113 protein-coding genes, 1 tRNA gene and 2 pseudogenes (2 of these 116 only partly in view) are annotated in these 112,440 nt (G+C 62.2%); 19 read left to right on the plus strand and 97 right to left on the minus strand.

All coding sequences use genetic code 11. The features are described from left to right. The 18 genes from clsB to O0880_RS16485 form a co-directional block, all read right to left on the minus strand. Positions 1 to 644, minus strand: partial view of a cardiolipin synthase ClsB gene (gene clsB, locus O0880_RS16400; protein WP_071325586.1) — the 5' portion only. The gene continues 520 nt to the left of window position 1, outside the view; the window shows 644 of its 1,164 coding nt (coding positions 1-644); the start codon lies at positions 642 to 644; its stop codon lies beyond the left edge, outside the window. Between the two features lie 9 nt (positions 645 to 653). Next, positions 654 to 1,475: an endonuclease/exonuclease/phosphatase family protein gene (locus O0880_RS16405; RefSeq protein ID WP_071325587.1), complete on the minus strand. Its 822-nt coding sequence runs from the start codon at positions 1,473 to 1,475 to the stop codon at positions 654 to 656. Between the two features lie 91 nt (positions 1,476 to 1,566). Beyond that, positions 1,567 to 1,860, minus strand: a complete 294-nt coding sequence (locus O0880_RS16410; protein ID WP_071325588.1) for a hypothetical protein — start codon at positions 1,858 to 1,860, stop codon at positions 1,567 to 1,569. Positions 1,861 to 1,879: 19 nt separating this feature from the next. Continuing rightward, positions 1,880 to 2,347, minus strand: coding sequence for a dihydroneopterin triphosphate diphosphatase (gene nudB / locus O0880_RS16415; protein ID WP_289887491.1), 468 nt, complete (start codon positions 2,345 to 2,347; stop codon positions 1,880 to 1,882). An 84-nt stretch (positions 2,348 to 2,431) separates the two neighbouring features. After that, the gene (aspS, locus tag O0880_RS16420) at positions 2,432 to 4,234 is read right to left on the minus strand and encodes an aspartate--tRNA ligase (RefSeq protein WP_198043815.1); all 1,803 of its coding nucleotides are present in this window, start codon (positions 4,232 to 4,234) and stop codon (positions 2,432 to 2,434) included. 63 nt (positions 4,235 to 4,297) lie between these two features. Next, a complete protein-coding gene (locus O0880_RS16425; protein WP_071325590.1) occupies positions 4,298 to 4,921 on the minus strand; it encodes a DUF502 domain-containing protein in 624 nt (207 codons plus the stop codon). A 40-nt stretch (positions 4,922 to 4,961) separates the two neighbouring features. Next, a complete protein-coding gene (locus O0880_RS16430; protein ID WP_071325591.1) occupies positions 4,962 to 5,273 on the minus strand; it encodes an FmdB family zinc ribbon protein in 312 nt (103 codons plus the stop codon). Between the two features lie 91 nt (positions 5,274 to 5,364). After that, positions 5,365 to 5,967, minus strand: a complete 603-nt coding sequence (locus O0880_RS16435; protein WP_289887494.1) for a methyltransferase — start codon at positions 5,965 to 5,967, stop codon at positions 5,365 to 5,367. A 19-nt stretch (positions 5,968 to 5,986) separates the two neighbouring features. Next, positions 5,987 to 7,558 carry a ubiquinone biosynthesis regulatory protein kinase UbiB gene (gene ubiB, locus O0880_RS16440; protein ID WP_071325593.1) on the minus strand — a complete coding sequence of 524 codons (1,572 nt, stop codon included), beginning with the start codon at positions 7,556 to 7,558 and terminating at the stop codon, positions 5,987 to 5,989. Continuing rightward, the gene (locus O0880_RS16445) at positions 7,555 to 8,166 is read right to left on the minus strand and encodes an SCP2 sterol-binding domain-containing protein (protein WP_289888123.1); all 612 of its coding nucleotides are present in this window, start codon (positions 8,164 to 8,166) and stop codon (positions 7,555 to 7,557) included. The genes ubiB and O0880_RS16445 overlap by 4 nt, the downstream gene beginning before the upstream one ends. A 179-nt stretch (positions 8,167 to 8,345) precedes the next feature. After that, entirely contained in the window at positions 8,346 to 9,290 is a 945-nt protein-coding gene (locus tag O0880_RS16450; RefSeq protein WP_289887496.1) for a Tim44-like domain-containing protein, read from the minus strand. 45 nt (positions 9,291 to 9,335) lie between these two features. Then, on the minus strand, positions 9,336 to 10,070 hold the full coding sequence (ubiE, locus tag O0880_RS16455) for a bifunctional demethylmenaquinone methyltransferase/2-methoxy-6-polyprenyl-1,4-benzoquinol methylase UbiE (RefSeq protein WP_034753359.1): 735 nt from the start codon (positions 10,068 to 10,070) through the stop codon (positions 9,336 to 9,338). 29 nt (positions 10,071 to 10,099) lie between these two features. Further along, positions 10,100 to 11,341, minus strand: a complete 1,242-nt coding sequence (locus tag O0880_RS16460; protein WP_289887498.1) for a sigma-70 family RNA polymerase sigma factor — start codon at positions 11,339 to 11,341, stop codon at positions 10,100 to 10,102. A gap of 2 nt (positions 11,342 to 11,343) precedes the next feature. Beyond that, positions 11,344 to 11,688 carry a YciI family protein gene (locus O0880_RS16465; protein ID WP_289887500.1) on the minus strand — a complete coding sequence of 115 codons (345 nt, stop codon included), beginning with the start codon at positions 11,686 to 11,688 and terminating at the stop codon, positions 11,344 to 11,346. A gap of 98 nt (positions 11,689 to 11,786) precedes the next feature. Then, positions 11,787 to 12,236: a DUF971 domain-containing protein gene (locus O0880_RS16470; protein WP_071325598.1), complete on the minus strand. Its 450-nt coding sequence runs from the start codon at positions 12,234 to 12,236 to the stop codon at positions 11,787 to 11,789. A gap of 9 nt (positions 12,237 to 12,245) precedes the next feature. Continuing rightward, positions 12,246 to 12,689: an HIT family protein gene (locus tag O0880_RS16475; RefSeq protein WP_289887502.1), complete on the minus strand. Its 444-nt coding sequence runs from the start codon at positions 12,687 to 12,689 to the stop codon at positions 12,246 to 12,248. Then, positions 12,686 to 16,726, minus strand: a complete 4,041-nt coding sequence (locus O0880_RS16480; RefSeq protein ID WP_289887503.1) for a DUF3683 domain-containing protein — start codon at positions 16,724 to 16,726, stop codon at positions 12,686 to 12,688. Before O0880_RS16480 ends, O0880_RS16475 begins: the two co-directional genes overlap by 4 nt. Positions 16,727 to 16,996: 270 nt before the next feature. Next, entirely contained in the window at positions 16,997 to 17,488 is a 492-nt protein-coding gene (locus O0880_RS16485) for a YqaA family protein (protein ID WP_289887504.1), read from the minus strand. A gap of 248 nt (positions 17,489 to 17,736) precedes the next feature. Here O0880_RS16485 and ilvA point away from each other — a divergent pair, with 248 nt between their 5' ends. From ilvA to rapZ, 5 genes are all read left to right on the plus strand, one after another. Beyond that, entirely contained in the window at positions 17,737 to 19,272 is a 1,536-nt protein-coding gene (ilvA, locus tag O0880_RS16490; RefSeq protein ID WP_289887505.1) for a threonine ammonia-lyase, biosynthetic, read from the plus strand. Between the two features lie 77 nt (positions 19,273 to 19,349). Then, complete coding sequence (gene queF / locus O0880_RS16495; RefSeq protein ID WP_289888127.1) at positions 19,350 to 20,192, plus strand: NADPH-dependent 7-cyano-7-deazaguanine reductase QueF; 843 nt, start codon at positions 19,350 to 19,352, stop codon at positions 20,190 to 20,192. 334 nt (positions 20,193 to 20,526) lie between these two features. Beyond that, positions 20,527 to 21,009 (plus strand): PTS sugar transporter subunit IIA, encoded by a 483-nt coding sequence (locus tag O0880_RS16500; RefSeq protein ID WP_071325603.1) that lies wholly within the window; start codon positions 20,527 to 20,529, stop codon positions 21,007 to 21,009. 36 nt (positions 21,010 to 21,045) lie between these two features. Beyond that, on the plus strand, positions 21,046 to 21,981 hold the full coding sequence (hprK, locus tag O0880_RS16505) for an HPr(Ser) kinase/phosphatase (RefSeq protein ID WP_034753337.1): 936 nt from the start codon (positions 21,046 to 21,048) through the stop codon (positions 21,979 to 21,981). Positions 21,982 to 22,420: 439 nt separating this feature from the next. After that, positions 22,421 to 23,284, plus strand: a complete 864-nt coding sequence (rapZ, locus tag O0880_RS16510) for an RNase adapter RapZ (protein WP_289887512.1) — start codon at positions 22,421 to 22,423, stop codon at positions 23,282 to 23,284. 38 nt (positions 23,285 to 23,322) lie between these two features. Here the strand turns inward: rapZ and O0880_RS16515 are convergent, their stop codons facing one another. The 8 genes from O0880_RS16515 to O0880_RS16550 all read right to left on the minus strand — a co-directional run bounded on the left by O0880_RS16515 (position 23,323) and on the right by O0880_RS16550 (position 30,051). Then, positions 23,323 to 24,408, minus strand: a complete 1,086-nt coding sequence (locus O0880_RS16515; RefSeq protein ID WP_289887513.1) for an enoyl-CoA hydratase/isomerase family protein — start codon at positions 24,406 to 24,408, stop codon at positions 23,323 to 23,325. Between the two features lie 154 nt (positions 24,409 to 24,562). Then, on the minus strand, positions 24,563 to 24,925 hold the full coding sequence (raiA, locus tag O0880_RS16520) for a ribosome-associated translation inhibitor RaiA (protein WP_071325606.1): 363 nt from the start codon (positions 24,923 to 24,925) through the stop codon (positions 24,563 to 24,565). Positions 24,926 to 24,994: 69 nt separating this feature from the next. Next, positions 24,995 to 26,473 carry an RNA polymerase factor sigma-54 gene (locus O0880_RS16525; RefSeq protein ID WP_289887515.1) on the minus strand — a complete coding sequence of 493 codons (1,479 nt, stop codon included), beginning with the start codon at positions 26,471 to 26,473 and terminating at the stop codon, positions 24,995 to 24,997. A 4-nt stretch (positions 26,474 to 26,477) separates the two neighbouring features. Then, positions 26,478 to 27,233 carry an LPS export ABC transporter ATP-binding protein gene (lptB, locus tag O0880_RS16530; RefSeq protein ID WP_071325608.1) on the minus strand — a complete coding sequence of 252 codons (756 nt, stop codon included), beginning with the start codon at positions 27,231 to 27,233 and terminating at the stop codon, positions 26,478 to 26,480. After that, a complete protein-coding gene (lptA, locus tag O0880_RS16535; protein WP_289887516.1) occupies positions 27,233 to 27,826 on the minus strand; it encodes a lipopolysaccharide transport periplasmic protein LptA in 594 nt (197 codons plus the stop codon). Before lptA ends, lptB begins: the two co-directional genes overlap by 1 nt. 25 nt (positions 27,827 to 27,851) lie before the next feature. After that, the gene (gene lptC / locus O0880_RS16540) at positions 27,852 to 28,463 is read right to left on the minus strand and encodes an LPS export ABC transporter periplasmic protein LptC (RefSeq protein WP_289887517.1); all 612 of its coding nucleotides are present in this window, start codon (positions 28,461 to 28,463) and stop codon (positions 27,852 to 27,854) included. A gap of 44 nt (positions 28,464 to 28,507) precedes the next feature. Continuing rightward, positions 28,508 to 29,041: an HAD hydrolase family protein gene (locus O0880_RS16545; protein WP_289887518.1), complete on the minus strand. Its 534-nt coding sequence runs from the start codon at positions 29,039 to 29,041 to the stop codon at positions 28,508 to 28,510. Then, positions 29,041 to 30,051 carry a KpsF/GutQ family sugar-phosphate isomerase gene (locus O0880_RS16550; protein WP_083412032.1) on the minus strand — a complete coding sequence of 337 codons (1,011 nt, stop codon included), beginning with the start codon at positions 30,049 to 30,051 and terminating at the stop codon, positions 29,041 to 29,043. Before O0880_RS16550 ends, O0880_RS16545 begins: the two co-directional genes overlap by 1 nt. A 108-nt stretch (positions 30,052 to 30,159) precedes the next feature. On the opposite strand from O0880_RS16550, the gene O0880_RS16555 reads away from it, so the two are divergent. Next, on the plus strand, positions 30,160 to 32,139 hold the full coding sequence (locus O0880_RS16555; RefSeq protein ID WP_071325612.1) for a monovalent cation:proton antiporter family protein: 1,980 nt from the start codon (positions 30,160 to 30,162) through the stop codon (positions 32,137 to 32,139). Here the strand turns inward: O0880_RS16555 and O0880_RS16560 are convergent, their stop codons facing one another. The 3 genes from O0880_RS16560 to O0880_RS16570 form a co-directional block, all read right to left on the minus strand. After that, positions 32,140 to 33,228: a DUF484 family protein gene (locus O0880_RS16560; RefSeq protein WP_289888129.1), complete on the minus strand. Its 1,089-nt coding sequence runs from the start codon at positions 33,226 to 33,228 to the stop codon at positions 32,140 to 32,142. Between the two features lie 142 nt (positions 33,229 to 33,370). Then, positions 33,371 to 34,222 carry an MOSC N-terminal beta barrel domain-containing protein gene (locus O0880_RS16565; protein ID WP_289887520.1) on the minus strand — a complete coding sequence of 284 codons (852 nt, stop codon included), beginning with the start codon at positions 34,220 to 34,222 and terminating at the stop codon, positions 33,371 to 33,373. Positions 34,223 to 34,502: 280 nt separating this feature from the next. Further along, positions 34,503 to 35,597, minus strand: coding sequence for a type II asparaginase (locus tag O0880_RS16570; protein ID WP_071325615.1), 1,095 nt, complete (start codon positions 35,595 to 35,597; stop codon positions 34,503 to 34,505). A 159-nt stretch (positions 35,598 to 35,756) separates the two neighbouring features. Here O0880_RS16570 and O0880_RS16575 point away from each other — a divergent pair, with 159 nt between their 5' ends. The 3 genes from O0880_RS16575 (at position 35,757) to O0880_RS16585 (ending at position 37,625) form a co-directional block, all read left to right on the plus strand. After that, positions 35,757 to 36,233: a hypothetical protein gene (locus O0880_RS16575; protein WP_289887521.1), complete on the plus strand. Its 477-nt coding sequence runs from the start codon at positions 35,757 to 35,759 to the stop codon at positions 36,231 to 36,233. Between the two features lie 23 nt (positions 36,234 to 36,256). After that, entirely contained in the window at positions 36,257 to 37,093 is an 837-nt protein-coding gene (locus O0880_RS16580; protein ID WP_289887522.1) for a MipA/OmpV family protein, read from the plus strand. Positions 37,094 to 37,187: 94 nt separating this feature from the next. Continuing rightward, the gene (locus O0880_RS16585) at positions 37,188 to 37,625 is read left to right on the plus strand and encodes a hypothetical protein (RefSeq protein ID WP_071325617.1); all 438 of its coding nucleotides are present in this window, start codon (positions 37,188 to 37,190) and stop codon (positions 37,623 to 37,625) included. Here the strand turns inward: O0880_RS16585 and O0880_RS16590 are convergent. The 17 genes from O0880_RS16590 to O0880_RS16670 form a co-directional block, all read right to left on the minus strand. Further along, the gene (locus tag O0880_RS16590) at positions 37,622 to 40,075 is read right to left on the minus strand and encodes a TonB-dependent receptor (protein WP_289887523.1); all 2,454 of its coding nucleotides are present in this window, start codon (positions 40,073 to 40,075) and stop codon (positions 37,622 to 37,624) included. The two genes, O0880_RS16585 and O0880_RS16590, sit on opposite strands and share 4 nt — an antisense overlap. A 108-nt stretch (positions 40,076 to 40,183) precedes the next feature. Further along, positions 40,184 to 41,167, minus strand: a complete 984-nt coding sequence (locus tag O0880_RS16595; protein WP_289887524.1) for a siderophore ABC transporter substrate-binding protein — start codon at positions 41,165 to 41,167, stop codon at positions 40,184 to 40,186. A 1-nt stretch (position 41,168) separates the two neighbouring features. After that, positions 41,169 to 41,939, minus strand: a complete 771-nt coding sequence (locus tag O0880_RS16600) for an ATP-binding cassette domain-containing protein (protein WP_289887526.1) — start codon at positions 41,937 to 41,939, stop codon at positions 41,169 to 41,171. Next, a complete protein-coding gene (locus O0880_RS16605; RefSeq protein WP_289887527.1) occupies positions 41,936 to 42,886 on the minus strand; it encodes an iron chelate uptake ABC transporter family permease subunit in 951 nt (316 codons plus the stop codon). The genes O0880_RS16600 and O0880_RS16605 overlap by 4 nt, the downstream gene beginning before the upstream one ends. Then, positions 42,883 to 43,848 (minus strand): iron chelate uptake ABC transporter family permease subunit, encoded by a 966-nt coding sequence (locus tag O0880_RS16610; RefSeq protein ID WP_289887528.1) that lies wholly within the window; start codon positions 43,846 to 43,848, stop codon positions 42,883 to 42,885. The genes O0880_RS16605 and O0880_RS16610 overlap by 4 nt, the downstream gene beginning before the upstream one ends. Further along, positions 43,845 to 45,635, minus strand: coding sequence for an ABC transporter ATP-binding protein (locus O0880_RS16615; protein WP_289887529.1), 1,791 nt, complete (start codon positions 45,633 to 45,635; stop codon positions 43,845 to 43,847). The genes O0880_RS16610 and O0880_RS16615 overlap by 4 nt, the downstream gene beginning before the upstream one ends. Next, complete coding sequence (locus O0880_RS16620) at positions 45,629 to 47,419, minus strand: ABC transporter ATP-binding protein (RefSeq protein ID WP_289887530.1); 1,791 nt, start codon at positions 47,417 to 47,419, stop codon at positions 45,629 to 45,631. Before O0880_RS16620 ends, O0880_RS16615 begins: the two co-directional genes overlap by 7 nt. Before the next feature lie 106 nt (positions 47,420 to 47,525). Further along, a complete protein-coding gene (locus O0880_RS16625; RefSeq protein ID WP_289887531.1) occupies positions 47,526 to 48,524 on the minus strand; it encodes a FecR domain-containing protein in 999 nt (332 codons plus the stop codon). Between the two features lie 6 nt (positions 48,525 to 48,530). Continuing rightward, complete coding sequence (locus O0880_RS16630) at positions 48,531 to 49,049, minus strand: sigma-70 family RNA polymerase sigma factor (protein WP_071325625.1); 519 nt, start codon at positions 49,047 to 49,049, stop codon at positions 48,531 to 48,533. A gap of 227 nt (positions 49,050 to 49,276) precedes the next feature. Beyond that, positions 49,277 to 50,368 carry a redox-regulated ATPase YchF gene (ychF, locus tag O0880_RS16635; protein WP_071325626.1) on the minus strand — a complete coding sequence of 364 codons (1,092 nt, stop codon included), beginning with the start codon at positions 50,366 to 50,368 and terminating at the stop codon, positions 49,277 to 49,279. 201 nt (positions 50,369 to 50,569) lie between these two features. Then, the gene (gene pth, locus O0880_RS16640; protein ID WP_071325627.1) at positions 50,570 to 51,154 is read right to left on the minus strand and encodes an aminoacyl-tRNA hydrolase; all 585 of its coding nucleotides are present in this window, start codon (positions 51,152 to 51,154) and stop codon (positions 50,570 to 50,572) included. Positions 51,155 to 51,268: 114 nt separating this feature from the next. Next, the gene (locus O0880_RS16645) at positions 51,269 to 51,877 is read right to left on the minus strand and encodes a 50S ribosomal protein L25/general stress protein Ctc (protein WP_034753273.1); all 609 of its coding nucleotides are present in this window, start codon (positions 51,875 to 51,877) and stop codon (positions 51,269 to 51,271) included. Positions 51,878 to 52,043: 166 nt separating this feature from the next. Continuing rightward, positions 52,044 to 52,994, minus strand: a complete 951-nt coding sequence (locus O0880_RS16650; RefSeq protein WP_034753270.1) for a ribose-phosphate pyrophosphokinase — start codon at positions 52,992 to 52,994, stop codon at positions 52,044 to 52,046. A gap of 151 nt (positions 52,995 to 53,145) precedes the next feature. Further along, positions 53,146 to 53,222, minus strand: a tRNA-Gln gene (locus tag O0880_RS16655). An 88-nt stretch (positions 53,223 to 53,310) separates the two neighbouring features. Next, the gene (gene ispE / locus O0880_RS16660; protein WP_289887532.1) at positions 53,311 to 54,195 is read right to left on the minus strand and encodes a 4-(cytidine 5'-diphospho)-2-C-methyl-D-erythritol kinase; all 885 of its coding nucleotides are present in this window, start codon (positions 54,193 to 54,195) and stop codon (positions 53,311 to 53,313) included. Further along, positions 54,192 to 54,842 carry an outer membrane lipoprotein LolB gene (locus O0880_RS16665; protein WP_071325630.1) on the minus strand — a complete coding sequence of 217 codons (651 nt, stop codon included), beginning with the start codon at positions 54,840 to 54,842 and terminating at the stop codon, positions 54,192 to 54,194. The genes ispE and O0880_RS16665 overlap by 4 nt, the downstream gene beginning before the upstream one ends. A gap of 59 nt (positions 54,843 to 54,901) precedes the next feature. After that, on the minus strand, positions 54,902 to 56,692 hold the full coding sequence (locus O0880_RS16670; protein ID WP_289887536.1) for a tetratricopeptide repeat protein: 1,791 nt from the start codon (positions 56,690 to 56,692) through the stop codon (positions 54,902 to 54,904). 167 nt (positions 56,693 to 56,859) lie between these two features. Between O0880_RS16670 and mutM the strand changes: the two genes are divergently transcribed. The 5 genes from mutM to O0880_RS16695 are packed head-to-tail and all read left to right on the plus strand — an operon-like array spanning position 56,860 to position 63,241. Next, positions 56,860 to 57,696 carry a bifunctional DNA-formamidopyrimidine glycosylase/DNA-(apurinic or apyrimidinic site) lyase gene (gene mutM, locus O0880_RS16675; RefSeq protein WP_289887538.1) on the plus strand — a complete coding sequence of 279 codons (837 nt, stop codon included), beginning with the start codon at positions 56,860 to 56,862 and terminating at the stop codon, positions 57,694 to 57,696. A gap of 21 nt (positions 57,697 to 57,717) precedes the next feature. Further along, on the plus strand, positions 57,718 to 59,619 hold the full coding sequence (locus O0880_RS16680) for a dynamin family protein (protein WP_289887540.1): 1,902 nt from the start codon (positions 57,718 to 57,720) through the stop codon (positions 59,617 to 59,619). 42 nt (positions 59,620 to 59,661) lie between these two features. Next, entirely contained in the window at positions 59,662 to 60,825 is a 1,164-nt protein-coding gene (mutY, locus tag O0880_RS16685; RefSeq protein ID WP_289887541.1) for an A/G-specific adenine glycosylase, read from the plus strand. Then, entirely contained in the window at positions 60,825 to 62,630 is a 1,806-nt protein-coding gene (locus O0880_RS16690) for a sensor histidine kinase (protein ID WP_289887542.1), read from the plus strand. The genes mutY and O0880_RS16690 overlap by 1 nt, the downstream gene beginning before the upstream one ends. After that, a complete protein-coding gene (locus O0880_RS16695; RefSeq protein WP_071325635.1) occupies positions 62,627 to 63,241 on the plus strand; it encodes a response regulator in 615 nt (204 codons plus the stop codon). The genes O0880_RS16690 and O0880_RS16695 overlap by 4 nt, the downstream gene beginning before the upstream one ends. Here the strand turns inward: O0880_RS16695 and O0880_RS28130 are convergent. After that, positions 63,238 to 63,810: a molybdopterin dinucleotide binding domain-containing protein gene (locus O0880_RS28130; RefSeq protein WP_354669899.1), complete on the minus strand. Its 573-nt coding sequence runs from the start codon at positions 63,808 to 63,810 to the stop codon at positions 63,238 to 63,240. The genes O0880_RS16695 and O0880_RS28130 overlap by 4 nt on opposite strands. A gap of 19 nt (positions 63,811 to 63,829) precedes the next feature. On the opposite strand from O0880_RS28130, the gene O0880_RS28135 reads away from it, so the two are divergent. Continuing rightward, on the plus strand, positions 63,830 to 63,937 hold the full coding sequence (locus O0880_RS28135; protein WP_354669900.1) for an MYXO-CTERM sorting domain-containing protein: 108 nt from the start codon (positions 63,830 to 63,832) through the stop codon (positions 63,935 to 63,937). A gap of 371 nt (positions 63,938 to 64,308) precedes the next feature. Here O0880_RS28135 and O0880_RS16700 read toward each other — a convergent pair. The 10 genes and pseudogenes from O0880_RS16700 to pilM form a co-directional block, all read right to left on the minus strand. Next, positions 64,309 to 66,456, minus strand: a pseudogene (locus O0880_RS16700) (molybdopterin-dependent oxidoreductase); the annotation flags it as partial. A 10-nt stretch (positions 66,457 to 66,466) separates the two neighbouring features. Continuing rightward, positions 66,467 to 67,591 (minus strand): NrfD/PsrC family molybdoenzyme membrane anchor subunit, encoded by a 1,125-nt coding sequence (gene nrfD, locus O0880_RS16705; RefSeq protein ID WP_289887547.1) that lies wholly within the window; start codon positions 67,589 to 67,591, stop codon positions 66,467 to 66,469. A gap of 3 nt (positions 67,592 to 67,594) precedes the next feature. Next, positions 67,595 to 68,305: a sulfate reduction electron transfer complex DsrMKJOP subunit DsrO gene (gene dsrO, locus O0880_RS16710; protein WP_071325638.1), complete on the minus strand. Its 711-nt coding sequence runs from the start codon at positions 68,303 to 68,305 to the stop codon at positions 67,595 to 67,597. Between the two features lie 228 nt (positions 68,306 to 68,533). Continuing rightward, entirely contained in the window at positions 68,534 to 69,670 is a 1,137-nt protein-coding gene (locus tag O0880_RS16715; RefSeq protein WP_289887550.1) for a deoxyguanosinetriphosphate triphosphohydrolase, read from the minus strand. 2 nt (positions 69,671 to 69,672) lie between these two features. Further along, a complete protein-coding gene (gene aroKB / locus O0880_RS16720; protein WP_289887551.1) occupies positions 69,673 to 71,319 on the minus strand; it encodes a bifunctional shikimate kinase/3-dehydroquinate synthase AroKB in 1,647 nt (548 codons plus the stop codon). A gap of 12 nt (positions 71,320 to 71,331) precedes the next feature. Next, complete coding sequence (locus O0880_RS16725; RefSeq protein ID WP_289887554.1) at positions 71,332 to 73,524, minus strand: Ig-like domain-containing protein; 2,193 nt, start codon at positions 73,522 to 73,524, stop codon at positions 71,332 to 71,334. A 97-nt stretch (positions 73,525 to 73,621) separates the two neighbouring features. Then, positions 73,622 to 74,953: pseudogene (locus O0880_RS16730) on the minus strand (type IV pilus secretin PilQ family protein); the annotation flags it as partial. Positions 74,954 to 75,039: 86 nt separating this feature from the next. Beyond that, positions 75,040 to 76,185 carry a pilus assembly protein PilP gene (locus O0880_RS16735; protein WP_289887555.1) on the minus strand — a complete coding sequence of 382 codons (1,146 nt, stop codon included), beginning with the start codon at positions 76,183 to 76,185 and terminating at the stop codon, positions 75,040 to 75,042. Next, on the minus strand, positions 76,113 to 76,700 hold the full coding sequence (locus O0880_RS16740; protein ID WP_289887556.1) for a PilN domain-containing protein: 588 nt from the start codon (positions 76,698 to 76,700) through the stop codon (positions 76,113 to 76,115). The genes O0880_RS16735 and O0880_RS16740 overlap by 73 nt, the downstream gene beginning before the upstream one ends. Continuing rightward, on the minus strand, positions 76,697 to 77,329 hold the full coding sequence (pilM, locus tag O0880_RS16745; protein WP_289887558.1) for a pilus assembly protein PilM: 633 nt from the start codon (positions 77,327 to 77,329) through the stop codon (positions 76,697 to 76,699). Before pilM ends, O0880_RS16740 begins: the two co-directional genes overlap by 4 nt. A gap of 301 nt (positions 77,330 to 77,630) precedes the next feature. Between pilM and O0880_RS16750 the strand changes: the two genes are divergently transcribed. After that, complete coding sequence (locus O0880_RS16750) at positions 77,631 to 79,976, plus strand: penicillin-binding protein 1A (RefSeq protein ID WP_289887559.1); 2,346 nt, start codon at positions 77,631 to 77,633, stop codon at positions 79,974 to 79,976. A gap of 175 nt (positions 79,977 to 80,151) precedes the next feature. Here the strand turns inward: O0880_RS16750 and cyaY are convergent, their stop codons facing one another. Continuing rightward, the gene (gene cyaY / locus O0880_RS16755) at positions 80,152 to 80,481 is read right to left on the minus strand and encodes an iron donor protein CyaY (protein ID WP_071325647.1); all 330 of its coding nucleotides are present in this window, start codon (positions 80,479 to 80,481) and stop codon (positions 80,152 to 80,154) included. On the opposite strand from cyaY, the gene O0880_RS16760 reads away from it, so the two are divergent. Then, positions 80,480 to 80,704, plus strand: coding sequence for a lipoprotein (locus O0880_RS16760; RefSeq protein WP_289887561.1), 225 nt, complete (start codon positions 80,480 to 80,482; stop codon positions 80,702 to 80,704). The genes cyaY and O0880_RS16760 overlap by 2 nt on opposite strands. Here O0880_RS16760 and O0880_RS16765 read toward each other — a convergent pair. From O0880_RS16765 to O0880_RS16785, 5 genes are all read right to left on the minus strand, one after another. Then, positions 80,701 to 81,354 (minus strand): protein-methionine-sulfoxide reductase heme-binding subunit MsrQ, encoded by a 654-nt coding sequence (locus O0880_RS16765; RefSeq protein ID WP_289887562.1) that lies wholly within the window; start codon positions 81,352 to 81,354, stop codon positions 80,701 to 80,703. The genes O0880_RS16760 and O0880_RS16765 overlap by 4 nt on opposite strands. A 9-nt stretch (positions 81,355 to 81,363) precedes the next feature. Then, entirely contained in the window at positions 81,364 to 82,341 is a 978-nt protein-coding gene (gene msrP / locus O0880_RS16770; RefSeq protein WP_289887563.1) for a protein-methionine-sulfoxide reductase catalytic subunit MsrP, read from the minus strand. Positions 82,342 to 82,522: 181 nt separating this feature from the next. Next, positions 82,523 to 83,674: a c-type cytochrome biogenesis protein CcsB gene (gene ccsB, locus O0880_RS16775; protein WP_071326745.1), complete on the minus strand. Its 1,152-nt coding sequence runs from the start codon at positions 83,672 to 83,674 to the stop codon at positions 82,523 to 82,525. 50 nt (positions 83,675 to 83,724) lie between these two features. Beyond that, on the minus strand, positions 83,725 to 85,821 hold the full coding sequence (locus O0880_RS16780; protein WP_071325651.1) for a cytochrome c biogenesis protein ResB: 2,097 nt from the start codon (positions 85,819 to 85,821) through the stop codon (positions 83,725 to 83,727). A gap of 184 nt (positions 85,822 to 86,005) precedes the next feature. Next, the gene (locus O0880_RS16785) at positions 86,006 to 86,695 is read right to left on the minus strand and encodes a c-type cytochrome (protein WP_071325652.1); all 690 of its coding nucleotides are present in this window, start codon (positions 86,693 to 86,695) and stop codon (positions 86,006 to 86,008) included. 186 nt (positions 86,696 to 86,881) lie between these two features. Between O0880_RS16785 and yihA the strand changes: the two genes are divergently transcribed. Further along, on the plus strand, positions 86,882 to 87,625 hold the full coding sequence (gene yihA, locus O0880_RS16790; protein ID WP_071325653.1) for a ribosome biogenesis GTP-binding protein YihA/YsxC: 744 nt from the start codon (positions 86,882 to 86,884) through the stop codon (positions 87,623 to 87,625). Positions 87,626 to 87,859: 234 nt separating this feature from the next. Here the strand turns inward: yihA and O0880_RS16795 are convergent, their stop codons facing one another. The 5 genes from O0880_RS16795 to O0880_RS16815 form a co-directional block, all read right to left on the minus strand. After that, positions 87,860 to 88,747 (minus strand): hypothetical protein, encoded by an 888-nt coding sequence (locus tag O0880_RS16795; protein ID WP_232250990.1) that lies wholly within the window; start codon positions 88,745 to 88,747, stop codon positions 87,860 to 87,862. A gap of 271 nt (positions 88,748 to 89,018) precedes the next feature. Further along, entirely contained in the window at positions 89,019 to 92,129 is a 3,111-nt protein-coding gene (locus O0880_RS16800; protein ID WP_289887566.1) for an efflux RND transporter permease subunit, read from the minus strand. After that, positions 92,126 to 93,301: an efflux RND transporter periplasmic adaptor subunit gene (locus O0880_RS16805; RefSeq protein WP_071325656.1), complete on the minus strand. Its 1,176-nt coding sequence runs from the start codon at positions 93,299 to 93,301 to the stop codon at positions 92,126 to 92,128. The genes O0880_RS16800 and O0880_RS16805 overlap by 4 nt, the downstream gene beginning before the upstream one ends. A gap of 88 nt (positions 93,302 to 93,389) precedes the next feature. Then, on the minus strand, positions 93,390 to 94,748 hold the full coding sequence (locus tag O0880_RS16810; protein WP_071325657.1) for an ATP-binding protein: 1,359 nt from the start codon (positions 94,746 to 94,748) through the stop codon (positions 93,390 to 93,392). Beyond that, positions 94,745 to 95,473: a response regulator gene (locus tag O0880_RS16815; RefSeq protein WP_034753223.1), complete on the minus strand. Its 729-nt coding sequence runs from the start codon at positions 95,471 to 95,473 to the stop codon at positions 94,745 to 94,747. The genes O0880_RS16810 and O0880_RS16815 overlap by 4 nt, the downstream gene beginning before the upstream one ends. A gap of 188 nt (positions 95,474 to 95,661) precedes the next feature. On the opposite strand from O0880_RS16815, the gene O0880_RS16820 reads away from it, so the two are divergent. Further along, positions 95,662 to 96,201, plus strand: coding sequence for a Spy/CpxP family protein refolding chaperone (locus tag O0880_RS16820; protein ID WP_083412036.1), 540 nt, complete (start codon positions 95,662 to 95,664; stop codon positions 96,199 to 96,201). A 75-nt stretch (positions 96,202 to 96,276) separates the two neighbouring features. Here O0880_RS16820 and dsbD read toward each other — a convergent pair whose 3' ends face one another. The 29 genes from dsbD to rplC all read right to left on the minus strand — a co-directional run. Continuing rightward, positions 96,277 to 98,229: a protein-disulfide reductase DsbD gene (gene dsbD, locus O0880_RS16825; RefSeq protein ID WP_289887570.1), complete on the minus strand. Its 1,953-nt coding sequence runs from the start codon at positions 98,227 to 98,229 to the stop codon at positions 96,277 to 96,279. Positions 98,230 to 98,400: 171 nt separating this feature from the next. Then, the gene (rplQ, locus tag O0880_RS16830) at positions 98,401 to 98,793 is read right to left on the minus strand and encodes a 50S ribosomal protein L17 (protein WP_034753219.1); all 393 of its coding nucleotides are present in this window, start codon (positions 98,791 to 98,793) and stop codon (positions 98,401 to 98,403) included. Positions 98,794 to 98,941: 148 nt separating this feature from the next. After that, entirely contained in the window at positions 98,942 to 99,919 is a 978-nt protein-coding gene (gene rpoA / locus O0880_RS16835; RefSeq protein WP_008444343.1) for a DNA-directed RNA polymerase subunit alpha, read from the minus strand. Positions 99,920 to 100,021: 102 nt separating this feature from the next. Continuing rightward, the gene (rpsD, locus tag O0880_RS16840) at positions 100,022 to 100,645 is read right to left on the minus strand and encodes a 30S ribosomal protein S4 (RefSeq protein ID WP_071325659.1); all 624 of its coding nucleotides are present in this window, start codon (positions 100,643 to 100,645) and stop codon (positions 100,022 to 100,024) included. 258 nt (positions 100,646 to 100,903) lie between these two features. Further along, complete coding sequence (rpsK, locus tag O0880_RS16845; RefSeq protein ID WP_010394475.1) at positions 100,904 to 101,308, minus strand: 30S ribosomal protein S11; 405 nt, start codon at positions 101,306 to 101,308, stop codon at positions 100,904 to 100,906. Positions 101,309 to 101,325: 17 nt separating this feature from the next. Continuing rightward, positions 101,326 to 101,691, minus strand: a complete 366-nt coding sequence (gene rpsM / locus O0880_RS16850; protein ID WP_046681666.1) for a 30S ribosomal protein S13 — start codon at positions 101,689 to 101,691, stop codon at positions 101,326 to 101,328. A gap of 14 nt (positions 101,692 to 101,705) precedes the next feature. Further along, entirely contained in the window at positions 101,706 to 101,819 is a 114-nt protein-coding gene (gene rpmJ, locus O0880_RS16855; protein WP_010394471.1) for a 50S ribosomal protein L36, read from the minus strand. A gap of 42 nt (positions 101,820 to 101,861) precedes the next feature. Then, positions 101,862 to 102,080 carry a translation initiation factor IF-1 gene (gene infA, locus O0880_RS16860; RefSeq protein ID WP_005663428.1) on the minus strand — a complete coding sequence of 73 codons (219 nt, stop codon included), beginning with the start codon at positions 102,078 to 102,080 and terminating at the stop codon, positions 101,862 to 101,864. 18 nt (positions 102,081 to 102,098) lie between these two features. Then, complete coding sequence (secY, locus tag O0880_RS16865) at positions 102,099 to 103,433, minus strand: preprotein translocase subunit SecY (RefSeq protein WP_071325660.1); 1,335 nt, start codon at positions 103,431 to 103,433, stop codon at positions 102,099 to 102,101. 32 nt (positions 103,434 to 103,465) lie between these two features. Next, positions 103,466 to 103,897 carry a 50S ribosomal protein L15 gene (gene rplO, locus O0880_RS16870; RefSeq protein ID WP_034753211.1) on the minus strand — a complete coding sequence of 144 codons (432 nt, stop codon included), beginning with the start codon at positions 103,895 to 103,897 and terminating at the stop codon, positions 103,466 to 103,468. 30 nt (positions 103,898 to 103,927) lie between these two features. After that, the gene (rpmD, locus tag O0880_RS16875) at positions 103,928 to 104,107 is read right to left on the minus strand and encodes a 50S ribosomal protein L30 (RefSeq protein WP_010394435.1); all 180 of its coding nucleotides are present in this window, start codon (positions 104,105 to 104,107) and stop codon (positions 103,928 to 103,930) included. 10 nt (positions 104,108 to 104,117) lie between these two features. Then, positions 104,118 to 104,636 (minus strand): 30S ribosomal protein S5, encoded by a 519-nt coding sequence (gene rpsE / locus O0880_RS16880; protein ID WP_010394433.1) that lies wholly within the window; start codon positions 104,634 to 104,636, stop codon positions 104,118 to 104,120. A 9-nt stretch (positions 104,637 to 104,645) separates the two neighbouring features. After that, positions 104,646 to 105,008 carry a 50S ribosomal protein L18 gene (gene rplR, locus O0880_RS16885; protein WP_010394431.1) on the minus strand — a complete coding sequence of 121 codons (363 nt, stop codon included), beginning with the start codon at positions 105,006 to 105,008 and terminating at the stop codon, positions 104,646 to 104,648. 13 nt (positions 105,009 to 105,021) lie between these two features. Beyond that, a complete protein-coding gene (gene rplF, locus O0880_RS16890) occupies positions 105,022 to 105,555 on the minus strand; it encodes a 50S ribosomal protein L6 (RefSeq protein WP_071325661.1) in 534 nt (177 codons plus the stop codon). 10 nt (positions 105,556 to 105,565) lie between these two features. After that, positions 105,566 to 105,961, minus strand: a complete 396-nt coding sequence (gene rpsH, locus O0880_RS16895; RefSeq protein WP_071325662.1) for a 30S ribosomal protein S8 — start codon at positions 105,959 to 105,961, stop codon at positions 105,566 to 105,568. A 14-nt stretch (positions 105,962 to 105,975) separates the two neighbouring features. Further along, a complete protein-coding gene (gene rpsN / locus O0880_RS16900; RefSeq protein ID WP_038497021.1) occupies positions 105,976 to 106,281 on the minus strand; it encodes a 30S ribosomal protein S14 in 306 nt (101 codons plus the stop codon). Between the two features lie 4 nt (positions 106,282 to 106,285). Next, on the minus strand, positions 106,286 to 106,825 hold the full coding sequence (gene rplE / locus O0880_RS16905) for a 50S ribosomal protein L5 (protein WP_010394421.1): 540 nt from the start codon (positions 106,823 to 106,825) through the stop codon (positions 106,286 to 106,288). Positions 106,826 to 106,831: 6 nt separating this feature from the next. After that, a complete protein-coding gene (gene rplX, locus O0880_RS16910) occupies positions 106,832 to 107,146 on the minus strand; it encodes a 50S ribosomal protein L24 (protein ID WP_010394419.1) in 315 nt (104 codons plus the stop codon). Between the two features lie 9 nt (positions 107,147 to 107,155). Next, entirely contained in the window at positions 107,156 to 107,524 is a 369-nt protein-coding gene (gene rplN / locus O0880_RS16915; RefSeq protein WP_008444317.1) for a 50S ribosomal protein L14, read from the minus strand. Between the two features lie 253 nt (positions 107,525 to 107,777). Beyond that, positions 107,778 to 108,050 carry a 30S ribosomal protein S17 gene (gene rpsQ / locus O0880_RS16920; protein WP_010394415.1) on the minus strand — a complete coding sequence of 91 codons (273 nt, stop codon included), beginning with the start codon at positions 108,048 to 108,050 and terminating at the stop codon, positions 107,778 to 107,780. Then, entirely contained in the window at positions 108,047 to 108,238 is a 192-nt protein-coding gene (gene rpmC / locus O0880_RS16925) for a 50S ribosomal protein L29 (RefSeq protein WP_010394412.1), read from the minus strand. Before rpmC ends, rpsQ begins: the two co-directional genes overlap by 4 nt. A gap of 12 nt (positions 108,239 to 108,250) precedes the next feature. Further along, the gene (gene rplP / locus O0880_RS16930) at positions 108,251 to 108,670 is read right to left on the minus strand and encodes a 50S ribosomal protein L16 (protein ID WP_034753201.1); all 420 of its coding nucleotides are present in this window, start codon (positions 108,668 to 108,670) and stop codon (positions 108,251 to 108,253) included. 2 nt (positions 108,671 to 108,672) lie between these two features. Continuing rightward, positions 108,673 to 109,488, minus strand: a complete 816-nt coding sequence (rpsC, locus tag O0880_RS16935; RefSeq protein ID WP_071325663.1) for a 30S ribosomal protein S3 — start codon at positions 109,486 to 109,488, stop codon at positions 108,673 to 108,675. Between the two features lie 9 nt (positions 109,489 to 109,497). Further along, the gene (gene rplV / locus O0880_RS16940) at positions 109,498 to 109,830 is read right to left on the minus strand and encodes a 50S ribosomal protein L22 (protein ID WP_170840583.1); all 333 of its coding nucleotides are present in this window, start codon (positions 109,828 to 109,830) and stop codon (positions 109,498 to 109,500) included. Further along, on the minus strand, positions 109,827 to 110,102 hold the full coding sequence (gene rpsS, locus O0880_RS16945) for a 30S ribosomal protein S19 (protein ID WP_008444295.1): 276 nt from the start codon (positions 110,100 to 110,102) through the stop codon (positions 109,827 to 109,829). The genes rplV and rpsS overlap by 4 nt, the downstream gene beginning before the upstream one ends. 10 nt (positions 110,103 to 110,112) lie before the next feature. Next, a complete protein-coding gene (gene rplB, locus O0880_RS16950; RefSeq protein WP_034753198.1) occupies positions 110,113 to 110,940 on the minus strand; it encodes a 50S ribosomal protein L2 in 828 nt (275 codons plus the stop codon). Next, positions 110,940 to 111,257: a 50S ribosomal protein L23 gene (gene rplW / locus O0880_RS16955; protein WP_010394398.1), complete on the minus strand. Its 318-nt coding sequence runs from the start codon at positions 111,255 to 111,257 to the stop codon at positions 110,940 to 110,942. The genes rplB and rplW overlap by 1 nt, the downstream gene beginning before the upstream one ends. Beyond that, on the minus strand, positions 111,254 to 111,874 hold the full coding sequence (gene rplD / locus O0880_RS16960; protein WP_034753197.1) for a 50S ribosomal protein L4: 621 nt from the start codon (positions 111,872 to 111,874) through the stop codon (positions 111,254 to 111,256). The genes rplW and rplD overlap by 4 nt, the downstream gene beginning before the upstream one ends. Positions 111,875 to 111,877: 3 nt before the next feature. Continuing rightward, positions 111,878 to 112,440, minus strand: partial view of a 50S ribosomal protein L3 gene (gene rplC / locus O0880_RS16965; protein WP_010394393.1) — the 3' portion only. Its footprint extends 94 nt past the window's final position; the window shows 563 of its 657 coding nt (coding positions 95-657); the start codon falls outside the window, past its right edge; its stop codon occupies positions 111,878 to 111,880.

Here is a 112,440-nt window from a genome sequence, read left to right on the forward strand (position 1 = left end):
TGGATGGTGCGGCGGTTGCGCAGGTTGTCGCGCACGACAAAGCCGGCCACGACGGGATTCTTCGCCAGCTCCTTGCTGACGACGCGCATCTTGCGGTACAGCTTGATGCGCCGCACCAGGTTCATCTTGCCCAGCCGCGCCCACTGCGCCTGTACTTCTTCGTGGATGGCGTCCACCAGCGGGCCCTTCACCTGCACGGCGAAGTCCCAGCGCGGCGCTTCCAGGCTGATGTTGTGGTCGTAGTCGCAAAACATGTCATCGTTGATATTGATGCCGCCCACCAGGGCGATCTCGCCATCGGCCACGCAGATCTTGCGGTGCGTGCGCGTGATGCCGCGCCGGAACCACGGATTGAAGATGCGGTGGTGCACGCCGGCCGCTTCCAGCTGTGCATGCATGGCATTGACCCTGCGGTTGCCGGTGCCGAACCAGTCCGTGATCATGCACACCAGCACGCCGCGGGCGGCCGCGCGTTTGAGCGCATCGAGCACCAGGGTGCCCGTGGCGTCGTCGGCAAAGATATACGTCTCGAAATAGACTTCGGAACGCGCGCCGTCGATGGCCGCGACCAGGGCGGGAAAGTAATCGGTGCCGCAATACAGCAGCTGGATGTCGTTGTGGGCGATGAAATTGACTGTGCGCATGCCGGCAGTCTACGCGAGTTTCAAAGCAGCAACTATCGGCGCGTGGTCCGACAATTTTGCCCACAAGGTGCCATGCATCACTTGCGCCCCTTCCACCTGGAAACCGCGCACATAGATGCGGTCCAGGCGGAACCACGGCAAGGCGGCGGGAAAGGTCCGCGCCGGCACGGGAATCGGCGTTTTCGTCTGGCGCCGCGCCAGGGTGCGCACGAGGTCGCCCAAGGCCGAGTTCGATGCACGCTGGTCGAACACTTCCACCACGCCCAGCGCATTGCGCAGCTTGTCGCTGAGCGTATTGCGCCAGTCGTTGAAGTCGCCGGCAATGATGACGGGCTCGCCATTGGGCGCCGACTCCATGACGGCGTCGATCAGCGCCTGTGTCTGCCGGCCCCGTCCCGATTCGAACAGGCCCAGGTGGACCACGTAGCAATGCACATCGGCGTGCGGCGTGTTGAGCACGCAATGCAGGATGCCGCGCTGCTCGTAAGCATGATCTGAGACGTCGTGGTTGGTTTGCGAGGCGATGGGGAACTTGCTGAGCAAGGCATTGCCGTGGTGGCCATGGTCATACACGGCGTTCATGCCGTAGGCCGTGTGGTGCTCGGGGCCGGCAAAGAATTCATGCTGCGATGCTTCCGGCCAATGCTTGTGGCCATTGTTTTCGGCGCCGAAGCGGGCCGCATTGCGGTCATGCTTGCCCTGCACTTCTTGCAAAAAAACAACATCTGCATGGAACAGCGCAATCGCCTGCTTCAATGCATGGACCCTGGGCAAGCCCCGCACGGAGGAAACGCCCTTGTGTATATTATAAGTTGCTACGCGGATTTTCATGCATCGATTCTACTCCCAGACAGGCCCCGCGCGGCGCCAGCGTAGGTGCGCGTGCGCACCTACACGGGCAGAATCATCGTGCCGGACGCGATCAGGCCAGCATGCGGCCCACGCCTGCCGTCACGCTCACCAGCAAGGCCGTGATGCCGGCGGCCCAGACCACCTTGACCAGCAAGGGCGCGCCGCGCCAGGCCACCGTGCGCTTGCCCTTGGCGAACGCGCCCGGGTGCAGCAGCCAGCCGATCGCCATCAGCGGCATGCCGATCGGCGGCGTGCGGCCGGGCACGGTGGAGGTGAAGAGCGCCAGGATAAAGCACAGGCACAGGATGATGCCCACGGTGCCCAGCAGTTTTTGCTGTGCGGTCAAATGAATCCAGTTCAACATGAAATACTTTCTAGAAAGGTCAGGTAAGGCGTCGTGCCAGGCCCGTCATGGCCGGCAATTGCAGGATCGCTTCCGCGTTGGAGGACGAGAAACAGCGGTCGGCCGCCGCCAGGTACGGCAGCCACGCATATTGCAAGTGTTCGCGCGGGCTCAGGGTGATGGCGATGTCGCGTGGCACTTGCACGCTGAACACGTGCTCCGTGTTGCGCGTCACGCCGGGCGCATAGCGGTGGCGCCAGATCGGGTAGATCTCGTACACATTCGACAAGTTCCAGTCGCGCAGCACGATGCCTTCGCCATCGGCAACGATGCCGGTTTCCTCGCACAGTTCGCGCGCGGCCGTCTGCAGCAGCGGCTCGTCGACGGCATCGACTGAGCCGGTCACCGACTGCCAGAAGCCGGGCTGGCCCGCGCGCTCGATCAGCAAGACGTCCAGATCGGCCGTATGAATGACGACCAGCACGGAAACGGGAATTTTATGGGTCATATCAACAATGAAAAAGGCGCCTTGAAAGCGCCTCTTTTTGCATAGCTTATCAAACAGCGGCCGCCGCAGCGGCCGCATGCCTCATTACACTACCTTGGGCTCGGCGCTGCGCAAACGGATGTGCAGTTCGCGCAGTTGCTTCTCGTCTACTTCCGACGGCGCATGGGTCAGCAAATCTTGCGCGCGCTGGGTTTTCGGGAAAGCGATCACGTCGCGGATCGATTCGGAACCGGTCATCATGGTCACGATACGATCCAGGCCGAATGCCAGGCCGCCATGCGGCGGCGCGCCGTATTGCAGGGCGTCGAGCAGGAAGCCGAACTTCAGCTGCGCTTCTTCGGCATCGATCTTCAATGCGCGGAAGACCTTGCTTTGGACTTCTTCGCGGTGGATACGGATCGAACCGCCACCCAGTTCCCAGCCGTTCAAGACCATGTCGTAGGCCTTGGCGATGCAGGCGCCCGGATTGGTTTCCAGCATGTCTTCATGGCCATCTTTCGGCGCCGTGAATGGATGGTGGGTTGCCGTCCAGCGGTCCGCTTCTTCGTCGTGTTCGAACATCGGGAAGTCGACCACCCACAATGGCTTCCACACGTCGTCGAACAGGCCGGCTTTCTTGCCGAATTCGCTATGGCCGATTTTCACGCGCAGCGCGCCGATGGCGTCGTTGACGACTTTCGCCTTGTCGGCGCCGAAGAAGATCAGGTCGCCGTCTTGTGCATTCGTCAGTTCAATGATCTGCGCCAATGCCGCATCGTGCAGGTTCTTCACGATCGGCGATTGCAGGCCGTCGCGGCCCTTGGCTTTTTCATTGACCTTGATGTAGGCCAGGCCCTTGGCGCCATAAATGGCAACGAATTGCGTGTATGCATCGATTTCCGAGCGCGGCATGGCGCCGCCGCCTGGAATCAGCAAGCCCACCACGCGGCCCTTCGGCATGTTGGCAGCGCCCGAGAAGACCTTGAAGTCGACGTCTTTCATGACGTCGGTCAAGTCCGTGAAGGCCAGCTTGACGCGCATGTCCGGCTTGTCGGAACCGTACAGGCCCATCGCTTCGGCGAAGTCCATCACCGGGAACGGGTTCGGCAGGTCGATATCGAGGGTGTTCTTGAAGACGACGCGTATCATGTCTTCGAACAGGTCGCGGATTTCCTGTTCCGTCAGGAACGAGGTTTCGCAGTCGATCTGCGTGAATTCCGGCTGGCGGTCAGCGCGCAAGTCTTCATCGCGGAAGCACTTGGTGATCTGGTAGTAACGGTCGAAGTTGGCGACCATCAACAGTTGCTTGAACAACTGTGGCGATTGCGGCAAGGCGAAGAAGCTGCCGGCGTTCACGCGCGACGGCACCAGGTAATCGCGCGCGCCTTCTGGCGTCGACTTGGTCAGCATCGGCGTTTCGATGTCGATGAAGCCCAGCGCGTCGAGGTACTTGCGCACTTCCATCGTGACCTTGTAACGCAGGCGCAGGTTGTTCTGCATTTGCGGGCGGCGCAGGTCCAGCACGCGGTGCGTCAGGCGCGTCGTTTCCGACAGGTTGTCGTCGTCGAGCTGGAACGGCACGGGCACGGAAGGGTTCAGCACTTCCAGTTCCGAGCAGACCACTTCGATCTTGCCCGATTTCAGGTTGTTGTTGATGGTGCCGTCGATACGGTTCGTCACCACGCCCGTCACGCGCAGGCAGAATTCGTTGCGCACGGCTTCGGCGACCTTGAACATCTCCGCTTGTTCCGGGTTGCAAACGATTTGCACCAGGCCTTCACGGTCGCGCAAATCGATGAAAATCAGGCTGCCGTGGTCGCGGCGGCGATGTACCCAGCCGCACAGGCTGACGGTTTGTCCCAGCATGGCTTCAGTAACGAGGCCGCAATATTCAGTACGCATAGACATAAAATTCTCAGTTCAGGTTAGTGAGTGTTCAATCCGGCCACGTCCCCCGTGGGACGCCTGCCTTTATTCTTTGGCTACCGGGGCCGTTACAGCGACAACTTCCGCAGGCGCCACCACGCCCATCGAGACGATGTACTTGAGCGCCGCATCGACGCTCATGTCCAGCTCGACCACATCGCTGCGCTTCATCATCAGGAAGAAGCCCGATGTCGGGTTCGGCGTCGTCGGCACATACACGCTGACGTAATCGCCCACCAGGTGGTTCGCCGCATCGCCGCCCGGCACGCCGGTCAGGAAGGCGATGGTCCAGGAATTCTGGTGCGGATATGGCACCAGCACTGCCTTGCGGAAAGCATTGCCCGACGAGGAAAACAAGGTATCCGATACCTGCTTGACGCTCGAATACAGGGAATTAACGATGGGTATGCGCTGCAGCAACTTTTCCCACAGTTTCACCACGTAATTGCCGACCAGGTTATTCGTCAACAAGCCTGTCAGGAAGACGATGACTATCGTCAGTATCGTGCCCAGGCCGGGAATGTCAAAGCCAAACAGCGAGGTCGGGCGGAAACGCGCCGGTACCAGCAGCAGGGACTGATCCAGGGTGCCGATCACCAAATTGAGTACCCAGACGGTAATGGCCAGCGGTACTAAAATCAGCAATCCGGTAATGAAGTATTTACGCATCGGTTTCTCGGTAATGGAATGGTTCGGCGCAACGCGCTTGTCAGTCCGCTTTCGGCGCCGCCGCGGCAGGCGCGGGCGCCGGGGCAGCGGCGGCAGGCGCGCTCTCGGCAGCAGGAGCCGGCTTGGCGTTATCGGCCGGGCCCGTCGGAATGGCCGTCGTCGGTGCCGTGCCGCCGCGGAAATCGGTCGCGTACCAGCCAGTGCCCTTCAATTGGAAACCGGCGGCCGTCAATTGCTTCTTGAAACTGGGCTTGCCGCACGACAGGCACACCGTCAGTACTGGATCGGAGATCTTTTGCAAGACATCCTTGGCAAAACCACACTCGTCACAACGGTAAGCGTAAATCGGCATCTCTACTCCGAGAAAATCATCAAAAACCCTGAATTATAAAGCTTTTCCGCCAGTCTCTACGGAAATCGCCCGGCCGCCTGCCCTGCCAGGCTCAGTCCGCCCGGCGGCGCCAGCTCATCCAGCGCTCCTTGCCGGCGAAGACAGCGATGGAATCGCCGACGGCTTCATCGGCCAGGCAGTCGAAATGTGGCACCAGCAAGGCGTTTAATTGCTCACGCGACATACCAAATGGCGGCCCCTTGGCATTATCGTCAAAGAAAAAGTAGCCGGCCAACATCGCGCCCGGTGCCAGCAACTGCGCCCAGCGGGCTGCCACCTGCGGCCACATGGCCCGCGGCATGGCGCACAGGAACGCCCGTTCATAAATCAGGTCCAGCGGCGCGTCTGGCTGCCAGGCAAAGAAATCGGCTTCCACCACCCGCCCTGCCCGTTCGCCAAGCTGGACGCGCGCGGCGGCCACGGCCGCTGGCGAAAAGTCGATGGCCGTGGCGTCCCAGCCCGCGTCGAGCATGAAGGCCAGTTCGTAGGCGGAACCGCAGCCGGGTATCAGACAGCGCAGCGGCGCCGGACTGCCCAGCACGAAGCTGCGCAGGCGCGCGGGTACGCCGCCCTGGTCCCACGGCGTGCATTGTTTCTCGAAACGCTCGTCCCAGAAGGCGGGCGACAGCGGGTCGCGGGTATGGAAGTCAGCCATCACTTACGTCCTGATCCTGTTAAAACGGCAGTTGATGCCAGCGCATATACACTTGCAAGCCCAGCGCGCCGAGCGCGAAGGCGCCGACGAAATACACGATAAAGCTCAGCAGGCGGTTCGTCTGGCGTTGTTCTGCCAACAAGGTTTTCATCAGTTCCACGTCGTTTTCGCGCGGCTCGCCATGCACCGTCAAGGCCTGGTGCAGCAAACGCGGCAGTTGCGGGAAGATGTGCGCATAGCGGGGCGCCTCGGCGCGCAGGCGTTCCATGAAGCCTTGCGGCCCCACCTGATTGCTCATCCATTTTTCCAGGTAGGGCTTGGCCGTCTGCCACAGGTCCAGTTCCGGGTCCAGCTGGCGTCCCAGGCCTTCGATATTGAGCAGGGTCTTTTGCAGCAGCACCAGCTGCGGCTGCACTTCCACATTGAAGCGGCGCGAGGTCTGGAACAGACGCAGCAGAACTTGCCCAAAGGAAATATCCTTCAGCGGGCGGTCGAAGATCGGCTCGCAGCAGGCGCGCACGGCCGCTTCCAGCTCGTCGACGCGCGTGTCTTTCGGCGCCCAGCCCGATTCGATATGCGCCTCGGCCACGCGCTTGTAGTCGCGGCGGAAGAAGGCGAGGAAGTTTTGCGACAGGTAATCCTTGTCGTAATCGTTCAAGGTGCCGACGATGCCGAAATCCAGCGCGATATAGCGGCCGAACGAGTCGGGCGCGATGGAGACGAGAATATTACCCGGATGCATGTCCGCATGGAAAAAGCCGTCGCGGAACACTTGCGTGAAGAAAATTTCCACGCCATCGCTGGACAGTTTACGCAAGTCCACGCCGGCCGCCACCAGGCGGTCGATCTGCGACACGGGGATGCCGTACATGCGTTCCATCACGATGACGCTGCTGGAACAATAGTCCCAGTGCATTTCCGGCACCAGCAGCAAGTCCGAATTGGCGAAGTTGCGGCGCAGCTGGCTGGCGTTGGCCGCCTCGCGCATCAGGTCCAGCTCGTCGTGCAGGTATTTGTCGAATTCGCCCACCACTTCGCGCGGCTTCAAACGCTTGCTGTCGGCCCACAGGCGGCTGATCCAGCCGGCTGCGATATGCATCAGCGCCACGTCTTCGTCGATCAGCTTTTTCATGCCTGGACGCAAGACCTTCACGGCCACTTCGCGGCCATCCTTCAAGGTGGCGAAGTGCACCTGGGCAATCGAGGCGGACGCCACCGGTTCGCGCTCGAAGCGGGCAAACAGCTGGTCCGGATGGGCGCCCAGGGACTTGGTGATCTGCGCGATGGCCAGGTCGGAATCGAAGGGCGGCACGCGATCCTGCAAACGCGCCAGTTCCTCGGCGATGTCGGGCGGCATCAGGTCGCGCCGCGTCGACAGCACCTGGCCGAATTTCACGAAGATGGGCCCCAGTTCTTCCAGCGCCAGGCGCAGGCGCAGGCCGCGTGGCGACGACAGGTCGCGCCAGAAAATCAGGGTGTCGATCAGCTTGGCAGTGCGCGGAACTTGCAGACCAGAAATTGCTATCTCATCTAGACCGTACTTGATGGAAACACGGATGATCTTAAACAGGCGCAGGAATTTCAATATCATGTAGACACATCCGGTGAAGAGGACTGCGGCTGGAGGGCGGCGGCCGCCTTTTCCAGCCGGGCGAGGCGCTTGGCCAGGCGTTCGACGTCATCGCGCACGCGCGTCACGCCAGCCGAGTATTCCAGCAAGGTAGCGGGACGGATCAGCATGGGCTGTTCGTCCAGAAAGTATTCCGCCACGTTTTCCGCCAGCTTTTGCTGGCCCGTGCGCACGAAGGCAAGGGCATCCCTGGCGCCAGAGACCACGCGCGTGGCCAGGATGGGGCCGAACAGCTTTTCCAGGTCGTGCTCCGCTTCCCAGCGCAAACCCTTGCTCAATTGCGAAATCGCATTGGCAAACTCGGCGTCGCCTTCGATTTTCACGTACGAAAACGCCCGTTCGCGGTTTTGCAGGATCAGCGGCACGTCGGACAGTTTGACGCGGATGGTGACATTGGCAGACACGTCCGCCGGCGCCGCTTCCAGCATGCCGGCGCTGTCGACGCGCATGCGCAGGGCCACGGCGCCCGTATCGATACAGGCCAGCTTGCCGGCGTGCACCGCCAGTTGCTGGCGCGCCCACGGCTCCTGCGCCAGCAGGTGATTGATGGTCGCGATAACGGGAGTCATCAAGGTAAGGTCGGGAATCGGTGCCATCATATGCTTGCGCGCCGCGCGCGCCCTTAAAAAGAAAAAACCGCCCGTACAACAACGCGGGCGGTTTCGATCTTACCAGTTCAGCAGAAAATATCCCTCAAGCACCATGAATTAGCCATGGGCTTAAGCTGCTATTCAGGAAATAATTATCATTAACCCAATTGTTGAATGCCTGCCAAGACCCAGCCGTTATTGCCGCTGACGGGTTTCGACATATTCCACACTTCCGCGAACGGCTCCGCCGCGGCATCGGGCGCCGAACGGATCAGGCCCGTGAACTTCACGCTGGCCAGGTAATCGGTGACGCTCGTTTCGATGCCGAGCAATTCGGCGTCGATGCTGACGACGTCCGTGAAATCGGCTTGCGCACCACGCTCCTGGATCTGCATGCGCAGCTCAGCGTACACTTCCGGCGACGTGAATTCGCGGATGTCGTTGACGTCCGCCTTGTCCCAGGCCGCTTGCAGGCGAATGAAATTGCTCTTCGCGTGACGCAGGAAGGCATCCTTGTCGAAATCGGCAGGCACGCCCCATGGCGCGGCCACGGGCGCGACCTTGTCCAGGCCGACGCCGGACGAGACCGGTTGCAGCGGCGGCAGCGGTGGAATGCGCGAGCCGATATCGGGCGTGTTGCCCGCTGGCGCAGGCTGGTTGCCGCCAAAACCGGCGAACGGCGCATGGCCACCCGCATTGTTTTCGCGCTTGCCGCGCACCATGCGGTAGATGAAGAACGCCGCACCGGCCAACAGGGCCACCATCAGCAAGGTGCTGATCATGCTGGCCAGGGCGCCGCCCAGGCCGAAGTGCGACAGCAAGGCGCCCAGGCCCAGGCCCAGCAGTGCACCGCCCAGCAAGCCTTTCCAGCGGCTGGGTGCCTTGGCGGCAGGTGCGGGTGCCGGCGCGGGGGCCGGTTGCGCCTGGCGTGGCGCGGCGGCCGGTGCGGGGGCAGGTGCCGGCGCGGGAGCCTGGCGACCCACGTTCTGCGACTGGCGGCCAAACGAACGGCCACCGCCCATGGGACGGGCCAGCGCCTCGCCCAGCATGGATACCGTGGTCGCGGCCAGCATCATGCCAACCATAAATTTCTTCAATTTCATTCCATCTCCTAAATTCACCGGCAACACGCGAGTGACCTCGTTGTCTTACATCTTGATGCCGGTATGCAAAGCGGCTATGCCCGCCGTCAAATTGTAGTACTGCACGCGCTCCAGGCCCGCCGTTTCCATCATGGTCTTCAGCGTTTCCTGGTCCGGATGCATGCGGATCGATTCGGCCAGGTAACGATAGCTTTCCGCGTCACCGGCGATTTTCTGTCCGAACCACGGCAAGACCGAGAACGAATACAGGTCATACGGCTTTTGCAGCGGCGCCGCCACCTTGGAAAACTCCAGCACCAGCAGCTTGCCGCCCGGTTTCAGCACGCGGCGCATTTCCGCCAGCGCCACATCCTTGTGCGTCATGTTGCGCAGGCCAAAGGCCACGCTGACACGGTCAAAATAGTTATCGGGGAATGGCAGTTTTTCCGCGTCACACAACAAGGTGGGGGTGAGCAAGCCGCGATTCAAGAGGCGGTCGCGGCCCACGCGCAACATCGATTCATTGATATCGGTCAACCAGACTTCGCCCGTGGGGCCCGCCTGCTTGGCGAACGCCTTCGACAGGTCGCCCGTGCCGCCGGCGATGTCGAGCACCTTGAAGCCAGGGCGCACGCCCGCGTTGGCAATCGTAAACGTCTTCCACAGACGGTGCAGCCCGCCCGACATCAAGTCGTTCATCACGTCGTATTTGGCAGCGACGGAATGGAACACCTTGGCGACTTCGCGCACTTTGTCGTCTTCTGCAACTGTTTTGTATCCGAAATGGGTCGTATTGGTCATGGTAGGCAGTCTGTTTGAACTTGCGTGCATTATACAAGCGGCAGGCGCATTTCCCCGTGACGCCGGAGAAGGTATTGCCTTTCGACCGCATTCGTGGCCAGCATTGCCGCCCGGGCATACGCCGCCAGCGCCCCCGCGCGGTCGCCCTGGCGGCGCAGCAGGTCGGCCCTGGCCGCGTGCAGGTAGTGCGACTGGGCCAGGCTGGGCACGGCTTCCAGGCGCGCCAGCCACGCCAGCCCATGTTCAGCACCATGCGCCATGGCGCAGGCGATCACGGCATTAAGCAAGACCAACGGTTCCGGCTTGTGCCGCAGCAAGGCGCCATACAGGGCACTGATCTGGCGCCAGTCCGTCTGCCCGGCCGTGGCGGCCTTGGCATGCAGGGCGGCAATGGCCGCGTGCAACTGGTACGCCCCCGGCGCACGGGCCGGCAAGGCTTGCTCCAGCAACGCCAGCCCTTCGGCGATCAAGTCACCGCGCCACAGGCGGCGATCCTGCTCTTCCAGGGTCAGCAGATAGCCTGCGGGCGACAGCCGCGCCGCGCCGCGCGACGCCTGCAGCAGCATCAGGGCCAGCAAGCCCTGCACTTCCGCTTCGCCGGGCAGCAAGGTATCGAGCAGCCGTCCCAGCCGCAGCGCTTCCGCGCACAGGTCCGGGCGCAGCAAGGCGTCGCCGCCGCTGGCGCAATAGCCTTCGCTGAACACCAGGTAAATCACGTGCATGACTTGCGCCAGCCGCGGCGGCCAGTCTGGCGCCGGCGGCAACTCGAACGGGATGGCCGCCTCGGCGATCTTGCGCTTGGCGCGCAGCAGGCGCTGCGACAGGGCCGCTTCGGCCAGGCCGAAGGCGCGCGCGATCTCGCCCGTGGACAGCCCACACAGGGTGCGCAGGGCCAGCGCCACCTGCGCCTCGGGCGCCAGCGCCGGATGGCAGCAGATGAACAGCAGGCGCAAACGGTCATCCTCGATGGCTTGCACTTCCTCCGCCTGGGCCGCCGACAGGCTGGACAGCACGGCGTCGGCATCGATGACGCCCTTGCCCGCGCGGCGCACGTGATCGAGGGCCGCGTGGCGCGCCACCGACGTCAGCCAGGCGGCCGGATTATCGGGCACGCCCGTCTGCGGCCACAGTTCCAGCGCCTTGCGGCACGCTTCCTGCAACACATCTTCCGCCAGGCCCAGGTCGCCGAAGCGCCGCATCAGGCCGGCCAGCACCTTGCCACGCTCCTGGCGAAAGACGTGTTCGACGGCCGAGGTGGCGTCGCCGCCCATGCTCACGCCGTGACGGGCCGCACTTCGATCGTGCCCAAGGATGCTACCGGGCAACGCCCGGCCCAGGCCAGCGCCTCGTCCAGATTGGCGCAGGCCAGCAGGTAGTAGCCGCCCAGCTGCTCCTTGGTTTCCGCGAACGGCCCGTCCGTGACGACAGGTTTGCCATTGCGCACCCGCACGCTGGTGGCGCTGCCTACGGGCGCCAGCTCGCCGCCGCCGCGCAGCACGCCGGCCGCCTCCAGTGCCTGCGTGTAACTTGCGAACTCGGCCATCAGGCTGGCCATCTGCCCTTCCTCCATCGCTTCATAACGCGCCTCGTCGGCGTAGATCAGGATCATGTATTCCATAGTCTCTTCTCCAAAAGAAAAATGCCCGCAAGCGCGGGCATCCATACGACGAACGGGGCGGCGGCAATCCGACAAGATTACCGCATTATTTTTTTAGCTTAATGTTTATGCCCGCAGCTCGGTCCGTGGACATGGCCGGAAGATTGCTTGACCGTCATGTCCGCCTTGGCGTCGCGGCCGCTGTCGCCGGGGTAGCCGGCCGCCGTCAGGCGGTCCAGGTAATCCTGCCACAGCTTTGGCTGTTCCACGCCCAGCTTGTACAGGTAGGCCCAGGTGTACAGGCCGGAATTGTGGCCATCGCTGAAGGTCGGTTGCACGGCGTAGTTGCCAACCGGCTCCAGGCCGGTGATGCCGACCAGGCGTTTTCCTAACTGCAAGGTTTCCTGGCCCTTGCCATGGCCCTGCACTTCGGCCGACGGCGAATACACGCGCAGGTATTCGAACGGCAGCGCGAATTCGCTGCCATCGTCGAAAGCCACGTCGAGCACGCGCGACTGGTTGTGCACGGTCAAGCCGGTCGGTTGGGGTGTTGCTACTTTTTCAGTCATGACAATACTTTATGCGGATAAACGTTGAATGATGGCATCGCGCAAGGCCGGCAACAGGGCGCGGCGCGCGGCCAACACCTCGGGCGCCGTCTCGCGCTGCACCACGGCCCAGCTCGGGCTGGGGAAATGCGCATCGTCGCGGTAGCGGGGAATCACGTGCCAGTGCACGTGCGGCGTCATGTTGCCGAAACTGGCCACATTGACCTTTTCCGGCTGCATCACTTCACGCACGGCCAGCTCGACTTGCCACACGACTTCCATGACATAGTTGCGCTCGCCCGGCGTCAAATCCGTCATTTCCTTCACATGCCTGTTCCAGATCACGCGGCAAAAGCCGGGATAAGCAGGATCGTCGACGGCCACCACGGACAGGCGTTCGCTGCGCCACAGCAGGGTCTCCAGACCCTGCTTGTTGGCGTAGCCATCCAGCAGACTGCACAGATCGCAGGTCACACCAGCACCCGCTCAATGCCGCCGTCGTTGGCGCGTTTCACGTAATCCGGCATCCAGTTCTCTCCCAGCAAGTGTTTGGCGATCTCGACGACGATGTAATCGGCCGTCGTGCCCGAATCATCATTGTAGCGCGACAAGCCTTGCAGGCACGACGGGCAGCTGGTGAGGATTTTCACGTCGCCCGTGAAGCCATCGCCGCGCAGCTTGTCGGCGCCCTTGACCATTTCCTCTTCCTTGCGGAAACGCACTTGCGTGGAAATGTCCGGGCGCGTGACGGCCAGCGACCCCGATTCACCGCAGCAACGATCGTTCTTCTCGATCTTCACGTTGTCTACCGTGCTGATCAGGGAATTGATGGTCTTGCCCGATTCCTGCAGCTTCATCGGATTGTGGCAAGGCTCGTGGTACATATAGCGGGTGCCGTTCACGCCTTCCAGCTTGACGTTTTTCTCCAGCAAATACTCATGGATATCCATGATGCGGCAGCCGGGGAAAATCTTTTCAAACTGATACGTGGCCAGCTGGTCGTAGCAGGTGCCGCACGACACGAGCACCGTCTTGATGTCCAGGTAATTGAGCGTGTTGGCCATGCGGTGGAACAGGACGCGGTTGTCCGTCATCATCTTCTCGGCCTTGTCGAACTCGCCCGCGCCCCGTTGCGGATAACCGCAGCACAGGTAGCCAGGCGGCAAGACCGTCTGCACGCCCACTTCCCACAGCATCGCCTGCGTGGCCAGGCCCACTTGCGAGAACAATCGCTCCGAACCGCAACCGGGGAAGTAGAACACGGCTTCCGTATCGGCCGTCGTCGTCTTCGGATTGCGGATGATCGGGATGACTTTATCGTCTTCGATATCGAGCAGCGCGCGCGCCGATTTCTTCGGCAGGTTGCCCGGCATCTTTTTATTGATGAAGTGGATCACCTGCGCCTTGACGGGCGGCTTGCCCGTCGACGGCGGCGGCGCCTTGGTTTGCTTCTTGGCAAATTTCTTCAGCAAGTCATGGCCCAGGCGCTGCGCCTTGTAGCCCCAGCCGATCATGACCTTGCGCGTGGCGTTGATGGTCACGGGATCGGTGGCGTTGAGGAACATCATCGTGGCCTTGGTGCCAGGATTAAAGCTCTTCTTGTCCATCTTGCGCAGCAAGTTGCGCATGTTCATCGACACGTCGCCGAAGTCGATATTGACCGGGCAAGGCGTGACGCACTTGTGGCATACCGTGCAATGGTCCGCCACGTCCTCGAATTCTTCCCAATGCTTGATGGAAATACCGCGGCGCGTCTGCTCTTCGTACAGGAACGCTTCGATCAGGGACGACGTCGCCAGGATCTTGTCGCGTGGCGAGTACAGCAAGTTGGCGCGTGGCACGTGCGTCGAACACACGGGCTTGCACTTGCCGCAGCGCAAGCAATCCTTGACGCTGTCGGCGATGGCGCCGATATCGCTTTGCTGCATGATCAGCGATTCGTGGCCCATCAGGCCGAACGATGGCGTGTAGGCATTGCGCAAGTCGGCACCCATGCCTGGCAGGTTCAGCAATTTACCCTTGTTGAAACGGCCTTCCGGATCGATGCGCTGCTTGTAGCTGCGGAACTCGCCGATTTCCTCTTCCGTCAGGAATTCCAGCTTGGTGATGCCGATACCATGCTCACCGGAAATGACGCCGTTGAGCGAGCGGGCCAGGATCATGATGCGGCCCACGGCTTCGTGGGCGTCCTGCAGCATTTCGTAATTGTCCGAGTTGACGGGCAAGTTCGTGTGCACGTTGCCATCGCCCGCATGCATGTGCAGCGCGACAAACACGCGCGAACGCAGGATGCGCGCGTGGATGGCGGTGGCCTCGTCGAGGATCAGCTTGAACGCGGCGCCGTTGAAGATCTGGCGCAGCTGGGCACGGATTTCCTGCTTCCAGGTAATGCGCACGGTGCGGTCCTGCACCACGTCGAACAGGGTGGCGGCCGGCTGCGTTTCCAGGCGCGCATCGAAGACGGGCAGCAAGCGCTCCATGCCCAGCTCGGCCAATTCGCCCTTCACGTCGGCCAGCGGACGGTCCAGCTGTGCCAGCAGATAAGTCCAGCGTGCCGTGACTTGCGCCAGCAACTGCTGCGCCTGCTCAGCACGGTCGCCCAGCATTTCCGCATCGTCGACACGGTCGTCGGACGCGTCGTCGCTCTTGCCGACAGGCAAATTGCCCTTGCCAAAGAATTCGCTCAAGGCGTCGGCCAGCTGCAGCTTGTTCTTGATCGACAGCTCGATATTGATGCGTTCGATGCCATCCGTGTATTCGCCCATGCGGTTGAGCGGGATCACCACGTCTTCATTGATTTTAAAGGCGTTGGTATGCTTGGCAATGGCGGCCGTGCGGGCGCGATCGAGCCAGAATTTCTTGCGCGCCTCGGGGCTGACGGCCACAAAGCCTTCGCCCACGCGCGTGTTGGCGATGCGCACCACTTCCGACGCCGCCTGGGCGACGGCGTTTTCATCGTCGCCGACGATGTCGCCGAACAGGGCCATCTTCGGCAGCACGCCCCGTTTCGACTTGGTGGCGTAGCCGACGGCGCGCAGGTAGCGCTCGTCCAGATGCTCGAGACCCGCCAGGCGGATGGTCGCGTATTGCTCGCCCTTGGCCGGCAAGCCATCGAGGTAATCCTTGATTTCCACGATCGACGGGATCGCATCGCGCGCCTGGCCGAAGAATTCCAGGCAGACGGTGCGGGCGAATTTCGGCATCTTGTGCAGGATCCAGCGCGCCGACGTGATGAGACCGTCGCAGCCTTCCTTCTGGATGCCCGGCAAGCCGGCGAGGAATTTGTCCGTCACGTCCTTGCCCAGGCCTTCCTTGCGGAACTTGCGGCCAGGAATTTCCAGGATTTCCGTCTTGAACGGCGCGTTCGGTTTCGTGGCGTCGCGCGTGCTCGGGTGACGCCATTCCAGCTGGAAACGTGCCAGCGCGATATCGTGGATCTTGCCCAGGTTATGGTCGAGGCGCGTGACGTCGAGCCAGTCGCCGTTCGGGTCGACCATGCGCCACGACGCCAGGTTGTCGAGCGCCGTGCCCCACAGCACGGCTTTCTTGCCGCCCGCATTCATGGCGACGTTGCCGCCGATGCAGGAAGCGTGGGCCGAGGTCGGATCGACGGCAAACACGAAACCGGCCTTTTCCGCCGCTTCCGACACCTTGTTCGTGATCACGCCGGCGCCCGAATTGATGGTCGCGTATTCGTGCGTGAGGCCGGGCAAGACCGTCATTTCCACGGCGCCCAGGGTGATCAGCTTTTCCGTGTTGATGACGGCCGACATCGGTGTCAGGGGAATCGCGCCGCCCGTGTAGCCGGTGCCGCCGCCGCGCGGGATGATGGTCAGTCCCAGCTCGATACAGCCCTTCACCAGGCCGGCCATTTCCTCTTCCGTATCGGGCGTGAGCACGACGAACGGGTATTCCACGCGCCAGTCGGTGGCATCGGTCACGTGCGACACGCGCGTCATGCCGTCGAAGCGCACGTTGTGCTTTTCCGTGTAGCGGCCCAGTACCTTGACCGTGCGCTTGCGCAAGTCGTAGGTCTTGCGGAATTCGTCGCCAAAATCGGCCACGGCCTTGCTGGCCGCCTTCAGCAGCAGCTCCACGTTGGCACTGCGCGCCTTGGCGACTTCCGGCGCTTCACCACTGGCCGCGACGTCGCCGCCGGCCGCATCGATGCCCAGGCGGCGCTTGTCGACCTCGGCCAGGCGGTGATGCAAGGCATCGATCAAGCCCTGGCGGCGCTTCGGATTGTCGAGCAAGTCATCCTGCAGGTAGGGATTGCGGCGCACGACCCAGATGTCGCCCAGCACCTCGTACAGCATGCGGGCCGAACGGCCCGTCTGGCGGGCGCCGCGCAGCTCGTCGAGCAGGCGCCAGGAATCCTCTCCCAACAGGCGTATGACGATCTCGCGATCGGAAAACGATGTGTAGTTATACGGGATTTCGCGCAGGCGGCTTGCTGCGGGACCATTGGGCGTTTCTGCCAGTAAAGCTTGGATATGTGCGGGAGCGTTCATGGAGTGTGGTGACGATGTGGACTGGACCCTAAAGACCCATTTTATCTTATTGCGCCGCACCATGCGGGAACAGCCTTATGCCGCCCAAGGTTTAAGCAGGGTCGGCGCAACCATAGCAAATATGGTCAAGTCACAATTTCCATGAATAAAAAATCAGCCTCCTTGCCTTTTTCGCGCAAAAATGCCAAGAATCGGACTCGACCACAAACTATCAAACTGCCCAAAAACAGGGCAAACAGGCGTTGCAATGCACACGATACGGCATCGCCATCACGCCAGCATTTGCCCGATCCGGTGCCAGACGCCATCGGGCACGTACAGCAGCAAGCCCGTCATCGTCAGGTAACGCGCGCACTTGCCGACGGCCATGTACGCCACGCTGGGCCAGAACGGCAGCTTGAGCCAGCCTGCCAGCGTGCACAGCGGGTCGCCCACGAGGGGCAGCCAGGCCAGCAGCATGGTCTTGGCGCCATAGCGGGCCAGCCAGCGGAACCAGCGCGTGTCGCGCTCCTTGGCGAACGCCTGCTTGGCCCGGTAGCCCATCCAGTAATCGACGATACCGCCCAGCGTGTTGCCCAGGGTGGCGACGGCAATGGCGGCCCAGAACAGGGAAGGATTGGCCTTGATGACGGCAAAGACGGCCGGCTCTGAGCCGAGCGGCAACAAGGTGGCGGAAATAAAGCTGATCAGCAAGACCGAGGTCAGCCCGACTTCCGGCGCTGCAATCAGTTGCAGCAACCAGGCGATTGCGGATTCGATCATTGAACACTTCGCGATGCGGTAAGGCTCTCCATTATAATGAAGAGCAGCTTGGGCGCCGCACAAACCGCGCCTGCCGGCAAGGGCGCACCCGCCCCGCGTTCTACACAGCATGATTGTTGCCTGGTTATCCGCCGCGGCACAGCCGATATCGACCACCACGCTCCAGCAAGAGACTGTCACAGTAGAGACGCATCGACCTACTGTGGTAGGCTCATCGTCCCTGGCCCAGAATCACTCGCTTGCAGACTATGAACATCGACTACCTCAAGAAAATCCTGACCGCCCGCGTCTATGACGTTGCCTCCGAAACGCCGCTGGAACTGGCCCCTGCCCTGTCGCAGCGCCTGAACAACCAGATTTACTTCAAGCGCGAAGACATGCAAAGCGTGTTCAGCTTCAAGATTCGTGGCGCCTACAACAAGATGTCCAAGCTCAGCGAAGCGGACCGCAAGCGCGGCGTGATTTGCGCCTCGGCCGGCAACCATGCCCAGGGCGTGGCCCTGTCGGCCGCGCGCATGGGTTGCCGCGCCGTCATCGTCATGCCCACCACCACGCCGCTGGTGAAAGTCGAGGCCGTCAAAGGACGGGGCGGCGTGAACGTGGAAGTGGTGCTGCACGGCGAATCCTATACGGATGCCTACAACCACGCGCTGACCCTGGAAAAGGAGCAGAAGCTGACCTTCGTGCACCCGTTCGACGATCCGGACGTGATCGCCGGCCAGGGCACGATCGGCATGGAAATCCTGCGCCAGCACGCCGGCCCCATCCACGCCATCTTCGCCCCCATCGGCGGCGGCGGCCTGATCGCCGGCATCGCCGCGTATGTAAAACAGATCCGTCCCGACATCAAGATCATCGGCGTGCAAAGCGTCGATTCGAACGCCATGGCCCGCTCGCTGAAGGCCGGCGAGCGCGTCACCCTGAACGACGTGGGCCTGTTTGCCGACGGCACGGCCGTGCGCCTGGCCGGCGAGGAAACCTTCCGCCTGGTGCAGGCCTATGTCGATGAAATCATCACGGTCGACACGGACGCCATCTGCGCCGCCATCAAGGATGTGTTTACGGATACGCGCTCGATCCTCGAACCGTCGGGCGCGCTGGCCGTGGCCGGCGCCAAGGCATACGTGGAGCGGGCCAGCCTGTCGAAGCACCCGGTCAACCATGAAACCCTGATCACCATCGCCAGCGGCGCGAACATGAATTTCGACCGCCTGCGCTTTGTCGCGGAACGGGCCGAGCTGGGCGAATTCCGCGAAGCCGTGTTTGCCGTCACCATGCGCGAACAGCGGGGCAGTTTCAAGCGCTTCTGTTCGCTCATCGGCGCGCGCAACGTGACGGAATTTAACTACCGCATCAGCGACGAGAAGGAAGCGCACGTGTTTGTCGGCATCCAGATTGCCGACCGGCATGAATCGGGCGTGCTGGCGAAGAAATTCGAAGAGCACGAATTCAAGACCCTGGACCTGACGCATGACGAGCTGGCCAAGTCGCATATCCGCCATCTGGTCGGCGGCAAGAGCCGGCTGGCGCAGGATGAGCTGCTGTACCGCTTCGAGTTCCCCGAGCGCCCCGGCGCACTCATGCGTTTCCTCGACAGCATGGCGCCGAACTGGAATATTTCCCTGTGTCATTACCGCAGCCAGGGCGGCGACGTGGGGCGCATCCTGATCGGCCTGCAAGTGCCGCCCGATGAAATGGGCGAATTTGCCCGTTTCCTCGATACCCTCGGCTACCGTTACTGGGATGAGAGCAGCAATCCCGTCTACAAACTGTTTTTAGGATAGATGGCGAATCGCCCCGGTATTTGCACCGGGGTGAAATAGGCTACCATGCGTGCTTGACTGAACTACGCCACACGACCATGACCACCACCAACGACCTCGCCGAACAATCGCCCCTGGGCAAAAGCTCGGCCTACCGCACCGATTACGCGCCGGACTTGCTGTTTCCCATTCCGCGCCAGGGCAAGCGCGACGAGCTGGCACTGCACGGCACGCTGCCATTCTTCGGCCTCGATATCTGGAATGCCTACGAACTGTCGTGGCTGAACCAGCGCGGCAAGCCGCAAGTGGCCATTGCCAAGGTCAGTGCGCCGGCCGATTCGCCCAACATCATCGAATCGAAGTCGTTCAAGCTGTACCTGAACTCGTTCAACCAGACCCGGCTCGAGAATCCGCAAGCGCTATTGACCCTGCTCAAGCAGGATCTGTCCAAAGGCTTTGGCGCCCCCGTGCAAGTGGAATTGACCTTGCAGGAAGATTTCGGCAAGCTGAAGATGGGCGAGTTCGACGGCGTGCTGCTGGACCGCCTGGACCTGGAAATCACGCAATACACGCCGTCGCCGCAGTTGCTGAAGGCGGCCCTGGACGAAGCGCCCGTGGAAGAAAAACTCGTCTCGCACCTGTTGAAATCGAATTGCCTGGTGACGGGCCAGCCCGACTGGGGCAGCGTGCAGATCGAGTACGCGGGACCGCAGATCGACCAGGAAAGCCTGCTGCGCTACCTGATCGGTTTCCGCGAACACAATGAATTTCACGAGCAATGCGTGGAGCGCATCTTTGTCGACATCTTGCGCCAGTGCAAGCCACAGAAACTGTCCGTGTACGCGCGCTATACGCGTCGTGGCGGACTCGACATTAATCCGTGGCGCAGCAACTACAGCACGGGCACCGTGCCGGGTAACCTGCGCAACGCGCGCCAGTAGCCTCACGCGCCCGCGCACAAACAATGCCGCAGGGAATGCACGCTGTGTTTTAAAACAACGTTGCGGTCATACTCTGAGGCATCATAAAAGCGCTGAAAAGTCGGAAAATCGGCATTCGGCGACGGAAAAACCGGCGCGCCCCGTGTTTTTAATCAGGAAATAGCCGATACACCCCGGTGTTATTTTTTTGCTAAAATGAGGGTGACATGGGCCGTAGCGCCCACTGCGCCCGCAGCGGGCGTATACTGTTGAGAATTGGCGTTACAGGCCGCGGAAACAGGCCTATAATTCGGCTCGCAAGCCCTCTGCGCATTGCACCATTTCATTGAGTGTCATGACTAATCTTAGCAAAATACTATCTCTCGAAAATGTCCTGTTGGATCTGGAAGTGTCCAGCAAAAAGCGCGCTTTCGAGCAAGCCGGCCTGATCTTCGAAAACAATTACGGCATCGCCCGCTCTACCGTCTCGGACAATCTGTTTGCCCGTGAACGCCTGGGTTCGACTGGCCTCGGTCATGGCGTGGCCGTGCCGCATGGCCGCATCAAGGGCATGAAGACGCTGAAAGCGCCACTGGGCGCCTTCGTGCGCCTGGCCGAGCCGATTCCGTTCGAGTCGCCCGATGGCAAGCCCGTCAATCTGCTGTTTTTCCTGCTGATTCCCGATCATGTCACCCAGCAACATCTGGAAATCCTGTCGGAAATCGCCGAAATGTTTTCCGACGACGCCTTCCGCACGGCCCTGGCCACGGATCCGGAACCGAAATCCGTGCATTCGCGCATCGTCAATTGGCAACCTAGTCTTCAAGCGGCGGGTTAAACTTCAGGTATTCCTCCACTCCTGAAGAAGACTGCCATGTTGCAAACGCCGCTGACGATACAACGCCTGTACGACGACAATCGTGAAAGTCTGCAACTGGGCTGGTTCGCCGGCTTCCCCGGCGGCGAACGCCTGATCTCGGGCGACGTCTCGTCAGCCGCCGACCAGGTGGGCCACTTGAACCTGATCCATCCGGGCCGCATCCAGGTCTTCGGCCACCAGGAAATCAATTACTACCAGCGCCTGAAGGTCAATACGCGCACCCACGTGATTGGCGAGCTGATCGCCGGCGGGCCGCCCGCGCTGATCATCGCGCAAGGGCTGGAAACGCCACCCGACATCCTCGCCATCTGCGACGAGCAAAACATTCCCCTGTTCTCGACCCCGCTGCCGGCCGCGCAGGTGATCGACTTCCTGCGCGTCTACCTGTCGAAGAAGTTGGCGCAGCGCATCATCATGCATGGCGTCTTCATGGACGTGCTGGGCGTCGGCGTGCTGATCACGGGCGACTCGGGTCTGGGCAAGAGCGAACTGGGCCTGGAACTGATCTCGCGCAGCCATGGCCTGGTGGCCGACGACGCCGTCGAGTTCTCGCGCATCGCGCCGAACATGATCGAAGGCCGCTGCCCGCCCCTGCTGCAAAACCTGCTGGAAGTGCGGGGTCTGGGCTTGCTCGACATCAAGGCCATCTTTGGCGAAACGGCCGTGCGCCGCAAGATGCGCCTGAAACTGATCGTGCACCTTGTGCGCCGCAATGCGCTGGAAGAGGAAGTCGAGCGCCTGCCATTCCTGTTCCCCACGGAAGACGTGCTGGGCTTGCCCGTGCGCAAGGTCGTCATCCCCGTCGCCGCCGGCCGCAACATCGCCGTGCTGCTGGAAGCGGCCGTGCGCAATACCATCTTGCAACTGCGCGGCATCGACACCTTGCAGGAGTTCATGGAGCGGCAACGACTCGCCATGAGTGGCGATTAATGTTGCCAAGGAGTTCGCCCTGGCAAGGGCGAACCGTGACGCAGGCACGCAGCCATGCTGCGTCAGTTCCCTGCTGCACCAACGACTCTCCATGAGTGGCGATTAATGTTGCCAAGGAGTCCGCCCTGGCAAGGGCGAACCGTGACGCAGGCACGCAGCCATGCTGTGTCAGTTCCCTGCTGCACCAACGACTCGCCATGAGTGGCGATTAATGTTGCCAGGGAGTCCGCCCTGGCAAGGGCGAACCGTGACGCAGGCACGCAGCCATGCTGCGTCATTTTCCTGCTGCACCAGCGACGCGCCATGAGTGGCGATGAACGCCGGAGGCAGACCCGTCGACAACAATTAAATGTAACCAACACTAAGGCTCCAAATGCAATAATTTGTAAAGATAATTGCCTTCGAGGCAGAGCACCGATCTTTATTGTATGATCGGTATATGCATATGGTCCTTATTACCGGAATATCCGGCTCCGGCAAATCCGTGGCACTCAATGTGCTGGAAGATACCGGCTACTATTGTGTCGACAACCTGCCGCCGGCGCTGCTGCCCAGTCTGGTGCAAACCCTGCTCGATGAAGGCACACCGCAACTGGCCGTCGCCGTCGATGCACGCAGCGCCGAGTCACTGACCAGCCTGCCGCACAATGTGGCGCTGCTGCGCGACCAGGGGCATGACGTGAAGGTCATGTTCCTGACAGCCACCACGCACTCGCTGGTGGCGCGCTTCTCGGAAACGCGGCGCAGCCACCCGCTGTCGCATGAGCTGCGTCCGAACCAGAATCCGGCCAGCCGCCGCACCCTGATCGAATGCATCTCGGAAGAGCGCGAACGCCTGTCGGCCATCGAACAGCTGGGCCATGTGATCGACACCTCGGAACTGAGCGCCAACAAGCTGCGCGCCTGGATCAAGGATATCGTCGCCTCCGAACGGGCGCCGCTGACCCTGTTCTTCGAATCGTTCGCCTTCAAGCTGGGCGTGCCGCTCGACGCCGATTTCGTCTTCGACGTGCGGGCCCTGCCGAATCCCTATTACGACCTGGCCTTGCGCCCGCTCGACGGCCGCGACGCGCCCGTGATCGCCTTCCTCGATGCGCAACCGAGCGCACTCGAGCTGTTGGCCGACATACGCGCCTTCATCGAGAAATGGTTGCCGTCATTCAAATCCGACAACCGCAGCTACCTGACGGTGGCGCTCGGCTGCACGGGCGGCCAGCACCGCTCCGTGTACATGGCGGAACGGCTGGCGCAGTATTTCAGCCCGAATGAACGCGTCGTCCTGCGCCACCGCGAACGTAGCTAGAACGCCAAGCGACCGCGCGTCGCTTGTATTTGGCCCTGTTAATTCAGATGGCAAAGCGGATGCGCTTGCGCCGGCCAGACCGGTGCAAAGAAGCGCGCCACCATGGCCGCATCGACCTCGTCCAGGCTGGCCGGCTGCCAGCGCGGCGCATGGTCCTTGTCGACCACGAGCGCGCGCACGCCTTCAAGCACCTCGCCATGCGTAAAATTGTGGCGCACCAGCGTGCGCTCCATGCGCAGGCAATCGGCCACGCCCAGGTGTGCGCCCCGCTGCAGTAATTCCAGGGTGACCGACATCATCAGCGGCGAGCGCAGGCGCATTGCCGCCAGCGCCTTGGCCGCGAACGCACTGTCATCCTGCGCCAGCGATGCCATGATGGCCGCCACGGAAGCGGCACTGAAATGGCGGTCCAGCACCGTGCGCACGGCCGCCAGCGCAGAGACGCCCACCTCGGCCTGGAATGACGCCGCCAGGGCCTTGATGGCCACCGGCAAGCCTTCACCGGGCGTCGACTCGAACAGGGCCGTCAGCGCCTCCATGGCCGTCTCCGGCAGATACACATCGGCCAGCCCCGTGTACAGCGCATCGGCCGCGCCGATGGTCAGGCCCGTCAAGCCCAGGTACAGACCCAGCTGGCCAGGCAGGCGCGACAGGAAATAGCTGCCGCCCACATCGGGAAACAGGCCAATATTGACTTCCGGCATGGCCATGCGCGTGCGGCCCGTCACGATGCGCAAGCGGTTGCCGGGGCCGGCCTGCGCCACGCCCATGCCGCCGCCCATCACCACGCCATCCATCACGGCGATATACGGTTTCGGATAGAAATGAATTAAATGATTTAAAGCATATTCTTCTGTAAAGAAATCTTCCAGCAGCGCACTGCCGCCCTGCGGCGTGGCCCGGCCCGCATCGTAAAAGAAGCGGATGTCGCCGCCGGCGCACAGGGCTTTTTCGCTGCTCGAGCGTATCACCACGGCGTCCACCTGCGGATCGTCGCGCCAGGCCAGCAAGGCGGCACTCATGGTGCGCACCATCTCCAGCGACAGGGAATTCAAGGCTTTCGGGCGGTCGAGCACAATGTGCGCGGTGCGGTTGCGGATAGAGGTGTGGACGAAGTCGCTCATGGCAGGCAGGCAAGAAGTGAAAGTGCCAACATTCTAGCGCCTGCAGGAACAACCTTGCGTTCGGCCAGGCGATCCGTGCGCAAGGGTGACGGGCGCAAAAAAGGGCGCAAGATGTGCGCCCTTAGTTGATCACAACTGCTGGAAGCGGGTGGCCTTAGACGGCGACGACGGCTTCATCCTCTGAGTTGTCTGGCAGATGCTTGATCGCCTCTTTACCGTGCCCTTGCACTTTGCTTTTGTATTTCATCACTTGCCGGTCCAGCTTGTCGATCAGGGTATCGATCGCGGCATACAGGTCTTGCGCCAGGCTTTCCACATAGACGGTCTTGCCACTCAGACGCAGGTTGACTTCGGCCTTTTGACGCTTTTCTTTCTCTTTGAGGTTGTCCACGGTCAGAATCACGGCGATATCGATAACGTGATCGAAATGACGTTTCACGCGCTCCAGCTTCGTTTGTACGTATTCACGAATGGCTGGTGTCACTTCGAGATGATGTCCGCTGATGGTGAGATTCATACACACTCCTAAAGATGATCGGGTTCGTGCGGTGTCCATCGTATCCGGCCCGCAGAGGAACCGAAAAAACTACAAGCACTTACGCAGACTCACTGGCGGAATTTTCAACGCTTCCCGGTATTTGGCAACAGTACGTCGCGCAATCACCATGCCTTGTTCTCCCAGCATGTCCGCAATCTTACTGTCGGATAAAGGATTTTTAGGGTCTTCTGCTCCTGTCAGTTGCACGATCAATGCCCGTATCGCCGTCGATGACGCTTCGCCCCCCGCTTCGGTGGCGACGTGGCTACCAAAGAAATATTTCAACTCGAACATGCCGTGCGGGGTCAGCATGTACTTTTGAGTTGTTACCCGCGAGATAGTACTCTCGTGTAAACCCAGTGTATCAGCTATTTCACGGAGCACAAGGGGGCGCATGGCAACGGCCCCATGCGAGAAAAAGTTCTTTTGTCTTTCTACTATCGCCTGCGCCACGCGCAGGATCGTGTCGAAGCGCTGGCGCATATTCTTGATCAGCCACTTGGCTTCCTGCAACTGTGCCCCCATGGCGCCCTCACCCTTGCCCTGCTTGAGCAGGTTGGCATACATGGCATTGACGCGCAGGCGCGGCATGACGTCATTGTTCAGGGTCACCTGCCAGCCATTGCGCGCGCGCTTGACGACCACGTCCGGCACCACGTAGTCGGAAACGTCGGAGGCGAACACGGCGCCCGGGTGCGGATTGCACAGGCGAATCACGGTCTGCGCCTCGCGCAAGTCTTCGTCGTCGCAATCGAGGGCTTTTTTCAGCTTGTTGAAATCGCGCTGGGCAAACCAGGCCAGGTGCTTTTCCACGATGACGATGGCCATGCGGCGCGTCACCAGGGCGATATGCGGCAAACGCTTGATTTGCAGCGCCAGGCATTCGGAGGCGTTGCGCGCCCCCACACCCGGCGGATCGAAGCTTTGCAGCAGCGCCAGCGCCGTGCGCAGCTCGTCGGCATCGATGTCCAGCTCCGCCGGCAGGCGCGCCAGGATGTCGTCGAGCGACTCTTCCAGGTAGCCATTGTCGTCGAGCGCGTCGATGATCAGCTCGACCAGCGCGCGGTCGCGCAATTCGAGCACCGTCACGCGCATCTGCTCCATCAGGTGTTCGCGCAAGGTGCAGTGATGGGCTTCGAGTTGCGGACGGGCATCCTCGTCGTCGGGCGTCTTGCCCCGGCTCGCTTCGCTCCAGTCGCTGTCGCCGCCATCCATGGCGGCCGGACTCTCGCCCGCCTCACCGTCAAACCCATCCGCTTCGGCCGGCGCCGCGGGCGCCTCCTGGCTGGGTGGCTGGGGCGGTGCCTCGGCCGGCGCGGCCGTCGAACTCAAGGCGCCATCGGACAGCAGGCGCAACGAGCGGTCGAGCGGATCGTCGAGACGCTCGAGCAGGGGATTGTCCGTCAACAGCTGCTCTAGCTCCTGGTGCAATTCCAGGGTAGACAATTGCAACAGGCGTATCGATTGCTGCAACTGCGGCGTCAGTGCCAAGTGCTGCGAGGTGCGCAGCTGCAATGATTGTTTCATTGGCTCACATGCGGAAGTGTTCGCCCAGATAGACCCGGCGTACCGACTCGTTCGCGATGATGTCGTCGGGGCGTCCCGACGCCAGCACCGAGCCCTGGTTGATGATGTAGGCACGGTCGCAGATACCCAGCGTCTCGCGTACATTATGGTCGGTGATCAGCACGCCGATATTGCGCTCCTTCAAGAAACGCACGATGCGCTGGATTTCGATCACGGCGATCGGGTCGACGCCGGCGAACGGTTCGTCGAGCAGCACGAAACGCGGGTCCGTGGCCAGCGCGCGGGCGATTTCCACGCGGCGGCGCTCGCCGCCCGACAGCGACAAGGCCTGGTTCTCGCGCAGCTTTTCAATCTGCAAGTCGGCCAGCAATTTATCCAGGCGCTCCTCGATCTCGGCCTTCGTCAATGGACGGCCTTCGACGGTCTGGATTTCCAGCACGGCGCGGATATTGTCTTCCACCGTCAGCTTGCGGAAAACGGACGCTTCCTGCGGCAGATAGGACAGGCCCATCTGCGCGCGGCGGTGGATCGGCAGCCTGGAAATATCCACGCCGCTGATATCGATGGTACCGCCATCCGACGGCACCAGGCCGACGATCATGTAGAACGAGGTGGTCTTGCCGGCGCCGTTCGGGCCCAGCAAGCCCACCACTTCGCCGCATTCGACTTGCAGCGAAACATCATGTACGACTTGCCGCTTGCCATAGGTCTTTTGCAGCCCGCGGACGATCAGGGTACTGCCGCAACGTGTATTTTCCATTATTTCTTTCCTGGCGCGGGCGCCGCCGGCGCTTTCTCCGCCGCGGGTGCCTTGGTCTTCGGCTGGATCACCATGCGCACGCTGCCGGCTCCCGGGGAGCTGGTGCCGCTGTCGGTATTTTCCATATTGAACACTTCATTGCGGCTGTCATACGAGATGAAGGCGCCGTTGGCCACATCGGTGATTTTCGTGCCTTCCAGGCGCGTCAGCTTGGCCTTGGAAAACAGTTTCACCACTTCCGTCTTGTTGTCGTATTCCACGCGCTCGGCTTCGCCTTCCACCCACAGGTCGCCCGCGCCATCGCGCTTCTGGCGGAAGGTGGCCAGCTTGCCCGGATCGGCCCAGAAGGTGATGAATTGATAGCCTTGCGGATCTTCCGTGATCAGGGCCCGGCCCGCCTTCATGGTCAAGGTACCCTTCACCAGCACCACGTCGCCCGTCAGGGTACGTACTTGCTTGATGTCATCCATCTGGCCGCGCTGGGCGGTGATGACGGCTTCCTTGTCGGAATCGGCCTTCTCGGCATGCGCCGCCCCCATCACGCCCAGCGAGCAGACGGTCGAGAATAGGGTCAACAGCAAGATATTCTTCATAGTATGGTTTCCTTGTTTCATTCTGTCATTGTGCCGCCGCGGCCGGGCGCGGTCTCGGCGGGAGGACGATGCGCAGCGACTGCTGCACTTCCACCACGCCGGTGGCGTTATTGGCCTTCATGCCCACGCCTGTCACCTGATTGGTTCCCATTAGCATGTCGACCGGCACGTCCGTTTCCATGCGCTCTTCATCAGGGAACACCGTCAGCGCTTCCGTCTTGAGCGTCAGGTTCTGCGCCTTGGGGCTGGCCACGCGGTCGATCACGACCTTGCGGTGCAGCTGCAATCGGCTATTGCCCTGGTCGATATGCGCCAGTTCCGCGTTCATGTTCATCGGCGGCATGTCGGGCGTCAGCTTGCGCACGAAAGGCTGGTCGATATCGGATGAATCATCGGCCGGGTAATGCGTGAGCTTGGTGCCGGACACGATGTAGCTGGGCTTGCCCGTCAAATCCATGCGCACCAGGCTGAAATTGGTGACAAAATAGTCGGGTTCGTCCAGGTGCTTGCTGGCCGTCATGTCCTGGCCATTCTTGTTCATCACTTCGAGCAGCCAAAAGCTGCCCAGCGCGAACGCGACCGCTCCCAGCACGGTAAAAATCATGCGCCAGCGATGGGCGCCTCCTGGCTTACGCATATTGCTTCACTCTTTCAAATGTTACTGGCGGCAAGGCTCGCGCCTCACTCCAGGAACGGCGCCATGACGCGCACATAGTTGTCCTGTGCACGCAGCAGGAATTCGCAAATCTCGCGCACGGCGCCACGGCCGCCGCCGGCCTGCGTCACATGGTGGGCCAGATCCAGCGCTTCCGGGCGGCCGCCCGGCACGCTGACGGCAAAGCCCACGCGTTTCAGGATGGGGGCGTCGATGACGTCGTCGCCGATATAGCCGCATTGCTCTTCCGTCAAGCCCGTCAGCGCCAGCAATTCGCGAAACGGCGTCAGCTTGTCGTGGCCGCCCTGATGCACATGGGTAATGCCCAAATCTTGCGCGCGGCGTGCCGTGATGGCCGAGCGGCGCGCGCTGATGATGGCCGTCTGCACGCCCGATTCCTGCAGCAGCTTGATGCCCAGGCCATCATACACATTAAACGTCTTCATCATTTCGCCGTCCGGGCCGAAATGCAGGCTGCCGTCGGTGAGCACGCCATCGACGTCAAAGATCATCAGTTTGACCTTGGCCGCGCGTGCCAGGTTGTCCGCCACGCTCTCCATCAGATCACCTTCGCTTGTGTCAGGTCATGAATATGCAGTGCGCCGACCAGTTTGCCATCGGCGTCGACCACCAGCATCTGGTTGATGCGGTACTGCTCCATCACGGCCACGGCATCGACGGCCAGGCGCTCGGGCGCGATGCTGCGCGGCTGCGCATGCATGACGTCGCGGATCGCCACTTTCGTGAAATCCTGCACGCGCTCGAACATGCGGCGCAAGTCGCCGTCGGTAAACACGCCCACCGGGCGGTTGTCCGCGTCGACGACGGCCGTCATGCCCATGCCCTTCTTCGTCATTTCCTCTAGCGCCTGCAGCAACGATGCTTGCACGGCGACTTTCGGCACCTGCTCGCCACTGCGCATGACGTCATGCACGTGCGTCAGCAGACGGCGGCCCAGGGCGCCGCCCGGGTGCGAGCGGGCGAAATCTTCTTCCTTGAAGCCGCGCAAATCCAGCAGCGCCACGGCCAGCGCATCGCCCAGGGCCAGGGTGACGGTGGTGCTGGCCGTCGGCGCCAGGTTCAGCGGACAGGCTTCTTTCTCAACAGAAATATCCAGATGCACGTCGGCCAGCTGGGCCAGGCTCGAATTCGGCTTGCCCGTCATGGCGATCAGCACGCCGCCCATGCGCTTGACGACCGGCATGATGGCCATCAGTTCGGACGATTCGCCCGAGTACGATATGGCAATAAACGCATCGTCCGAGGTGACCATGCCCAGGTCGCCATGGGCCGCTTCGGCCGGATGCACGAACATGGCCGGCGTGCCGGTGGAAGCGAGGGTGGCGGCAATCTTGCGCGCGATATGGCCCGACTTGCCGATGCCCGAGACGACGACACGCCCCTTGCATTCTAGCAACATTGCCACCGCGCGGCCCACACTGTCGTCCGTGGCCAGGCGCGCATGCAGCGCAACGATGGCGTCGGACTCGATCTGCAGGGTGGTGCGCGCCAGCGCCACGGCGCGCTCGGTGGTCGCCTGCATGTCAATTCGATCAAAAGCTTTCAGCATTGTTTTTTCATGGGTTACACTCATGCCCAAAGTATAAACGAATTAGGAAAGCAAAAAACTTGCCAGTCACAACAAACAACGATTTCCACTGAGCTTCCCGGGCAACCCATGTTTTCCTCGCTTGAACTGACCCTGATGTTACTCGGCAGCGCCGTACTGGGCGTGGTCGCTTTCAGAATGTTGCATTTGCCGCCCATGCTGGGCTACCTGGCGGTCGGCATCGTCATCGGCCCCCATGCGCTGGGCCTGGCGGCGGAAAACGAAGCGAGCCATACGCTGGCCGAGTTCGGCGTCGTCTTCCTGATGTTTTCCATCGGACTGGAATTTTCGCTACCCAAGTTTCTCGCCATGCGGCGCATCGTCTTCGGCCTCGGCATGGCGCAAGTGGTCACCACCATCGTCGCCACCGTCGTCTTCGGCTGGTTCGTCGCCCGCTACCTGTCCGCCTACATCCACCTGAGCTGGCAAGCCGCATTCGCCCTGGGCGGCGCACTGGCCATGTCGTCGACGGCCATCGTCTCGAAAATGCTCACGGAACGGCTGGAGCTGGAAAGCGAACACGGCCGCAAGATCATCGGCATCCTGCTGTTCCAGGACCTGGCCGTCGTGCCCCTGCTGATCCTCATCCCCGCCCTGACGCGCGATTCGGACAACCTGGCCGAAACCCTGGCCTGGGCCGGCGGCAAGGCCCTGGTCGTGCTGATCTTGCTGCTGTTCATCGGCCAGAAGATGGTGCGCGGCTGGCTGACCATCGTCGCCAAGCGCCGCTCGCAAGAGCTGTTCATGCTCAACCTGCTCCTGATCACGCTCGGTGCGGCCTGGATTACGGAACGGGCCGGGCTGTCGCTGGCCCTGGGCGCGTTCGTGGCCGGCATGCTCATTTCCGAGACGGAATTCAAGCACCAGGTGGAAGAGGATATCAAGCCATTCCGCGACGTGCTGCTGGGCTTGTTCTTCATCACCGTCGGCATGCTGCTCAATATCCGCGTCGTGCTCGACAACTGGTGGCTGGTGCTGCTCTTGCTGTGCGGCCCCGTGCTGCTGAAGTTTGCCCTGATCGCGGGCCTGGCCCGGCTGTTCGGCTCGTCGACGGGCGTTTCGCTGCGCACGGGCCTGGCGCTGGCGCAGGCGGGCGAATTCGGCTTCGTCCTGCTGAACCTGGCCGGCGGCATCAAGCTGATGGACCCCTTCGTCGTGCAGGTGGTGCTGGCGTCGATGGTGCTGTCGATGCTGGTGGCGCCCTTCCTCATCGCCAAGTCGGACGCCATCGTCATGAAACTGGCGGCCAACGACTGGATGATGCAATCGCTGGCGCTGACCAGGATCGCCACGCGCACCATGGCGTCGCAAAAACACGTGCTGATCGCCGGCTTCGGGCGCAGCGGGCAAAGCCTGGCCACCCTGCTGGCGGAAGAAAAGATCGAATACCACGCGCTGGACCTGGACCCGGAACGGGTGCAGGAGGCGCAGCTGGCGGGCGCCCACGTGTCGTATGGCGACGCGGGCCGGCGCGAAAGCCTGGTGGCGGCCGGCATCTACCGCGCCAGCGCCGTCGTGATCACGTATGCCAACACACCGTCGGCGCTCAAATTATTGCATTTGCTCAATGAGCTGGCGCCCACCTTGCCCGTCATCGTGCGCAGCCACGACGACAGCGACCTCGACCAGCTGAAAAAGGCGGGCGCGGCCGAAGTGGTACCGGAATTGATGGAAGGCAGCCTGATGCTGGCCTCGCACGCCCTGATCATGATGGGCGTGCCGCTGCGCCGCGTCGTGCACCGCGTACAGGCGGCGCGCGAAGAGCGCTATGCGTCGCTGCGCGGCTATTTCCACGGCACCAGCGACGCCGGCGACGATGCCGAGCTGGAACGCCTGCACACGGTCACCGTCAGCGACGGCGCCCAGTGCGTGGGCTTGCCCCTGAGCACGATCGACGTGGCCGCCTGCGGCGCCTTTGTGACGGCCATCCGCCGCGGCCGCGGCCGCCTTGAAGTCACGCCCGAGACCCAGCTGGCCATCGGCGACGTGGTGGTGCTGCGCGGCACAGCCGACGCCGTAGCCAAAGCAGAAACATTGCTACTGAAATAATTACTCGATCTGCGCCTGCCAGCTGACGACACGGTTGCGTCCACCGGCCTTGGCCTGGTACAGGGCCTGGTCCGCGTGCGCCACCAGTTGCTGCGCCACGGCTTCGATGGCTAGCAGCGCCGCGTCCGCCTCGAGGCTGGCCACGCCGATCGACACGCTGACCCACGTTTGCGCGCTGCCCGGCAAGTCGAACATGGTGTCGGCGATGCTGGCGCGGATGCGCTCGGCCACGAAAGTGGCGCTATCGAGGTCGGCATCGATCAGCAGCACGACGAATTCCTCGCCGCCGAAGCGTCCCAGCGCATCGGAGCGGCGCAATTCCTTGCGGATGCGCGTGGCCACTTCGCGCAGCACTTCATCGCCGCCCTGGTGGCCATGCGTGTCATTGACCAGCTTGAAGTGGTCGATGTCGATATACATGCATGAAATACAATAATTCTGGCGCCGCGCGCGGGCGATTTCCTCCAGCAGGCGGCGGTCGATATAGCGCCGGTTGTAGACGCCCGTCAGCGAATCGGTCAGGCCGATGTATTTCAGCATTTCATTGCTGATCACGTTTTCCAGGCAAATGGCGATGATGGATGCCATGTGCTTGATGAAATCCGTGCCCAGCGCGGGCGTAAAACGCGTCACGTCGCTGCTGGCCAGGTTCAGGCTGCCGATCAAGCGCTTGTTGCGCAGCAAGGGCACCAGCGCCACGCTGCGCAAGGGAACGCTGATTTCCGGAAAGCGCGGGCCATGCACGGCCGCGTCGAACGCCCCCAGCAGCGGCATGGGCGGCAGGGCCGCCTCGCCCTCGGCCACGGACGCTTGCGGCGCAAATCCCAGCTGCGCCACTTCATGCACGAACAGCAACTGCGGGAAGGCGCTGAAGTCGACGCCCAGCTTTTCCATCACCAGCACGATATCGTCATCCTCGTCGAGCAGGCTCAGGGTCACGCCGTCGAGGTCGGAAATCACGGGCAAGGTGCGAAAAATGGTGCCGATCAATTCGGGAAACGTGGACGCGCCGACGATTTCCAGGTCGAACGCCTGGTGGCGGCACATGATGTCGTGGTTGCGCTCGACCTGTTCCAGCAGGAAAGCCATGCGCGCACGCAAGGCCTGGTTCTCGGCTTCGAGGCTGGCAATGCGCTGGGCCGGCGCATTGGCATCGCTCCCCGGCTGGCCTGGCTCTGGCGAAATTGCTTGATTCATAGAAACCTTAAACCCTTGTGTGCGGGCGCCATGCTTAAAATGCCAGTTCGAAACCGATGTCCTGCCCCACCACGATACGCTCATCGCCGCCTTGCGTGACGATGGCATTCATGCCGAAGCAGATGGCGCCGTCGAGCTCGGGCTTGGCGCGGTAGCCGTACATGACGTCGAGCGGGTCCGGTCCCGGCACGCCCGTGGCCTGGTCCACCGAGGGAATCGGACAGCGCGAACACGGCTTGACGGGTTTGAGCACGGTGGCGCCAAATTGCAGGAAGTCGGCGTAATCCTCCTCGAAGGGGCCGATGCCGCCGATCACCAGATTCGGCCGGAAACGGTTCATCGGCAGCGCGTCACGGCCGGCAGCGCGCAGCTTGTCATTGACGTCATCGAGCGAGGCGGCACCGGCGACCAGCACGGGGTAGCCATCGGCAAACATGGTCGACGCGGCCACGCCATCGGTCCACTTGGCGCTGGTGGCGCGCACCACGTCCGGGTGGAAGCGCACGAGGCGGCACGGCACGCCGATGGCGTTGGAAAACCAGGCGGCCGTGACGTCGTCGCAATCGTAGGCGCGCAGCGTATCGTCCCACACCTGCACTGCCAGCATGGGCGCGCGTTGCGGATCGGGCAAACCCAGTTCGATTTCCAGGCGCAGCATGCCCGGCGCGCGCAGCTCCAGCGTGCTGGCCTTGATGCGCGGCACGATCAGCGCCATGCGCGGGTGTTCGCGCTGGGTCAGGAAGCGGCCCTGTTCGTCCACCACCATCCATTCGCGGTCGAACACGTGCTCGCTCATCAACCCGGTATGCGTCAGGACCGCCTCGCGCAGGTGGATGCCGGCGCAGGATTTGATGGGGTACAGAATGATGTCGGACAGGATAGCCATGGGCCGGGGCAGTATCTCAGCTTCTGCCAGGAAATTGTTCAGAAGCGAAGTATGGCAGCAAAGCGGGCAAGCGTAAATCGGCCAAGTAGGTCGTGGGAAATTATTGTGACGTTATGACTAACAGAACCGGATGCTCTGCACGGCGCCCGCTGCGACGCAGTGCAAGCACTGCCAGCAGCGGGCAAGGCCGCAGGGCGCCGGGCATGGAAGTCAGGCATCAGAATAATTTATTACGCCCCGCTCAAGCTCAGCCAATAAGGCTGGCCCGGCGCAGAGGCGATCAGTACGTGTAGAAGATACGCTGGATTTCTTGCGTGCTATTCGTCTTGGTCAAGGCCAGCATCAGCAGGATGCGGGCTTTTTGCGGGTTCAGCGTATCGGAGACAACACTATCGAGTTCATCGTCGTTGGCTTCGCCATTGCGCGCCACGATGCCCTGGCCGACGCGGCTCGAACGCACGATCAGCACGCCCTTCTGGCGCGCTTCCACCAGGGCCGGCTTCATTTGCGCGGCCACGCTGCCATCGCCCACGCCCGCATGGATGATGCCCTTGGCGCCGGCGGCGATGAAGGCGTCGATGCCGACGCGGTTCATATTGGCGTAGCCGTAGACGATATCCACTTGCGGCAAGGCATCGAGCTTGCTGATGTCAAATTCCGCTTCCAAGGTGTGCTTGCGCGTCGACTGGCGGTAAAAGAAGGCCTTGCTGCCCTGAATGTAGCCGAGCATGCCCAGTTCCGGCGACTTGAAGGTGTCGGTGGTGGACGTGTTCGTTTTCGTCACTTCGCGCGCGGCGTTGATCTGGTCGTTCAAGGCCACCAGCACGCCCTTGCCCACGGCTTCCTTGCTGCCCGCCAGCATGACGGCGTTGTACAGGTTGATCGGGCCATCTGCCGAGATGGCCGTCGATGGCCGCATTGCGCCCACCACCACCACCGGTTTGTGGCTCTTCACGGTGAGGTTCAGGAAATACGCCGTTTCCTCGATGGTGTCGGTGCCGTGCGTGACGACCACGCCATCCACCTCGGGCGACGCCAGCAGCACGTTGATGCGCTTGGCCAGGGTCAGCCAGTGTTCGTTGCCCATGCTTTCGCTGGCGATCTGGAACACTTGCTCGCCTTTCACGTTGGCCACTTTCTTCAGTTCCGGCACGGCGGCGATCAGGCGCTCGACGCCCACGGTGGCCGAGGTGTAGCCGACGGTGGTGGTGCTGTCGGCGCCGCTGCCGGCGATGGTGCCGCCCGTGGCCAGGATCACCACGTTCGGCAATTTGACGGCCGCTTGCTGCGCGCGCGCAGGCGAGGCGGCGACAAAGCCCATCAGCAAGGTAGCCAGCATCAGCTGTGCACAAGAATGGAATTTACGTGAAAACATGGTGCTCCTGTGAGGTGATATGTCAAAGATAACAAAGTCGTGTGCAAATTATATGTCATCGCTGCCCGGACAAATCCCCAATTCATCCATGCCGCGCAAACGTGCGCGCCCGCCCATGCGCTACAGTGGCGCCATGTCCACACATTCCCGCTCCTGACCATGCGACGCCGCCTTGTTTCCGCCCTGCTCCTGGCCACGCTTGCCGCCTGCTCCACGCAGCAGGAACTGCGCATGGCGGCGCAGCAGGAACAGTTCGGACGCGCAGCGGCCAGCCAGGGCGACTGGGCGCAAGCCATGCGCAGCTACGCGGCGGCCGTGGACAATGTCGAACTGGGCCGGGGCGACCTCGCGTGGCAGGCGCGGCTGCATCACCAGGCGGGGCGCGCCGCCAGCGCCGCCTGCCGCTACGACGCGGCCGAATTTCATTTTCGCAATGCCATCGCGCTGGCGAAACGCAGCACGCAATCGAGCGCCCTCAGCTACAAGGCGCTGATCGACCTGTATGAACGCCAGGGCAAGACGGCGGAAGCGCTGGCCGTGCGCAACGAACTGGGCTGGCATCAATCGTGGGCGCTGGGCGCGTTTGCCGACCTGGAATCGCTGCCTGTCGGCCAGCCTTGCGGCACGCCGCCCTAACCGCACTGGATGGGAGTTGGTCGATGCACATCGCACGCACGTTGCTGGCAACATCCGTTCTCTGCGCCGCGCTGGCGCCGGCGTATGCCGCCGAACCCGCCCTGCCCCTGTGGGAAGCGGGCGTGTTTGGCGGCACGGCCGTCACGCCCGCCTATCCCGGCGCCAGCGAGCGCTCGACGCGCACGCTGGCCCTGCCCTATCTGATTTATCGCGGGAAAGTGTTGCGCGCCGACCGCTCCGGCGTGGGCGCGCGCCTGTTCGATACGCAGCGTGTCGGGTTCGACGTGGGCTTCGCCCTGTCGCTGCCGGCCAGGTCCAGCGACGTGCCGGCCCGGCGCGGCATGCCGGACCTCGGCACGCTGGTGGAATTTGGCCCGCGCCTGAAGGTCAAGCTGGCCGAACCGACCCGCAATAGCCGCCTGGGCCTGGAACTGCCCTTGCGCGCCGTCATCGAAGCTCGCGGCGGCCTGCGCCGCCAGGGCGCCACCTTCGAACCGCGCCTCGTGTACGCGCTGCAAGGCGATGACCAGGCGTGGCAGCTGGACGCCAGCGCCGGCGCCGTGCTGGGCAATGCCGCCATCAATGACTATTTTTATGGCGTCAGCCCCGCATTTGCCACCGATCAACGCCCGGCATACGCGGCCAAAAGCGGGCTGATGCTCACCCGCCTGGGCCTGGGCGGTTCGTACCGGCTGCACCCGGACTGGCGCGCCTTTGCCTTTGTGCGCTACGATACTTACTCAGGCGCCGCCAATCGCGCCAGTCCCCTGCTGCGCCAGAATAGCGGCACCTCGGCCGGCATCGGCCTGCTGTGGACGTGGCGCCGCTCGGGCAGCCCAGCGCGCGGCGCCGATGACTAAGCGGCGCAGACAAAAAATGTTGCGTCTAAGAAAAATTTATAGATAATGGCAAGTCTGGCTTGCGTGGCATCCGCCGCGCGCCAGCACATTGTCCATGGCCGCCAGCAAACTCATTCCCATTACCCTGCTTGCCGCGCTGTTGCCCGCGTGCCGCAGCATGCCGCCGTATGCCGGGCCGCACGGCCCCGGCACGCCCGCCATCATCGAGGCTTACCAGTCGCCGCTGAGTTTTTGCGGCTTGCTCACGCCCGGCGTCTGCCATGCCGACATCTTGCTGATCGATAAAAGCAAGCTGGCCAGCGAGGCGCCCGAAATCGCGCTCGACGGCGGTCAGCACCGCCTCGTCGTGCGTTGCCTGAGCAATACAACCCTGGCCACGGGCGGCAATGAAACCTCGATCCACATGTTCCGCATGCATTTCCAGCCCGGCGCCCGCTACCGCTTCGACGCCAAGGTCATCGACAACCGCTGCCAGCTGGCCATTGCCGACAAGGCCAGCGGCACGCGCAGCGAAGCGCTGGAAACGTATTAAAAGTCCATCGTCCCCGACAGCATGAAGGTACGCGGCGCGCCCAGGCCCAGGCTGGTCCATTGCGGCAGCGCCCAGTACGCCTTGTTGCCCACGTTGCTGACGCTGGCGCGCAAGGTCAGGGGCCGGCCCGCCGCGCGGGTGGCGTAGCGCGCACCCAGGTCATACACGGTACGGCCCGGTACCGACAGGGAATTGTCCTCGTTGATGTATTGCTTCGACGCCGACGTCGCGTTCGCCGTCAGGGTCAGGCCCGGCACGGGTGGCGCATCCCATTCCACGCCCAGCTTGGCCTGCAGCCTGGGCACGCCGGCCGCCTGCTTGCCCTGGTTGACGCCGTTATTTGTCCTCGCCAGGGTTGGATCCACGTACGCGACGCCGCCCATCAGGCGCACGTCGCGCACGGGCGAACCGAAGAAGCCCCAGTCGATGCCGCGGTTGCGCTGCTCGCCGCCAAATGAAAAGACATTGCTGACGGGGTCGACATAGCTGCTGGGCCGCTTGATTTCATACACGCTCAGCGTATGGGCGAATTCTCCCAGGTCGAGCTTGACGCCGGCCTCCATCTGCCTGGACTTGTATGGCGCAAAGACTTCCCCCGCGTTGGCCGCCGTCATGGGCGCTGTCGCCCCCTGACTCAAGCCTTCGATGTAATTGGCGTACAGCGACAGATTCCTGGCAGCCTTGATCAGCAGGGCGGCGGCCGGCGTCGTGGCGGCCGCGTCATAGCGCGAAGTGCGCGCACCCGACTTCACGTTGAAACTGTCGTTGAGCACTTCCTGGCGCCGCAAGCCCACCGTCAGCTGCACTTGATCCTGCGCAAACGACAGCGTATCGACGAGGCCATAGCTGGCCAGGCGCAATGTCGTCTTCGATATTTGCGGTGCGTCAAAGCGCGTGGCCGGACCCCAGACGGGATGATAGATATTCGTGATCCAGTCCTTGTCCAGCACATTGCGGCGGCCGAACTGCTTGTCCGTATGGTGGTAATACGTGGCATTGGCCGCCCATTGGTGGCCAACGCTTCCCGTGCGGAACTTGCCCTTGACGCCCGCTTCCGCCGACTGTTTTTCCAGGTTGAACCCCAGGTCGGCCAGGTTGGTGCGGTAGTCGCCGGCCGTATTGAATACCTGGATCAGGTAGGCGCCCGTCGACTGGTAGTCGGCCTTGCTGGCGCCGATGGCCGCATACGCCATCACGTGTTCGTTGACGTCATACTCGCCGCGCAGCATCGCGCCCTTGTCCTTCGTGTCATAGAAGGCCCAGCTGGGATTGAGCAAGGTCTCCGCTTTCGGCGGACGCGGCACGGGCAAGCCGGCGGCCAGGTTGACACCCCGGTTCAAGCCCCGCGCGCGGTCTTCGCTGCTGTAGAGGTCGGCGGAAAGACGCGCGCCGTCGCCACGCCAGTCGAGCCCCACGGAGGCGAGCTGGGTCTTCTTTTTCTGATGGTCGATGGCGCCGTCGCCATCGCGGTAGACGCCATTGACGCGGATGCCGAATTGTTTATGCTCGCCAAAACGCTGTCCCAGATCAATATGGCCGCCCCACTGCGCATCGGACATGTACGACGCCGTCACGCGGGCCAGCGGCGCATCGCCCGCGCGCTTGGGCACGAGGTTGATGCTGCCGCCCACCGAGCCGCCCGGCGGCATGCCGTTGAGCAAGGCCGATGGCCCTTTCAGCACTTCGATGCGCTCGAACATTTCGGGCGACGTGCGGTACACGGGCGAGATGCCGAACAGGCCGCCAAACGCGACATCGCTGGTGCCGGAACTGAAGCCGCGAATCGAGTAATTTTCGCCGATGATGCCCGTCATGCCGCTGCTGAAAACGGTGGGATCCGTGGCCGAAATTACGTCGGTGATGTCGCGGGCCTGGCGGTCTTCGATGAATTTATCCGTATAGCTGATGGTGTTGAACGGCGTTTCCATGAAATCCTTGTCGCCCAGAAACCCAACGCGGCCGCCGGACGCCACCTGTCCGCCCGCGTAGGCATCGATCACGCTGTTGCCTTTGCCCCAGACCGTCACGGCCGGCATGGTTGCCGCCGCCTCGGCCGCGGCGCCCTGCGCCTGCAGGCTCTCGCGGCGCACCGTGTAGCTGCCATTGCCTTCGCGCACGGCCTGCAAGCCGTGGCCGCGCAGCAAGGCGTAAAAACCCTCGGCCACGCTGTAGCTGCCCGACAGTCCGGCGCTGCTCTTGCCTTGCAGCAGCGCTGCATCCACCGTCAGCTCCACGCCCGCCTCCGCCGCGAAGGTGTTGAGCGCCAGGCCCAGCGAACCGGGCGGCACGCTGTAGGCTTGCCGCACTTGCGCCGCTTGCGCGAACGCCGGCGGGGCCGCCATGCCCAGCGCACCCACGGTCAAGCCCGTGATCAGCGCCAGTTGCACGGCGGTGGCGATGCGGCTCAGGTTCAAGGCGGGGAGGTGGCGCGTTGCCATGCGTTGGGTCATAAAGTAAATCCTTTCAGATGGGATGATTGCTTGTTCTCACCCTATCTCCCGAACGAAAAGGCAAAACCCTCAATGCAAATACGACTCATTACTAAAAAATAATCTCTATCATTGATAGCCCTTGAGCACATCGTCGATCAGCAGTTTCAGCGACGTCACGCTGGCCGCCGTGATGTACCAGGCATCGGCATCGACGAAGACGACGCGGCCGTTCTTCCAGGCATTGGTCTGGCGCAACAGCGGATTGGCCATCTGCTCGGCCGTCATGACGGGACGGCGCTCCATCACGGCCGTGCGGTCCACCACGTAAAGGATGTCGGGATTGGCTTGCTGGATGAATTCGCTGGATATCGGCTGGCCGTGCAAGCCCGCCTCGACGGCCGTGCTGGCCGGCTTCACGCCCAGCGCGTCGAAGACGAAGCCGTAGCGCGACTGCACGCCAAACGCGCTGAAGGCGCCGTTGTTGTGCATCACGATCAGGGCCTTCTCGGGACGTTCCTGCGTCACCTGGCGCACCGCGGCCACCTTCGCATCGAGCTCGGCGGCTTTCTGGCGGGCCACGTCTTCCTTGCCGAAGATACGTCCCAGCGTCAGCAGATGCTCCTTGACGACGTCGATGTGCTTGCCCTGGCTATTCTGGAAGTCCACGTCGAAGTGCAGGGTGGGGGCAATCTGGCTCAGCTCCTTGTAATGGTTGGCCTGGATCGACGTCATCAGCACCAGGTCTGGCTGCAACGCATGCAGATGCTCGAGGTTGGGCTGCACGATGGCGCCCAGGTCGCGGATGCCCGCATCGTCCTTGTAGCGCGTGAGGAAATGCGGCACGTAGTCCTTCACCATGCCGGCCACGGGCACGCCCAGCTGGTCGAGGAAATCAACCTCGTTCATGTCCAGCACGGCCACACGCTGCGGACGGTGGGGTATCACGGTCGCGCCCAGCTTGTGTTCGATCGTGATGGGAGTAAACGCTTGCTGCGAGGCGGAAGCGGCAGGCGCCGGCGGCGTGCTCGCCGTCTTGTCGGCGCAGCCCTGCAAGGCGGCCACGGCGGCGATCAGCACGGCAAGCGCGCAGAAAGGTTGGTTCCAGATCATGTCAAGCTCCTGTGGGGGTAAAGTAATTGCAGACGCAGCCGCGTTCATTGCGCACGATGTCGAAATCGATGTCGTACAGCGCCCGCAAGCGCTCCTCGGTCACGACCTCGTGCGCGGGACCGGAAAAGCGTACGCTGCCGCCCTGCATGGCGACGATGTGGTCCGAATAGTTGGCGGCGAAATTGATGTCGTGAATCACCAGGATCACGGTGCGCCCGTGTTCGTCGCACAGGCGGCGCAGCGCGCGCATGATCTGCACGGCGTGTTTCATGTCCAGGTTGTTGAGCGGCTCGTCGAGCAGCAATATATCGGTCTGCTGGGCTATCGTCATGGCCAGGAAAGCCATCTGGCGCTGGCCGCCGCTCAGTTCATCGACATACGCCAGGCGTAAATTGTCGAGCGACAGGAATGCGATGGCCTCGTCGATGGCTTGCCGGTCCTGCGCCGTCAGCGCGCCACGGCTGTAGGGAAAGCGGCCGAAGGCGACCAGCTCCTCCACCGTCAGGCGCAGGTTGAAATCGGGCGCCTGGCGCAGGGTGGCCACTTGCCGCGCATAGTCCTTGACCTTGATGTGCGCGATGCTGCGCCCGCCGATCGTGATATCGCCGCTGCTCGGTTCCAGCAGGCGCGCGATGAGCATCAGCAAGGTGGTCTTGCCGGCACCGTTGGGGCCGATCAGGGACGTCACCTGTCCCTTGGGGAACTGCGCGCTGACGTCCGTCAGCACGCTTTTGGCGCCATAGGTTTTGGCGATATGTTTGACGTGGATCATGCTGTGCCTCGGGTGCGGACCATGAGCGCCAGGAAATACGCGCCACACACCAGGTTGATGAGGATGCCGACGGTGGTCCGGTAATTGAAAACGTGCTCGACCAGCAGCTGGGCGAGCAAGAAGATGGCGATGGCGATGGCGCATCCCAGCGGCAAGGTGACGCGGTGGCGCGCCGTGCGGGCCAGCGCATACGTCGTGTTCGCCACGAAGATGCCCATGAAGGCCGTCGGCCCCAGCAGGCTGGTCGACACCGCCACGAACACGGCGATCAGCGCCAGCTGCAGCCGCACCATGCGCCGGTAATCGACGCCGAGCGAGATCGCCTGCTCGCGTCCCAGCGCCAGCACGTCGAGCGCCGGCAAGGTCCTGAAGGCCACCAGGCAGGCGGCGCCCACCAGCAGCGCCGACGCCAGCAGTTGCCCGGGCTGCGCCCTGTTGAACGATGCCTGGCTGAAACCTTGCAAAATGGCAAATTCACCGGGACTGATGCGCAGCTGGATGAACTGGGTAAACGTGCCGAGCACCATGGTCAGGACAAACCCCAGCAGCAACAGGAAATACACATTGTTCTTGCCATCACGGAACAGCCAATAGTGGATGGCCCAGGAATAGGCGAGCATCAGGGCGATGGACAACATGAAATTGCCGTCCTGCCCCAGCAGCAGCACGCTGTGCATGCCCATCGCGAGAACCAGCAGCGACTGCAGCAGCACATACACGGCCTCATAGCCCATGACGGCCGGCGTCAGGATACGGTTGCCGGCGATGGTCTGGAACACGATGGAGGAGACAGCCACGCAGACGCCGCCGATGGCGATGGCGGCCAGCCGCGCCAGCCGTTTCGGGATGATGTAAGCGAAGTCCAGATTCGCGCCGAGGAAGAGGAAAGCCAGCGCCAGCACGGCAACGGCCAGCCAGAGCGCCTGCCGCTTGAGCATGCGCGTCATCGCCGCCCCCGGATGATCAGCACGAGGAACAGCACGCCGCCCACGCCGCCCGCCGTCAGGCCGATCGGCACTTCGAACGGGTAGATCAGCAATCGCCCCGCGATGTCGCAGGCCAGCAGCAGCGCGGCGCCGCCCAGCGCCACGATGGGCAGGGTGCGCGCCAGGTTGTCGCCGTAGCGCAGCGCCACCAGATTGGGAATGGCCAGGCCGACGAACGGGATCGCCCCCACCGTGATCACCGTGGCCGCCACCGTGACGGCCACCAGCACCAGGCCCAGCGCCACCGTGGCGCCATGGTTCAAGCCCAGGCTGGTAGCCATGCCCTCACCCATGCCCAGCACGGTAAAGCGCTGTGCGTACAGGTATGTGAGGGCGACGATGGGCAGGATCAGGTAGATGATTTCATAGTTGCCCTGGACGATCCGGGAAAAATCGCCGAGCAGCCAGCCCTGCATGCTTTGCAGGATATTGTTGCGGTAGGCATAGAACTCGGCCACGGCGCTGAGCACGCCGCCATACACGAGGCCGATGACGGGCACGAGTATCGTGTTCTTGAAGCGGATGCGGCGGATCAAGGCCACATACACGAGGCTGGCGGCAAGGCAGAACACCAGCGCGAACGCCATCTTGCCGGCCGCGCCCGCCGCGGGCGCGGCCGTCAGCGACACGAGGATGCCCAGCTTGGCCGCATCGAGGCCGCCCGACGTGGCCGGTTCGACGAATTTGTTGCGCACGATGTGCTGCAGGATGACGCCGCAGACGGACAGGCCCACGCCTGTCAGCACCAGCGCCGCCAGACGGGGCAAGCGGCTGGCCGTCAGGGTCAGCCAGGCATCGTCGAACACCGCGCCAGACGACAGCGATGGCGACAACAGCCGTGCCCATTCCACGTGCCTGGCGCCCACCAGCAGCGAAGCACAGCACAGCAGGAAGAACAGGAAAAGCAGACGCGCGCGTGTCAAATGCCGGACTCCGTTCCAGGCTGGCGCGCGGGCGCGGCGATGCGCCAGCCCTTGGCCGCCTGGCGCTGGGCCAGGAAATGCGCATACAGGCCGTTCTGCTCGCGCAGGATGTCCGGCGCGCCCTGCTCGCGGAGCGTGCCGCCCTCGAGCACGACGATCTGGTCGGCCATGGCCACCGTCGACAACTGGTGTGCGATGACGATCACCGTGCGCTTGCCGCGCAGCCGCGCCAGCGCTTCGGCGATGGCGGCCTGGTTTTCCGCGTCAAGCGCGGCCGTCGCTTCGTCGACGAGCAAAATCGGTGCATCCTTGACCAGCGCACGGGCAATCGCGATGCGCTGGCGCTCGCCGCCGGACAGGCGCGCGCCCCCCTCGCCCACAGGCGTAGCGAGCCCCTGCGGCAAGCGCGCGATGATCTCGGCCACGCCTGCCTGGCGCGCCGCCTCCAGCACTTGCGCATCGCTGGCGTCCGGCTTGCCGATGCGGATGTTGTCGCCGATGCTGCCCTGGAACAGATAACTGTCCTGGAAAATCTGGCTGATCTGGCCTGCCAATTGCTCGCTGGACATGGCACGCACATCGACGCCGCCCACCAGCAGCGCGCCCTGGCTGACGTCGAAAAAGCGCGCGATCAGCCGCACCAGGGTGGTCTTGCCGGAACCGGAAGCGCCGATCAGCGCCGTCATGCTGCCCGGCGCAATATGCAGATTGATGCCCGTCAATACGTCGGGCTGATCCTGTACATAGCGGAAAGCCACGTCGCGCAGCTCGACCGCGCCATCGCGCGGCGCTTGCGGCGCGGCCGCTTCCGGCAGCGGCTGCACGGCGAGAATGGCGCGCGCCGCGTCAAGCTGGCCGCGCGCGCCGCGCAGCACTTCGCCATAGCTGGCCACTTCCTGCAGCGGATCGACAAGGCGCACCACCAGCAGCAACGCCACGATGACGGCAATGGCATCCTTCGCGTCGACTACACCGCCCAGCAGGCCGTTCAGCCACAGCGCGGCGGCGACCAGCAAGGCGGCGAAGATGGCTTGCACGGCCCACGCGTTGAGCACGGCCGACAGTGACGACAGGTAAATGAGCCGCGTGCCCGAGGCGCGCTGCTCGTCGATGGCTTGCTGCAGGAAGCGCGTGCCGCCGCCCTCGCCGCTGCCGTCGCCATTGAAGGCGCGCAACACGGACTGCGCTTGCGCAAACTCAATCAGGCGCTGGCTGGTCTGGGCAAAATGCTGGCGGTAGGCGTCGTCGGCGCGCTGTCCCATATGCGCGGTAAGCCGCAAGGTGCCGGCCAGGATGGGCAGCGCCAACAGGGCGATCAGGCCCAGCTGCCAGTGCAGCACGAACAGCGCCGCGATCAGCACCACGGGCGTGACGGCACCGCAGATCAGCGGCGTCAGCACGTGCGCCGGCAGCTGGGCCACATTCATCATGCCTTGCGTGATGACATGGCCGAGACGCGCCGTGTTTTCCGGCGTGAACCAGCCGACAGGCAGGCGCGCCACGTGGTCGCCGAGGCGCTGACGTGCGCCCCGCAAGACCGTCACGCCGACGCGCACGCCTGCCCTTTCCACCTGGCGCCGCCAGGCCCAGCAAGCCGCCAGCCCGGCCAGCAGCACGAGCAGCCACAGCGCCGCGCCCCCCGTATCGCCGGCCAGCAGCCGACCCAGGGCCAGCACCAGCGCCGTGACGGTGAGCCCGCTGAGCAGGCCATAGGCAAGCGCCATCCACGCATAGCGGCGGAAGACGGGCGCATCATCGCCCAGCAATTGAATAAAAGTCTTCAGCATGACGGGTGCGCCTCTTCCTGGAATTCCTGATAGCCGCCCAGCGCCCACAGTTGCGCGTAGCGCCCCTGGTCGGCGAGCAAGGCGGCATGGCTGCCCTGCTCGACGATGGCGCCATGTTCGACGACGATGATGTGGTCGGCGTGCATGATGGTGTCGAGCCGGTGCGCGATCACCAGCAAGGTGCGGCCGCGGGCAAAGCGCGACAGCGCATCCTGAATCGCCACCTCGTTTTCGGCATCGGCCGCCGCCGTGGCTTCGTCGAGCACCAGCACGGCCGGATCGAGCAGCACGGCGCGGGCGATGCTCACGCGCTGCAGCTCGCCGCCCGACAATTGCGCGTCTTCGCCGATCACCGAGTCGTAGCCGCGCGGCAAGGCCAGGATGCGCTCATGGATGTTCGCCAGGCGCGCCGCTTGCTCCACCTCGTGCCCGCTGGCCGCCGGCCGGCCCAGCGCGATGTTCTCGCGCACGCTGGCGTGGATGAGACGCACTTCCTGCAGCACGAAGCCGATGCGCCGGTACAGCTCGGACGTGGCGATGTGCCGCAGGTCGACGCCGCCCAGGGTGATGCGCCCTTGCGTCGGATCGAAAAAGCGCAGCAGCAGCCGCGCCAGGGTCGATTTACCGGACCCGGAAGCGCCGACGATGGCCGTGACCGTGCCGGGCTGCAAGGTAAAACGGATGTCCGACAGCACCTTGTTGTGTCCATCGTAGGCATAGCTGACGCCTTCCACGCAAATTTCCGTGCCAGCTGGCAGCTGCTGCTCGTCGGGCGCAGGCTGCGCCAGCACGGGCGTCTCGAGCAAGGCCAGCACGCGCTGGGCGGCGCCGGTGGCGTTGTTGAGGTCGTGCGTCAGATAGTGCAGCAGCAGCATCGGCGCGGACATGCCCGGCGCCACGAGGGCGAACGGCAGCACGTCGATGGGCGCCATCCAGCCCAGCACCACGAATACGGTGCCGGCGATCACCACCACGCCCAGCACGGCCACGGGTGCGATCAGGGCGTTGGCGTTGGCCATCGAGCCCACCAGCGGTCGCGTGAAGGCGGAAAAAGCGTCCGCAAACCCGTCGACGGCCGCGCGGTAGCTGCCGTGCGCGCGGCCCGTAGCACCAAACGCCTTGACCACGGGAATGCCGTTGACGAACTCCACCACCGCATTGTTGATGCGCCCCATGCCGGCGACGAATTGCTCCATATTGCCTGCGCTGGCCTTCATGGCCTTGCCGAAGAACAGGAAAAAGCCGGGAAAGGGCAGGATGGCGATGATGGCCATGCGCCAGTCCATGGCGAACAGGTAGAGCAGCGAAATCAGGATGGCGCCCACGGCGCGCCCCGTCGTCGTATAAAAATGCGCGGTGAGGCTGTGCAGGGTGTTGATGTCGTCCTGCATCGCCTGCTTGACCTCGCCCGACGCCCGGCTGGTGAACCAGCCCAGCGGCACTTGCCCCAGGCGCTGCATGGCTTGCAGGCGCAGGTGGTGGGTGATGCGGTTGTCGGCCAGGTGCGCGGCCAGTTCGCCCAGCGCGAGCAGCGCCATGCCGGCGAACAGACAGGCGACGCTGGCGAGGATGGTGGGCCAGATGTCGGCTGCCGACGGCGCGTCCGCAGGGACCAGGGCCATTCTTGCCAGGTGCGCGATGCCGGCCAGCGGCACCAGCGTGAGCATGCTGCCCACGCCGGCCAGCACGGCCGCGACGATCAGGCGTCCGCGTATGGGGGTCAATATCCGGCGGATCGGGCCGGCTTGTTTGGGTGCGGCCGGGGCCGCGTCATGGGTGCTCATGAAAAAAGGACAGGCATGGTGTCAAAAGAAAAGAGTGGCTCTCACCCTATATCCCGAACGAGAATGCCAAACCCTCAATCGGGCGCCGCATCCCATGCAAAAAACCTCAGGATGCGGCCTGCACGGTTACCCAGTAGCGCGTGCGCGCCAGGATCTGGATGGGCAAGGCCAGCGCCAGGTTGTGCAGGGCACGGTCCGTGTCGCGCAGCGGGAAGACGCCGTTGACCTTCAGCGCGGCCACGGCCGGATCGCAGCGCAGCAGGCCGGGGCGGTAGCGGGCCAGTTCGGCGATCAGGGCATCGAGGCGCATGTCGTCGGCCACCAGCATGCCGCGCGCCCAGGCCGCGGCGCCGGCGGAGACGGGCGCCGCGGACTGCACGATGTCGGCCGAGAAGACGGCGCCCTGGCCCATGTCGATACGCACGGGGCGGTCGGGCGCATGCGCGAGGCGCACCTCGACGGCGCCCTCGAACACGGCGACCCTCGACACGTGTTCTTCTTGCCGCAAGGTAAAACGCGTGCCCAGCGCCCGCACGGTGCCGTGGCGGCTTTGCACGCGGAAAGGCCGCTGCGCCGCATCGTGCGCCGTCGTGACGAGGATTTCACCGGCCCGCAAGAGCAGCAGGCGCTCGCTGGCGTCGAAACGCACGTCGATGGCGGATGCCGAGGCCAGCATCACGCGCGTGCCGTCGGGCAGGATCATCTCGCGGATCTCGCCGGTGACGGTGCTGTGGCCGGCCGTGGCGACTTGCCAGCTGTCCGTGCCGCGCAGCGCGTACGCCATGCCGCCCACTGGCAGGATCAGCGCCAGCAGTTTCAGGGCGCGGCGGCGGTTCAGGTGGGCGGCGGGCGCCGGCGCATGCAGCGCATGCCTGGCCGCGTCGCGCGGCACGCCGTGCAGCTTGCCCTCGAACGCCTGCAGGCGGCGCCAGGCAAGGTCATGATGCGGGTGGGCGGCGCGCCAGCGGGCACAGGCGACCTGGTCCGCGTCGCTGGCGTCATCGGACCACAGGCGGGCCATCCACTCGGCCGCCCGCTGGACGATGGCGGCATCGATGATGGCGCCATCGTCGCCAGTACGGCTGTCGGGCAGCGGCATGGCCATGCGGGCTCAGTGTCCCGGGCCGTGCAAGGCCTGGTAGCAGGCCAGCAAGCCGGCGGCGATGTATTTCTCGACGGACGAGACGGACACCTGGAGTTCGGCGGCGATGTCGCGGTAGCTCATGCCGTCCAGCTTGCACAGCAGCAAAGCCTTGCGCGCCTTCGCAGGCAGCTGCTGCAGCACGGCGTCGATTTCCGTCAGCGCCTCGAGCACCAGCGCGCGCTCTTCCTCGGACGGCGCCAGCGCTTCGGGCACGAGGGCCAGTACTTCCAGGTAGGCCGCCTCGATCTGGCGGCGCCGGTACAGGTCGATCACCATGCCGTTGGCGATCTGCGTCAGGTGACGGCGCGACTCCCCGGCCGGCGGCACGCGCCCCGTCTTCATCAGGTGCAGGTAGACATCGTGCGCCAGGTCGGCCGCATCGAAGGCATTGCCCAGCTTGCGGCGCAGCAAGCCCCGCAGCCAGCTATGGTGGTCGGTGTACAGACTGCTGACTTGTTGCTGAAGCGCTAACTCGGCGGTGCCCACGATACCCTTCCTGTTGCCATGGCCACCGTATGATGGCGCATCGAATTATAAATGAGAATTATTCTCATTATATACGGAAGCACAAGGCCGCTGCAACCGGGCGACTGCGGGCACGTCAATCCGCAAGCCATCGGCACAGCACCAGCAGGCGATAAAAAACCCTGCAAATCAGGGATTTGCAGGGTTCATTGACGCTCCATGCCCAGGCAGGGGGCCAGCGTCGGGAATTAGACGTTGAACAGGAAGTTCAGCACGTCGCCATCCTTGACCACGTATTCCTTGCCCTCGGCGCGCATCTTGCCCGCTTCCTTGGCGCCCGCTTCGCCCTTGTAGGCGATGAAGTCGTCATAGGCGATGGTTTGCGCGCGGATGAAGCCGCGTTCGAAGTCGGTGTGGATCACGCCGGCCGCCTGTGGCGCCGTGGCGCCGACGGGGATGGTCCAGGCGCGCACTTCCTTCACGCCCGCCGTGAAGTAGGTTTGCAGGCCCAGCAGCTTGTAGCCGGCGCGGATCAGGCGGTCCAGGCCTGGCTCTTCCATGCCCATGTCGGCCAGGAAAGCGCCCTTGTCGGCATCGTCGAGGTCGGCGATTTCCGCTTCCAGTGCCGCGCAGATTGCGACGATAGGCGCGTTTTGCGATTGCGCATAGGCCGTCAGCTGGTCCAGCAGCGGGTTGTTGGTGAAACCCGTGTCGGACACGTTGGCCACGAACATGGCCGGCTTGGCCGTGATCAGGCACAAAGGCTTGATCAGCTCCATTTCGTCGGCGTCCAGGCCCATCGCGCGCACCGGTTTGGCGTCGTTCAGGTAAGGCATCATGCGTTCCATGATGGCCAGCAGCTTGGCTGCGTCCTTGTCGCCCGAGCGGGCTTTCTTGTTTTCGCGGTGGATGGCTTTTTCCACGGTGCCCATGTCGGCCAGCGCCAGTTCGGTCTGGATGACTTCGATGTCGTCGAGCGGGTTGATCTTGCCGGCCACGTGGATGACGTTGTCATCTTCGAAGCAGCGCACGACGTTAACGATGGCGTCCGTTTCGCGGATATGCGACAGGAACTGGTTGCCCAGGCCCTCGCCCTTCGATGCACCGGCCACCAGGCCGGCGATATCGACGAATTCCACGATGGCGTTGACCATGCGTTCCGGCTTGACGATCGCGGCCAGCGCATCCATGCGTGGATCCGGTACTTCGACGACGCCGACGTTCGGCTCGATGGTGCAGAACGGATAGTTTTCAGCCGGAATGCCGGCTTTCGTCAGTGCATTGAACAGGGTGGACTTGCCGACGTTCGGCAAGCCGACGATACCGCATTGGAGACTCATGGAAAACCTTTAATAATCAAAGCACATGGCGCCGTCTATCGGCGTGCTTGCCGTGCTGTTAGGGAAACGGGGCGATTGCTCACCATTTTCCGGGGATAGTGCGTATGCTGCATTTCAAGGGGTCAATTGTACCCGTGTCACGCGCGCTTCAAAAGCCTGATGATGGCCAAACGACGCCTATGCAGGCGCATCGTGTTGTCATCAGGCCGTATGCAGCTTCATCGTCGCCGCCTCGAACTTGCCGTCGACAATCAGCGGCATGACTTGCAGGGACTTCTCGATGGCTTGCTCGATCAGCTCCTGGTCTTCGCGGCGCGGACGGTGCAGCACGAAATCGGCCACCTGCTGCTGCAGGCTCAGGGTGCGCGGATGGCCGATGCCGAGGCGCAAGCGCCAGTAATCCTGCGTGCCCAGCGCGGCCGTGATGTCCTTCAAGCCATTGTGGCCGCCGGCCGAGCCGCCCTTCTTCAGGCGCGCGATGCCCGGCATCAGGTCGAGTTCATCGTGCACCACCAGCACTTCATCGGCGGCAATCTTGAAGAAACGCGCCAGCGCGCCCACGGACTGGCCCGAGCGGTTCATGAAAGTCAGCGGTTCGAGCAGCCAGACTTCGTTGCCGCCAATCGACGTTTTCGCCAGCATGGCGTTGTAGCGCGAATCGCGCTGCAAGCGCGTGCCGGGCAAGCTGTTGGCAAGGTTGTCCACCAGCCAGAAGCCGGCATTGTGGCGGGTTTGTTCGTATTCGGGTCCCGGATTGCCGAGGCCGACGATCAGGCGTATGGGCATGGCTGTGTCTGCAGTGTAAAAACGTATTATCGGTGAAAACGGGCGGAAAAAAACCCGCCGGGACGAACCAGGCGGGTTTTTCCTTGCGACTACCGCATGACTGCGGCGGCAGAATTACTTCTTATCAGCAACAACTTCAGCAGCAGCGGCTTCAGCAGCAACGTGGCCAGCCGGTACCGAAGCGGTAGCGATGGTCAGGTTGGCGCCGTGGGTGACAGCGGTCACGCCAGCTGGCAGGACCAGGTCGCCGACGTGCAGCGAGTGACCGACGTCGATGTTCGACAGGTCAACGTTGATGAATTCTGGCAGTTGGCCTGGCAGGCACGAAACTTCGATTTCGTTGGCAACGTGGCTGATGGTCGCGCCATGCAGTTTGACTGCTGGGGAAACGTCAGCGTTGATGAAGTGCAGAGCAACTTTCACGTGGATAGCTTGCTTAGCGTCAACGCGCTGGAAGTCAGCGTGCAGAACCAGTTGTTTGTATGCGTGGACTTGGAAGTCGCGCAACAGAACTTGCTGGGAAACGCCGTCGATTTCCAGGTCCAGGATGGACGAGTGGAAAACTTCTTTTTTCAACGCGTGGTACAGGGCGTTGTGATCCAGCGAGATCAGCACCGGGGCTTCAGCGCCACCGTAGACGATACCAGGGGTTTGGCCGGAAATGCGCAGGCGGCGGCTCGCTCCGGAACCTTGCAATTCGCGTTTAAATGCGATAACTTTCATGTGAAACTCCAAGAAGAACAAGGCTTGCGCCTTGTGTTAGGAAGACTCCCGCGACCAGGAGTCCTCGAAAATGGGCGCATATGCGCCCCGAAAACTAAAACACTGCGGCGCAACAGGCAAAAAGCCGGTCGCGCCGCAGGCATTACGTCTGTTTCTGTTTACCGAATTAATCGATAAAGAGGGAAATAACCGAATCACCCTTGATGATGCGCTTGAACGTCTCGGCCAGCAGCGGCGCGCACGTCAATTGACGGATCTTGCCGCAGGCCAGGGCCGCTTCGGACAGGGGAATCGTGTCGGTCACGACCAGCTCATCGAGTGGCGAAGCCGAAATACGGTCGATCGCCGGGCCGGACAGCACCGCGTGCGTGCAATACGCCACGACTTTTTTCGCGCCGCGCTCTTTGAGCACTTCGGCAGCCTTGGTCAGGGTGCCTGCCGTGTCGACCATGTCATCCATGATCACGCAGTTGCGGCCTTCGACTTCACCGATGATGTTCATCACTTCGGACACGTTCGCTTTTGGACGACGCTTGTCGATGATGGCCAGGTCGCAGCCCAGGCGTTTTGCCAGGGCGCGCGCACGTACCACACCGCCGACGTCCGGCGACACGACCAGCAGATCCTGGTAGTTTTTCTTTTGCAGGTCGCCCAGCAAAATTGGCGAAGCGTAGATGTTATCGACAGGAATATCGAAGAAACCTTGGATTTGGTCGGCGTGCAGATCCATGATCAGGACGCGCTCGACACCGGCTTCTTCCAGCATGTTCGCCACCACCTTGGCCGAAATCGCCACACGCGCGGAGCGTGGACGGCGGTCTTGGCGGGCGTAGCCGAAGTAGGGAATCGCGGCGGTGATGCGGCCAGCGGAAGCACGTTTCAAGGCATCAACCATCAGCATGATTTCCATCAAGCTGTCGTTGGTTGGAGCACAGGTGGATTGCAAAACAAAAACATCCTTGCCGCGCACGTTTTCGTTAATCTCGACCATTACTTCGCCGTCAGAGAATTTCGAAACGTTTGCTTTACCGAGAGGGATGCCGAGGTTTTTTGCGACCCCCTCTGCTAACGCTGGATTCGCGTTGCCGGTAAAAACCATCAGGTTTTCGTAAGCCATGGGAGTCCCAAGAGGTGATATAGAAGTCTTGAAAAGCACTAACCGGGCATAGGCCCGGTCAGTCATTGTTTAGAATATGCCGCGTGGCGGCATATCTGCTTTTTCCCGTACTGGACGCTAACTTCGCATCGACAGACTACGGTGAAATGGGTGGCAGGGGAAGAAGGATTCGAACCTTCGCATGCTGGAATCAAAATCCAGTGCCTTAACCAGCTTGGCGATTCCCCTACGCAACTGACTGCTTGCCGTCATGTTGGCCAGTATTATACCGACTATTTGACGCTAAGCAAAATCTTTTTTTGCTGCTTACTTTAATTCACAACACCGTGAGCATCGGGTGGCGATTTAGCGCTTTTGCCTTCCAGGCTACCCAGACCGGTGGCACATTGCTGAGCACCGCATCTGCTTCTTCCGCACTGGAAAACGCACTAAATACACAAGCACCGGAACCAGTCATCCTGGCCTCACCGTAAGCACCCAGCCATTCTACCGCATCTGCTACCGGCTTGAAAAGACTGCATGCCACTTGCTGTAAATCATTTTTACCGAACCCGCCCGCATCGTTTCCTTCTGCGAGGTGCCTGGAAAAGTCCGCTATTGTGACGGCTTCGGTATTCCTCGTCAAGCCTTCCGCGCAAAAAATTGCAGCGGTGGGCACTTGCACGCCCGGCTCGATCACCACATACCAGCATTCGGGCGTGGCGACGGGCTGCAAGGCCTCCCCCACGCCTTCGGCAAACGCGTTCTCGCCAAAGATGAAAAACGGGATATCGGCGCCCAGCGGCAAGCCCAGCGCCATCAATTCCTCGCGCGTCAATCCCGCCTGCCACAGGTGGTTCAGCGCCATCAGGGTCGTGGCCGCATCGGACGAGCCGCCGCCAAGGCCGCCGCCCATGGGCAGCACCTTGTCGATGGCGATGTCTACGCCGCGCGGCAAGGCGCCCGTGCGACGCAGCACTTCCGCCTGCAGCAGCTGCGCGGCACGGATGATCAGGTCCTGCTCTTCCGGCACGCCGGCCAGCGCCGTCACGCGGCGTATCGCCGTATCGTCGCGCAGCGCGAAATGCAGGGTGTCGCCATGGTCGAGCAGCTGGAACACCGTCTGCAGCAGGTGGTAGCCGTCGGCGCGGCGGCCGTTGACGTGCAGAAATAAGTTCAGCTTGGCCGGGGCCGGGCAATTGTTCAGGGTCGTCAGTGTCATGGTGCGGGTGCGGAGGGAGCGGGATCGAGCACGATGCGCAGCGACACGGCGTCGGCCTGGGCGCTGGCATTGCGTTCGGCATCGATACGCCGCGGTTGGGGCAAGCTGCCCGGTGCATTGTCGGACGCATTTTGCCCTACTTCCTGCCACGACACATAGCGCAGGCGCCAGCCGTCCTTCGTCGTCACGCTGTCGTTGGCCGGCGAAGCGACGAAGCGCTTGCCGTCGGCGCCCACGGCATAACCCTGCAGCCAGTCGCGCAAGCCCGATACGGGCAGGGACCAGCCCAGCATCTGCGCGCTCAGGGCATCGACGTCGGGCGCGCGGCGCGGCGCCTTGCCGCTCTGCGTCAGCACGGCCTCGTGCGGCGTGACGGCGATGGTGGCCAGGGTGCTGCCCACGGGCGAGTACAGGGTCACGTCCGTGCGCTGCGCCGTCTGCTGCCAGTTGAAATTGACGGTGGCCGATTCAGGCTTGTCCTCCTTCTGGTACACGACGTTCAAACGGCCCGTCAGCTCCACCTGCTCGCGGTAGGGCGCGACAGCCTTGCCCGATGGCGCGGCGCCGGACGAAAAGGGCGAGGTCAGGGTCGAGCAGGCCGACAGGGCCAGGCAGAGAGCGGAGAGCGCAAGGAGATTTTTTGGCATGGGCACAAGGAAAAACCAGCGCCATGGCGCTGGTTTGATAGTGGAGTTAATCGATTCGATCACAAGCTGACATTCAGGCGCGCCAGGGTGCTTTTCAGCGCATCGTTTTTCGGATCCTTGCCTTGCGCCTCGCGCCACAGCTTCTGTGCCTCGTCCTTCTCGCCCTTCTGCCACAGCACTTCGCCCAGGTGGACGGCGATTTCCGGATCGCTGCGCACGGCGTAGGCGCGGCGCAGCGCGTTTTCCGCCGCGGCCAGGTTGCCCATGCGGAACTGTACCCAGCCCATGCTGTCCATGATGAACGGGTCGCCTGGCGCCATCTGCAAGGCCTTTTCGATCAGGGCATGGGCTTCCGGCAAGCGGATGCCGCGTTCGGCCAGCGAGTAGCCGAGCGCGTTATACGCGTGCTGGTTGTCGGGCGCCAGCGCCATCACGCGACGCAGGCTCGCTTCCATCAAATCCAGTTTATCCAGGCGCTCGGCCAGCAGGGCATAGTCGTACAGCAGTTCCGGGTTGTCGGGGAAGCGCAGCAAGGCGTTTTCCAGCACCGTATAGGCGCTTTGCACATAGCCGGCGTCGCGCAGGAATTGCGCGTCGACCAGCAGCACCTGCGCCTGGCTTGCCGGGTCGTCCGTTTCGATTTCCGACAGCGCCTTGCGCGCCGCATCGAGATTGCCGCCACGGGCGATCAGTTGTGCGCGGCGTAAACGGGCATCGACATAGCCGGCCGAGGCGCTGTTGTCGACCTTGTCCAGCCAGGCGATGGCGCCGGCCATGTCGCCGCGCGTTTCGGCAATCTGCGACAGTATCATCAGGGCCTTGAACGGATCGCGCGCGTCGCCGGGGGTTTTCTCGAGCACGGCCAGGAAGCGCTTGAAGTACTGCTCGGCGCCCTTGGTGTCTTCCAGCTGCAACGCCACGATACCGAGCGCATACAGGGCGGCCACGTTATCGGGCTGGCTTTTCAGCAGCAGCAGGAATTGATCGCGCCCCGGTTCGAGCTGCTTCTGCTCGACCAGCAGGCGCGCATAGGCGGCGCGCACTTCGACCGCGTCCGGATTCTTTTCCAGGAAGGCGGCCAGCACCTTGCCTGCCGCCTCGGGCTCGCCCGTCACCTGCGCCAGGGTCAGCGCGGCCAGCTCGGAATTGGGCTTGATGGCCAGCGCCTTGTTCGCTTCGCCGATGGCGCGCTCACGCTCGCCGATCGACAGGGCGCCCTGCGCCAGCACCAGGTGCGCCTCGAACATGTCCAGGTAGGGCTGCACCAGGCGCGTCACCATCGAGTACGCATACAGCTTGTCGTTCGAGCGCGAGAGGATCTGCTGCATCTGGAACAGGGCCACGCCGCGCGCGCCGGGCGGCGCATTGGCCAGGCGCTCGGCGAAAATCGGCTCGGCTTCCTCGATCTTGTCGGTCAGGACGACGAAACCGAGGAAGAACTGGGTCGCCTCGTCGGATTCGGGCGCCAGTTCGCGCCACAGGCGGATGGCAGCCAGCGCCTCGCCGCCCTGCTTGGCCGCCAGCGCCATTTCGGACGCGCGGCGCGCCAGGCGCGGGTCGCGCGTCTGCTGCGCCGCCACCATCATGGTCACGTACGGCCCCTGCCACTGGCCGCTCTTGAATTCCATTTCCGCGCGCGTCAGCTTGTACAGCAGGTCGCTGCTCAATTCGACCTTGGGCAAGCCGTCCGCCTTGGCGCCCTCGCTGGATTCGGCACCCGGCTCCTGCGGCGCGGCGGGTGCGGCCGCAGAGGGGCTGGCCGCGGCATCGGCAGGGGCGACAGGCGTCTGCGCCATGGCATGCGTGGCCATCAGGGCGGACAAGGTTACAATGGCGAAAGCGTTTTTCAAAGGCTGATCCTGGCTATACGGCAAAGTTTGATTCTACGCCCAACCCGATCATTGCGTACTTCACGTATGTAACGAAATATATACGTCAGCGTGAGGCAAGGTGTACGAGCCCGCCGCCGGCCTGCAATCCAGCTGTTTTTGACCCAGTTTCCATACGTCCGAGCCCTATGCCAGAATTGCCAGAAGTCGAAGTCACACGGCGCGGTGTCGCGCCCCATCTCGAAGGACGCGCCGTGCGCTCCGTCGTGCTGCGCCGCGACGGCCTGCGCTGGCCCTTCCCTCCCGCCCTGGGCGAGCAATTGTCGGGCCAGACCATCGGCCTGACGGGGCGGCGCGGCAAATACCTGCTGATCCACTTCCGCCACGGCACCCTGATCATCCACCTGGGCATGTCGGGCCACCTGCGCGTGCTGCCGCCTGGCACCGAGGCGCAAAAGCACGACCATTTCGACCTCGTCGTGGAAGACGCGGACGGCGCCAGCCAGGTGCTGCGCATGACGGATCCGCGCCGCTTCGGCGCCGTGCTGTGGCACGACGAGGCCGACGGCCCGCTCGACAGCCACGTGCTGCTGCGCGGCCTGGGCACGGAACCGCTGGAGGGCGGCTTCACGGGCCAGCTGCTGTTCGAGAAAACGCGCAACAAGGGCAGCAGCATCAAGCAGGTGCTGATGGCGGGCGACATCGTCGTCGGCGTGGGCAATATCTACTGTTCCGAAAGCCTGTTCCGTGCCGGGATCAACCCGAAGACGCCGGCCAAGCGCATCGGCCTGGCGCGCTATGAGAAACTGGCGCAGGCGATCCGCGACGTGCTGGCCGAAGCCATCGTGCAAGGCGGCAGCACCCTGCGCGACTTCATCGGCGTAAACGGCCAGTCCGGCTACTTCCAGCAGACGTATTTCACGTACAACCGCACGGGAAAGCCATGCCGCGTGTGCGGCGCGCCGATCCGGCAAATCGTGCAGGGCCAGCGGTCCACGTTTTACTGCGTGCATTGCCAAAAGTAAGTCACTCGCAAAGGGAGCCAGATGGTCAGGGACTTGGAACAATACAGCGCATGGCGCCAGGACGTGCTGGCCGCCTTGCAGGCTTACCGGCAGGCCGCCAGCGCGGCGGGCCTGGTCGACGGCGCCTCCGCGCTGCGCCTGGCGCGCTGTGTCTCCCGCCTGCTCGATGACCGCCTGTCCGTGGCCTTCGTGGCGGAATTCTCGCGCGGCAAATCCGAGCTGATCAACGCCATCTTCTTTGCCGACTACGGCCAGCGCATCCTGCCCTCGGGCGCGGGACGCACCACCATGTGTCCCACCGAGCTGCTGTACGACGCGGCCTGGCCGCCGTCGATCCGCCTGCTGCCCATCGAGACGCGCGCGCAGAACCTGTCGACCAGCGACTACCGCGACCTGCCCGCCGCCTGGACCGTCCTGCCCCTGAACATCGATGCGGGCGGCGACATGCAGGAAGCCATCCGCCAGGTCAGCCTGACGAAAAAAGTCGGCGTCGAGGAAGCGGCGCGCTACGGCCTGTACGACGCCGACGACGCGGATGCGCCGGCCATGCTCGACGAGGACGGCCAGGTGGAAATCTCGATGTGGCGCCACGCCATCATCAACTTCCCCCATCCGCTGCTGAAGCAGGGCCTGGTGATCCTCGACACGCCTGGCCTGAACGCCATCGGCACGGAGCCGGAACTGACGCTGAACCTGATCCCGAATGCGCACGCGGTGCTGTTCATCCTGGCGGCCGATACGGGCGTCACGCGCAGCGATATCGAGGTATGGCGCAACCATATCGGCGCCGGCGCCGGGCGCCTGGTGGTGCTCAACAAGATCGACAGCATGTGGGATGAATTGCGCGGCGACGCCGAGGTGACGCAGGCCATCGAACGCCAGCAGGCCAGCGTGGCGCATCTCCTGATGCTGGATGCGGGCCAGGTTTTCCCCGTCTCGGCGCAAAAGGCCCTCGTGGGCAAGATCAACCACGACGCGGCGCTGCTGGAAAAAAGCCGCCTGCAGGCGCTGGAAACGGCCCTGTTCGAAGGCCTGATCCCCGCGCGCAAGGACATCATCCGGCACCAGCTGGGGTTCGACCTCGATGCGATTCAAGCGGCGCAGCAGGTGCAGGCGGCGGCGCGCGCGCGCGGCATCGCCGAGCAGCTGCACGAGCTGCATAGCCTGCGCGGCAAGAACCAGAGCGTGATCGCGCACATGATGCGCCGCATCGATATCGAGAAGAAGGAATTCGACAGCAGCCTGTTCAAGCTGCAAGCCACGCGCGCCGTCTTTACGCGCCTGTCGACGGAGCTGTACACGAGCCTGGGCATGGACATCGTGCGCGACGATATCGACGACGTGCGCGCCGCCATGCAGCGCAGCCGTTTCTTCACGGGCCTGCGCGACGCCATGCGCCAGTATTTCGAACGCATCGCCCAGAACCTGGACCGCTCGGAAGGCAAGACCGCCGAGATCACGGAAATGATGCAGGTGATGTACCGCAAGTTCGCCACCGAACATGGCCTGGCGCTGGCCGTGCCGATGCCGTTTTCGCTGGCCCGCTACCGCCAGGAGATCGCCGATATCGAAGCCGTGTATCACAAGCAGTTCGGCACGGCGACCCTGATCACCACCAGCCGCGTGGTGCTGATGGAGAAATTCTTCGACACCATCGCCTCGCGCGTGCGCCGCAGCTTCGCGGCCGCCAACGACGACGCCAGCGCCTGGCTGAAAGTCATCATGGCGCCGCTCGAAGCGCAGATCGTCGAATACAAGGAACAGCTGAAACTGCGCTTCGCCTCGATCCAGCGCATCCACGACGCCACGGGCAGCCTGGAACAGAAGATCGCCGGCTTTGAAGCCAGCCTGGCGGCGCTCGAACGCGACAAGGCGCAGCTGGCGCAACTGGCCGACACCTTGCGCGCGGCCAGCGCGACATAAACAACATCAGCACCATCGAACAACAGAACACTGGAATCCTGCATGAAACGTCTGCTGCATCCGCTCTCGCCCGCCACGGGCGCGGCCCCCATTGAAGACTATGTCGATCCGACTTTTTCCGCCACCGTCATCGCCTGGCAAAAGCAGCATGGCCGCCACGCGCTGCCGTGGCAAAACACGCGCGACGCCTACCTGATCTGGCTGTCAGAAATCATGCTGCAGCAAACGCAGGTCACCGCCGTACTCGGCTACTACGCGCGCTTCCTCGAACGCTTTCCCACCCTGCGCGAGCTGGCCGACGCGCCCGTGGAAGACGTGATGGCGCAATGGAGCGGCCTAGGCTACTACACGCGGGCGCGCAACCTGCACAAATGCGCGCAGCGCGTGGTGGCCGAATACGACGGCGTCTTCCCCAGCGACCCGGTCCTGCTGGCCGAGCTGCCCGGCATCGGCCGCTCGACGGCCGCCGCCATTTCCGCGTTCTCCAGCGGCACGCGTGCAGCCATCATGGACGGCAACGTCAAGCGTGTCTTTGCGCGCACGTTTGGCATCGACGCCTATCCAGGCGAGAAACGGGTTGAGGAAGCCATGTGGCGGCGCGCCGAAGCCCTGCTGCCGGAAACGGGCATCGAAGCCTACACCCAGGGCCTGATGGACTTTGGCGCCACCCTGTGCACGCGCAGCAGCCCCGATTGCGGCCGCTGTCCGCTGCAGCCGCGCTGCGTGGCCTACGCCACCAACCGCACCAAGGACCTGCCCGTGCGCAAGCCGAAGAAAACCAGTCCGGAAAAGCACGCCGTCATGCTGGTCGTCATCGACGACGGCCAGGTGCTGCTGGAACAGCGGCCCGGCTCCGGCATCTGGGGCGGTCTGCTGTCGCTGCCCGAGCTGGACGGCCACGTGCTGGCCGGCGAAGCCGCACCACGCGCCATCGACGAGGGTGCGCTGGCGCGCGCCGTGGCGCCCTTCGGCGAGATCGAGACGCAGGAGCGCTTGCTGCCTATCGTTCACGTCTTCACGCACTACAAACTGCACATCGTGCCCTGTCGCATCACCCTGGCGCGGCGCCTGGCGCTGGCAGGGGAAGCGTCCCATGTCTGGTATGACGGCGCCAGGATCGCCGACGCGCCGCTGCCGGCACCCATCAAGAAACTGCTGCTGGACCTGTTCGGCGATGCGCGCCAGGCGCAGCGCAGCATGTTCTAGTGCGACGTTTTGTACTGCTCGCGCTGGCGGCGCTGTGCCTGCACGGCGCCCATGCCGCGGACGACCTGCCCGAGGTGCGCATCGGCGTGCTGGCTTACAAGGGCGGCGACGCCGTGCAGCAGGACTGGTCGTACGTGACGCGCCACCTGCAGGCCAGCATTCCCGGCGTGCGTTTCGTGCTGGTCGACTATGACCAGGCGGGATTGACGCGCGCCGTGCAGTCGCAAACCATCGCCTTTGCCGTCACCAGCAGCGGCCATTACGTGGCGCTCGAACACAGCGACGGCGCCAGCCGCATCGCCACGCTCGAATCGCCGTGGACGGATACGCCGCGCCTGGCCATCGGCTCGGCCATCGTCGTGCGCAGCTCGTCGCCGCTGCATGACCTGGCCGACCTGGCGGGCAAGAACGTGATGGCGGTGGCGCCCGACGCTTTCGGCGGCTACCAGATCGCCGCGCGCGAATTGCGCGAAGCGGGCCTCGATCCCGCGCACGATTTTGCCAGCCTGCGCTACAGCGGCTTCCCCTCGCAACAGATCGTCGAGGCCGTGCGCGCCGGCCGCATGGATGCGGGCATCGTGCGTACCTGTTTGCTCGAGCAGATGGTGGCGCGCGGCGAAGTGCAGGCAGACGAGCTGCGCGTGATCACGACGCGCCCGGTACCCGGTTTTCGCTGCGCCACCTCGTCGCGGCTGTATCCGGACTGGCCGTTCGTGGCCTTGCGCCAGACGCCGGCGCCACTGGCCAAGCAGGTGGCGCTGGCCCTGCTGGCCATGCCGCGCACCAGCGAAGGCTATAGCTGGACGGTGCCCAGCGATTACCAGATCGTCGATGAACTGTTCCGCGAACTGCGCATCGGTCCCTACGCCTACCTGGACAAGCTGACCTTCGAGACGGCGCTGCGCCGCTACTGGGGCTGGATGCTGCTGGTGCTGGCCCTGCTCGTTGCGTGGGCCGTGCACACGGTGCGCGTGGAATACCTGGTCAGCCGGCGCACGGAACAACTGCGCGCGGCCCAGCACCAGCAGCGCGCGCTGGAAGAACAGGCGCGCCAGCGCCAGGCCACGCTCGATCACACGGCGCGCCTGGCGATCCTGGGCGAAATGGCCAGCGCCATCGCCCACGAATTGAACCAGCCGCTGGCGGCCATCGGCAATTTCGCGCGCGGCATGGCGCGCCGCATCGCCGCCGGCCGCCTCGATGCGGCGCCGTTGCTGGACGGCGCGCAGGAAATCGCCACGCAAAGCGAGCGCGCCGGCGCCATCATCCGGCATATCCGCGCGATGGCGCAAAAGCGTCCCGCGCACAGCACGGCCTTCGCCCTGGCCGACGCCGTGGAGCAAGCCGTAGCCCTGTTCCGCGCCGCCCATCCGCAAGCGAACATCCGCTGGTCTCGCGAGGCCGCCAGCCCCGTCGTGCGCGTGCTGGCCGACCCACAGCAAGTGCAGCAGGTGCTGCTGAACCTGCTCAAGAATGCGCTCGATGCGCAGATGGAAAACGGCAATCCCGAGCACGCCATCGGCGTGCTGCTGCACCGCGAAAACGGCGCCTGCATGGTGGCCGTGCGCGACGCCGGCTGCGGCCTCGCCACGGAACAAATGGCGCGCCTGTTCGAACCGTTTTTCACCACCAAGGCAGAAGGGCTGGGCCTGGGCATGTCGCTCAGTAAAAGCATCATCGAATCGTTCGGCGGCAGCCTGTCGGCCCACGCCAACGCCGATGCGCCGGGCTTGACGGTCTGGTTCCGCCTGCCCGAAGATAGCAATATGGAAGCAGACCAGGAAAGACACGAGGAAACACCATGAATGAAAGCGATGCCATCATCTTTGTCGTCGACGACGACGCCGCCATGCGGCGCTCGCTGGCCTACCTGTTCGACTCGGCCGGCTGGAAAGTGGAGACGTTCGAGTCGGCGCGCGACTTCCTGCAGCGTTACGATGGCCATGCGCCCGGCTGCCTGCTGCTCGACGTGCGCATGCCGCTGATGAGCGGACTGGAACTGCAGCAGGAACTGTCGCGCCACGCCATCTCCCTGCCCGTGATTTTTTTGAGCGGCCACGGCGACCTGGCCATGGCCGTGCAGACGATGAAGGCGGGCGCCTGCGATTTCCTGGAAAAACCGTGCAAGGACCAGGTTCTGCTCGACGCCGTGACGCGCGCCGTGGCCCGCAGCCTGGACGAAGGCCGCAGCGCCGCCAGCACGCATACGGCACAGGCGACGCTGGCGACATTGACGGCGCGCGAGCGCGAAGTGGCGCTGCTGATGGCCGAAGGCAAGGCCTCCAAAGTCATCGCCCGCGAGCTGGGCATCAGCGACAAGACGGTGCAGGTACACCGCCATAACACGATGGAAAAACTGGGCCTGCATTCAGCAGCCGAGGTGGCCCGGCTGCTGATGGCCGGCGGACAAATCTAAGCGCGCACGATACGCGCCGGCAGCCCCTGCCGCACCGACGTGCCCGAGACGGGATCGACAAACACGTTCTTGTCGCCGCGGCTCGGGTCCGTCAAACCCAGGTCGTTCAAGTTGATGCCGGCGCCGATGGCCGGCTCGTCGGGCTGGCGCAGCTTGCCGATGCGGTGGGCCCTTGCGCCGTGCTCCTTGTGGCCGAAGCCATGTTCGACGGCGATCACGCCACGCTGCACGCCATGGCGCAGCATCACCGTGGCCCTGGCCCTGCCGCCCGGCGTTTCCAGATAGATCTCGTCGCCATTTTCCAGCTTCAGCCGCGCCGCATCGTCGGGATGCACGGCGACGGGATTGTCGGGATGGATGCCGCGCAGGCGCCGCGCGCCGATGCTGTACGAGTTTTGCAGCGCCGATTTGAAGCTGATCAACTCGAACGGCCACTCGCTGGCCGGATACGCCTTGCGCACGGGCGTGCCATCGGCAAACGCCGCCACGCGCCAGGCGGGCGTACCGGGAAAACGCTTGCCGCTCAAGCTGCTCTTGCTCACGCCCAGGCCCTCGTTGTACAGCATCATCGGCTTCAGATAACGGTGCGTGGACCAGTCCTGCGGATACGGCGTCTCATCGACGACCGGGACAGCCGCCGCCGGCGCCTTGGGGTTCGCCGGCGGCGGCAGGCGGAGGCCGAACATCTCGCCATAGCTCTGGTAGCGCCCTCCCCGCGCCAGCATGAAGGCCACCTTGCGCCACTCTTCCGGCTTCAAGGTGCGTTCCAGTTCCGGGCGGATGCGGGCCACGCCGGAAAGCGCAATATCGTCGTCGCTCGCCTCCGGCACTGGCGTTTTTCCTTGCCAGGCGATGTTGGCGCCGCCGCGCAGATACCAGTCTTCCGCGCATTGCAGTGGGAAGCGCCGGCCCTCCATATCCTGCAAGGCCTCGGGGCCGAAGCCGGGCAAGTCCATCGTTTTCGCCAGCGCGATGAAGAACGATTCCATGCAGATGGTCTGGCCATCGGACGTCTTGTGCACGCGCGGTTCGGCCACCGGCCAGCGCGCCGTGCTCATCTTGACTGGCATGCCGCCCCAGGCGCCCGCCCAGCCCCAGCTTTCGTACAGCAAAGTATCGGGCAGCAGGTAGTCTGCAAAGGCCGAGCTTTCGTTGATGAACGGGTCAATGGCGACGATCAGGGGAATCTTCTTCGGATCGGCCAGTTCCTTGCCGATCTGCGCGCGCAAGCCCGTGATGCCATACACAGGATTGCAGCTCCACAGTATCAGCGCCTTCAAGGTGTACGGATAGCCATTCATGGCGCTGGTCAGCCACTCGGTAGCCAGCGCGGGCGCGTTCGGATACCACGGCGCCCTGGCCGGATACGCCTTGCCCGCTTCTTTCTTCAGCTTGAATTCCGAGGTTTTTTCATACGGCACATTGCGTCCGATCGGCATGCCGGCCGCCTTGATCTCGCCATCGAAACTCTCGAGGTTGTAGCGCGGGCCAGGGCCCGCATCCTTGAAGCTGCCGCCGTTGACGAGGGTGCCGCCCTTGCGGTTCAGATTGCCGATCAGGGTATTGAGCATGACCAGCGCATACGCGTTATAAAAGCCAGCGCCCGACATCATGCCGCCGTGCGCATTGACGGCGGCGCGCTTGCCATGGCTGGTCAGTTCCCGCGCCAGGCCTTCGATGATGTCGCGCGCAATGCCGCAGGCGGCCGCGTATTCATCCATGCTGTGGCGCTGCGCTTCCTCGTTGAGCATCGTCATGGCCGTCTTCAGGTGCACGGGCGCGCCGGCGACATCCAGCGGGCCATCGAAGAACAGCCGCGCCTCGCCCCTGGCCGCGCTGTGCGGCACGATCGCTTGCGTGGCGGCGTCGATCACGCAGAACGGGTCGCCATCCTTGTAGCGCTCTTCTTCCGCCAGTTCCACCGCGCCGATATCGGAGCCGCGCAGGTAGCGGCCATCGCGCGGGTGGCCCTTTTCGTTGATGACCAGGTGCGTGGCGTTGCACCAGGCGGCCTCGCCCGCCGCTTCGGCCACCTTCAGGTTGGGCTGTGCGAGGAAGTGACGGTCATAGCGTTCCTGCTCGATGATCCAGCGTATCATCGCCATGGCCAGCGCGCCGTCCGTGCCCGGCTTGATCGGCACCCAGCGGCTACGGTCGCCCGCCGCCAGGCTGTCCGCGTTCGTCAGCACAGGGTCGACCACGACGTAGCTGAAATCGCGCTTGCCCGAGCGGGCCTTGGCGATCAAGGTGCCCTGGCGCTTGAACGGATTGCCCGCATTGCCCGGCGCCGTGCCGACGAAAATGCAAAATTCCGTGTTTTCCAGGTCCACTTTCGCATGCGGCATTTTCTTCATGTCGCCGAACATGGCGCCCGACCCGCTGCGGTAGGCGCCGCCGCAATACGAACCATGGTTGACCAGGTTCAAACTGCCGTACGACTGCTTGAAAAAGCGCGTGCCGAACGCCAGGCGGCCATCGTCGGTGCTGCACATCAGGCCCACCTGGTTCACTTGCGGTCCCAGTTCCGGCTGCGCCGCATCGATCGGCTTTTCCAGCTCGCGCAAGGCACGCAAGCCCTGCACGTGGCCTTCGCCAAACAGGTCGCCCCCTTCCGTTACTTCCTTGACCAATTGGTCAAAGGCGATCGGCTCCCAGCGGCCGCCGCCGCGCGGTCCCACGCGCTTCATGGGCGCCAGCACGCGGAACGGCGACTCCATCTGTTCCAGCACGCCGTTGCCGCGGCCGCAGGCGGTGGAGCGGCCTTTCAGCCCCTTTTCCTCGAAGCGCGACAGCGACACGAAGCTGTCGCGTATCGGCGTGGCATACGGCAGCGCCGGGTCGGCCGACATGGGGCTGTACGGATTGCCCGCCACGCGCAGCACCTTGCCGCTCTTCTTGTCGAGGCGCACGCGCACGCCGCAAAACGTGGTGCAGCCCATGCACATGGTGTAGCTCACTTGCTGGTCCGGATTGACGGTCAGCTTGCCCGTAGCCGTGTCGACGGAAAACTCGGGCGGCAGGGAATTGCCGTGCAGTTTCTGCACAGGTTTATCTTTACCCAGCGCGTGGTCGACCATGCGGCCGGCCGTGGTGGAAAAACTGGCGGCAAACGCGGCCAGGCCGCCACCGATGGCGCCGTAGCGCAGCAGCTTGCGGCGCTTTTCTTCCTCGGCGCTGCGGTCTTCTTGCGGGTCTGGTGTGGTGTGATCGTTCATGATTCTCTCCTTAATGCGTGGCCATGGCGGGACGGGTGCGCGCCGCTGCGTGCGACATCGCGGCACGGCCAGCCCATGGCAAAAATTCCAGCATCAGCAACAGCAGCGCGATCCACAGGCCGGCCGTGCCGATGATCCCCAGCAAGCCGTCGTTCCCCATCGGCAGGTGGTAGTCGTACAGGCCGGCGCCCGTTTTCGGGATCGTCTGGCCGCCGATGAAGATCGTCCAGCGCATCATCCATGCGCTGTGCAGCGCGATCAGGCCATTGGCCAGGCCGCTCGTGGCAGGACGCCAGATGGCCAGCGCCATCGGCACGATGGACGACAGCACTGCCCAGACGGCCGTGAACTGCCATTGCGGCATGCCGGCCACCTGGGTAAATGCCATGCTGTGGCTGGCGCTCACGCCGGACAGACTGACGAACAGCCAGCCGCCGCCCAGGGCCAGCACCAGCGCCAGCGACAGGGCCAGCGCGCGGTTCAGCGATACTTCGAGCGCCAGCTCGCGGCCCGGCAGGCAGCGGTTGAACAGCAGCGCCAGGCCAACCGCTCCCACAAAGGCCGTGGCGGCAAACTGCGCCGGCAGGAAGGGCGTGAACCACAGCGGACGGGCGCGCACCACCATCACTTCCATGCCCGTGTACAGGCCCACGACGAAGGCGGCCAGCAAGGTGAAGGCGGCGGCGATGACGATGGCGCGGCGCGAGGCGGCGCCACCGCGTCCCAGCAGGCGATAGGCGAAGGCCAGGCGGTCCTGGCCCTGCCCGCGCGCGGCGAAGTCGCTGCGCAGCGCCAGCCACGCATACAGCATCAGGCAGCCCAGGTAGAGGGGAATGAAGAACGAGCCCCACGACATCCACGACTGCGGCTGGAAGTAAAGATAGAAGTGGTAGAAGCGGCCCGGCCCGTGCAGGTCGGCCAGCAGCGCCACGGGCGCCGTCATGCCGCAGACGAGGGACGCCAGCAGCGCGATGCGGCCCAGGCGTTCATACGCCTTGCGGCCGAAGACGAAGTACGGCAGGGTCAGCATGAAGCTGCCGTAACTGAGGCCGATGAGGAAAAAATACTGCACCGCCCACGGCAGCCATGCCGCTTCGCGCGTGACGTTGACAATCTCGGTGATGTGGCTGTCCATGGTTTATTTCCCGTGTTTGCTTGGTTGCCAAAGAGTCGCCTCGCCCTCGACGTGGCCGGCGAAGCGCGTGTCCAGTCCCAGGTAAAACACGTGGGGTTGGGTACCCTGCTCGGGTTTCAGCACCTTCACCTTGTTCTCGGTGAGCAGCTGGTGCACCATGCTTTCCGGATCATTCAGGTCGCCGAAGATGCGCGCGCCGCCCACGCAGGTTTCCACGCAGGCAGGCAGCAGGCCTTCGTCGACGCGGTGCGCGCAGAACGTGCATTTGTCGGCCTTGCCCGTTTCATGGTTGATGAAGCGCGCGTCGTACGGGCAGGCCTGCACGCAGTAGGCGCATCCGACGCAGCGGTCGCCGTCGACGACGACGACGCCATCCTTGCGCTGGAACGTGGCGCCCACGGGACAGACGGGAATGCAGGGAGGATTGGCGCAGTGGTTGCACAGGCGCGGCAGCATGTAGGTGCCGCAGCGGTTCTCTTCCTTGACTTCATAGGTCGAGACGATGGTGCGGAAGCTGTTTTCCGGCACGGCGTTTTCCATGATGCAGGAGACCGTGCATGCCTGGCAGCCGATGCATTTCTGCACGTCGACCACCATCGCCCAGCGCTGTCCGCCCTCGCCCTTCGTTGCAGCCTTGCTCGGCAGCGGCGCGATGGCGGCGCCGATGGTGACGGCTGGCAGGGCGCGCAAGAAACTGCGGCGCGATTCGATCATGGCACTCTCCTTGACGATGGGCGGCAAGCCCTTGTTGACTTGCTGCCATGATAGAAAAGAAGGTGCTACGAGGGTATTGGGGTGATCGGGTGGGAAGCTAGATGATCATGCCAATTGACAGGACCGAAAATGCGGAGTAGGTCGGATTGGCGCGCAAGCGCGTAATCCGACAACCTTGTTGGCAGGGATGGTGGTGGTGTCGGGTTACGCCGTTCCGGCTAACCCGACCTACAACTCATCCAGAGAATACAGCCTGCGGTGCTCGCGGATGGCGTAGCGGTCCGTCATGCCGGCGATGTAGTCGGCGATCTTGCGCGCCTGCTTCGTGACGTCATCGCCGCTGATTTGATAATCGGGCGGCAGCAGCGCCGGTTCGGCCATGAAGCTGTCATACAGTTCGCGCACGATGCGGCTGGCTTTCACGCGCATGCGGTTGACCTGGTAATGGCGGTACAGGTTGGCGCGCAAGAAGCGCTTCAGCTCCGTCGCGTCACGGCGCATGGCGTCCGAAAAACGGATCAGCGGCGGACTGGCGCGCACTTCATTGACGTCGCGTGGCGCGGCCTCCGCAATCAAGCGGTTCGAGGTGACGATCAGGTCGTCGGCCAGCGCCGTAATCAGCCGGCGCAGGGTTTCGTAGATGGCGCGCCGGCCCGACAGGCCGGGAAACGCCTGCTGCACGTCGCGCCACAGGCGGCCAAAGAATTCGACCTCTTCCAGCTGGGCGATGGTGATCAGGCCCGAGCGCAGGCCATCGTCGATATCGTGGCTGTTGTAGGCGATTTCATCGGCCAGGTTGGTCAGCTGCGCTTCCAGCGTCGGCTGCGTGCGGTCGATGAAGCGCTGGGCCACGGGGCCCAGTTCGCGCGCATGCGCCAGCGAGCAGTGCTTCAGGATGCCTTCGCGCGTCTCGAACATCAGGTTCAAGCCGTCGAAGGCGCCGTAATGCTCTTCCAGCGTGTCGACCACGCGCAGGCTTTGCAGGTTGTGTTCGAAGCCGCCGTGGTCCTGCATGCATGCATTGAGCACGTCCTGCCCCACGTGGCCGAACGGCGTGTGCCCCAGGTCATGCGCGAGGGCGATGGCCTCGACCAGGTCTTCGTTCAGGCGCAGGTTGCGCGCGATGGAGCGGCCGATCTGCGCCACTTCCAGGCTATGCGTCAGGCGCGTGCGGAACAGGTCGCCCTCGTGGTTGAGGAAAACCTGGGTCTTGTATTCGAGGCGGCGGAAGGCCGAGGAGTGGATGATGCGGTCGCGGTCGCGCTGGAACTGGCTGCGCGAGGCGTGCGGCGCCTCGGCAAAGCGACGTCCCTGCCCCTGTGCCGAATGGGCCGCATATGGGGCGAGGAAGTCTTCAGGCGTCATGGCTATTGCACTCCGGCGGCCAGGGTGGCCAGCACCAGTTCATGCGGCGCGGACGTGATGCACGGGCTGCCCAGCGGTTTGAGCAGGATGAACTTGATGGCGCCGCCCTCGTTCTTCTTGTCCACTTCCATCAGTTCCAGCCAGCGCTCGACGCCGAGGTCGGGCGCCTTGACGGGCAGGCCGGCGGCGGCGACGAGCATGCGCACGCGCTCGACCATCGCCTGGTCGATATAGCCCATGCGGCAGGACAGGTCGGCCGCCATCACCATGCCGCAGCCGACGGCTTCGCCGTGCAGCCAGTGGCCGTAGCCCAGGCCCGCCTCGATGGCGTGGCCGAAGGTGTGGCCGAAGTTCAGGATGGCGCGCAGGCCGCCTTCGCGCTCGTCCTGGCGCACCACGTCGGCCTTGATTTCGCACGAACGGGCGATCGCATATGCGAGAGCGCCCTTGTCGCGCGCCATCAGCTTGGCCATGTTCGCCTCGATCCAGTCGAAAAACGCCGCATCGATGATGGCGCCATGCTTGATCACTTCGGCCAGGCCCGCCGACAGCTCGCGCGCCGGCAGGGTTTCCAGGGTCGACGTGTCGGCGATCACGGCGCGCGGCTGGTAGAACGCGCCGATCATGTTCTTGCCCAGCGGGTGGTTGATGCCCGTCTTGCCGCCGACGGAGGAATCGACCTGCGCCAGCAGGGTGGTCGGCACCTGCACGAAGCCGATGCCGCGCATGTAGCTGGCCGCCGCATAGCCGGTCAGGTCGCCGATCACGCCGCCGCCCAGGGCCACCAGCGTGGTCTTGCGGTCGCACTTGTTGGCCAGCAGCGAATCGAAGATCTGCATCAGGCTGGCCCAGTTCTTGTATTCTTCGCCGTCCGGCAGGACGATGCTGATCACTTCGCGGCCATCGCTGGCCAGCGCCGCCTGCAGGCGGCCCAGGTACAGCGGCGCGACGGTGGTATTGGTGACGATGGCCACCTTGTGGCCGCTGATATGGCGCAGCAGCGCATCGGCGTCGGCCAGCAGGCCGGGACCGATGGCGATCGGATAACTGCGCTCGTCGAGGTCTACGCTCAACAACATTTTGGATTGCTCGTTCATCGAAGGCTCTGCATGAATGACGCAGTTGGGCGAGGCCTCGCATTCGAGGCTGGCCAGCTGCATCAGGATGGTCTGAACCATCGATTGTACGTTAGGACGGCCTGTGTCGATCACAATGTCGGCCACTTCCATGTAATGGGGCTCGCGCTGCGCCGTCAATTCCTCCAGCTTGCCGCGCGGGTCGGCCGTCTGCAGCAGGGGGCGGTTCTTGTCATGGCTGGTGCGCGCGAGGATGTTGCTGACGCTGGCGCGCAGGTACACGACCGTGCCCCGCTCCTTCAGGTAGGCGCGGCTGTCGGCATTGAGGATGGCGCCGCCGCCCGTGGCCATGACGATGCCCTCCTGCGCGCTCAGGTCGCGGATGACTTCGGCCTCGCGCCGGCGAAAGCTGGCCTCGCCCTCGATTTCGAAGATCCACGGGATGGTCGCTCCCGTGCGTGCCTCGATCTCGTGGTCGGAATCGACGAAGCGCAAGCCCAGCTTGCGGGCCAGGATGCGCCCGATCGTGGTCTTGCCTGCGCCCATGAGGCCTACTAAAAACAGATTTTGCATTTGCTGCGACAATTAATTTGGGTTACGACAATCAGTGGCCTGCCCGTACGGACTGATGACGCCTGGAGGAGAAACATCCAGGCGGTTAAAGTCCGTCGCCAGCCCCGGAAGCAAAGTGTAACCGACATAAGTTGCCTCCGTCCCGGAACTATTGCCCCGAATCGTCAATTCGACGTCCAGCCAGTTGGCCCTGTCGCGCGGATAAGTCAGGGTCACGCTGGCCGTTCCCGTGCTGTCGGTCTTGCCGCCCGTCGACAGATTCAGGGGAATGCCGGGGTCGAGACGGCCATTCCGGTTCAAATCGTTGTTCGGATCCAGGGTGCCGCTGCGGTCCTTGTCTTCATTGTCACATGTCCACGTTGACGCCACAACCCACGCGGCGGCGGCCTGCGAATACTGCAGATAGCCCTTGTAGTAATGACGGGGCCAGGCGGCGGCCGTGATGATCACGTCCGGCACCGGGTTGCCGGCGGCATCCGTGACGAACACGGTGTAGGTCTTGCGATAGGTGCTGCTGTCCGTGGCGTCGAGCGCGTTGCCGCTGCCGGCGCTGATGAACAGCGCCTTCTTCGTCACCGTCAGCTTGACCGTGGCGGCATTGTTCGACACCCCTTGCAGCTGCGCCTGGACGACGACGCCATCGACACCGGTCGTTGCCTGGCCCGCGATATAGCTGACCGTCGCCATGCCATCGCTGTCCGTCGACACCACCGACGGCGAACTGAGGGAACCGTTGCTGGCGTCAGTGAGGATGGAAAAGCCGACCTGGGCATTCTTGACCAGGTTGTTTTGCGGCGTGCCGTCGCGCACAATGGCGCGCAGGGCGCTGCGCTGCGCGCTGCTGCCAGCCGTATTGACGCCGATGACGGCCGGATCGGCTTGCAGGGTGATGCTGGCCTGGGCCGTCAGCGGCGCGACAAATTCCACGTCCGACTGTACCGACACGCCGCTGCCGTCGTACTTCGCCGTGAGCGAGGTCAGGCCGGCGCCGCTGGCCTTGACGTAGGCGATGGCGTTGCCGCCGACCAGCGCCAGCGGCGCCTGCAGCGGAGCAGCGCAGCCCGCGTCCTGGTAAATGGTGCCGCGCGAGGTACTGAAACGCACGTTGCCCGCCTGTGGCACGCCCGCCACATCGCTGTGCACCGCCACCGCATAGCAGGTATTCGTCGTCAGGCTGGTCAGCGCCACATTCGCGCCCGACACGGCATTGATGGTGAAATTCGAGGCATTGATAGCGATAGGCAACAGTACGCTGTCGCCCTGCGCCTTGACGCTGATGCTGTCGCTGCTGCCCGCCTGGGCGTTGTAGCTCAGCACCAGCTGGCCGTTGTTGTCCGTCAGGGCCGGGCTGGCGCCGCCGCCCTTCACCGTCAGCGCATTGAGCTGGGCGCTGAACGCCACCGATTTGCCCACCAGCGGATTGCCGCTCGAATCGACCAGCTTGACCACCATGTCGGTGCTCGTCTTCAGGTTGACCGTGGAAAAGGCGCTGATGACCAGCCTGGTGCCGCTGACGCCGACATCGGTGCTGGCCGTCTGCGCGCCCGCGCTGGCCGTGACCTTGATCGTGCGCAAGCTGGCGTCGCCGCCCGTATTCAGGCTGACCAGCGCCTGCCCCTGCGCATTGGTGCTGACCCTGGTCGCGCCCAGCGCGCCCGAATCGGCGCTGAATGTCACGCTGGCATTGGGCACGACGGCATTGTTGGCATCCTTGACGAAGGCGATCACGTTGACGGCCGTGCCACCCGACGAGGCCAGGGTGCCGCCCGACGACGTCAGCAACAGGCTGGCGATGCCGGAAGTGACGGGCACGACTTTCACCACCACCGCTGGCGATTCCACGCCGGCGCTGCTGGCCTTGATGGTGATGTCGCGCAGCGTAGCGTCGCCCTTGACGCTGAGCTTTTCCGTCACCGTGCCGTTCGCATCGGTGACGCGATTGGTGGTGCTGACGGTGCCCGAACTGGCGCTGAAAGCCACGGTCTGGCCGGACAAGGCGTTATTGCTCGCATTCTTGACGATGGCCGTCAGCACCACTTCCGTGCCGTCCGCGCCCGACGCGGCGATCGTTGTCGCGCTGGCAATCAGTGCCACGCTGCCGACACCGGCATTCGCCCCATCCTTGACGCCCAGGGTGGGATCGCCGCCACCGCCGCCGCAAGCGGCCAGCAAGGCGCCCAGCGCCAGCACGGCCAGCCAATTCAATGCCCTGCTCCAAGAAGTATTGCCTAAAGAAAAATTCCGCATAGTCGCCATCAGTCCGCTTTCGTCTGCATTGTTACTTAAACGTAAAGATGTGACATTAACGTGTTGCTGGCCGATCTGCCACTATTTTCGGCGTAATAAACACCATCAGTTCGGTTTTTTCTTGACTGCGGCCCGTGCTGCGAAAAAAAACGCCGAGAACCGGGATGTCGCCCAGCAGCGGCACCTTGCTGTCCGTGCCCCGTTCGGACTGCTGATAGATGCCGCCCAGGACCACCGTGCCGCCATCCTCGACCATCACCTGCGTGCGCACGTGCTTGGTGTCGATGGCGAAGCCGGAACGGGTTTCCTGGCCCACGCTATCCTTGTTGACGTCCACTTCCAGCACCACGTTGCCGTCCGGCGTGATTTGCGGCGTCACTTCCAGGCGCAGATTCGCCTTGCGAAACGTGATCGAGGTGGCGCCGCTGCTGGTGGCCACCTGGTAGGGCAATTCGATGCCCTGCTCGATCAGCGCCAGTACCTTGTCGGCCGTCACGACACGGGGGCTGGAAATGATCTTGCCCCGGCCATCGGCCTCCAGTGCGGACAGTTCCAGGTTCAGGAAACGGTTGGCCGCCGCCGAAAACAGGCTCAGGGCGAAGCTGGCCGGCGGCACGCCGTTGATGCTGGCGGCAGGCAAGTTGACGAACTGCGTGTTCGGCACGAAGGCGCCGGCGCCCGCCACGGTCTGCCCCGTCGCCTCGCCCACGCCCTGGTAACTGCCGCCGACGGCCACGCGGCGTCCGCTGCCGCCCAGCGAAAAGCCGGGAACGGCTCCCTGCGCCAGGCGCTGGTCGGAAAACCCCAGGCGCGCGCCCAGATTGCGGCTGAAACTGTCGTTGGCCTCGACGATGCGCGCCTCGATCAGCACCTGGCGCGTGGCAACATCCGTCTTGGCGATCAGCAGGCGGATCTGCTCCAGGCGCGCCGGCACGTCGGTGACGAACAGCTGGTTGGTGCGCGGTTCGATCAGCACGCTGCCGCGGCGCGACAGCAGGCGGCTGCGCCCCTCGCCCGCATCGAGGCCGAACACCGTGCGGAACGCCTCGGCCTTCTGGTAATTGAGCTGGAAGATGGCCGATTGCAGCGGTTCGAGTTCCGCGATCTGCGCGCGCTGCTCCAATTCCACCTTTTCGCGCGCGAGGATTTCCTCGCGCGGCGCGATCCACAGCACGTTGCCATTGCGCCGCATGTCCAGGCCCTTCGCCTGCAGCAGCACATCGAGCGCCTGGTCCCATGGCAAGTCACGCAAGCGCATGGTCAGGTTGCCGGCCACGCTGTCGCTGGCGATGATATTTTGCCCCGACACATCGGCCAGCACATGCAGGGCCGCGCGCACGCCCACGTTCTGGAAGTCGACGGAGATTTTCTCGCCCGCATACAGGCGCGGCGCCGTCACCTGCACCACGGCATCGTGGGCGCTGCCGCCCGCATGCAGGCACAGCGCCATGGCCATGCCGAGCAGGCGCGGCTTCATGGCGCCGCCTCGGCCACGCCATCCTTCGCGGCGGCGGCAGCCGTAACAGCAGTGCCAGCAGGAGTAGCGACAGCAGCGGCGCCCGCCGCCTGCAGGGCCAGGCTGCCGCGCCGCTCGCGCCAGGGACCGCCCGCCTCGCGCAGCAGTTCACGATACTGCACGGCTTGCTCGCTGATGCCCGTCACCACGCCATGGTCCTGCCCCAGGTACTGGCCCAGCTCCACCCGGTGCACGCGCTGCCCCGCCAGCAGCAGCGCGCTCAGGCGGCCCGCATGGCGCACGCTGCCCACCATGGACAGGGCCGGCATGGCCACGCTCTCCAGCGCTTCGCGGCGGCGGCGCAAATCCGGACCCGCCACGCCGGCGCCCGCTTGCCCCGACAGGGGCGCACCGAACGGATCGGCAAACCTGGCGCCCTCGTACGCCTGCGGCACGAAGACGGGCGCCGCTTGCCACGCCAGCGGCGCCGCCGGAACCGGCACGGCCGGCAAGCGCGCTTGTGCCGCCCGTTCCTGCGCGTCGGGCAAGCGGTAGGCTTGCAGCACGCCATCCAGGGTCACCATGCCATCCTTGCCTCCGGTCAAGACCACCCCGTGCACGGTCACGATGCGCGGCAGGCGCGCCAGGTCCGCCAGCAACTCGCCCATGGCGTGATAGGCGCCGCGCAACTGCACGGTGATCGGCAGCGCCACATAGTGTTCCTGCGGCTGGGGCGAGCCCGGCTTGAACAGGGTAAATTGCACGCCGCGCGACTGGCCCGCCGCAGTGATATCGCTCAATAGCGCCGCCATCTGCTGGCTGTCCGGCAATTGCTGTTCCAGCTTGGCCAGTTCGGCGCCGGCCTGGCGCTGCCGCTCGCGCCACGCCGGCAACTGGCCCGCGCGGATCCTGGCCAGCTGATAGGCGCTGCGCAGGCGCGCCTCTTCGCCATCCGCAGCGTGCACGGCGGCAAACAGCCCGTCCAGCCAGACGAAGTGCAGCAACGCGGCGGCCAGCGCAGCAACAAGGGCCGCAGCGCTCAGGCGGGCCGGCAACGGCCACAGCGACGCTTTTTTCAGGCTCAGCATGATCAGCCACCTCCCGCTTTCCTGGATGGCGGGGCAGGCGCCGCCGGACTTGTCCATGCCAGCCGTATCGTCCATTCCACGGCGCCCGCGCCCTCGCGCACTTCCAGCAATTCCGGGGCCGACTGCGGCGCCGACTGCGCCAGCGCCAGCAGCAGCGCCGCCACCGCATCCTGCGTGGCGGCCTGCCCTTGCAGGCGCAAGCCCGATGCCTCCTGCCGCACGCCGTGCAGCGCCACGCCCGCCGGCACGGCCCGTGCCAACACGCCCAGCATGGCCACCCAGGCGTTGCGCTGCGCCTGCAGCTGCCCGATGGCTTGCCGGCGCGCCGCCAGCAGCGCCGCCTCGCGCTGCAGGCGCTGGCCGCCGGCCAGCACGCCATCGACCTGCCGCAGGGCGCTGCGCCAGCCTTCCTGGCGCAGCGCCTGGTCGTCGAGCCGCAACTGCAGCCAGGCGCCCGCGCCCAGCGCCAGCAGCAAGCCCAGCACCGCGCCGCCGCCCAGCAGCCACAGCAGCTCCTGCACGCGCCGCCGCCGCGCCGCATGACGATAAGGCAAGAGATTGATGCGCACCACCTGCGCCGCGGCCCTCATCGGGCGTACCGGTGCAGGGCCAGGCCCCAGGCCAGCTGGTACGCCGCGCCGCCATCGGGCAAGCCTTGCCAGCCACCGTGGGCGATGGCCGCCTGGCGCGCCAGCGTTTCGCTATCCATGACGACGGCCAGCAAGCCGGCCGCCGTGGCCACGTCGAGGCGGCGCTGCACGCTGGCGCGCCGCGCCGCCACCAGCAGCACGTCGACCTCCTTGCCTGGCGCGCCGGCCAGTGGCGGCGCCGGCCCGAGCACGAAAAAATCCAGGCTGGCGTCTTCCAGCGCAAACGGCATGTATTGGGCGGCTTCCAGTTCCACGAGGATTTCCAGCTGCTCGTCCGGCAATCCGGCCGGCAGGCGGATCGCGTGCGTGATCAGGGCCGTGGCAGGCATGGCCAGCGCCACGCGGGTACACGCGCTGCCGCTATTGCGCCATGCCTGGCGCACGGCGGCCGCCATGCCGTCCACATCCTCGATATTGCCCTCAAGCATCGCTCCCGGCGCCAGCGCGGCGGCGCCGCAATGGCGGCACGACAGCGTGCCCCGCCGGCGCGCCAGTTCGACGACACGCACGCTGTCTTGCCCCATATCGACGCCGAGCAAACCTGTGGCCAGAAGACTGCGGATGGACATGTTTTTCATGGAGGAATGGGACCATGCGACGGCGGCTGCCATCCAAAATCCTAGTCCCGGCGCCGCCCGCGTGTAAACGGATTTCCCGCCTGTGCCTGCGGCGCGCGGCCACTATCTGGCCCGGCCGTGATCTGGCGCAGGAAAATTGTTACCAAATCCTGGTTGCCAGCGGGCCAATACACGCTTATATAGAGTAGCGACAAGTTCCGACTGTCCCCCCCGGCAAGCGCCACGGCGCGCTGCCACCCCGGCAAGCTCGCTTATAATTGACCGGCATAATTAACCGAAAGACATACGACGCATGACATCTTCAAAATCCGCTGGCACCGCTGGCTCGAAGCCGCCCACCAAGGGCAGCAAACCCAAACGCTTTCTGCTGATGGCCCTGGTATCGTTGCTGGGCCTGGGCATCGTCGGCGTGCTGCTGGTGGTCTTCGGCCTGGCCATGGCGTATCCCAACCTGCCGGCGCTCGATACCTTGACCGATTACAAGCCCAAGATGCCGCTGCGCGTGTTCACGTCCGACAGTGTGCTGATCGGCGAGTTCGGCGAAGAGCGGCGCAACATGGTGCACATCAAGGATATTCCCGATGTCATGAAGAAAGCCGTGCTGGCCATCGAAGATGACCGCTTCTATGAGCATGGCGGCGTCGACTACCTGGGCATCACCCGCGCGGCCCTGCACAACCTGACGGGCGGCGCCAAGCAAGGCGCGTCGACCATCACGCAGCAGGTGGCGCGCAACTTCTTCCTGTCCAGCGAACAGACGCTGAAACGCAAGGCGTATGAAGTCTTGCTGGCCTGGAAGATCGAGAAAAACCTCAGCAAGGACCAGATCCTCGAAGTGTATATGAACCAGATTTATCTGGGACAGCGCGCCTACGGTTTCGCCTCGGCCGCGCAAATCTATTTCGGCAAGAATATCCAGGACCTGACCGTGGCCGAAGCGGCCATGCTGGCCGGCCTGCCGAAGGCGCCGTCGGCCTACAACCCCGTCGTCAATCCTAAGCGCGCGCGCATGCGCCAGCAATACATCCTGCAGCGCATGGCGCAGCTGGGCTACATCACGCCGGCGCAGTACGAAGAAGCGAAAAATGAAGAGCTGAAAGTAAAGACCGACAGCAGCGCCTTCGGCGTGCATGCGGAATACGTGTCGGAAATGGCGCGCCAGCTGGTCTACGAGCAATTCAAGGAAGACACCTATACGCGTGGCCTGAACGTCTACACCACCATCACCAAGGCCGACCAGGATGCCGCCTACATCGCCTTGCGCAAGGGCGTGATGGATTACGAGAAGCGCCACGGCTACCGCGGCCCGGAAGCCTACATCGAGATCCCGAAAACCAAGGCCGAAGCCGATGACGCCATCGAGACGGAACTGGCCGACCATCCGGACAGCGACGATATCATCGCCGCCATGGTGCTGCAGGCGTCGCCCAAATCGTTGCAAGCCGTCACATCGGCCGGCGAGGAAATCACCATCACCGGTCCCGGCCTGACCTTCGGCGCGGCCTGGCTGTCGGAAAAGGCGGCGCCAAACCGCCGCATCAAGCGCGGCGCCGTGATCCGCGTCATGCAAGAAGGCAACACCTGGGTCTTGACGCAGATGCCGGAAGTGCAGTCGGCGTTCGTCTCGGCCAGCACCACCGACGGCGCCATCCGCGCCATGGTGGGCGGCTTCGATTACAACCGCAACAAGTTCAACCACGTCACGCAGGCGTGGCGCCAGCCAGGTTCGGCCTTCAAGCCCTTCATCTATTCCGCCTCGCTGGAACGGGGCCTGTCGCCGGCCACCATCATCAATGACGCGCCGATCTCGTTCGACGCGGGCCAGACGGGCGGCCAGGCGTGGGAACCGAAGAACTACGACAGCAAATACGATGGTCCGATGACCATGCGCAAGGGTCTGATGAAATCGAAAAACATGATTTCCATCCGCATCCTGCACAAGATCGGCGCCAAGTATGGCCAGGAATACGCGACGCGCTTCGGCTTTGACGCCGACAAGAACCCGCCGTACCTGACCCTGGCCCTGGGCGCCGGCAACGTGACGCCGCTGCAGATGGCGGGCGCGTATGCCGTCTTCGCCAATGGCGGCTACAAGATCAACCCGTATTTGATCGCCAAGGTGACCGACAGCGACGGCAATGTGCTGTCGCAAGCCAAGCCGGACCTGGCGGGCGAGGAAGCCAACCGCGTCATCGACGAGCGCAATGCCTTCATGATGAACAGCATGCTCAACGACGTCGTGCGCTTCGGCACGGCCAACAAGGCCATGGCCTTGAAGCGTCCCGACCTGGCAGGCAAGACGGGCACCACCAACGATTCCATCGACGCCTGGTTCGCCGGCTACCAGGCCAAGCTGGTGGGCATCGCCTGGATCGGCTACGACCAGCCGCGCAACCTGGGCAACCGGGAAACGGGCGGCGGCCTGGCCTTGCCGATCTGGATCAACTACATGGCGAAAGCCCTGAAAAGCATTCCCGTCGAGGAGCGCGCCGTGCCGGAAGGCTTGATCCACGTGGGCGACGAGTATTACTATGCGGAAAATCCACCGGGCACGGGCGTAGGCAGCCTGGAAGGCGCGGCGCGCGGCACGCCGGAAGAAGAAAAGGCGAAAGAGGCTGTGAAGAACGAGCTATTTTAAACACGTAGGCCGGGTAGGTCGGATTAGCGCGCAAGCGCGTAATCCGACAACATCGTTGGCGCCGGTGGCGCTGTCGGGTTATGGCCTGCGGCCTAACCCGACCTACCCGACATTGGACCAAAAAAAATGGGCAGCCCGCAAAGGCTGCCCATTTTTCATGCATCACTTCAAATACTTACTTCAATACAACTGCCGCGCCCGCCTGCTCGCTGGCCATGGCGGACAGGGCCGCAAACAGTTCCGAGCCATCGCGCGTGTTGATCCATGCGTCGCCCACGCGCTTGTAATGGAAACCGCCGGAACGGGCCGCCACCCACATCTCGCGCATGGGGGCCTGGCTGTTGACGATGATTTTCGTGCCGTTGTCGATGAACTCGATCTCCAGCACATTGCCGCTGCGGCTGCATTCGACGTCGAGCACGTCCGCATCGTTCAGCCGGTCCAGCGCCGCCTCGATGTCCGTCAGGGTGGCTTCGGCCAGGGCCAGGAATTCCGATTCGCTCATGCTACACTCCAAAGATCTTAATCAAACCGTGATTCTAATCGTGAAGTCATCCTCAGCGTTTTATATCGGCATTGCCATTGTGGTTTCTAGCATCCTGGCCGGCTGCGGCCAGCCCGGTCCCCTGTACCTGCCCAAGCCGCCAGCGGCCAAGCCGGCGCCGGCCAAGGGCCCGATCGAACCGGCTCCCGTGCCGCCGCCACCGGTGATCGTGCCGGTGACCTAAACGGAACGTACCGGGGTGGCCGCAGCGGCCGCCCTGGCGCTCTTCACGCGCTTATTCCAGGCGAAATACACACGGATTAACAGCAGTAGCGCGACGATGGCGCCGAACAGGATGGGTTGCGCGAAGTTGTGCTTGCCCGCCTTCATCCACCAGAAGTGCAAGATGCCGAGCGGCGCGATCACATAGATCAGCCGGTGCAACCACTGCCAGCGCTTGCCGCCCAGGCGTTTCACCATCGCATTCGTGCTCGTCGCGGCCAGCGGGATCAACAGCACGAAAGCGATGAAGCCCACCGTGATGAACGGGCGCTTGAGCACATCCTTCCACATTTCCTGCACGTCGAAGAAGTGATCGAACCACAAAAAAGTGGTGAAATGCAGTGCCGCGTAGAAAAAAGCGAACAGGCCCAGCATGCGCCGCAACTTGATCAGCCAATTCCATTGCGTGAAGCGCCGCAAGGGCGTGACGGCCAGGCTGATGCACAGGAAATACAGGGTCCAGTCGCCCGTGCCGCGCGTGATGAATTCCAGCGGCTCCACCAGTTGCCCCGTATACGTCAGCCAGACCATGCGCGCGAACGGCAGCAGCGCCAGCAGGAAAATCAGGCTTTTCAGCAGCGACAGCTGTTTGCCCGTAGGGTTGATGGCCATGCTCATTCCTTAAAAGAATTTCTTCAGATCCATGCCCGCATACAGCGAGGCGACATCGTTATAGCCGTTGAACATCAGGGTCTTGCGCTTGCGCGACAGAAAACCATCTTCGCCGATGCGCCGCTCCGTGGCCTGCGACCAGCGCGGATGGTCGACATTCGGATTCACGTTCGAATAAAAACCGTATTCGGATGGCGCCGCCAGGTTCCAGGCCGTGCGCGGCTGTTCCTTGACGAAACGGATCTTGACGATGGATTTGGCGGATTTAAAACCATACTTCCACGGCAACACCATGCGCACGGGCGCGCCATTCTGGTTCGGCAGGGTTTCCCCATACATGCCCAGGGTCAGCAGCGCCAGCGGATGATTTGCCTCGTCGAGACGCAAACCTTCCACATACGGCCACTGCAGCACGCGGCTGCCCACGCCCGGCATCTGCTTCTTGTCGGCCAGGGTGATGAATTCCACGTACTTGGCATTGCCCGTCGGCTCGACTTTCTTGATAATTTCCGAGAAGGAATAACCGACCCATGGGATGACCATCGACCAGCCTTCCACGCAGCGCAGCCGGTACACGCGCTCCTCCAGCGGCGCCAGTTTAAGCAGCGCATCGAGGTCGAGCGTCATCGGCTTCTTGACTTCGCCTTCGATGCTGACCGTCCACGGACGCGTGCGCAGGGTACCCGCGTTTTGCGCGGGATCGCTCTTGTCCGTGCCGAACTCGTAGAAGTTGTTGTAGGTGGTGGCGTCCTTGTACGCCGTCTGCTTTTCCAGCGCCGAATAGGCGGGATTGAGCTTGGCGGCCAGCTTGGGATTGGTGCCTTGCGCGAACGCTTCGCGGCTGGCCATTTCCAGCAAGGCCGCGCTGGAAAGCGAACCCAGCGCCACCTGCTTGATGAAACTGCGGCGCGATTCGAACACGGCGCGTGGCGTGATTTCGGAAGAATACGGCAATTCGATGCCGTTGGGACTGCGCTTGATCAACATGGCGGCTCCGGGAAAAGGTGATGGAATCTACCTTACACCAGTTTTCCCAAGCCGTTCATGACGCTTCTGTCATGCAGAAAAGTGCCCGAAAAGAGTTCAGGGCAAGGCGCCTTGCCGCAGCCAGTACGCAGAGTACGGCTGGGCGAGGCAAGGCCGCCACGGGCTTTTTCTCGGGAACTTCTTAAAGTTTGCCGTAAGAATGGAGGCCGGAGAGGAACATGTTGACACCCAAAAACGCGAATGTCGTCACCAGCAAGCCCACCAGCGCCCACCACGAGGCGACGCGGCCGCGCAAGCCCGTCATCAGGCGCATGTGCAGCCAGGCCGCATAGTTGAGCCAGACGATCAGCGCCCACGTTTCCTTCGGATCCCACGACCAGTAGCCGCCCCATGCCTCGGCCGCCCACAAGGCGCCCAGGATGGTCGCTACCGTAAAGAAAGCGAAGCCGACGGAAATGGCCTTGTACATGACGTCGTCGAGCACTTCCAGCGACGGCAGGCGGTCGACCAGGTAGCCGCTCGATTTCAGCAGGTAGGCCGAAGCGACCATGGCCGACAGCGCAAACGTGCCGTAGCCGATGAAGTTGGCCGGCACGTGGATCTTCATCCACCAGCTTTGCAGGGCCGGCACCAGCGGCTGGATCTCGGCCGCATCGCGCGTGACCGTGTACCACATGAGGAACACGACGGCCGCCGAGATGACCAGCATGACGAAGGCGCCCAGCTGGCGCGTCGCGTAATGCTGCTCGTAATACAGGTAGAACATGGCCGTGATCAGGGAAAACAGGATGAACACTTCATACAGGTTCGACACGGGAATGTGGCCCACATCGGCGCCGATCAGGTAAGACTCGTACCAGCGCACCAGCATGCCCGTCAGGCCCAGCACCACGCCCGCCCAGCACAGCAGGGAGCCGACGGACGAGCCGAATTCCGAGCGGGCCACGAGGCCGATCCAGTAGAACAAGGTCGACAGCACGAACAAGGTGCCCATCCACAGGATGGCGGATTGGCTCGACAATATGTATTTCAGGAAGAATTTCTGGTTGGCCATGTCCAGGTGGCCGCCGTACAGCTCGATGGCGAACAGCGACAGCACGGCCGCCACGGGGATCAGCCAGCGCACGGGCTTCCAGTACCAGCCCAGCCACGCAAACGTGGGTGCCGAGGCCAGCAGGATGGCTTTTTCATAGATATCCATGTAGGCGCCAAAGTGCACCAGACCGAACAGGGCTGCCGCCAGCAAGCCGGCGCCGTACACCCAGTCGATCAGGCTCAGGCGTTTAAAGAATCCCGGTTCCTGCGTATATATTTGCTTGTTTGCCATTTCCATCATTTTTCTCCATTCCCGGCGACGCGCAAGCGTCCCAGACACAGCGCAGCTTACGCCGATTGCGGCAGCTTTGCCTTCAAAGTCTCAAATTCTTTTTCAAAATCCAGCGTCTTGCGTTGCGTGCTCATGGCCATCAGGGCGTCGCTGCCGCCCTCGCCATCCTTGATCCACACCCACAGGCGGCGCTCGCGGATATAGAACATGGAAAACACGCCGATCACGAGGAACAGACAGCCGAGGTACACGACGCTCTTGCCCGGCGAACGCGTCACTTGCAGCACGGAAGCCTTGATTTCCGTAAAGTCGTCGAGTTGCAGATACACGGGCGCGCCATAGAAGAAGCTGTCGGACAATGCATTCGTGGCCAGTTGCAGGAAGCGGCCATGCTTGTCATCGGCCTCGATGGCTTTCAAGCCATCCTTGGCGCGCGCCGCCTGCCACAGGTCCCACAGGCTGCCATTCAGGATTTTCATGAAGATATCGGCCGCTTTTTCTTGCTCAGCGGCAGGAATTTTCTCCAGGAAGCGCGAAATGGCGAGGAAACCACCCTCTTGTCCATTGCCGGCAAAGATGCCGAGGCTCTTTGCGGCCGATTCCTGCAGCTGGCTGCGCAAGGCTTCCGCGCCCGCCTGCGGCATGGCGCGCGCCGCATAGCGCGCGGCCGCCTGCTGGCGCAATTCCGGATCTTGCAGCGCGGCACGCAAGCGCATCCATTCCGTCACGCTGTAATTGTCGTCGGCGGGAATGCGCAGGTAGCTGAACGGATCGCTGGGATTGATGCGCATGCCGGCCAGGAACACCGTCGTACCGTCGACCGTGACGGGCTGCATGTAATTCTGGTATTCGCGCGCCTGGCCCGTCTTGTCGCGCAATTTGTATTGCACCGAAGGCCCCACGTTCTTGAGATCCTTGTTATTCGCGTTCTTTGCGGCCGAGCCCAGACGCTTGTCCAGCCCCACGGAGAATTTCTCGTTGAAACTTTCCGCCTTGCTCACGGCGCGCACATCCTGGCCTGCGCTGAGGTTTTCCACGTTGAATGGACGGAAACCCGACCATTCCACCGTATAGGAATTGCCGTCGCTGCGCTCGAGCGGCGTGCTGCCGCCCACTTCGCCGCCGATATCGAAGCGCTTGGTGGTCTTGCCCACCATGGGGAAACCAGTCAATTTGAGCTTGCTGCCGCCATCTTCAAAACTGGACTGGTACAGGGCCAGGCCCTTGTACAGCAGCGGCTCGTTGACTTTAATGGTTGCAGGGAAAGTCTCGCCCGTTGCATGGTCGGTGACGACCACGTCGCTGGCGAACAGCTTGGGCATGCCCGTGCTGTAGAAATCGATGTGGAATTTCTTCAGCAGGATGGTAATCGGCAAATCCTGGATCAGCACGCCATCGGCCTGGGGGATGATGGCCGTGTTGCTCGACGAGCCTTCCGGGATCATGGTATTGCCGCGGAAAGTAGGGTTAGCCAGGCTCAAACGATGCTGGGCGGGAATATCGGCAATCACGCCGCTGCCGGCAAACGGTGTCTTGCCGAAGAACCACTGCTGTACGCGGATCGGCATTTCCGAATCGAGCAAGCCGCCCACGCAGATGATGACGATGGCGCCGTGGGCAAAGATATAACCCCATTTGTTCGCTGCGCCCCGCTTGGCGGCCACCAGGGTGGCATTGTCCTTTTCCACCACCTTGGCGCCGTAGCCGGCATCCTTCAGGCGCATCACCATCTGCTGCGCCAGCACGGCGCGCGGCAGCGGCGCCTGCCATTCCGCCTTGTGGTGGAAGTTGCGCAGCGACTGTTCGCGCACATTGTCGCGCCAGCTGCGCATGTCCTTCAGCATCTTCGGCGCATTGCGCACGATGCACAGCGACGTCGAGGCGACCAGGAAACCCATGATGACGAGAAACCACCAGGCCGAATACACGGAATACAGGCTCAGCTTGTCGAAAACGGAGAACCAGAACGGACCGAACTGGTTCACATAATTGGGCATGGGCTCGTTCTGCTTGAGCACGGTGCCGATGATGGAGGCCACGGCGATCAGGGTCAGCAAGCTGATGGCAAAGCGCATCGACGAGACCAGCTCGACGAATTCTGCCAGGCTGCGGCGTTGGGTCTTTAGCTCGATTCCGGTCGTGCCTGTGCTCATACGTTGATACTCATACGGGATATGCAATCTTCAAGAAAATGGGGCATGGAGCAGATAGTTTCTCCGCGCAAGGCGGCAGCATACTCCTGTTTCGCGCATGCCATAAAAAAGGGCAGCCCGTCGAAACGGCCGCCCTTGTTCATGTGCGTAGGAACGCGTGGCAATCTCTTGCCACTATGAAAACTTACTTCAGGCCGGCGATGTAATCGGCAACGGCGGCGATCTCGTCGTCCGACATGCGGGCGGCGATGGTGTGCATTTCGGCGCTGTTTTTGCGGGCATCGGCCTTGGTGCTGCGGAACATGGTCAGCTGGGCCACCGTGTAATCCTGGTGCTGGCCGGCGATGCGCGGATACTGGACGGGAATGCCATTGCCCGTCGCGCCATGACAGCTGGCACAGGCGGCAACGTGCTTGGCAGCAATACCGCCGCGGTAGATTTTCTTGCCCAGGTCAATCGTATCCTTGTTCTTCGCGGCGCCCGGCTTGGAGACCTGCGCGCCCAGGTAGGCGGCGATATTCTTCTTGTCGGCGTCGCTGAGCATCTTCGCGTAGGTCGTCATCACGGGCTGGTTGCGCTGCGGCGTGGTGAAATCGACCAATTGCTTGTAAATATAGTTTTCGTGCTGGCCAGCCAGCTTCGGATTGACGGCGATGGTCGAATTGCCGGCGGCGCCATGGCAGGAGACGCAGGCGGGCAAGCCGCGCGCCGCATCGCCATCGGCATACAGGGTGGCGCCCTTGGCGGGGTCGGCCTTGACGGCGACCGCTGGCGCGTGGGCCGGTTTCGGTTCTTCGACCGCGGAAGCAGTTGCCGATACAGCCAGCAAAGCGAGCAGCATGGATTGGACAAACGGTGAAAACGCACGATTCATTCAGGCACCCTGAGACAGTGAGAAATTAGTGGTGGACATTGCCGCGCCCTGGGGATTTTTGCTTTATTTTCAGGGCCGCAAGCCGCATCGCTGCTACGCCGGCAACAATAAACAACCCCTTATTGTACAATAGCTTCTTGGCGTTATCGCTCCCTTATCGCTCCCTTTTGTTGCTTTACTACTCCCATGTCAAAACTCTGGCAAGCCCGCTTCTTTACGACCGTCAACCAATTGCGTGACCTGCCCGATACCACGGTGCCGGAAATCGCTTTTGCCGGCCGCTCCAATGCCGGTAAATCGACCGCCATCAACATCTTGTGTAATCAGAAAGGCTTGGCGTTCGCCTCCAAGACACCTGGCCGTACCCAGCACATCAACTACTTCTCCATCGGTGGCGCCCACGTGGCGCAGCACCGCAAGGATGCCACCATCGTCGAAGAGATCGAATGCCTGCTGGTCGACTTGCCGGGCTACGGCTACGCGGAAGTATCGGGTTCGGCCAAGCTGCACTGGCAGCGCCTGCTGGGCGACTACGTGCAGCGCCGCGAACAATTGGCCGGCTTGATCCTGATCATGGATTCGCGCCGTCCGTTCACCGACCTGGACATCCAGATGCTGGAATGGTTCGCCCCGACGGGCAAGCCCATCCACTGCATCCTGACGAAAGTCGATAAGCTCAACCGCAATGAATCGGTCAACGCGCTGCGCCAGGCAAAAGCCAAGCTCGACAGCTACGTGGACGAAGACGGCATCGGCTTCCCGTTCACCGTGCAACTGTTCTCGGCCCTGAAGCGCGTCGGCATCGAAGAGGCCAACGACAAGATCATGGAACTGGCCGGCATCAGCGAAGACGGCGCGGCCCAGATGGTCGAGCTGATCGAGATGGAAGACGACGTGGAACCGGAAGCAGGCACAGACAAACCCGCCTGATTTTCTTCAGCGGCAAACAAAAAGGCTGCCCGTTCGCACGGTGCAGCCTTTTTTATTGCGACGGCCCCTGACGCCGCAGCAGGTCGCAATACAGGATCATGATTCCTGACTTCCATGACCGGCGCTCTGCGGCGCTACCCGCTGCTGGCCGTGCCGGCACTACGTCGCAACGGGCGCCTTGCAGCGCATCCGGCTCTGCCATTAATAACTTCACAACAATTTCCCACGACCTACTTAGCGGCGTCCCGGCCCTGGCCGCTTCTCGGAAAAGAACTCCTGGCGCAGGAACGCCATCAGCTCGGCCGTGTCTTCGACGCGGGCGCTGAGGTTGACGTTGCGTCCCAGGCGGCGCGATTCCCAGACGAAATCGCCCGGTTTTTCGGCACGGATCAGCTGGATCATCTTCTTGATGATGGCCGTTTCGATATCGGGCTCATTGCCCAGCTCGACTTTTTCCTGCTTCAGCCAATTGCGCTTGAAGTTGCCATTCCAGCCCTTGAACTTGACTTCGGCACTGAACGAGGTCTGGTTGACGATGGAAAACACACCGCCCGAATCCTCGCGGTCGCTGCCGGAATTGCGCCCTTGTGCACCCGCGATATTCGCCTTGGCCACGCGCATGGCGCGGTCGTTTTCGCTTTCCTCGGCCGGCGGCGTGGGATTCTGCGCTTCGCGCTGCTTGCGGCGCTGCTCGATCATCGAACTCATGTCTTCAGCCGGCGGTGGCGGCAACGGCACTTTCGACACCAGTGGCGGCGTATACGTTTCCAGCTTCGGCTTGTCGCGCGGCACGTCCTTCGTCACCACGCGCTTGCTCGGCGCCGGCGGTGGTTTCACCTTGGCAACCTTCGTATCCTTTGGCTTCGGCGTGGGTTTCGGCTGCGGCTTCGGTTGCGGCTTGTCCTTCAGCGGCGCGATGTAGACCATCGAGCTTTCCTTCTTCGGCGGCGGAATCTTCTCGATCTTGTCGCTATGAAACAAAACATAGGCGGCCAGCAGCACGTGCAGCAAGACGGACACGCCCAGCGCAACCTTGCGCGTGGTGCTGGTCTTGGACCCGTAGGCCGGTGGTGGCTGGATCAATTGCCCGCAGGTGGGGCAATAATCGGAATCGGCAGCCATCAGATGGGTCGTGTCATGCAAAATGAATCGTGCTTTCTGTGTAGCGAAGAAATAACATTACAGGGCAGCCATAGTGCCAGAGTCCCTTGCTTTTGGGAACACTTCCTCGGCCTTTCCAACCCGAAGCGTACAGGATAGCGACATTCCTTGCAGCGATGTCAGAGTACCCGAGCCTTCCCTTGACGGTTGTTACCGTATGTATCACCCCCCATACAAAACCGGCGCCGCATTCACGCAGGAACGGGGCGCCGGTCGTCCACCATGCAGACGGTCAGACCTTGTTGTCGAGCGCAACCAGCTGTTCGTCCGTCAACGGTCCCGTGCCGCTGAACTTGTCCAGGAACAGATAGATGACGGGCGTGATGAACAGGGTAATGACTTGCGAGAAGATCAAGCCGCCCACCACGGCCAGGCCCAGCGGCTGGCGCAGTTCGGCGCCCGCGCCCAGGCCCAGGGCGATCGGCAAGGCGCCCATCAGGGCCGCCGCCGTGGTCATCATGATGGGACGGAAACGCAGGATGCACGCCTGGCGGATGGCTTCGGGCGGGCTCATGCCTTCATTGCGCTGCGCATGCAGGGCGAAGTCGATCATCATGATGGCGTTTTTCTTGACGATACCGATCAGCATCAAAATACCGATGATGGCGATCATGGTCAGGTCCATGCCGAACAGGCGCAGGGTCAGCAATGCCCCCACGGCGGCCGACGGCAGGCCGGCCAGGATGGTCAGCGGATGGATATAGCTTTCGTACAAGACGCCGAGCAGCACATAGATCACGGCCAGCGCAGCGATGATGAGGATGATCTGGCTCGATTGCGAACTCTGGAAGACGGCCGCGTCGCCGCCGTAGCGCGTGATGATGGAGGCCGGCAAGTTCATGTCCTTGGCCATCGCGTCGATCTTGCCCGTAGCGATGCCCAGCGGCACGTCCGGCGCCAGGTTGAAGGCCAGCGTGACGGCCTGCAGCTGCCCCTGGTGATTCACGGAAGTGGGGCCGATCGTGCGTTCCACACGAGCAATACTGGACAATTTGATCAGTTCGCCCGACTTGCTGCGCACGGATACGCGCGTCAGCGCATCGTCATACTGGCGGTCCGGCGTGGCCGCTTCCAGGATCACGTAATAGCTGGCCGCCGACGAATAGATGGTCGATACTTGCCGCTCGCCAAACGCGCTGTACAGGGCCGTGCGGATGTCGGACATCTGCACACCGAGCAGATTGGCCTTGTCGCGGTCGATTTTCAGCGACGCCTGCAAGCCCTTGATCTGCGAGTCGCTGGTGACGTCGCGGAAGGCCGGATCGGTACGCATGCCAGCAATAAACTTTTCCGCCCAGTCATTCAAGGCGTCGGGACTGACGCTTTGCAAGGTGTACTGGTAGCGGCTCTTGCTCTGGCGCCCGCCCAGCTGCAAGTTCTGCACGGGGCGGAAATACACGGCCATGCCGGGCACGGCGCTCGTCGCGCGGCGCAGGTTTTCCAGCACCACCGGCATTTTCGGCCGTTCGCTGCGCGGCTTCAAGACCATGAACATGCGGCCCGTATTGCCGCCGCCGACGAACGAGGTCACGTCCTGCACGCTGGGATCGGCGCGGATCACGTCGGCGATGCGGTTCTGCAAGGTCTGCAAGGCTTCCGAGGAAATATCTTCCGACGCTTCCGTGTTGACCTGGATCTGGCCCAGGTCTTCCTCGGGGAAGAAGCCTTTCGGGATGGTGCTGTAGAGGATTACCGTCAGCGCGAACGTGACCACGGCAATGCCCAACACCACATTGCGGTGCGCCAAAGCCTTGTCGAGCATAAACACATAGCCATTGCGCAGGCGCGTAAAGCCCGCCTCGAAATGGCGGCCGATGAAGCTTTTTTCACCGTGGCTCGGATCGCTGTCATTGTGCTCGCGCGAATCGGCGGGCAAGAAGCGGCTGGCCAGCATCGGTACCAGGGTCAGCGACACGATGGCCGAGACCAGCACGGCCAGCGAGACGACGACGGCGAATTCATGGAACAGCAAGCCGATCACGCCCGGCATGAAGAAGATGGGGATGAACACGGCCACCAGCGAGACGGAGATCGAGATGATGGTAAAGCCCATCTCTTTCGCCCCTTCCAGGGCGGCGCGAATCGGTTTCTTGCCCATTTCAATATGGCGCACGATGTTTTCCAGCACCACGATGGCATCGTCGACCACCAGGCCGACGGCCAGGGTAATGCCCAGCAGCGAAACATTGTCGAGGCTATAGCCGAGCCAGTACAGCAGGGCCAGCGCGCCGAGCAGGGAAATCGGCATGGTGACGGCGGGAATGAAGGTGGCCGCCGCGCGGTGCAGGAACAGGAAGATCACCAGCACCACCAGCACCACCGTCAGGGCCAGGGTCAGGTTGACGTCGTGGATGGCTTCGCGGATCGACAGCGAACGGTCGTTGACCAGGCTGATCTGTATTGACTGCGGCAATTGCTCCCGGAAACCCGGCAGCAGGCGGCGCACGCCATCGACCACTTGCACGGTGTTGGCGTCCGGTTGGCGCTGCACCATCAGGCTGATCGAGCGCTCGCCATTGAAACTGCCGGCCGCCTTGATCGATTGGAAACTGTCCTCCACCTCGGCCACGTCCTTCAGGCGCACGGGCTGGCCGTTGCGGCTGGCGACGATCAGTTCGGCAAAGTCGGCCGCCTTCATCATTTGCGGATTGCCCTGGATGGTCAGGGTCTGGCTCGGACCGTCGAGAATGCCCAGCGGCGAATTCGTGTTCGACGTGCGCAGCGCCGTGGCCAGCTCGTCCATCGTCAGATTGCGCGCATTCATCAAATCGGCACGGGCGCGCACGCGCACGGCAAAGCGTTTCTGCCCGTTCACGATGACCTGGGCCACACCGGGCAGTGTCGACAGGCTAGGCGCGATCAGGTTTTCCGCGTAATCATTGAGATCCGACAAGTTCAGCGATGGCGACGTCAACTGGATGAACAGCACGGGCGCGTCGGCCGGGTTGACCTTGCGGTAGGACGGCAAGTCCGTCATTTCCGTCGGCAACTGGCGTTGCGCGCGCAGCAGGGCCGCCTGCACGTCGACGGCCGCCTCGTTGACATTGATGCTGGCGTCAAATTCCAGGGTCAGCGAGGTGTTGCCCAGCGTACTCGTGGACGTGATCAGGCTCAGGCCCGAAATCGTGGAAAACTGCTTTTCCAGCGGCAAGGCCACCGAGGACGCCATGGTTTCCGGACTGGCGCCGGCCAGGTCGGCGCTGACGTTGATGACCGGTGTGTTGTAGCTTGGCAAGGCCGCCACGGGAATTTGCAGATAGGCCAGCACGCCCGCCAGGATGATGCTCAAGGACAGCAGCACCACCATGACGGGGCGCCGGATGCTCAGTTCGGACAGGTTCATGCTGGCTTGCCCTGCGGTGCGGCGGCGCCATCGGCAGCCTTGTGTTTTTCCGCCAGGCGCACCTTGCTGCCCGGACGCAGATTCTGCTTGCCATCGACGATGACGTGTTCATCGCCTTGCAAGCCCGTGACGACGGCATTCGGCCCAAACGCATACACGCGGGCAATCTTGCGCATCCTGGCCGTGTTATCCGCTTCCATCGAGTACACGAAGATGCCCGTGGTATTGGTGATGATGGCGTTTTGCGGAATCACCAGCGCATCCTTGAGCGTGCGCACGGTCAGCTGCGTATTCACGTACTGGCCCGGCCACAGGTCGGTGCCGCCATTGTTGAAGCGGGCCTTGACCTTGATCACCCCCGTCGAGGCATCGACGGCATTGTCGATGAAGCTCAGCTTGCCTTCGAGCTGCTTGCCGCCCGCATCCGACAGCAGCGCCGTGACGGGCACCTCGCCCGCCTTTTGCGCCGCCAGCAAGCCTGACAGGCTGCTTTCAGGCAAGGTGAACGCCACATCGATGGGATCGAGCTGGGTAATGCTGGTCAGGGACGTGGTCGGCTGCACGAGGCTGCCGGCGTAGACATTGATGGCGCCCACGCGGCCACCCTGCGGCGCGCGCAGGACGGTATAGCTGGAATCGACCTGGGCCGCGCGCAGGGCGGCCTGGTCGGCGGCCAGCAAGGCGCGTGCAGCGTCGAGCTGGCTTTGCAGGGTGTCGACGGCGCCCTGGGCGATGAAATTCTTGCTCAGCAAATCCTGGTTGCGCTTGAGCTGGCGTTCAAGATCGGCCACCGAGGCGCGGTCGCGCAACACTTGCGCCTGCGCCTTGTCGACATTCGCGTGTTCGCTGCGCGCATCCAGCGTAAACATCAGCTCGCCCTGCTTGACGAACTGGCCTTCGCGGATATGCACCTTGGTGATCGTGCTGGTCGTCTGCGGATGCAGGTCGACGCTGCTGATCGGCATCACGCTGCCATTCGCCTGCAACAGCATCGGCACGTCCTGGCGCACGGGCAACACCACGCTGACCGTGGTCGGCGCCTGCGCCCCGCCCTTGCCTGCCTTGCCCTCCTGGCCGCCGGCCGTACCAGCGGACTGATGATTGAAATACCAGATGCCGCCACCGATACACAGGGCCGCACCCACGAGGATTGCCAGGCTAGTCTTTTTCATTGTTCTGTCACGCTGTCGCAGCGCAGGGCTGCAGGTTGAATGTAGTTACCAAGGAGGCATAACGCGCAATATTGTCGCATGGAAACGCTCACTTTCCTGCGTAATACTCTGGCACGATGAGGGTGACTTCCAGTCCACCGTCGACGTGATTGGCCAGCAAGACCGTGGCGCCATGCTGCTCGGCGATATTGCGGGCGATGGTCAGGCCGAGGCCCGTGCCGCCCGATTCGCGCGAGCGCGACGTCTCGATGCGGTAGAACGGCTCGAACACCTTCGCCAGTTGATCGGGCGCAATACCGGGTCCGCCATCGCGGATGCGGATGCGCGCCGCGCCCGCGATGCGCTCGACCGTCACCTGCGCATGCTGGCCATATTTGACGGCATTGTCGATCAGGTTGACCAGGCAGCGCCGCATGGCGATCGGGCGCGCCATCAGGGCCATGCCCGCGTGGCCGCCGAGCGTCACTTTCTGGCCCGCATCGGCGGCGTCGGAACACACGCTGTCGAGCAGGGAATCGAGATCGAGCGCCTGCATGGCTTCCGTGCTATCCATCGAGCGGGCCAGGTCCAGCCCCTCCTTGACCATGCTCTGCATGGCGGACAGGTCGCCCACGAGGCGGTCATACAATTCCGTATCGGCCACTTTTTCCAGCCGCAAGCGCAAGCGCGTCAGCGGCGTCTGCAAATCGTGGGTGATGGCGGCCAGCATTTGTGTACGCTGGGAAATATGCTGGCGGATGCGCGCCTGCATGGCATTGAAGGCGGCGCTGGCCTGGCGGATCTCGCTGGCGCCCGACAGGGTCAGCGGCGGATGGTTGATGTCGTTGCCCAGGTCTTTCGCCGCCTGCGCCAGCTGTTTCAGCGGACGCATGGTCATGCGCGTGACCAGGTAGGCGAGGATGGCAATGCTGATCAGGAAAGGCAGCAAGGTGACCCAGTCGCTATGCTCGCCAAACGGCGGTTGCTGGCGCGGCGGCAAGACCATCAGGCGCAGCACATGGCCATCCTGCATGCGCACATCGAGGTTTTCGCACGTGCCGCCCCACGGCTTGGGACCGAACAGGCCCGGCGACTGGCGCGGCTGGATGCAGGCGGCCGGGCGCTCGGCCACCGCCGTGACCCTGAAGCCTTCGCCCAGCTTCGCTTGCAGGGCGGTGGAAAACTCCGTCGGCTTGCCTGGCGCATGCTCGACATCGGGACGTAATTCCAGGCGCACGCTGCCCTTGTTGGCCACTTTCAGGTACGCGGCGCGCGACGCCAGCGGCACCACGTCGGCCGCCATCACCAGTTGCTCGGCCCGTTCGACGGCATGGTAATCGCGGTATTGCTCGAGGGCTCGCTGGCGTTCGCCCACGGCCAGCCATTGCGTCAAGGCAGCCGAAGCCACCACGCCAAACAGCAACACCATGAAGACGCGGCCCGTCATCGAACCAAGGAAGGCCCTCACGCGTGCGGCTCCACATTGACCTGGCCGGCCAGCACATAGCCGCCGTTGCGCACGGTCTTGATGATCTGCGGCAAGCGGGCGTCCTCGCCGAGCTTTTGCCGCAAGCGGCTGATCTGGATATCGATCGAGCGGTCGAACGGGTCGGCGTCGCGGCCCTGGGTCAGGTTCAGCAGCTGGTCGCGGTTCAGCACGCGGTTCGGATGCTCGAGGAACACGCGCAGCAGACGGAATTCCGCGCCCGACAGCATGATCACCAGGCCGCTGGGATTGAGCAGGTGGCGCGCCGTCAAGTCCAGGGTCCAGCCCGAGAAGCGGATTTGCTGCGCCTTGTCCGACGGCACGTTCGATGGCATCGCATGGCTACGGCGCAGCACGCTGCGTATGCGCGCCAGCAATTCGCGCGGCTCGAACGGCTTTGGCAGGTAATCATCGGCGCCCATCTCCAGGCCCAGAATGCGGTCCAGCGGTTCGTTGCGTGCCGTCAACATGATCACCGGCACCGTCGATTGCGCGCGCAATTTGCGGCACAGGGTCAGGCCGTCGTCGCCGGGCAGATTCAAGTCGAGCACGATCAAATCGGGCCGTGTTTCATCGAGGATCTTCCACATGGCCGTGCCATCGGCCGCGCCCAGGGTGCGGTAGGCGTTCGTTTCCAGGTAATCCGCCAGCAAGCTGCGGATATCGCGGTCATCGTCGACGATGAGAATTGTAGAAGTGGGTTCCATGGTACGAATTATCCCCACTTCGCCCTGGCTTGCACAGCGCATTTGTATCGTCTTGTATATAGCAGACCCGAAGAAACATATAGATACAAACTGTCTGACAGCGGACACTTCGGCGAAACATGGCGCATCCAACATAGATCCCATGTGCAGCAACATGCGCATCTCTCATCACTTATAAAGGAATCAAGATGAACGCCTCAATGAAAACCTTACGCAAGAATATGATCATCGCCATGAGCGTGCTCAGCATGGGTGCGGCATCGCTGACCGTCCACGCCCAGGAAGCGGCCGCCAGCGCGCCCGCCGCCGGCACCAAGATGCAGCACGATGGCCAGCGCGGCCAGCACCGCGGCGGCAATCCCGGTGAACGCATGGCCAAGTATCAAGCCCGCCTGCACGATCAATTGAAGCTGACAGCCGCACAGGAACCGGCCTGGGCCACCTTCACGGCCGCGAACGCGCCGAAAAAACCGGCCGGCGACTGGAAAGCCAAGCGCGAAGCGTTCGCCAAGCTGTCGGCGCCGGAACGCATGGAGCAATGGATCGCCATGTCGAAGGAACGCATCGCCAGCCAGGAAAGCCGTCTGGCGTCGCTGAAAACCTTCTATGCCGTGCTGACGCCGGAACAGAAGAAAGTATTTGACGACAGCGTGCCTGGCGGCAAGCATGGCGGCCATGGTGGCGGCCATCGCGGCCACCACGGCATGCAGCAGCCGAAAGCCGGTTAAGTTCGCTTAACAGGCAGCAATAAAGAAAAAGGCCTGCTGTGCAGGCCTTTTCTTGTTTACAACGCGAGTGGACGCTTACTGCCCATCGAGCTTGCGCAGCGAGGTCAGGAACGTGGCGGCATTCTGGAAACCAATCACGCGCGACTGGGCGATCTCCTGTCCTTGCGGATTGAACATGATGATGCCGGGCGGACCAAACAGCTGGAAACGTTTCAGCATGGCCTTGTCGTCGGCGTCATTGGCCGTCACGTCCACCTGCAGCAGGACGGATTGCCCCATCTTTTCGCGCACGGCGGGGTCGACGAAGGTCAGCTTTTCCATCTCGATGCAGGACACGCACCAGTCCGCGTAAAAGTCCAGCAAGGCCGTCTTGCCGCCGAGCTGGGCCAGCGCAGCATCGAGCTGCGCCACGGTTTTCACGCGCGTAAACGGCTGCGCATGCACTTGTCCGCCGCCGAGGTGCGCCAGGGGCGCCAGCGGGTCGCGGCCACCGCTGGCCACGCCGACGAGCTGCATCGCGCCCAGCACGGCAAACACGAGGCCGAAGGCCTTGGCCACCCAGGCGTTTTTCGCGCCGCTGTTGCCGACCAGCAGATACATGCCGTAGCCGACGAACAGGACCGTCCAGCCCAGCATCTGCACGGCACCCGGCAGCACGGGCGAGACCAGCCACCAGGCCACGCCCAGCAGCAGCACGCCAAAGAAGCGCTTGACGGCATCCATCCAGGCACCGGCGCGCGGCAGCAAGGTGCCGGCCGAGACGCCGACCAGAATCAGGGGCACGCTCATGCCCACGGCCATGGCGAACAGGGCGCTGCCGCCGATGACGACGTCGCGCGTCTGGCTGATGTACAGCAAGGCGCCGGCCAGCGGCGCGGCCACGCACGGGCCCACGATCAGGGCGGAAATGGCGCCCATCACGAACACGCCCGCCAGGCGGCCCGACGATTGCTGGTTCGACACGGACGTCAGCTTGCCTTGCAGGAAGGCCGGCACTTGCAGCTCATAGAAACCGAACATCGACAGCGAGAGCGTCGCCATCAGCAGGGCAAAGAAGCCCAGCACCCATGGATTTTGCAGCTTGGCCGCCAGGCCTTCGCCGGCCAGGCCGGCCGCCACGCCCAGTGCCGTGTAGACGATGGCCATGCCCAGCGCATACGTCAGCGACAGCAGCAAGCCGCGCGAACGGCTGACCTTGGCGCCATCGCCGACGATGATCGACGACAGGATAGGCACCATCGGCAGCACGCACGGCGTAAAGGCCAGGCCCAGGCCCAGCAGCATGAACAGGGGCACGATGACCAGCAGCTTGCCGCCCTTCAGTGCCGATTCGATCTTGCCCATCTCGTTTTGTTGCGGCGCCGATGCGGCTGCCGCGGGCGCCGCCGCCACGGGATCGGGCGTGCTGGTGATATCCGCCTGGGGAATGCTCAGCACGGACACGCCAGGCGACGCTTGCGCCTGCGGGCCGTTGACGGCCGCCGTATCGACTGCCGGCGCGGCCGGCAAGGCGAATTTTGATGGCAAGCCGGCGCCGGGCGCCTTGCTCTGGCCGCCGCCACCGCCTACCAGCTGGGCCGTGGCATCCTGCGGCGCATAGCACAGGCCCTTGTCGGAACAGCCCTGGCCCGTCGCCTTCAGCGTGAAGGCGCCAGCCGCTTCCACGGGGATGGTGATGGTCAGGGTCTTGCGGAAGGTTTCCACGTTCTTCTGGAAGGTGTCGTCAAACTTGACCTTGCCGGCTGGATACACAGGTACCCCGAGCTTGGCGCCCACCGCCTCGAACTTGAAACGCTCGTGGTACATATAGTAACCATCGGCGATCACGTAAGTGACGGCGATGGTGGACGGGTCCTGCATGCGCGCGGAAAACTTAAAAGCCAGCTCGGGATCGAGGAATTCATCGTCGGCGCGGGCATGGCTGGCGCCAAAGACGGCCATGGCCAGCAGCAGACAGGTGGCAAACCAGGTCAGCAGTTGATGTAAAGGGGCGGCGCGCGCAGTGGCGCTGGAGGGGAAACGGGACATGAACGACCTTTTTCTGCGGCATCAGCTGTGCCATTCAACAAGAGACGCGCGGGGCGTGCAGTGGCTGCAGGGCCGGCGCGAAAGGAGAATAGTACACCGCTGAAAGGATAGCTGCAGCAGAAAACAAAAAAGCCAGGCTAGGCCTGGCTTTCTCAGATGCAATTACTGGGATTACTCGCCAGCAACTTCAACTGCTTCGGTCGTATCTGGACGATCCATCAGTTCAACGAACGCCATAGGAGCGTTATCGCCGACGCGGAAACCCATTTTCAGGATACGCACATAACCACCGTTACGGTTGGCGAAACGTGGGCCCAGTTCAGCGAACAGTTTGACGACCATTTCACGGTCGCGCAGGCGGTTGAAGGCCAGACGCTTGTTTGCCAGGGAGTCGGTTTTGCCCAGGGTCAGAATTGGCTCGACAACGCGGCGCAGTTCTTTTGCTTTTGGCAGGGTGGTTTTAATCGCTTCGTGACGCAGCAGCGATACTGTCATGTTGCGCAGCATTGCCAGACGGTGGGACGAGGTACGATTCAGTTTACGGAGGCCGTGACCGTGACGCATGATAAATCCTTTCGGTGAGTGTTTAAATTCCAGTTCTTCGATCGGCTGGTTGGGAAACCCCATACAGCCGCGGACCGGTTTGGTGCTACAAAATAAAAGCCTGGGACACCTGTCCCAGGCAGTTTGCTACAAAATACTGTGACTGCGATTACTTTTCCAGGCCGGCAGGCGGCCAGTTTTCCAGCTTCATGCCCAAGGTCAAGCCGCGCGATGCCAGCACTTCCTTGATTTCGTTCAGGGACTTGCGGCCCAGGTTTGGCGTTTTCAGCAGTTCGTTTTCCGAACGTTGGATCAGGTCGCCGATGTAGTAGATGTTTTCCGCTTTCAGGCAGTTTGCCGAACGCACGGTCAACTCCAGGTCGTCGACTGGACGCAACAGGATAGGATCGACCAGCGGTGCGCGCGATGGCGCTTCGGCGGCGGCTTCCGTGCCTTCCAGGGCAGCGAACACATTCAACTGGTCCACCAGGACGCGGGCCGACTGGCGGATCGCTTCTTCCGGCGAGATCACGCCGTTGGTTTCGATGTTGATGATCAGCTTGTCCAGGTCGGTACGCTGTTCAACGCGAGCCGACTCAACGAAGTACGATACACGGCGCACTGGCGAGAACGACGCGTCCAGGATGATGCGGCCGATGGTCTTGTTCGTGTCTTCCGACAGGCGACGCACGTTACCAGGAACGTAGCCGCGGCCTTTTTCAACCTTGATCTGCATGTCCAGCTTGCCACCGGCGGTCAGGTGGGCGATCACGTGGTCAGGGTTGATCAGTTCGACGTCATGCGGCAGGTCGATGTCGGAGGCCAGGATCGCGCCTTCGCCTTCTTTTTTCAGGGTCAGGGTTACCGAATCGCGGTTGTGGACTTTGAAAACCACACCCTTCAAGTTCAGCAACAGATCGACGACGTCTTCTTGCACGCCATCGAGGGAGGAATATTCGTGGACGACGCCAGCGATCGTCACTTCGGTCGGCGCGTAGCCCACCATCGACGACAGCAGAACGCGGCGCAACGCGTTACCCAATGTGTGGCCATAGCCGCGCTCGAACGGTTCCATCACGACTTTGGCGTGACCTGCACCGAGAGCTTCAACATCGATAATACGTGGCTTCAACAAACTGTTTTGCATGAAATGTCCTTTTCAATACCCTCGGCTCATTACACCGATAAGGCTGATGGCATTAGTAAAACGCCCACTCGATCGAGTGGGCGGAGGTGGTGCTAACTGCTATTAACGCGAGTACAGCTCGACGATCAGCGATTCGTTGACGTCGTTAGCGATTTCGTTACGCTCTGGCAGGGACTTGAAAGTACCTTCCATTTTCTTGGCATCAACCGAAACCCAGCTAGGCATACCAACTTGTTCAGCCAGCGACAGTGCTTCAACGATACGCACTTGCTTTTTCGATTTTTCACGAACAGCGATGATGTCGCCAACTTTAACTGCGTACGAAGCGATGTTCACAACGATACCGTTCACGGTGAACGCTTTGTGGCTGACCAGTTGACGCGCTTCAGCGCGGGTCGAGCCAAAGCCCATGCGGTAGCAAACGTTGTCCAGACGCGTTTCCAGCAACTTCAACAGCGTTTCGCCGGTGTTGCCTTTACGACGGTCTGCTTCAGCGAAGTAGCGGCGGAATTGACGTTCCAGCACGCCGTACATGCGCTTGACTTTTTGCTTTTCGCGCAGTTGGTTACCGTAGTCCGAGGTGCGGGCGCCGGATTTGACACCGTGCTGGCCTGGCTTGACGTCCAGTTTGCACTTGCTGTCCAGCGAGCGACGTGCGCTCTTCAGGAACAGGTCTGTACCTTCACGGCGGGAAAGTTTTGCTTTAGGTCCGATATAACGTGCCACGATACTTCCTTTTTTTAAATGATAACGCCCCAGCCACATGCATGATCAAACACACTGATGCGGTTAGGCGCTAGTCTGATTTGGTTTCAATCAGACGGTGGCTGAAAACGAAAAACCCGCCAAACAGAATTTGACAGGCAAGAACAGCCGGGCAGTATAACCGTTTCCGGCTCCCTGCTCCAGCGTTTTCACACAACTGTACTGAGTTACAACAGACAGCAAAGCAGCTGGCGCCGAAGCGCCCTCTGCAACACTATCTTAGATACGACGACGTTTCGGTGGACGGCAACCGTTGTGCGGTACCGGCGTCACGTCCTGGATCTCGGTGATCTTGATGCCCAGGTTGTTCAGCGCGCGAACGGCGGATTCACGACCAGGACCTGGGCCCTTGATACGTACTTCCAGGTTCTTCACGCCACACTCAACAGCCACTTTACCAGCGGCTTCCGCGGCGACCTGCGCTGCGAATGGGGTCGATTTACGCGAACCCTTGAAGCCTGCACCGCCGGAGGTAGCCCACGACAAGGCATTGCCTTGACGATCGGTGATGGTAATGATGGTGTTATTGAACGAAGCGTGGACATGTGCGATGCCTTCAGCGACGTTCTTTTTAACTTTTTTACGCACGCGTGCTGATGCGGCGTTATTTTGCGACTTAGCCATAATTATTCCCTAGCGGATTATTTTTTCAGCGATTGAGCGGCTTTACGCGGTCCCTTGCGGGTACGTGCGTTCGTACGCGTACGCTGGCCACGGCAAGGCAGACCCTTACGATGACGCATGCCGCGGTAGCAACCCAGATCCATCAAACGCTTGATGTTCATGGACAGTTCACGACGCAGATCGCCTTCGACGATGAATTTACCTACTTCATCGCGCAGCTTTTCCAGTTCGCTGTCATCCAGATCTTTGATCTTTTTGTTGGTTGCTACACCGGTCGATGCACAGATTTTCTCTGCGCGTGGACGGCCCACACCGTAGATGGCCGTCAGGCCGATAACGGTATGCTGATGATTTGGGATATTAACCCCTGCAATACGTGCCATTTGTTATTCCTCGATTAACCTTGACGCTGCTTGTGACGTGGTTCCACGCAGATAACGCGGACTACGCCTTTGCGCTTGATGATCTTGCAGTTGCGGCAGATCCGCTTGACTGATGCGAGAACTTTCATTTTTGGGCTCTTTCTTTCGCTTCTTTGGTTTGATTCAGTGTGTTACTTGGTACGGAACACAATGCGGGCTCGGCTCAGGTCGTACGGCGTCAACTCCACCGTCACCTTGTCTCCAGGGAGAATGCGAATATAATTCATCCGCATTTTACCTGAAATATGCCCGAGCACCACGTGTCCGTTCTCCAGCTTCACTCGAAATGTTGCATTTGGGAGATTCTCAAGAATCTCGCCCTGCATCTGTATGACGTCGTCTTTTGCCATTCGGTATGTTTACCGCGCTTAACGCGTCGGAATTCCGCCCTTGAAATTTGCTTTGCGCAGCAGTGAATCATATTGCTGCGACATCACGTAGTTCTGTACTTGCGCCATGAAATCCATAGTGACAACTACAATAATCAATAAAGAAGTACCGCCGAAATAGAATGGTACTTTCCACTGGGCTTGCATAAATTCCGGCAATAAACACACCAGGGTGATGTAGACTGCGCCGGCAAGTGTCAAGCGTGTCAGGATCTTGTCGATGTAACGGGCTGTCTGTTCGCCTGGACGGATCCCGGGAATGAACGCACCGCTTTTCTTCAAGTTATCCGCTGTTTCCTTGCTGTTAAACACCAGCGCTGTATAGAAGAAACAGAAAAACACGATCGCCACTGCGTACAACAGCGCATGGATAGGCTCACCAGGCCCCATCGATGCTGCCAAATCTTTCAAGAACCGCACCGCAGGGTTAGCGTTGTCGGCGCCCTTTGAAAACCAGTCCACGATAGTGGCCGGGAACAAGATGATCGAAGAAGCAAAGATCGGCGGGATCACGCCGGCCATGTTCAGCTTCAACGGCAAATGGCTGGTTTGACCGCCATAAATCTTGTTGCCTACCTGGCGCTTCGCGTAGTTGACCAATATTTTGCGCTGACCACGTTCGACGAATACAACGAAGTACGTTACCAGTGCTACCAGGATCACGATGAAAATCGCGCTGAAGCTGCTGATCGAACCATTCGACACCTGAGTGAACAAGCCACCCAACGCCGACGGCAGACCGGCTGCAATCCCGGCAAAAATGATGATCGAGATGCCATTACCCAAGCCACGCTCGGTAATTTGCTCACCCAACCACATCAAAAACATTGTTCCGGTCAACAAAGTGACGACCGTCACGAAGCGGAATGCAAGACCAGGTTCCAACACCAGACCAGCTTGCGACTCCAGTGCGACTGCAATGCCTAACGCTTGGAACAGTGCCAGGGCAACCGTGAAATACCGGGTGTACTGGGTGATCTTGCGACGACCTGCTTCGCCTTCTTTTTTCAACGCTTCCATCTGCGGTGACACGATCGACAGCAATTGCATGATGATCGAGGCCGAGATATAAGGCATGATACCCAGCGCAAACACTGTAAAACGAGACAAGGCACCGCCCGAGAACATGTTGAACATGCCCAGGACGCCGCCTTCGTGCTCCTTGAACAGCGAGGCTAATTGTGTCGGGTCAATCCCGGGAACCGGGACGTGAGCACCGATACGATAAACCACCAATGCGCCAAGCAAAAACCAGAGCCGTCCCCAAGGGAAACCGGCCGCTGCACTTTTAGCAAGTTGTGGATTAGTCGCCAATTTTCGCTCCGATCAAGCTGTTAGCGGTCAACTCAGGCTACCGAGCCGCCGGCTGCTTCGATGGCTGCTTTCGCGCCAGCGGACACTTTCAAGCCCTTCAAATTCACCGCTTTGGTGATTTCGCCGGACAAGATCACGCGCACGTCACGGGCCAACACGCCCAGAACGCCAGCTTGCTTCAAGACCAGAATGTCGACATCGCCAACAGCCAGGTTATTCAGATCGGACAGGCGCACTTCAGCTTTGAAGGTTGCGTGCATCGATTTGAAACCGCGCTTAGGCAGACGGCGTTGCAGAGGCATCTGACCGCCTTCGAAACCGACTTTATGAAAGCCGCCCGAACGCGATTTCTGACCTTTGTGACCACGACCCGAGGTTTTACCCAGGCCGGAGCCGATACCGCGACCGACGCGACGCTTGTAGTGCTTAGCGCCTTCGGCTGGTGCAATAGTATTCAATTCCATGATTTGCTCCGTTCGTGTAAGCCCGAAGGCTTACCCGACAACTTTAACGAGATACGATACTTTATTGATCATGCCGCGTACGGATGGGGTGTCTTGCAATTCGGAAACCGAATTTACACGACGCAGACCCAGACCGCGCACGGTAGCGCGATGCGATTCGCGCGTACCGATCAAGCCCTTGACCAATTGCACTTTGACTGTGTTTGTCATTTTGTCCACCTTAAGCCAGAATGTCTTCGACCGACTTGCCGCGTTTGGCAGCGATATCGGAAGCAGTGCTCATTTTCGACAGGCCGTCCAGCGTAGCGCGTACCAGGTTGTATGGGTTGTTCGAACCGGTGGATTTCGCCACCACGTCCGTCACGCCCATCACTTCGAAGATAGCGCGCATTGCGCCACCAGCGATAACGCCAGTACCAGGCTTAGCTGGGTTCATCAGGACCTTGGAGGCGCCGTGACGACCAACAACCGTGTGATGCAAGGTACCGTTTTTGAGCGGTACTTTGATCAGGTTGCGACGGGCTTCTTCCATTGCCTTCTGCACGCCAACTGGCACTTCTTTCGATTTGCCCTTGCCCATGCCGACGCGGCCATCGCCATCACCAACTACGGTCAGCGCGGCGAAACCCATGATACGACCACCCTTGACCACTTTGGTCACGCGGTTGATCGCGATCATTTTTTCGCGCATGCCATCATCCGGCTTGTCGCTTTGCATTTTTGCTTGCATTTTTGCCATGATTGATCCTTAGAACTTCAGACCGGCTTCGCGTGCGGCTTCTGCCAACGCTTTCACACGGCCGTGGTAACGGAAACCGGAGCGGTCGAACGCAACTTCGGTAATTCCTGCTTTCAACGCTTTTTCAGCGACGCGCTTGCCGATCAAGGCTGCAGCAGCGGCATTGCCGCCTTTGCCGGATTGGCCTGCCAGTTCAGCGCGTACTTCCGCTTCAGCCGTCGAGGCCGAAACCAGGACTTTAGCGTCCGGGCTGATCAGGTTGGCGTAAATGTGCAGGTTGGTGCGATGCACCGACAAGCGATTTACTTTCAATTCCGCAATCTTGATGCGGGTTTGGCGTCCGCGGCGAAGCCGTGATTCTTTCTTATCCATCGTCAGCCCCTAATTACTTCTTCTTGGTTTCTTTAAGCTTAACCACTTCGTCCGCATAGCGAACGCCCTTGCCTTTATAAGGCTCAGGAGCGCGGTAAGCACGAACTTCAGCGGCTACCTGGCCAACCTGTTGACGGTCGATACCTTTAATCAGGATCTCGGTCGGGGTTGGTGTTGCGCAGGTAACGCCGGCTGGCATGTCATGCACTACAGGGTGCGAGAAACCCAGGGACAGATTCAGCTTGTCGCCTTGAGCTTGCGCCTTGTAACCCACGCCTACCAGGTTCAGCTTTTTCTCGAAACCCTTGGTGACGCCAACAACCATGTTGTTGACCAGTGCGCGCAGCGTGCCGGACATGGCATTGGCTTCGCGGCTGTCGTTCGCCACGTCGAAACTCAGGGTTCCTGCATTGTTTTCTACTTTGACCAGGCCGGTGAGGGCTTGGGAAAGCACGCCCAGCGGGCCTTTTACGGTGATCGCTTGTGCGGAGATGGCGACTTCGGCGCCAGCTGGCACTACGATAGGCATTTTAGCTACTCGAGACATGTGTAACTCCTTAAGCCACGTAGCAAATAACTTCGCCGCCGACACCGGTAGCGCGTGCTTTGCGGTCAGTCATGACGCCTTGCGGAGTCGACACGATCGCCACACCCAAGCCATTCATCACAACAGGGATCTCGTCTTTACCCTTGTAGACGCGCAGACCCGGACGGGACACGCGCTCCAAGCGCTCAATAACGGGACGGCCAACATAATACTTCAAACCGATCTTCAGTTCCGCCTTGCCACCAGCTTCGGCAACAGCGAAATCTTCAATGTAACCCTCGTCCTTCAGGACGTTGGCAATCGCAATTTTGACTTTCGACGATGGCATGGCCACGGTCGTTTTTTGCACGCCTTGTGCGTTGCGAATGCGGGTCAGCATATCGGCGATAGGATCGCTCATACTCATTGCATATTCTCCTATTACCAGCTTGCTTTTGTCATACCCGGAATTTCACCACGCATGGCGAATTCACGGAGCTTGATACGACCCAGACCGAATTTACGGAATGTGCCGCGCGGACGACCGGTGATTGCGCAACGGTTACGTTGACGCGTCGGATTCGAGTTACGTGGCAGCGCTTGCAGTTTCAAGCGCGCTTCGTAACGCTCTTCTTCCGATTTCGACTGGTCATCAACGATGGCCTTCAGCGCAGCGCGTTTGACGGCGAATTTCGCAGCCAGGTCTACACGCTTTTGCTCACGGTTAATCAGTGCCAATTTTGCCATGATCTCAGTTTCTGAACGGGAATTTAAAGGCGGCGAGGAGCGCTTTGGCTTCATCGTCGGTCTTAGCGGTTGTCGTGATGCTGATATTCATACCGCGCAACGCGTCAATCTTGTCGTACTCGATCTCAGGGAAGATGATCTGTTCCTTGACACCGATGTTGTAGTTACCACGACCATCAAATGCACGGCCGTTCACACCACGGAAATCGCGTACGCGCGGCAGAGCCACGGTAATGAAGCGATCCAGGAACTCGTACATGCGAGCGCCGCGCAGGGTGACCATCGTACCGATCGGATAACCTTCACGGATTTTGAAGCCTGCGATAGCTTTGCGGGACTTGGTGGTCACTGGCTTCTGGCCGGCGATCTTGGTCAAGTCAGCAACAGCGTGCTCGAGAACTTTTTTATCCGCGATAGCCTCACCAACACCCATGTTCAGGGTAATCTTGGTCAGGCGTGGAACTTCCATTACCGACTTGTAACCAAACTTGCTGGTCAGGTCGGCAACGACTTTTTCTTTATAGAATTCTTGGAGACGTGCCATGATTTCTTAAGCCTTCACTACTTCGCCGGAGGATTTAAAGACGCGGACTTTTTTGCCATCCACTTCTTTGAAACCCACGCGATCTGCCTTGCCAGTCGCTGCATTAAACAATGCAACGTTGGACACGTGAATTGGCATGGTCTTATCGACGATACCACCAGTTACGCCAGTCATCGGGTTTGGCTTAGTCGCTTTTTTAGCGATGTTAATGCCGTCAACCACGATATGTTCAGCATCGATACGCTGCTGTACCACACCACGTTTGCCCTTGTCTTTCCCGGTCAGAACGATGACTTCGTCGTTTTTACGAATCTTATCCATTACGACTCCTTACAGGACTTCCGGTGCCAGGGACACGATTTTCATGAACTTCTCAGTGCGCAGTTCGCGCGTGACAGGTCCAAAAATACGGGTACCGATCGGTTCCAGCTTGGCGTTCAACAGTACGGCGGCATTGCCGTCGAACTTCACCAGGGAACCGTCTTGGCGGCGAACACCTTTAGCGGTGCGCACAACCACGGCGTTATAAATTTCACCTTTTTTGACACGGCCACGTGGCGCAGCAACCTTAACGGTTACCTTGATCACATCGCCAATGCCAGCATAACGGCGCTTGGAGCCGCCCAATACCTTGATGCACATTACTTCTTTGGCACCGGTATTGTCAGCCACTTCGAGCCGGCTTTCAGTTTGAATCATAGTATTCTCTTTCCCAACTTAAGCCGAAGAATCCACACAATGTAGACCCACGGTCAGTCTTGGTCCCGCCAGAGCCGCCCTGCTGGGCTTCACTGTTTGGGTGCATGACCTTCATACATCAACTGACCGCGAATGCTACTGTCTGTGGCCAGACACTTTGCGGCGTTACATGAACGAAGCCCGCAAGTATTACATACAATTTGCGGGCCTGCAAGTACTAATTAAAACCCACCGCCGAAACGGTGGTTTTTATTTAAACGGTTGGTGCGGCTTGAACCACACGTGTCACCGTCCATGCCTTCGTTTTGGAGATCGGGCGACCTTCCTGGATCTCGACCGTATCACCGGCCTTGACTTGGTTGGTCTCGTCATGCGCGTGATACTTGTTCGAACGCATGATGATCTTGCCATACAAAGGATGTTTTACGTGGCGCTCGATCAGAACGGTAACGGTCTTGTCCATCTTGTCCGAAACCACTTTACCGATCAGCGTGCGCTTGAGCGACTGTTTCACTGGTTCGTTCATTTGGCTTCCTTCAGATTCATTACCGTCTTCACACGCGCGATATCGCGGCGTACCTTCTTGAGCTGCGAAGTGTTGCTCAGCTGCTGCGTAGCGATTTGCATGCGCAGGCCGAACTGTGCCTTCAACAGGTCATTCAGCTCTTTTTGCAGAGCTGGCTGGTCCTTGCCGCGGAGTTCAGATGCTTTCATATACAACTCCAATTATTGGCCGACTTGGCGGATGACAAACGTCGTCGCCAGTGGCAGTTTAGCGGCGGCAAGACGGAATGCTTCCCGTGCCAGCGCTTCATCAACGCCATCCATTTCGTACAGTACTTTGCCTGGCTGAATTTCAGCGACGTAGTACTCAGGATTACCTTTACCGTTACCCATACGGACTTCAGCCGGTTTGTTCGAAATCGGTTTGTCCGGGAAAATACGGATCCAGATACGGCCACCGCGCTTGATGTGACGCGTCATTGCACGACGCGCCGCTTCAATTTGACGCGCAGTGATACGACCGCGCGCAACTGCCTTCAGACCGAATTCGCCAAACGACACGGCGGTGCCGCGGCTGTGCGAAATACCGGTGTTACGGCCTTTCTGCTCTTTACGATACTTTCTGCGTGCTGGTTGCAGCATGATTATTCTCCTGCTTTCTCAGCTGGTGCAGCGGCGGCCGGTTTAGCGGCGCGCACACGAGCAGCACCTGGTGCTGTGGATGGTTTCGCACCCGCTGGACGTGGGCGGCCGGCTGGCTTGCCATCGTCACGGCGTGGACCGCGGCTCTTCTTCTCGTCAGCTGGAGTATCGATGACTGGCGCATCGCCGTTAGGCGCGCGGTCACCTTTGTATACCCACACCTTGACGCCGATGATGCCGTAGGTGGTCGACGCTTCGCTGGTACCGTAGTCGATATCGGCGCGCAGGGTATGCAGAGGCACGCGGCCTTCGCGGTACCACTCTTTACGTGCGATTTCGATACCGTTCAGACGGCCGGACGACATGATCTTGATACCGAGAGCACCCAGGCGCATTGCGTTTTGCATTGCGCGCTTCATGGCGCGGCGGAACATGATCCGTTTTTCCAGCTGCTGAGCGATCGAATCGGCGATCAGTTGCGAGTCGATTTCTGGCTTGCGGATTTCTTCGATATTCACGTGAACAGGCACGCCCATGATCTTGGTCAGCGCGGACTTCAGTACTTCGATGTCTTCGCCTTTTTTACCAATGACCACGCCTGGGCGCGAGCTGTAGATCGTGAAGCGCGCGTTCTTGGCTGGGCGCTCGATAACGATGCGGCCAACGGAAGCGTTCTTCAGTTTCTTTTTCAGGTAAGCACGTGCTTTCAAGTCTTCGTTCAGCATGGCAGCGAAATTACCGTTGCCTGCATACCAGCGCGAAGCCCAGTTACGGGTGACCGCCAGACGGAAACCGGTTGGATGAATTTTCTGACCCATCGTGGCTCCTTAGTTACCGACAGTCACGTAAACGTGACAGGATTGTTTCGAAATACGGTCGCCACGGCCTTTTGCACGCGCGGTGAAGCGCTTCAGGACCGGGCCCTTTTCGACGTAGATCGTTTTCACGAACAATTCGTCGATGTCCGCGCCATCGTTGTGCTCAGCATTCGCAATTGCGGATTCCAGAACACGCTTGATGATCGCAGCACCTTTTTTCGGGCTGAATTGCAAGATGTTGAGTGCAGCGTCAACTTTCTTGCCACGGATCAGGTCCGCAACCAAGCGGCCCTTTTGGTCCGACAGGCGCACACCTTTGAGGATAGCTTTAGTTTCCATTATTTCTTAGCCTTTTTGTCAGCTGCATGGCCCTTGAACGTACGGGTCAGTGCGAATTCGCCGAGCTTGTGACCAACCATGTTTTCGGAAACATAAACCGGCACGTGCAGCTTGCCGTTATGTACCGCGATCGTCAGGCCGATAAAGTCAGGCATGATTGTCGAACGACGCGACCAGGTTTTGATTGGCTTTTTGTCTTTGGCTGCTTGCGCGGCTTCAACTTTTTTCACCAGGTGGGCGTCACAGAACGGCCCTTTTTTCAATGAACGTGTCATGTGCTACCCCTTATTTCTTGCCGCGGCGCGAGACGATCATGGAAGTAGTACGCTTGTTGCTGCGTGTCTTCTTACCCTTAGTCTGTTGGCCCCAAGGCGAAACTGGATGACGACCAGCTGCTGTTTTACCTTCACCACCACCGTGCGGGTGATCGACCGGGTTCATGACCACACCGCGAACGGTAGGACGAACACCGCGCCAGCGCATCGCACCAGCTTTACCGATTTTACGCAGGCTGTGCTCGGCGTTACCGACTTCACCAACCGTAGCACGGCACTCGATGTGCACGCGACGCACTTCACCCGAGCGCAGACGCACTTGAGCGTAGGTACCTTCACGTGCCATCAGCACAACGCCAGCGCCAGCGGTACGTGCCATTTGGGCACCTTTACCTGGCAGCATCTCGACGCAATGCATCACGGTGCCGACTGGGATGTTACGGATTGGCAAGCAGTTACCCGATTTGATCGGCGCTTCCGAACCATTCATCACGCTATCGCCAACGGCCATGCCTTTGGTTGCGATGATGTAGTGGCGTTCGCCGTCGGCGTAGCACAGCAGAGCGATATTCGCGGTGCGGTTTGGATCGTATTCGATACGTTCCACTTTCGCTGGAATACCATCTTTGGTGCGCTTGAAGTCGATCAAGCGATAGTGTTGCTTGTGACCACCACCGATATGACGGGTGGTGATGTGACCGTTGTTGTTACGACCAGCGGTCTTGGATTTCTTTTCAACCAGGGCAGCGAATGGACGACCTTTGTACAGGTCGGCATTCACCACCTTTACCATGCCGCGACGGCCTGGCGAGGTTGGTTTCATCTTAACGAGTGCCATTATGCAGCCTCCTCGGAGAAGTTGATTTCCTGGCCAGGTTTCAGGCACACGAAAGCACGCTTGGTATGGTTACGACGGCCGTTGAACTTGCCGGTGCGCTTTTGCTTACCTTCGCGGTTTGCAGTTTGCACGGACAGGACTTCGACCTTGAACAGCAGTTCGACCGCTGCCTTGATTTCAGGCTTGGTTGCATCCGGCAGTACGCGGAATACAATTTGCTCGTTCTTTTCCGCGACCATGGTGGCCTTTTCGGAAATGACCGGCGCCAACAGCACCTTCATCAAGCGTTCTTCGCTATGTTTCAAAATCGCGCTCATGCCAGCATCTCCTCAATCTTAGCCAATGCAGCTTTGGTGACCAAGATCTTCTTGTAGAACACCAGGGACATCGGGTCTGCGTGACGTGGCTCAACGACGAGTACGTTAGGCAGGTTGCGCGATGCCAGTTCCAGGTTTTCGTTCAGAACGTCGGTGATGATCAGAACCGAATCAAAGCCCAGGCCGTTCAATTTTTGCGACAGCAGCTTGGTTTTTGGCGCGTCGATCGTCAGATCGTCGATGACGATCAGGCGCTCTTCGCGAGCCAGCTGCGACAGGATCGAGCAGATACCTGCGCGATACATTTTTTTGTTCACTTTGTGGGTGAAGTTTTCGTCAGGCGAGTTCGGGAAAATCCGACCACCGCCGCGCCACAGTGGCGACGACGACATACCAGCACGAGCGCGGCCGGTACCTTTTTGGCGCCATGGCTTTTTCGTCGTGTGGTGAACTTCTTCACGGTCTTTTTGCTTGCGGTTACCACTACGTGCATTCGCTTGATAAGCGATGACGACTTGGTGGATCAGCGCTTCATTGTAGTCACGGCCGAAAATCGTATCGGCTGCAGCAACGTTCGAGGCGGCTTGACCTTGCGCATTCAGAAGCTTGAGTTCCATCGTTTAAGCTCCCTTCTTGGCTTTGGTTTTGATGGCTGGCGAGACAACTACCTGGCCATTTTTCGCGCCTGGAATCGCGCCTTTGACCAGCAGCAGCTGACGGTCGGCATCGATACGGGCGATCACGAGGTTCTGGATCGTACGGTTAACGTCACCCAGATGACCGGTCATGCGCTTACCAGGGAAAACGCGACCTGGATCTTGTGCCATACCGATGGAACCTGGAACGTTATGCGAACGCGAGTTACCGTGCGTTGCACGGCCAGAAGCGAAGTGGTAACGTTTGATAACGCCTGCATAGCCTTTACCAATGGTAACGCCTTGCACGTCGATCTTTTGACCGACTTCGAACAGGGAAGCAGCGACAACATCGCCAGCTTTCAGTTCAGCGGCTTTAGCAGCGTCAACGCGGAACTCTTTCAACAGAGTACCGGCTTCAACACCAGCTTTAGCGTGATGACCAGCAACAGCTTTGGTCACGCGGGAAGCGCGACGTTGACCGAATGCGACCTGAACAGCGGAGTAACCATCTGTTTCAGGGGTTTTGATTTGCGCAACACGGTTGT

The sequence above is a fragment of the Janthinobacterium sp. SUN118 genome (assembly GCF_030397695.1).
GTDB lineage: Bacteria > Pseudomonadota > Gammaproteobacteria > Burkholderiales > Burkholderiaceae_D > Janthinobacterium.

What these genes read in the sequence shown, in the direction of transcription:
- cyaY (WP_071325647.1), bottom strand. Translation starts at nt 80,481, where the DNA reads ATGAGCGAATCGGAATTCCTGGCCCTGGCCGAAGCCACCCTGACGGAC.
- O0880_RS16795 (WP_232250990.1), bottom strand. Translation starts at nt 88,747, where the DNA reads ATGGCTGCCGATTCCGATTATTGCCCCACCTGCGGGCAATTGATCCAG.
- O0880_RS16780 (WP_071325651.1), bottom strand. Translation starts at nt 85,821, where the DNA reads ATGAGCACAGGCACGACCGGAATCGAGCTAAAGACCCAACGCCGCAGC.
- O0880_RS28130 (WP_354669899.1), bottom strand. Translation starts at nt 63,810, where the DNA reads ATGATGCTGTACAACGAGGGCCTGGGCGTGAGCAAGAGCAGCTTGAGC.
- ubiB (WP_071325593.1), bottom strand. Translation starts at nt 7,558, where the DNA reads ATGATATTGAAATTCCTGCGCCTGTTTAAGATCATCCGTGTTTCCATC.
- ccsB (WP_071326745.1), bottom strand. Translation starts at nt 83,674, where the DNA reads ATGGAAATGGCAAACAAGCAAATATATACGCAGGAACCGGGATTCTTT.
- O0880_RS16625 (WP_289887531.1), bottom strand. Translation starts at nt 48,524, where the DNA reads ATGGCCATGCCGCTGCCCGACAGCCGTACTGGCGACGATGGCGCCATC.
- rpsN (WP_038497021.1), bottom strand. Translation starts at nt 106,281, where the DNA reads ATGGCAAAATTGGCACTGATTAACCGTGAGCAAAAGCGTGTAGACCTG.
- lptC (WP_289887517.1), bottom strand. Translation starts at nt 28,463, where the DNA reads ATGCGTAAGCCAGGAGGCGCCCATCGCTGGCGCATGATTTTTACCGTG.
- O0880_RS16585 (WP_071325617.1), top strand. Translation starts at nt 37,188, where the DNA reads ATGGCCGCCAGCAAACTCATTCCCATTACCCTGCTTGCCGCGCTGTTG.
- O0880_RS16820 (WP_083412036.1), top strand. Translation starts at nt 95,662, where the DNA reads ATGAACGCCTCAATGAAAACCTTACGCAAGAATATGATCATCGCCATG.
- ilvA (WP_289887505.1), top strand. Translation starts at nt 17,737, where the DNA reads ATGAACATCGACTACCTCAAGAAAATCCTGACCGCCCGCGTCTATGAC.
- rplP (WP_034753201.1), bottom strand. Translation starts at nt 108,670, where the DNA reads ATGCTGCAACCAGCACGCAGAAAGTATCGTAAAGAGCAGAAAGGCCGT.
- O0880_RS16805 (WP_071325656.1), bottom strand. Translation starts at nt 93,301, where the DNA reads ATGAAAAAGACTAGCCTGGCAATCCTCGTGGGTGCGGCCCTGTGTATC.
- rpoA (WP_008444343.1), bottom strand. Translation starts at nt 99,919, where the DNA reads ATGCAAAACAGTTTGTTGAAGCCACGTATTATCGATGTTGAAGCTCTC.
- rplX (WP_010394419.1), bottom strand. Translation starts at nt 107,146, where the DNA reads ATGGATAAGATTCGTAAAAACGACGAAGTCATCGTTCTGACCGGGAAA.
- rplR (WP_010394431.1), bottom strand. Translation starts at nt 105,008, where the DNA reads ATGGATAAGAAAGAATCACGGCTTCGCCGCGGACGCCAAACCCGCATC.
- queF (WP_289888127.1), top strand. Translation starts at nt 19,350, where the DNA reads ATGACCACCACCAACGACCTCGCCGAACAATCGCCCCTGGGCAAAAGC.
- O0880_RS16555 (WP_071325612.1), top strand. Translation starts at nt 30,160, where the DNA reads ATGTTTTCCTCGCTTGAACTGACCCTGATGTTACTCGGCAGCGCCGTA.
- aroKB (WP_289887551.1), bottom strand. Translation starts at nt 71,319, where the DNA reads ATGCAAAATCTGTTTTTAGTAGGCCTCATGGGCGCAGGCAAGACCACG.
- O0880_RS16815 (WP_034753223.1), bottom strand. Translation starts at nt 95,473, where the DNA reads ATGGAACCCACTTCTACAATTCTCATCGTCGACGATGACCGCGATATC.
- O0880_RS16615 (WP_289887529.1), bottom strand. Translation starts at nt 45,635, where the DNA reads ATGCTGAAGACTTTTATTCAATTGCTGGGCGATGATGCGCCCGTCTTC.
- rpsH (WP_071325662.1), bottom strand. Translation starts at nt 105,961, where the DNA reads ATGAGTATGAGCGATCCTATCGCCGATATGCTGACCCGCATTCGCAAC.
- O0880_RS16590 (WP_289887523.1), bottom strand. Translation starts at nt 40,075, where the DNA reads ATGACCCAACGCATGGCAACGCGCCACCTCCCCGCCTTGAACCTGAGC.
- rpmJ (WP_010394471.1), bottom strand. Translation starts at nt 101,819, where the DNA reads ATGAAAGTTCTCGCATCAGTCAAGCGGATCTGCCGCAACTGCAAGATC.
- O0880_RS16695 (WP_071325635.1), top strand. Translation starts at nt 62,627, where the DNA reads ATGAATGAAAGCGATGCCATCATCTTTGTCGTCGACGACGACGCCGCC.
- O0880_RS16760 (WP_289887561.1), top strand. Translation starts at nt 80,480, where the DNA reads ATGCTACACTCCAAAGATCTTAATCAAACCGTGATTCTAATCGTGAAG.
- rplE (WP_010394421.1), bottom strand. Translation starts at nt 106,825, where the DNA reads ATGGCACGTCTCCAAGAATTCTATAAAGAAAAAGTCGTTGCCGACCTG.
- O0880_RS16405 (WP_071325587.1), bottom strand. Translation starts at nt 1,475, where the DNA reads ATGAAAATCCGCGTAGCAACTTATAATATACACAAGGGCGTTTCCTCC.
- O0880_RS16715 (WP_289887550.1), bottom strand. Translation starts at nt 69,670, where the DNA reads ATGACGCCTGAAGACTTCCTCGCCCCATATGCGGCCCATTCGGCACAG.
- aspS (WP_198043815.1), bottom strand. Translation starts at nt 4,234, where the DNA reads ATGTCTATGCGTACTGAATATTGCGGCCTCGTTACTGAAGCCATGCTG.
- O0880_RS16785 (WP_071325652.1), bottom strand. Translation starts at nt 86,695, where the DNA reads ATGAATCGTGCGTTTTCACCGTTTGTCCAATCCATGCTGCTCGCTTTG.
- O0880_RS16515 (WP_289887513.1), bottom strand. Translation starts at nt 24,408, where the DNA reads ATGAGCGACTTCGTCCACACCTCTATCCGCAACCGCACCGCGCACATT.
- rplW (WP_010394398.1), bottom strand. Translation starts at nt 111,257, where the DNA reads ATGAGCGCGATTTTGAAACATAGCGAAGAACGCTTGATGAAGGTGCTG.
- O0880_RS16445 (WP_289888123.1), bottom strand. Translation starts at nt 8,166, where the DNA reads ATGACTCCCGTTATCGCGACCATCAATCACCTGCTGGCGCAGGAGCCG.
- rpsK (WP_010394475.1), bottom strand. Translation starts at nt 101,308, where the DNA reads ATGGCTAAGTCGCAAAATAACGCCGCATCAGCACGCGTGCGTAAAAAA.
- mutY (WP_289887541.1), top strand. Translation starts at nt 59,662, where the DNA reads ATGAAACGTCTGCTGCATCCGCTCTCGCCCGCCACGGGCGCGGCCCCC.
- pilM (WP_289887558.1), bottom strand. Translation starts at nt 77,329, where the DNA reads ATGTCCATCCGCAGTCTTCTGGCCACAGGTTTGCTCGGCGTCGATATG.
- rpsQ (WP_010394415.1), bottom strand. Translation starts at nt 108,050, where the DNA reads ATGAACGAACCAGTGAAACAGTCGCTCAAGCGCACGCTGATCGGTAAA.
- O0880_RS16650 (WP_034753270.1), bottom strand. Translation starts at nt 52,994, where the DNA reads ATGGCTTACGAAAACCTGATGGTTTTTACCGGCAACGCGAATCCAGCG.
- rapZ (WP_289887512.1), top strand. Translation starts at nt 22,421, where the DNA reads ATGCATATGGTCCTTATTACCGGAATATCCGGCTCCGGCAAATCCGTG.
- rplN (WP_008444317.1), bottom strand. Translation starts at nt 107,524, where the DNA reads ATGATTCAAACTGAAAGCCGGCTCGAAGTGGCTGACAATACCGGTGCC.
- O0880_RS16600 (WP_289887526.1), bottom strand. Translation starts at nt 41,939, where the DNA reads ATGATCCACGTCAAACATATCGCCAAAACCTATGGCGCCAAAAGCGTG.
- O0880_RS16460 (WP_289887498.1), bottom strand. Translation starts at nt 11,341, where the DNA reads ATGGGCGGCGACGCCACCTCGGCCGTCGAACACGTCTTTCGCCAGGAG.
- O0880_RS16800 (WP_289887566.1), bottom strand. Translation starts at nt 92,129, where the DNA reads ATGAACCTGTCCGAACTGAGCATCCGGCGCCCCGTCATGGTGGTGCTG.
- O0880_RS16580 (WP_289887522.1), top strand. Translation starts at nt 36,257, where the DNA reads ATGCACATCGCACGCACGTTGCTGGCAACATCCGTTCTCTGCGCCGCG.
- O0880_RS16575 (WP_289887521.1), top strand. Translation starts at nt 35,757, where the DNA reads ATGCGACGCCGCCTTGTTTCCGCCCTGCTCCTGGCCACGCTTGCCGCC.
- O0880_RS16465 (WP_289887500.1), bottom strand. Translation starts at nt 11,688, where the DNA reads ATGGAATACATGATCCTGATCTACGCCGACGAGGCGCGTTATGAAGCG.
- O0880_RS16470 (WP_071325598.1), bottom strand. Translation starts at nt 12,236, where the DNA reads ATGACTGAAAAAGTAGCAACACCCCAACCGACCGGCTTGACCGTGCAC.
- ychF (WP_071325626.1), bottom strand. Translation starts at nt 50,368, where the DNA reads ATGAGTCTCCAATGCGGTATCGTCGGCTTGCCGAACGTCGGCAAGTCC.
- O0880_RS16500 (WP_071325603.1), top strand. Translation starts at nt 20,527, where the DNA reads ATGACTAATCTTAGCAAAATACTATCTCTCGAAAATGTCCTGTTGGAT.
- rpsC (WP_071325663.1), bottom strand. Translation starts at nt 109,488, where the DNA reads ATGGGTCAGAAAATTCATCCAACCGGTTTCCGTCTGGCGGTCACCCGT.
- O0880_RS16645 (WP_034753273.1), bottom strand. Translation starts at nt 51,877, where the DNA reads ATGAAAGTTATCGCATTTAAACGCGAATTGCAAGGTTCCGGAGCGAGC.
- O0880_RS16565 (WP_289887520.1), bottom strand. Translation starts at nt 34,222, where the DNA reads ATGGCTATCCTGTCCGACATCATTCTGTACCCCATCAAATCCTGCGCC.
- rplF (WP_071325661.1), bottom strand. Translation starts at nt 105,555, where the DNA reads ATGTCTCGAGTAGCTAAAATGCCTATCGTAGTGCCAGCTGGCGCCGAA.
- ispE (WP_289887532.1), bottom strand. Translation starts at nt 54,195, where the DNA reads ATGACACTGACGACCCTGAACAATTGCCCGGCCCCGGCCAAGCTGAAC.
- O0880_RS16430 (WP_071325591.1), bottom strand. Translation starts at nt 5,273, where the DNA reads ATGCCGATTTACGCTTACCGTTGTGACGAGTGTGGTTTTGCCAAGGAT.
- rplQ (WP_034753219.1), bottom strand. Translation starts at nt 98,793, where the DNA reads ATGCGTCACGGTCACGGCCTCCGTAAACTGAATCGTACCTCGTCCCAC.
- O0880_RS16620 (WP_289887530.1), bottom strand. Translation starts at nt 47,419, where the DNA reads ATGAGCACCCATGACGCGGCCCCGGCCGCACCCAAACAAGCCGGCCCG.
- O0880_RS16410 (WP_071325588.1), bottom strand. Translation starts at nt 1,860, where the DNA reads ATGTTGAACTGGATTCATTTGACCGCACAGCAAAAACTGCTGGGCACC.
- ubiE (WP_034753359.1), bottom strand. Translation starts at nt 10,070, where the DNA reads ATGACCAATACGACCCATTTCGGATACAAAACAGTTGCAGAAGACGAC.
- pth (WP_071325627.1), bottom strand. Translation starts at nt 51,154, where the DNA reads ATGCCCATACGCCTGATCGTCGGCCTCGGCAATCCGGGACCCGAATAC.
- rpmC (WP_010394412.1), bottom strand. Translation starts at nt 108,238, where the DNA reads ATGAAAGCATCTGAACTCCGCGGCAAGGACCAGCCAGCTCTGCAAAAA.
- rpsM (WP_046681666.1), bottom strand. Translation starts at nt 101,691, where the DNA reads ATGGCACGTATTGCAGGGGTTAATATCCCAAATCATCAGCATACCGTT.
- rpsE (WP_010394433.1), bottom strand. Translation starts at nt 104,636, where the DNA reads ATGGCAAAAATGCAAGCAAAAATGCAAAGCGACAAGCCGGATGATGGC.
- mutM (WP_289887538.1), top strand. Translation starts at nt 56,860, where the DNA reads ATGCCAGAATTGCCAGAAGTCGAAGTCACACGGCGCGGTGTCGCGCCC.
- nrfD (WP_289887547.1), bottom strand. Translation starts at nt 67,591, where the DNA reads ATGGACAGCCACATCACCGAGATTGTCAACGTCACGCGCGAAGCGGCA.
- O0880_RS16605 (WP_289887527.1), bottom strand. Translation starts at nt 42,886, where the DNA reads ATGACGCGCATGCTCAAGCGGCAGGCGCTCTGGCTGGCCGTTGCCGTG.
- rplB (WP_034753198.1), bottom strand. Translation starts at nt 110,940, where the DNA reads ATGGCACTCGTTAAGATGAAACCAACCTCGCCAGGCCGTCGCGGCATG.
- O0880_RS16435 (WP_289887494.1), bottom strand. Translation starts at nt 5,967, where the DNA reads ATGGCTGACTTCCATACCCGCGACCCGCTGTCGCCCGCCTTCTGGGAC.
- O0880_RS16480 (WP_289887503.1), bottom strand. Translation starts at nt 16,726, where the DNA reads ATGAACGCTCCCGCACATATCCAAGCTTTACTGGCAGAAACGCCCAAT.
- yihA (WP_071325653.1), top strand. Translation starts at nt 86,882, where the DNA reads ATGTCAAAACTCTGGCAAGCCCGCTTCTTTACGACCGTCAACCAATTG.
- dsbD (WP_289887570.1), bottom strand. Translation starts at nt 98,229, where the DNA reads ATGTCCCGTTTCCCCTCCAGCGCCACTGCGCGCGCCGCCCCTTTACAT.
- lptB (WP_071325608.1), bottom strand. Translation starts at nt 27,233, where the DNA reads ATGGAAAATACACGTTGCGGCAGTACCCTGATCGTCCGCGGGCTGCAA.
- O0880_RS16485 (WP_289887504.1), bottom strand. Translation starts at nt 17,488, where the DNA reads ATGATCGAATCCGCAATCGCCTGGTTGCTGCAACTGATTGCAGCGCCG.
- O0880_RS16595 (WP_289887524.1), bottom strand. Translation starts at nt 41,167, where the DNA reads ATGATCTGGAACCAACCTTTCTGCGCGCTTGCCGTGCTGATCGCCGCC.
- rpmD (WP_010394435.1), bottom strand. Translation starts at nt 104,107, where the DNA reads ATGACAAACACAGTCAAAGTGCAATTGGTCAAGGGCTTGATCGGTACG.
- rplO (WP_034753211.1), bottom strand. Translation starts at nt 103,897, where the DNA reads ATGGAATTGAATACTATTGCACCAGCCGAAGGCGCTAAGCACTACAAG.
- raiA (WP_071325606.1), bottom strand. Translation starts at nt 24,925, where the DNA reads ATGAATCTCACCATCAGCGGACATCATCTCGAAGTGACACCAGCCATT.
- O0880_RS16560 (WP_289888129.1), bottom strand. Translation starts at nt 33,228, where the DNA reads ATGGCTTTCCTGCTGGAACAGGTCGAGCGCAACCACGACATCATGTGC.
- nudB (WP_289887491.1), bottom strand. Translation starts at nt 2,347, where the DNA reads ATGACCCATAAAATTCCCGTTTCCGTGCTGGTCGTCATTCATACGGCC.
- O0880_RS16425 (WP_071325590.1), bottom strand. Translation starts at nt 4,921, where the DNA reads ATGCGTAAATACTTCATTACCGGATTGCTGATTTTAGTACCGCTGGCC.
- O0880_RS16740 (WP_289887556.1), bottom strand. Translation starts at nt 76,700, where the DNA reads ATGAGGGCCGCGGCGCAGGTGGTGCGCATCAATCTCTTGCCTTATCGT.
- dsrO (WP_071325638.1), bottom strand. Translation starts at nt 68,305, where the DNA reads ATGATCGAATCGCGCCGCAGTTTCTTGCGCGCCCTGCCAGCCGTCACC.
- O0880_RS16680 (WP_289887540.1), top strand. Translation starts at nt 57,718, where the DNA reads ATGGTCAGGGACTTGGAACAATACAGCGCATGGCGCCAGGACGTGCTG.
- O0880_RS16550 (WP_083412032.1), bottom strand. Translation starts at nt 30,051, where the DNA reads ATGCTGAAAGCTTTTGATCGAATTGACATGCAGGCGACCACCGAGCGC.
- rpsS (WP_008444295.1), bottom strand. Translation starts at nt 110,102, where the DNA reads ATGACACGTTCATTGAAAAAAGGGCCGTTCTGTGACGCCCACCTGGTG.
- O0880_RS16570 (WP_071325615.1), bottom strand. Translation starts at nt 35,597, where the DNA reads ATGTTTTCACGTAAATTCCATTCTTGTGCACAGCTGATGCTGGCTACC.
- O0880_RS16765 (WP_289887562.1), bottom strand. Translation starts at nt 81,354, where the DNA reads ATGGCCATCAACCCTACGGGCAAACAGCTGTCGCTGCTGAAAAGCCTG.
- lptA (WP_289887516.1), bottom strand. Translation starts at nt 27,826, where the DNA reads ATGAAGAATATCTTGCTGTTGACCCTATTCTCGACCGTCTGCTCGCTG.
- O0880_RS16750 (WP_289887559.1), top strand. Translation starts at nt 77,631, where the DNA reads ATGACATCTTCAAAATCCGCTGGCACCGCTGGCTCGAAGCCGCCCACC.
- O0880_RS16450 (WP_289887496.1), bottom strand. Translation starts at nt 9,290, where the DNA reads ATGAAATTGAAGAAATTTATGGTTGGCATGATGCTGGCCGCGACCACG.
- O0880_RS16735 (WP_289887555.1), bottom strand. Translation starts at nt 76,185, where the DNA reads ATGGACGATACGGCTGGCATGGACAAGTCCGGCGGCGCCTGCCCCGCC.
- hprK (WP_034753337.1), top strand. Translation starts at nt 21,046, where the DNA reads ATGTTGCAAACGCCGCTGACGATACAACGCCTGTACGACGACAATCGT.
- O0880_RS16525 (WP_289887515.1), bottom strand. Translation starts at nt 26,473, where the DNA reads ATGAAACAATCATTGCAGCTGCGCACCTCGCAGCACTTGGCACTGACG.
- O0880_RS16665 (WP_071325630.1), bottom strand. Translation starts at nt 54,842, where the DNA reads ATGCCAAAAAATCTCCTTGCGCTCTCCGCTCTCTGCCTGGCCCTGTCG.
- rplD (WP_034753197.1), bottom strand. Translation starts at nt 111,874, where the DNA reads ATGGAACTCAAGCTTCTGAATGCGCAAGGTCAAGCCGCCTCGAACGTT.
- O0880_RS16545 (WP_289887518.1), bottom strand. Translation starts at nt 29,041, where the DNA reads ATGGAGAGCGTGGCGGACAACCTGGCACGCGCGGCCAAGGTCAAACTG.
- infA (WP_005663428.1), bottom strand. Translation starts at nt 102,080, where the DNA reads ATGGCAAAAGACGACGTCATACAGATGCAGGGCGAGATTCTTGAGAAT.
- msrP (WP_289887563.1), bottom strand. Translation starts at nt 82,341, where the DNA reads ATGTTGATCAAGCGCAGTCCCAACGGCATCGAATTGCCGTATTCTTCC.